The organism is Xanthomonas sp. 3793, from assembly GCF_024806835.1.
In the GTDB taxonomy this organism is placed as follows: Bacteria; Pseudomonadota; Gammaproteobacteria; order Xanthomonadales; family Xanthomonadaceae; genus Xanthomonas; species Xanthomonas arboricola_F.
In genome coordinates, this window is sequence record NZ_JANTYU010000001.1 from 287,744 (window position 1) to 403,086 (window position 115,343).

The window sequence follows — 115,343 nt, forward strand, 5'->3', positions numbered from 1 at the left end:
CCGATGGAAAACAGCGCGTTCCTGGGCCAGTTGGCGCAGTTCTCCACCGTGCAGGGCATTGGCGACCTCAATACCAAGGTCGGCAACTTCTCCGATTCGATGAACGCCGACCAGGTGCTCAAGGGCGCGGCGCTGGTCGGGCACAACGTGCTGGTGCCCTCCGCGCAGGTCGCCATCGACGCCACCGGCTCGGCCAAGGGCGTGGTCGCGGCGACCTCGGCCGGCACCGTCAACTTCGAAATCACAGATGCCAACGGCGCCTTCGTCAAGCAGCTCAGCGTGCCGGCCAGCGCCGCCGGCGAGGTGTCGTTCGCCTGGGATGGCACCGACGCCAACGGCAACCGCATGGCTGCCGGCAAGTACGGCATTACCGCCACCCAGACCGACACCGCCGGTTCCAAGAGCAAATTGTCCACCTATGTCGATGCACCGGTGGACAGCGTCACGATCGGCTCGGACGGCCTGTATCTCAACCTGACGGGGCTCGGTACGTCCCCGCTCGCCAACGTGCTCCGCGTCAGCTGAGCCGGCAACCGACACTCAAAGGAACTCATCCATGGCTTTCAATACCTCGTTGTCCGGCATCAACGCAGCCAATGCCGATCTGAACGTCACCTCCAACAACATCGCCAACGTCAACACCACCGGTTTCAAGGAATCGCGTGCCGAGTTCGCCGACATGTTCCAGAGCACCAGCTACGGCCTGTCGCGCAATGCGGTTGGGTCGGGCGTGCGGGTCAGCAACGTGGCGCAGCAGTTCTCGCAGGGCAATATCGACCCGACCGGGCGCAGCCTGGACCTGGCCGTCTCCGGCGAGGGCTTCTTCACCGTGACCTCCAACGGCGCCAAGATGTACACCCGCGCCGGCAACTTCCAGACCGATGCCAATGGCTACGTGGTCAATCCGCAGGGTGCGCGCCTGCAGGTGTTCGCGCCCAACCCCAGCGGCAATGGCTTCGACGTGGGCCGCCTGTCGGACCTGCAGCTGCTGACCACCGACAGCCCGCCCAAGTCGACCTCCACGGTCAACCTGGCCTTTACCCTGCCCGGCAATGCCACCGCACCGACGGTGACCCCGTTCAGCCCGGCCGACGACAAGACCTACAGCCATTCCACCGGCGGCATCAACGTCTATGACTCGCTGGGCGTCAGCCACGTGCAGACCTCCTATTTCGTCAAGACCGCCAACCCGAACGAATGGCAGGTGCACAACTACGTGGACGGTGCGGCGGTCGGTGCGCCGACCACGCTGCAGTTCTCCGACACCGGCTCGCTGACCACCCCGGCCAACGGCATCATCACGATGGACCCGTTCACCCCCAGCACCGGTGCCGGCGTGCTGAACATGCGCCTGGACGTCAGCGGCTCCACTCAGTACGGCGAAGCCTTCGCCCTGCGCGACACCCGCCAGGACGGCTATGCCAGCGGCAAGCTCAACGAGATCAGCATCGACACCAGCGGCGTGGTGTTCGCGCGCTATTCCAACGGTGCCGACAAGCCGCTGGGCCAGGTTGCGCTGAGCAGCTTCGTCAACCCGCAGGGCCTGCAGTCGCAGGGCAACAACATGTGGGCCGAAAGCTACACCTCCGGCGCCGCCCGCACCGGTGCGCCAGACACCTCGGACCTGGGCCAGATCGAATCCGGCTCGCTGGAAGCCTCCACGGTGGACCTGACCGAGCAGCTGGTGAACATGATCGTGGCCCAGCGCAACTTCCAGGCCAACTCGCAGATGATCTCGACCCAGGATCAGGTCACCCAGACGATCATCAATATTCGTTAACGGCTGGGATTAGGGATGGGGGATTAGGGATTGGCAAGAGCGGGCATTGCATCCAACCGATGCCCGCAATGTCCCCTCCTCTCCCAGGTCATAACAGCCCGCGTTTACGAATCCCGAATCCCGACTCCCCAATCCCGGTGCCTCATGGACAAAGCTCTCTACGTTGCGATGACCGGTGCCCGTGCCTCCCTGCAGGCACAGAGCACCGTGTCGCACAATCTCGCCAACGTCGATACGGTGGGATTCAAGGCCGCGTTGGCCAATACCGAGGCCTTCAAGATCCAGGGCAAGGGCTATCCGTCGCGGATCGATGCGCTGCACGTGGACCAAGGCTTCGACCGCAGCCAGGGCCATCAGAAGGTGACCGGCAACCCGCTGGACGTGTCGCTGCAGCAGGACCGCTGGCTGGCGGTGCAGTCGCCCGACGGCAGCGAGGCCTACACCCGCAACGGCGAGTTGGCGCTCACCGCCAACGGCCAGCTGGTCACCGCCAACGGCCACGCGGTGCTGGATGAAGGCGGCAACCCGATGACCATCCCACCGCACCAGGCGATGGAAATCGGCAGCGACGGCAGCATCTCGATCATTCCGCAGGGCGAAGGGCCGCAGACCATGGCCATCGTCGGCAAGATGAAGGTGGTCGATGCCCCCGCCGACCGGCTGACGCGGCGCCCCGACGGGCTGATGCGCAACACCAGCACCGACCCGGCGCAGGCGTTCGCGGTGGCCACCGGCAAGACCGTCAACAGCGGCATGCTGGAAGGCAGCAATGTGGATGCCGCCGGCGCGCTGGTGGAGATGATCCAGCTGCAGCGGCAGTTCGAAATGCAGGTCAAGATCATCAAGAACGGCGACGACAACGCCCAGTCGGCCAATTCGCTGCTGCGTGTCAGCGGTTAAGCGCGACTGACGCCCACTGCCCTCCCGCCGATTGGCTTGCTGCTCTGCCGCGCACCTGGATGGCGGCCGCCCGGGGGACGTGGCTCGCGAGCGAAGTGACATGTCCTTCGACTCCGACTCCTGCGGTCTCGCAGGCGGTTCGTACGCGGTTGACGCTGACTACCGATGGTTTGTCGGCCAGGTGTGTGAGGTTGGCAATGCTGCTGATCTGGGCCTTCGCTGCAGAGCGCTGGTTTGTGACTTGGTTGCAGGGCCCTTGCCCGCCCACCGTCGCGGGACACGCCGCAAGTACGTCCCTGACGGTGGGCGGGCAAGGACCAGTCGAGACGGTCGGTCCGCAGGGTGCAAACACTGCCTGACATGGGTTGCTGAGGAACGGCGCCACCCCTCATCTTCTCAATACAAGCCGAGCAATGGACAAGCTTTGAAAGCAACCGGCAAACGCTCTGGTGCGGTGCCCTCGCCGCTTGCGGGACCGTGTGGCGGCATGGATGCCGCCACCGAGCCTACAGGGACGTACTTGCGGCGTGTCCCGCGAGCGGTGAGGGCACCGCGCGCTCGACCAACCAGGCTGTTGACTGTGTCGCAGTGCCAGCCGGCACATCCCAAGAACCCTTCCGCACGCAGCGCCAAGGGCTCACACCTCGTCGAACTCCTCGCTGACCGGCGAGCGCTCTGCCGCGCCTGATCTGCGGCGCAGGTTTCCACCGCTTCCGCCTAGCCGCAGCCTATCCGCCCCCCCGCCCCGCGCAGGCCGCCGCGCCCGCTCCGCGTGATCCAGCGCACAGCCGGCAAAAATCCGGCGCGGCTTTGGCACGGCACGTGCATATACCCAGCCGTACCCGGAACACATCCCCGGGTCTAACGAGGAATCGGGTCATGAATCAGGCTTTGTGGGTCGCCAAAACCGGACTGGATGCGCAGCAGACGCGCATGTCGGTCATTTCCAACAACCTGGCCAATACCAATACCACCGGCTTCAAACGCGACCGTGCCGCGTTCGAAGACCTGCTGTATCAACAGGTGCGCGCTCCCGGCGGCTCGACGTCGGCGCAGACGCAGCTGCCGACCGGCCTGCAGCTGGGCACCGGCGTGCGCGTGGTGTCCACCTTCAAGGGCTTTGACCAGGGCAGCCAGCAGCAGACCGGCCGCGCGCTCGACGTGATGGTCAACGGCCGCGGCTTCTTCGAAGTGCAGATGCCTGACGGCACCTCGGCCTACACCCGCGACGGCACCTTCCAGATCAACGCGCAGGGCGAAGTGGTCACCAACAGTGGCTACCCGCTGCAGCCGGGCATTCAGGTGCCCGAAGGCGCGCAGTCGCTGACCATCGGCAACGACGGCACCATCAGCGTCACCCTGGCCGGGCAGGCCGCCGCGCAGGAAATCGGTGCGCTGACGCTAACCGACTTCATCAACCCCTCGGGCCTGCAGTCCAAGGGCGAGAACCTGTTCGTCGAAACCACCGCCTCCGGCCCCGCGCAGAACGGCACTCCGGGCCTCAACGGCCTGGGTACCACCGTTCAGGGCGCGCTGGAAGGCAGCAACGTCAATACGGTGGAAGAGCTGGTGAGCATGATCGAAACCCAGCGCGCCTACGAAATGAACGCCAAGGCGATCTCCACCACCGACTCGATGCTCGGTTACTTGAACAACAACGTCTGATCGGCCCGCCGGTCGCTGCCCTCTCAGGAATCCACGCCATGTCACGCCTGCCTTCCCTTTCCTCCCTGTGCCTCGCCATTGCCTGCAGCGCGCTGCTGGGTGGATGCGTGGCGGCCGGCGATGTACGGCCGTTCGCCGAACTGGCGCCGATCGTGCCGGTGGTCGCGCCGGTGGCGCAGCCCACCGCTGGGGCGATCTACGCCGCCGGCCCGAGCCTGAATCTCTACGGCGATCGTCGTGCACGCGATGTCGGCGATCTGCTGACGGTGAACCTGGTGGAAAGCACCACCGCCTCGTCCACCGCCAATACCAGTGTCAGCAAGGCCGACACGGTCGACATGAGCACGCCGACGCTGCTGGGTGTTCCGCTCACCGTCAACGGCACCGATGTGCTGCGCAACTCCACCAGCGGCGACCGCAGCTTTGCCGGCAAGGGCAATACCGCGCAGAGCAACCGCATGCAGGGCAGCGTGACCGTCACCGTGATGCAGCGCCTGCCCAACGGCAATCTGGTGATCCAGGGGCAGAAGAACCTGCGCCTGACCCAGGGCGACGAGCTGGTGCAGGTGCAAGGCATCGTGCGCGCCGCCGACATCGGCCCGGACAACACCGTGCCCTCCAGCAAGGTGGCCGACGCCCGCATCGCCTACGGCGGCCGTGGCGCGATCGCGCAGTCCAACGCGATGGGCTGGCTGAGCCGCTTCTTCAATTCCCGTCTGTCGCCCTACTGAGCCTGCGACCATGAACCTGTCTTCCCTGCCCTTCCGTCTGCTCGCCGCTGCCGTTGCGCTGTGCGCAATTGCCGCGCCGGCCTCGGCCGAGCGCATCAAGGATCTTGCCCAGGTCGGCGGCGTGCGCGGCAACGCGCTGGTCGGCTACGGCCTGGTGGTGGGCCTGGACGGCAGCGGCGACCGCACCAGCCAGGCGCCCTTCACCGTGCAGAGCCTGAAGAACCTGCTCGGCGAGCTGGGCGTCAATGTTCCGGCGAACGTCAACCCGCAGCTGAAAAACGTCGCGGCCGTGGCGATCCACGCCGAACTGCCGCCGTTCGCCAAGCCCGGCCAGCCGATCGACATCACCGTCTCCTCGATCGCCAACGCGGTGTCGCTGCGTGGCGGCTCACTGCTGATGGCACCGCTCAAAGGCGCCGACGGCCAGGTCTACGCGATGGCACAGGGCAACCTGGTGGTCGGTGGCTTCGGCGCGCAGGGCAAGGACGGCTCGCGCGTCTCGGTCAACATTCCCAGCGTCGGTCGCATTCCCAACGGCGCCACCGTCGAACGCGCCTTGCCGGATGTGTTTGCCGGCAGCGGCGAGATCACCCTCAACCTGCACCAGAACGACTTCACCACCGTCTCGCGCATGGTTGCGGCGATCGACAACAGCTTCGGCGCTGGCACCGCGCGTGCGGTGGACGGCGTGACCGTGGCAGTGCGCTCGCCGACCGACCCGGGCGCGCGCATCGGCCTGCTGGCGCGGCTGGAAAATGTCGAACTCTCGCCGGGCGACGCACCGGCCAAGGTGGTGGTCAATGCACGTACCGGCACCGTGGTCATCGGCCAGCTGGTGCGGGTGATGCCGGCCGCCATCGCGCATGGCTCGCTCACCGTGACCATCAGCGAGAACACCAACGTCAGCCAGCCGGGCGCCTTCAGCGGCGGCCGCACGGCGGTGACCCAGCAATCGACGATCACGGCCACCTCCGAAGGTAGCCGCATGTTCAAGTTCGAAGGCGGCACCACGCTCGATCAGATCGTTCGCGCGGTCAACGAAGTGGGCGCAGCTCCCGGCGACCTGGTCGCCATTCTCGAAGCCCTGAAGCAGGCTGGCGCGCTGACGGCGGAGCTGGAGGTCATCTGACATGCGTATCGCAGCCTCGCCCATTGATCTCAACCCGAGCACCAAGGCCGATCCGGCAAAGATCGACAAGGTCTCCCGTCAGCTCGAAGGCCAGTTCGCGCAGATGCTGGTCAAGAGCATGCGCGATGCGAGCTCCGGCGACCCGATGTTTCCGGGTGAAAACCAGATGTTCCGCGAGATGTACGACCAGCAGATGGCCAAGGCGCTGACCGAAGGCAAGGGCCTGGGCCTGTCGGCGATGATCTCCAAGCAGCTGAGCGGCGACACCGGCGGCCCGGCGTTGAACACCTCGCTCAGCACCGCCGACGCTGCCAAGGCCTATTCGCTGGTGGCCGGCAAGCGCGATGCCTCGTTGCCGCTGCCCGCCCGCGATGGCGCCGCCAGCGGCATCGGCGCGACCCTGGGCGCGGCAGCCAAGCTCGGCGCAGGTGCGCTGGGCGGCGTCGGCATGAGCCAGGTACTGGACCTGATCGCCGGTCGCACCGGCAGCAGCGATGCCGGCAGCGACGATGCGGCCGCACTGAGCTGGCCCTCGGCCAACGACCGCTGGAGCGACGTGGCCGCCAGCGATGCCGCCGATGCCAATGCCGCGGTCAACGCGAGCGCGGCCAGCAGTGCTGCGGCCAGCCTGGGCGAGCGCACTCCGGAAGGCTTTGTCGCCAAGATCTGGACGCATGCGCAGAAGGCCGCGCGCGAACTGGGCGTGGACCCGCGTGCGCTGGTCGCGCAGGCCGCGCTGGAAACCGGCTGGGGCCGGCGCGGCATCGGCAACGGCGGCGATTCCAACAACCTGTTCGGCATCAAGGCCACCGGCTGGAACGGCGCCAAGGTCACCACCGGCACCCACGAATACGTCAATGGCGTCAAAACCACCGAAACCGCCGATTTCCGCGCCTATGGCTCGGCCGAGGAAAGCTTTGCCGACTACGTGCGCCTGCTGAAGAACAACAGCCGCTACCAGGGCGCCTTGCAGGCCGGCACCGATATCCGCGGTTTTGCACGCGGCTTGCAACAGGCCGGTTACGCCACCGATCCGGGCTACGCAGCCAAGATCGCGGCGATCGCCAACGGGCCGACCATCGACCGCGCGGTGGCCGCCATCGGCAACGCAGCGGCAGATCTGTCCAACCGTTACGCCAGTACCGCCGAGCCCGCCGGGTTCGGCACCACCCGTCGTTGAGGTAAACGCCCATGTCCATCATGTCCACCGGGACCAGCGCGCTGATCGCCTTCCAACGGGCGTTGTCGACCGTTAGCCATAACGTCGCCAACATCAATACCGAAGGCTACAGCCGCCAGCGGGTGGAATTTGCAACGCGCACGCCCACCGACATGGGCTACGCGTTCGTGGGCAATGGCGCCAAGATCACCGATGTGGGTCGGGTGGCGGATCAGCTGGCCATCTCGCGCCTGCTCGACAGCGGCGGCGAGCTCTCGCGGCTGCAGCAGCTGTCCTCGCTGTCCAACCGCGTGGACGCGCTGTATTCCAACACCGCCACCAATGTGGCCGGGCTGTGGTCGAACTTCTTCGACTCCACCAGTGCGGTGTCGTCCAATGCGTCCTCCACCGCCGAGCGCCAGAGCATGCTCGACAGCGGCAATTCGCTGGCGACGCGTTTCAAGCAGCTCAACGGGCAGATGGACAGCCTGAGCAATGAAGTCAACAGCGGATTGACGTCCTCGGTGGACGAAGTCAACCGTTTGACGCAGCAGATCGCCAAGATCAACGGCACCATCGGCAACAGCGCGGCCAACGCGTCGCCGGACATGCTGGACCAGCGCGATGCGCTGGTGAGCAAGCTGGTGGGCTACACCGGCGGCACCGCGGTGATGCAGGACGGCGGCTTCATGAATGTCTTCACCGCCGGTGGCCAGGCGCTGGTGGTGGGAACCACCTCGTCCAAGCTCACCACCGTCGCCGACCCATACCAGCCGACCAAGCTGCAGGTGGCGATGCAGACCCAGGGGCAGAACGTCAGCCTCAGCGCCAGTTCGTTGGGCGGCCAGATCGGCGGCCTGCTGGAATTTCGCAGCAGCGTGCTGGAGCCGACCCAGGCCGAACTGGGCCGCCTTGCGGTGGGCATGGCCAGCACCTTCAATGCCGGTCATGCGCAGGGCATGGACCTGTACGGCGCGATGGGCGGCAACTTCTTCAACATCGGTTCGCCCACCACTGCGGCCAACCCGGGCAACACCGGCACCGCGTCGCTGACCGCCAGCTTCAGCAACATGTCGGCGGTGGATGGGCAGAACGTCACGCTCAGCTTCGACGGCACGGCGTGGAAGGCCACCAGCGCCAGCACCGGCGCGGCGGTGCCGATGACCGGCACCGGCACCCCTGCCAACCCGCTGGTGCTCAATGGCGTGAGCATGGTGGTGGGCGGTACACCGGCCAACGGCGACAAATTCCTGCTGCAGCCCACCGCCGGACTGGCCGGTACCCTATCGGTGGCCATCACCGACCCGTCGCGCATTGCCGCGGCCACCCCGGTCAAGGCCACCGCCACCGTCGCCAACCTGGGCTCGGGCAAGATCAGCGACGTCAAGGTCACCAATGCGCAGAACCCGGCGCTGCTGACCCCGTCGTCGGTGGAGTTCATCGACGCCAATCAATACACCATTGACGGTACCGGCCCGTTCGCCTACACCGCCGGCCAGACCATCAGCGCCAACGGCTGGAGCTTTACGCTGGATGGCGCGCCCAAGGCCGGCGATACGTTCGGCGTGGGCCCGATGGGCGCCGGCTCCAGCGACAACGGCAATGCCAAGTTGCTGGCCAAGATCGACGATGCCAAAGCGCTCAGCGGCGGCACCGTCACGCTCAACGGCGCGCTGTCGGGCCTGACCACGTCGGTGGGCTCGGCGGCGCGTGCGGCCGATTACGCCGCCGACGCGCAGAAGGTCATCAACGACCAGGCGCAGGCCAGCCGCGATTCGATTTCCGGCGTCAACCTCGACGAGGAAGCCGCCAACATGCTCAAGCTGCAGCAGGCCTATCAGGCCGCCGCACAGATGATCTCCACCGCCGACACCATCTTCCAAGCCATCCTGGGCGCCGTACGCTGATGACCGACCGTATCTCCACCAGCATGATGTACAGCCAGTCGATCGCCTCGATGGGCGCCAAGCAGACGCGGCTGAACCAGCTCGAGTCGCAGCTGTCCAGCGGCCAGCGCCTGGTCACCGCCAAGGACGATCCGGTCGCCGCAGGCACCGCAGTGGGCCTGGACCGTGCGCTGGCCGCGATCACGCGTTTCGGCGAGAACGCCAACAACGTGCAGAACCGCCTGGGCCTGCAGGAAAACGCGCTGTCGCAAGCCGGTGACAAAATGGCGCGCGTCACCGAGTTGGCGGTGCAGGCCAACAACTCCTCGCTCAGCCCCGACGACCGCAAGGCGATCGCCTCGGAGCTGACCGCGTTGCGCGACAGCATGGTCAGCCTGGCCAACAGCACCGACGGCACCGGGCGCTATCTGTTCGGCGGCACCGCCGATGGCAGCGCGCCGTTCATCAAGAGCAATGGCGGCGTCGTCTATAACGGCGACCAGACCCAGAAGCAGGTCGAAGTGGCGCCGGACACCTTTGTCAGCGACACCCTGCCCGGCAGCGAAATCTTCATGCGTATCCGCACCGGCGACGGCACCGTGGACGCGCACCCTTCCAACGCCAATACCGGCACCGGGCTGTTGCTGGATTTCAGCCGCGATGCCAGTACCGGCAGCTGGAACGGCGGCAGCTACAGCGTGCAGTTCACCGCCGCCGACACCTACGAGGTGCGCGACAGCACCAATGCAGTGGTCAGCACCGGCACCTATAAGGATGGCGACGACATCACCGCAGCCGGCGTGCGCATGCGCATCAGCGGCGCACCGGCGGTCGGCGACAGCTTCCAGATCGGCGCCTCCACCACCAAGGACGTGTTCTCCACCATCGACGATCTGGTCGGCGCGCTCAACTCCGATACGCTGACCCAGCCGCAGAAGGCGGCGATGATCAATACGCTGCAGACCTCCATGCGCGACATCGCGCAGGCTTCGTCGAAGATGATCGATGCGCGCGCCTCCGGCGGCGCGCAGTTGTCGGCCATCGACAACGCCAACTCCTTGCTTGAATCCAACGAAGTCACGCTCAAGACCACCTTGTCGTCGATCCGCGATCTGGACTACGCCTCGGCGATCGGGCAGTACGAACTCGAGAAGGCCTCCCTGCAGGCCGCTCAGACCATTTTTCAGCAGATGCAGTCCTCGTCCTTGTTCAACCTGATCCGCTGATTTGCAGCAGAAAACCTGCGTTTTCTTCGCTCCTGCGCGTGAGCACTTGCGCAGGCGGACGGAGTTTATTTTTCGAACAGTTATACCAACGCTAAAGATTGACGGGGTGCTGCCGAATAAACCAAACCCCTTGATACACAACGCTTACGCATTTCGTCCCGCAGCAGAAAAACAGTAAAAAAATACTGGATTTCGCTAAAGGTTCCCGACGCAACGCCGTTATTCATCTCAGCAGCGGCAACGGCCAACTTGATGGCCCCCCTGCGGAGGCTCCGGGCAAGTCCCCCTTGCCGGAAAAATCGCTTAGGAGAAATCAAAATGGCACAGGTAATCAACACCAACGTAATGTCGCTGAACGCTCAGCGTAACCTCAACACCAGCAGCGCCAGCATGTCGACGAGCATCCAGCGTCTGTCGTCTGGTCTGCGCATCAACAGCGCCAAGGACGACGCCGCAGGTCTGGCGATCTCCGAGCGTTTCACCACGCAGATCCGCGGCCTTGACGTTGCCTCGCGCAACGCCAACGACGGCATCTCGCTGGCCCAGACCGCCGAAGGCGCGATGGTCGAAATCGGCAGCAACCTGCAGCGTATCCGCGAGCTGTCGGTGCAGTCGTCCAACGCCACCAACTCGGCCACCGACCGCGACGCGCTGAACTCGGAAGTCAAGCAGCTCACCGCCGAAATCGACCGCGTTGCCAACCAGACCAACTTCAACGGCACCAAGCTGTTGAACGGCGACTTCTCCGGCGCGCTGTTCCAGGTCGGCGCCGACGCCGGCCAGACCATCGGCATCAACAGCATCGTCGACGCCAACGTCGATTCGCTGGGCAAGGCCAGCTTCGCCGCCGCCGTCTCCGGCGCTGGCGTGACCGGCACCGCCACCGCGTCGGGTTCGGTCTCCGGCATGAGCCTGTCCTTCAATGACGCCAGCGGCGCGGCCAAGAGCGTCACCATCGCCGACGTCAAGGTCGCTTCCGGCGACACCGCTGCCGACGTGAACAAGAAGGTCGCTGCGGCCATCAACGACAAGCTGGACCAGACCGGCATGTACGCCTCGATCAAGACCGACGGTACGTTGCAGATCGAATCGCTGAAGGCTGGCCAGGACTTCACCTCGCTGACTGCCGGCACTTCCAGCGCCACCGGCATCACCGTCGGCGCCGGCCTCACCACCGCCTCGGCCGCTTCCGGCTCCACCGCGTCGACCCTGAGCAGCCTGGATATCTCCACGTTCTCCGGCTCGCAGAAGGCCCTGGAAATCGTCGACAAGGCGCTGACCGCGGTCAACTCCTCGCGCGCCGACATGGGTGCGGTGCAGAACCGCTTCACCTCCACCATCGCCAACCTGAGCGCCACCTCGGAAAACCTGTCGGCTTCGCGTAGCCGTATCCGCGACACCGACTACGCCAAGGAAACCGCCGAACTGACCCGCACGCAGATCCTGCAGCAGGCCGGTACCGCGATGCTGGCCCAGGCCAAGTCGGTTCCGCAGAACGTGCTGAGCCTGCTGCAGTAACTTGCCTGAGGCATCAGCAGCGCTTTGCAGCGAATCAAAAGCCCCTCTTCGGAGGGGCTTTTTTGTGGGCGCGGATTTTTTGACGCCGGGCGATTGACGCGGCAGGCACGGAAGTTGCATCAGCGTTGCGGTCAGCCAGACGTATCGGCGCCGCTCAAGTCCCCCCGGATGCGGCCGATACCCGTCTGGTAATCCCATGCATCCGCTGTCCGGATGCCCAGACGAGGAATGCAACATGGCATCGGTGATCAGTACGTCCAGCTCCGGGCTGGATATCCCCACCGTGGTGTCCACCCTGGTATCCCGTCAGAAGGATCCGGAGCAGGCGCGCATCAACAAGGCCGGCACCGCAGCGACCACGCAGCTGTCGGCCATCAGCCAGATCAAGAGCAGCATGACCACGCTCAAGTCTGCGCTGGACAAGGTCGTCAGCAGCGCCGATACCAACGCCTACAAGGCCACGGTCCCCACCGATGCCGGCTTTACCGCCACCACCACCAGTTCGGCCGCTCCCGGCAACTACTCGGTGGAAGTGGTCTCGCTGGCCAGCGCGCAAAAGCTCGCCTCCGGCGCGTTCACCGCCGATGCCACCGTCGGCAGCGGCACGCTGACCATTGGCTACGGCGACAAAAGCATCACCGTGGACATCAGCGGCACCGACAAGCTCACCGACATCGCCGCCGCCATAAACAAGGCCGCCGGTGGCAAGGGCGTCACTGCCAGCGTGGTGACCGCCAACGATGGCCAGCACCTGGTGTTCAACGCGGTCGACTCCGGCACCAAGGGCGCATTGACCGTCAGTGCCAGCGACCCCAGCCTGAGCGGGCTCACCTATGGCCCCGGCGTCACCGGCGGGTTGAACCAGACCGTGGCCGCCGCCGATGCGCTGGTGCGCGTGGACGGCTTCGAGCGCACCTCCAGCTCCAACACCATCAGCGACATCGTGCCGGGCGTGGTGCTCAACCTGACCAAGGCCGCCGAAGGCACCAAGGTCAACCTGGGCGTTGCGGCCGACACCAGCGGCCTGAAGGCCAACCTCACCGCCTACGCGGCCGCCTACAACACCGCCAATACCTTGCTGGCCAAGAGCAGCGCCTACGACGCCACCACCAAGACCGCCGCGGCCTTGACCGGCGACTCGCTGGTGCGCAGCCTGCAACAGCAACTGCGCGGCCAGGTCAGTGGCAACCTTACCGAACTCAAGGCGCTGGGCCTGAACATCGACAAGGATGGCGTGATGAGCTTCGACGGCGGCAAGTTCGACACCGCCATCGCCGCCGACGGCGGCGCCGCTGCCGAGGTGTTCGGCAAGGACAGCAAATACGGCTCGGCCATGACCAAGTTGCTGGACAGCAACGTCAACGCCACCAATGGCACCCTGACCCTGCGTTCGGACAGCTTGAACAAGACCATCAAGGGCTACGAGTCCGACCTGGACGACCTCGACGCGCGCATGACCAAGCTCTCCGATCGCTACACCGCGCAGTTCACCGCGATGGAAACCATGATCAGCAAGCTGCAGAGCAGCACCAGCTCGCTCAGCAGCCTGCTGACAAGCTGATTTCCGTGATGCCAGTCCTCAAGTCGTACGCCGATGTTGCCGATACAAGAAGTACCTATCGTGATGTCGGCCTTGCCTCTTGGCAGGAGCGTTGTCGCAGGAGCACCCCGCTCCGGGACCAGCGAAGGCCAGCCAATTGAGGGAGTCATCCATGTACGGTTCCAATCGTCAATATGCCGAGCAATACCGCAAGGTCGGCGTGTCCACCAGCGTCACCGAAGCCGACCCGCACAAGCTGGTGTCGCTGTTGTTCGCCGGTGCCTGCCAGCGCATCCGCCTGGCCCAGGCCTGCATGGTGCAGGGCGACCAGGCACGCAAGGGCAAGGCCATCGGCGAAGCCTGCGCGATCGTCGGTCATTTGAACGGCTCGCTCGATCACGAAGCCGGTGGCGAAATCGCTGGTAACCTGTCGGCCCTGTACGACTACGTCATGCAGCGCCTGACCGCTGCCAACCTGCACAACGACGAGACCGCGTTGACCGAAGCGCTGGATCTGCTCAGCGAAATCGATTCGGCGTGGAACTCCATTCCCCTCGAACAACGCGGCCTCGCTGCGGTTTCCTGAGTCCAGCCATGCACAGCGCGCAAAGCCTCCAAGCCGAAATCGCCGACCTCCGCCTTGCCATGGCGCAAGAGGATTTCGAGGCGATGCCGTTCCTGCTCGACAGCCACGACCTGCACTTGCGCGAGTATGCGCAGCACGCGGATCTGAGCCAGGACCGCGACGCGCTGCAGACCTTGCAGACGATGCAGCAGGATTTGATGCGGATGATGCTCGACCGTCGCCGCAAGCTCCTGGATCTGATCCGCGCCCAGCGCACCTCCTCTTCGGCCAGCCGCGCCTACGCCCGGGTCGGACGGATCTGATGACCGCGCTCGGCACACTCGCGCCCTCCGCCGATGCCGAGCTGTTTGCCGACACGCTCAGTTGCGAACTGCGTCTGCCGGCCGGCTTCCGCGCCGGTGCCGATGCCGATGCGGGCTCGCACAGTGCCGCAGAGACGCTGCTGCGCAGCCTGGGCCAGGTCGAAGACCTGCGTAGCGATGAGAGCAGCGAAGACCGTGGCGAACTGCCGCTGCTGGTGCAGCGGATGGACGCCAAGCTCGATCTGATGCTCGCGCTGATCGGCCGCCTGGTGCGCCAGGGAGACAGCGGCCTGATCCAGACCATGGTGCATTGGTCGGTCCGCGGGATCCGCCTGAATTGCGCAACCAGCCACGCGCCGGGCACGACCGGCAGCGTCTGCCTGCAACCATCCGACTGGCTTCCTGAATTGGTACAGCTTCCGGCCGAGGTACTGGCCAGCGCAAGCGATGGTCACGATCAATGGCTTTGGCTGCGGTTCGCGCCACTCTCACCCGGGTTGCAGGAGGCTCTGGAACGTCATCTGTTTCGTCTGCATCGCCGTCAGATCGCCGACGCCCGCCGCCAGCGCTGATCCCGATGGTTGGCGCCGGGCGCCGGGTCGGCTAAGGTGCCCCATACCGAAAAAAGGTCTCTTCTGCGCCGTGCGAGTCATCATCGTCGACGATCACACCCTTGTCCGTGCAGGCCTGTCCAGGCTGCTGCAAACCTTTGCCGGCATCGATGTCGTCGGTGAGGCCAGCAACGCGCAACAAGCCCTGGACATGACATCCCTGCATCGCCCGGATCTGGTGCTGATGGACCTGTCCCTGCCCGGCCGTAGCGGTCTGGACGCCATGACCGACGTGCTGCGCGCCGCACCACGCACCCATGTGGTGATGATGTCGATGCACGACGACCCTGTGCATGTGCGCGATGCGCTCGATCGTGGCGCGGTCGGTTTCGTGGTCAAGGACGCTGCGCCGCTGGAGCTGGAACTGGCGCTGCGCGCTGCCGCTGCCGGCCAGGTGTTCCTGAGCCCGCAGATCTCGTCCAAGATGATTGCGCCGATGCTGGGCCGCGAAAAACCGGTGGGTATTGCGGCGCTGTCGCCGCGCCAGCGCGAGATCCTGCGCGAGATCGGTCGCGGCCAGAGCAACAAGGAAATTGCCGCCGACCTGGGCATCAGCGTCAAGACGGTGGAGACCCATCGCGCGCGCATGATGGAGTCGCTGGGCTGCCGCCGCGCCAACGACCTGGTCCTGCTGGCCGCCAAGCATCACAACGAACTGGTCTGAGCGATTGCAGCCGCAATCGCCGTATCGGTGACTCGAAGGACCCGGCGCGGCCCGCACAGGGCTGCCGCAACGAAAACAGTGACGGAATTCCGTCGGGCACGCTTGAGCTCGCCCATCCTGTCAGGGGATTCCCGACACGCTGTCAGGAAAATCATGAGCCACCTCACCCGACTCCCTGATTAGAAACCCGTCGCTTTGTCCTGCAAGATGCGTTCCATCGCTGCCGCATGCAGCGCCCTTCGGAAGCGCTTCCATGAAGACGACCATTTCCGCCCAGCTTGGCCAGCAACTGCACCTCACCCCGCAGCTGCTGCAGTCGATCCGTCTGTTGCAACTGGACGGCATGCAGTTGGAACTGGAAATCCGTCGCGCCCTGGAAACCAATCCGTTGCTGGAGTTGGAAGAGCTGGCCGATAACGGGGACGAGGCCGCCACCAACGACGATGGCGCCAGCGATGTCGCCGCCTTCGACGAGCTGCCGGAAAGCACGATGTGGGACGTGCAGAGCAGTAGCTGGAACGATGGCGACGACGACCGCATGCAGCGCGTGGCCGCCGGCGAGTCCACCGACCCGCATGTGCGCATCCTGCGCGAACTGGCGCTGGACCTGGACGAGGCCGCATTGGGGGCCGCCGCGTTCTGGTTGGAGCAGACCGACGATGCCGGGTATCTGACCGAGGCACTGTCGACGCTGCAGCAGCTCGGCGCCACGCGCCTGGGTATGACCGTCGAGGCAGTGGAAGCGAGCCGCCAACGCCTGTTGCACGGCGACCCGGCGGGCCTGGCCGCCTGCGATCTGCGCGAATGCCTGCAAGCCCAGTTGAGCGCCCTGCCCGGCCGCGTTCCGGCCCGTCATCTGGCCGCGCGCATCCTGGCCGGCGATCTGGATCTGCTGGCCGGCCACGACTACGCGCTGCTGGCGCGTGCGCACGATGCCGAAGTGGGCGATGCGCGCGAAGCGGTGCGGCTGATCCTGTCGCTGCAGCCGCGTCCGGGCGACGACCTGCTGCAAGAAAGCAACGCCAGCGTCATTCCGGATGTGCTCGCCTGGCATGCCGATGGCAGCTGGCGCGTGGCGTTGAACCCGGCAACCACCCATCGCGTCAGCATCAACCCGGTGCACGAACGCGCGCTGGCAGAGGCCGGCGATGCCGCACAGCCGCTGCGCGACATGTTGCAGGAAGCGCGCTGGCTGACCCGCGGTCTGTCGATGCGCTACGAAACCCTGCTGCGCGCCACGCGTGCAATCGTCGAACGCCAGGCCGCCTTCCTGGCGCGCGGCGAAGAAGCGATGGCACCGCTGACCCTGAAGGAAATCGCCGACGAGATCGGCATGCACGAATCCACCATTTCGCGCATCACCACCGGCAAATACCTGCAAACCCCGCGTGGCACCTTCGAACTCAAGCATTTCTTCGCCGTGCGGCTCGAAGGCGCCAGTGTCTCCGGCCAGGCGGTCAAGGCCATGGTGCGTCGCTTGATCGAGAGCGAGCCGGCGGGTCGCCCGCTGGCCGACGAAGCCATCGCCGGCCTGTTGTCGCGTCAGGGCGTTAATATTGCGCGGAGGACCGTGGCCAAGTACCGCGAACAACTGGACATCGCCCCGGCCCGCGAGCGCCGCCGTAACAACAAACCGCTGCTTGCGCGAGCGGGATAAGGACTACTATGAGCAAACTCACCGTGCTGCTGGTCGACGACCACGAGGGCTTCATCAACGCTGCGATGCGTCATTTTCGCAAAGTGGAGTGGCTCAACATCGTGGGCAGTGCCGCCAATGGACTGGAAGCGATCGAGCGCTCTGAGTCGCTGCGCCCCAATGTCGTGTTGATGGATCTGGCCATGCCCGAGATGGGCGGCCTGCAGGCCACGCGTCTGATCAAGACACAGGACGATCCGCCGTATATTGTCATCGCGAGCCACTTCGACGATGCCGAGCATCGTGAACACGCTCTTCGCGCGGGTGCTGACAATTTTGTCAGCAAGCTGTCCTATATCCAGGAAGTCATGCCAATCCTGGAGGGCCTGACGGAAGGAGCCAGGAATGAGTGAGTCCCGCATTCTGTTGATCGACAGTGACGCCGTGCGCGCCGAGCGCACCGTCTCGCTGCTCGAGTTCATGGACTTCAATCCCCGCTGGGTCACCGACGGCGCCGACATCAATCCTGGCCGTCACCGCCACGATGAGTGGATGGCGGTGATGGTGGGCTCGGCGCAGGACGCCGCGCAGGCCGACAAATTCTTCGACTGGCTGGCCGATGCCAAGCTGCCGCCGCCGGTGCTGTTGATGGAAGGCAGCCCGACCACGTTTGCGCAGACCCATGGCCTGCACGAAGCCAATGTCTGGGCGCTGGACACGCCGCTGCGCCACGCGCAGCTGGAAGCGCTGCTGCGCCGCGCAAGCCTCAAGCGCCTGGATGCCGAGCACCAGGCCGGCGTGCAACAGGACACCGGGCCGACCGGCAACAGCGAGGCGGTCACCCGCCTGCGCCGGCTGATCGACCAGGTGGCAGCGTTCGACACCACGGTGCTGGTGCTGGGCGAATCGGGCACCGGCAAGGAGGTCGTCGCGCGCGCCATCCACCAGCACTCGCCCCGCCGTGATGGGCCGTTCGTGGCGATCAACTGCGGCGCGATCCCGCCGGACCTGCTGGAAAGCGAACTGTTCGGCCACGAAAAAGGCGCCTTCACCGGTGCGCTGACCACCCGCAAGGGCCGCTTCGAAATGGCCGAGGGCGGTACCCTGCTGCTCGACGAAATCGGCGACATGAGCCTGCCGATGCAGGTGAAGTTGCTGCGCGTGCTGCAGGAACGCAGTTTCGAGCGTGTTGGCGGCGGCCAGACCATCCGCTGCAATGTGCGCGTGATCGCCGCCACCCACCGCAATCTGGAAACCCGCATCAGCGACGGGCAGTTCCGTGAGGACCTGTTCTATCGCCTCAACGTGTTCCCGATCGAAATGCCGGCGTTGCGCGAGCGCGTCGACGATCTGGCCAGCCTGGTGCAGACGATCGCCGGCCAGCTGGCGCGTACCGGTCGCGGCGAAGTGCGCTTTGCCGATGAGGCGCTGCAGGCGCTGCGCAGCTACGACTGGCCGGGCAACGTGCGCGAACTGACCAACCTGGTGGAGCGCCTGGCGGTGTTGCATCCGGGTGGGTTGGTGCGCGTACAGGACCTTCCGGCGCGCTATCGCGGCGACTTCGCATCGTCCATTCCGGTCGAGTTGCCGCCGGAGCCGGCCCTGGTGGCGGCGCCTGCCGACGTCAACGCCTTGCCTAGCAATGTGGTGACGCTGCAACCCAAGACCGCCGACGCCGAACCGGTCTCTGCTGCCAGCCTGCCCGACGATGGCATCGACCTGCGTGGCCATATGGCCAACATCGAGCTGGCCCTCATCAACGAGGCGCTGGAACGCACCCAGGGGGTGGTTGCGCATGCAGCCCAGTTACTCGGCCTGCGCCGCACCACGCTGGTGGAGAAGCTGCGCAAGTACGGCATCGACCGCGAGCAGACCGAGCTGGCGAACTGAGCCGGCCACCGCTCCGCCAGCGCCCGCTGGCATAGCGCTTGCTTCAACAGGATCACTCCGTCCGCAACCGCCGATTGCGGCGGAATCCCGACATCCACCGTCCCAGCGAGGCATTGATGCCCATCCCCGTCACCAGTCCGCTGCTGCCGCCGCTGGAAGACTTTCTGCCGTACCTGGAACGGATCTGGACCAGTCGCACCGTCAGCAACGGGGGGGAGATGCACCGTGCGCTCGAGCAGGCGCTGTGCGACTACCTGGGAGTGCCGCATCTGGCCCTGCTGACCAACGGCACTACCGCGTTGATCACCGCCCTGCAGGCGCTGCGCATCACCGGCGAAGTCATCACCACCCCCTACTCCTTCGTGGCCACGGCGCACTCGTTGCTGTGGAAGAGCATCACTCCGGTATTCGTGGATATCGACCCGGTGACGCTCAACATGGACCCGTCCAAGATCGAGGCGGCCATCACCCCGCAGACCACCGCGATCATGCCGGTGCATTGCTATGGCACCGCGTGCGATACCACTGCCATCACCCGCATCGCCGACATCTACAACCTCAAGGTGATCTACGACGCAGCGCATGCGTTTGGCGTGCGCGATGCCGGCGGATCGATCCTGCGCCACGGCGACCTGAGCGTGTTGAGCTTTCATGCCACCAAGGTATTCAACACCTTCGAGGGCGGCGCCATCGTGTGCCCGGACGAAAGAACCTACCAACGCATCGGGCATCTGAAGAATTTCGGCTTCGTCGACGAAACCACGGTGGTGGCACCGGGCATCAACGGCAAAATGAACGAAATCAGCGCGGCATTCGGCCTGTTGCAGCTCAAGCATATCGACGAAGCCATTGCGCAGCGCCGCGCCATCGACGCGCAATACCGGCAACGATTGAGCGAGGTGCGTGGCATCCGCTGCGTCGCAGCACCGCAGCATTCCAGCGCCAATCATGCGTATTTTCCGATCCTGGTGCGGGACGACTACCCGCTGGCGCGCGATGCGCTGTACCAATTGATGCGCGAGCACGGCATCCTGGCACGACGGTATTTCTATCCGTTGATCAGCGACTTCCCGATGTATCGCGCCCTGCCCTCGTCGGCACCGGCGCGGCTGCCGGTAGCGCGCTCGGTGGCCGCCCAAGTATTGTGCCTGCCGATCTTTCCCGGTTTGACCAGCGAACAGGTCGATACCATTGCCGACCTGATCGCCGGCGCACAGGCAACATGATCGCACCACGCTGCACCTGCATTTCAGACTCCCATCTCTTCAACAGGCAACCAGGCGAGCTCGCATGACCCAGGCAACATTTATCGAGAACTTCCTCTCCGCCACCGACTTCCAGGAGCCGGTGGAGGTCACACTGGACACCGTACTACTGGAATTGCCGGAGTGGGACTCGCTGGCAGCGTTGGGCGTGATCGTCATGTTCGACATGGAATACAGCAAGACCATCACCGGCGAAGATCTCACTGCCGCCGTCACCGTCGGCGATCTCTACAAACTGACCGAGGCGTAAGCACCATGCCGACCTCCACGCTGCACAATGTCCGCTTTGCCGGCATGGCGACCTGCGTGCCGAAGCGGGTCGTGTCCAATCTCACCGACTGCCGGCCGCAGATCCGCTCCGAGCGCGAGCGCCTGGTGCGCAACATCGGCATCGAGACGCGCCGCATGGCGTCGGAGTGGCAGTGCTTTTCCGACCTGGCTTTCGATGCGACTGAGGTACTGCTGGAAAAACTGCAGTGGAAGCGCGAGGAGATCGATGCGCTGATCGTGGTGACGCAGTCGCCGGATTACCCGATCCCCGCCACCGCCATCATCCTGCAGGACAGACTTGGGCTGTCGCACGCCACGGTCGCGTTCGATGTAAACCTGGGCTGCTCGGCCTACCCGTTCGGCATCAACCTGCTCGGCTCGATGATCGCCGCCGGCGGCGTCAAGAAGGGCCTGCTGCTGGTCGGCGACCGCAGCGCCAACCTGGAAGACCCGATCTTCTCCGACTCCGGCACCGCCACCGCGCTGGAGTTCAGCGCCGACGCGCCACCGATGTATTTCGACCTCAACAGCGATGGCAGCGGCTACAAGGCGATCATCCTGCCCGTGGGCGGGCACCGTGAACCGGTCGGCATACAGCACCTTGTGCCCTACCGCGAGGAAGCAGATGGCCCGTGGAAGCGCGGTGTGGATCTGCAGCTCGACGGCGTGGCCGTGCTGAGCTTCTCAACCCAGCGCATCCCGCCCGCAGTGCAGAAAATGCTGGACTACACCGGCGTTTCCAAGGATGAGATCGATTATTTCGTGTTCCACCAAGCCAACCGCATGATCAACGAAACCATCCGTAAGAAGCTCGGTCTGCCGGTGGAAAAAGTTCCCTCTACGCTGCGCGACTTCGGCAATACCAGCGGCGCCTCGCTGCCGGTGACCATGACTGCGCGGATCAACAAGGAACTCGAATCCGGGCCCAAACGCGTGTTGCTGTGCGGCTTCGGCATCGGGCTGTCGTGGGGCACCTGCCTGGTGGATATCAAGGGTGCGGTGTTTCCTGATTTGATCGAGTCGTGAGCATGACGGCTGTGAGCACGGACACATTCGGGCTGCAAGACAAAACCATTTTGGTGACCGGTGCCTCCTCGGGCATCGGAGCAGCGGTCGCGGCACTGTGCGCCCGGCTCGGCGCGACCTTGGTACTGACCGGACGCGACGAAGCGCGCTTGACTGCCGTGGCCTCGGCATTGCACGGCAGCGGTCACAATGTGCTAGCAGGTGACCTCACCGAAGAAGCGACCCGCAAGCGGCTGGTGGATGCGGCGCCGGGCTATGACGGGCTGGCATCGTGTGCAGGCCTTGCCGCCTTGGTGCCGTTTCGGATGGCCGCAGAAAAACACCTGCAGCAAATGCTGTCGGTGAATTATCTGGCGCCGGTCAGCCTGACCCAGCAGTTGCTTGCCAAGAAGCGTTTACGCGGCTCCGCGTCGCTGGTCTATGTGACCGCACTCTCTGCACGTGCGGCGCCCCAGGCTGCAGCAGGATATGCCGCGTCCAAAGCCGCACTCGAGGCGGCAGTGCGCACGCTGGCATTGGAACAGGCCAAGCATGGCTTGCGCGCCAATTGCGTGGCGCCTGGCTATGTCGACACACCCATGCTGAAAAAACTGGGCACGGCCGCCGACATGGACGACAAGATCGCACTGACGCCGCTGGGCCGCATCGATCCAGATGACGTCGCCAAGGGTGTGGCCTACCTGCTCTCAACTGCCAGCCGGTGGATCACCCGGAGCACGTTGACCATCGATGGCGGCATCTCACTGCCGATCCGCTTATGAGTCTGGAAATCCCTATGCCCGCTCCAGATACTATCTCAGCGTTGCTGCGCGACTTGTATGGATTGCACGGCAAGACTGTGCTGGTCACTGGCGCCTCTAAGGGCATCGGTGAGGCGGTAGCGCAGGCCTGTGCAAATGCGGGCGCGCAGCTGCTGATTGCAGGGCGCGACGAGCAACGCCTGCAAGCCACGCTCGCCGCGTTGCCGGGCGATGGGCACCGCCTTTTTGCTGGCGACCTGAGCGATGCGGCTGCCGTGCAACAGCTCGCTGCTGACTGCGGGCCGGTCGACGGAGTGGTACACAGCGCTGGCATTCGCGGGCTTTCGCCGATGAAGCTGGTCAGCGACAAATTTCTGCGCGAGGTGATGGACATCAACTACATGGCACCGGTGATGCTGACACGGCATCTGCTGGCGCGGCAGTCGCTGCGCCCCGGCGGCTCGGTGCTGTTCATTTCATCCATCGCCGCGCTCACCGGCACCGTCGGCGTCGGCCCTTACGCAGGCTCGAAAGCCGCCCTGATCGGTACCTTGCGCCCATTGGCACTGGAACTGGCACGGCGGAAGATTCGCGCCAATGCGCTTTGCCCGGGCCTGGTCGAGACCTCGTTGATCAATAAGGACAAGGCCTGGTTCGAGGAAAGCCGCAAGCGCTATCCGCTGGGCATCGGCGACCCAAACGACGTGGCGCTGGCCTGTCTGTATTTTCTCTCGGACGCCAGTAGCAAAGTGACCGGCCAGGCTTTCAGTATGGATGGCGGCGTGGAATTCGCATGAGCACTCGACCACGCTATCAGGTGTTGATCATCGGCGCCGGCGGCTTTGGCAAGGGTGTGGCAGCCATGGCCTATCACGACGATCCCGAGTACGGAACCGATTGGGAGATCAAGGGATTTTTGGATAGCCGCAGCGAGCTCGGCACTACGACGCGATGGCCGATTCTCGGAGATCCAGACAGCTACCAAATCGTCGAGAACGATCACTTCGTCTGCGCGCTGGGCGATCCTGCCGCACGCCGTCGCTACACTCGCCCGCTGATCGAGCGTGGCGCCCACTTCATGATATTGCGGCCGCGCCTGCGCGAAGCATCACCCACGCCGATCGGACGCGGCAGTCTATTCGAAGTCGGCGTGTCCATCGGCGCCGACAGCCGCATCGGCGAGTTTGTCACCATCCTGGCCACCACCATCGTCGGTCACGATGTCACCATCGGTGACTACGTGCAGATCGGCAACTTCGTGTTCATCGGTGGCGGCGTGCGCATCGGCAACGACGTGACGATCCATCCGCATGCGACCTTACTGCCAGGGATCGCGGTGGGCGATGGCGCTTTGATCGGCGCCGGCAGCGTGGTGATCAAGGATGTCCCGCCAAACGTCACGGTGGCCGGCAATCCCGCACGCACCATCTTCAGCAAGTAGCAGGGCCCCGCACAATGACCCGCCACGCACTCGATGCCGAGCACTACATCACCGAGCACAGCCTGCGCCTGGAACAGCAGCGGTTGTTCGGCAAGCTGTGGAATTTCGTCGGCTTTTCCTCAATGGTGCGCGAACGCAACCAGTTCTTTGCGCGCCAGGTGGCCGGCGTCCCGGTATTGGTCCAGCGCACCGACGCAGGTATCCGCGCCTTCCTCAATCAGTGCCCGCATCGGCAGTCGGCGATCCAGATCGAACGCCACGGCAAGCGCCCGCTGGTCTGCCCTTACCACGCCTGGTCGTTCGGCGCGGAAGGCGAGCTGCGCGGACTGCCCAATTCCGGGCTGTACCAGTTCAGTGCCGAAGAAAAAGCCGGTATCTGCCTGACCCAGTTCCATCTGGAACAGGTCGGCCAGTTGCTGTTCGTGAACTTCTCGGACGATCCGTTGCCGCTGCACGAGCAGTTCTCGCCCGAGTTCCTGCAAGACGTCCGCACAGCATCGATGCACCTGGATTCGCAGATCATCTACAGCTGCCACCGCGTGCACTACAACTGGAAGTTGAACATGGAGAACGTGAAGGACTACAACCATATCCCGTTCATCCACCCCAAGACGTTCAACCCGCTGATGACGGACGCGCCTAAGCCTTCCGCTAACGTTGAGCGTCCAGCTAACGTTCCGTCTCACGTACAGGAGCTTCTGCAATCGTATATGCGCCCTGCCGTGAGCGAACTGAGCTTCCCCGCAAAAGCGTCGATCACGCCAGATGAGAATTGGTATAGCTCGCTTTGCGATCGCTACCGCGAGGAATCAGCCTTCTACAACTGGTTCATATACCCGAATGTGAACTTCTATAGCGTGCGTGGCGACAGCTTCGTACTGCAACAGTACGATCCGGTGTCCGCTTACGAAACCGACTACCATTTGTGGGTGATGACCGCACGCCGCAATAGCGAACGCACGGACTTTACCGCCTTGTTGAGCGCGCTGATTCGCATCGAGCATCAAGTCATTGCCGAGGACACTGCAGTGCTGGAACGCATGCAGGCAGGTTTTGGCGCTCATTCCCGGCGATTCATGCACGGCGATTACGAAACCCAGCTGGTACGGCAGCATCTGTGGTATCGCGCCAACGTGCTGGGGGAGCCCGCATGAAGTCGCTGGTCTTGCTGGGCGAAGGCGCTGCGCTAGAGCAGGCGCAACTTACTGCGCAGGACTGCGAGCTTGTCCATTCCAGCCTCGAACTGACCTCCACTGACCACTACAACTTCGATCTAGGCGAGCTACTGGCGCTCCACATCGTCAGTGCCACCGAGGTCTTCGTCGCGCTCGACGAACGCGCAGTCAACCATGCGCGGCACAAGTTGCTCGCCGACGTGCGCCTGGCCGGCTATCGCACGATCAATCTTGTATCGCCGCATGCCCATGTCGATACCGCCGTGCGTCTAATGGGCAATGTGTATATCGGCCCCGGCTGCAATTTGGCCGCTGGCGCCACTATCGGCCCCGGTAGCTGGCTGGACCGGCAGGTAATCGTCGAGCAGAACGTGCGCCTGGGTGCTTGCGTCACTTTGCAGGCCGGTGTCCTTCTCGGCCACGACGTGGAGATCGGACAAAGCAGCACCCTGGGCCGGGGCTGCATTGCGCCAGCCAAGGCCAAGATCGGCCGCCATTGCGAGTGGCTGTTGCCTAGCATGTTGCCGGCTGCCCTGCCGGACCGCTGCTTTTATGATGTCTTGATGCCTCAAGGCGCACATATTCTCAACGGCGGACGACCATGACATATAACAGCCAACACGATTGACAAGGCAGTGACTTATGCGCTCGCGAATGCACCCCAGGTACTACCTGTCACCGGAGATCTTTGAGCGCGAGCAGCGCAAGATCTTCCGTCGGGTTTGGTTGTTTGCAGGGCTCAGGACACTGCTGCGGGAAAACAACTGCTTCATCACCCGCAAGATTGCGGGCATTCCCGTGGTAATCCAGAACTTCCACGGCCAAATCCGTGCGTTCGAAAACATTTGCCTCCACCGCAGTGCACTGATTCAAACCGGAGCTATCGGTTGCCGGCCTTTGGTGTGCCCCTACCACGCCTGGAGTTACGACGAACAAGGCCGAGTAAAGAACATCCCGGACTGCGATGCGATTTATCGCCTTAGCAGTAGTGAAAAGGATAACTTGAAGCTGCGCGAATTCTCACTGCGCCCCATCGGCAACCTGCTGTTCGTCAACCTCGATCCCAACCCAATGCCAATCGAGGAGCAGTTTTCCGAAGACTTCATCGCCTTGCTGGAAAGTAGTTCCAACGCCTATGACACCGAGGTCATGGTGACCACATGGCATGGCCGGTACAACTGGAAACTCGCTTACGAAAATCTGCGGGATGGCAATCACCCGCGCTTCGTCCACCCCAAGACCTTGGCCAAGAGCGTCAGCTTTTTTGCCGAGGTAAACGAAGAACAAGCCAAGGAGTCCACGGAAGCGTTGCAAGACAGCTCGCCCGCAGCCTTAAGGCGCGAAATGCGCCGCTTCAGTTTCGGTGGCCCGGAAGCCGCCATCCCCAACCTCAAGCACTTCGGCTGGCACGATAAAGTGGAACGCTGGGGTACGCAGGATGCCTACTTCAACTGGTTGGCGTTCCCGAACATGCATATCGCCAGCTCCAACGGCGGCTATTCCTTCACGCTGGAACACCACATCCCCGTCGCACCGGACCGGACCGACCTGGAAATCTATTGGTTTAGCGCACGCAGGAAACAGCCTTACGGTTCTTCCAGCCAAGTACTCCTGGCACAAATGCACGGCAGCAAGGTGGTGGTGGGCGAAGACGTGGACATCATGGAGCGGGTGCAAGCGGCATTGCACACAGACGCGCCTCTGCCCACCCAGGGTGCCTATGAATCCATGAATCGCCTGGTCGAACGCTGGTACACGCAGCTGATGGAAACCGAACATGAAATCTAGGTGGATCATCGGCGGCAGCGAATACCTCGACCTGGCCTTCCATGCCTGGAAGCAATCGCGTCAGGACGAGACGGTCATCAGGATCGAGGTTCCACAAGACTCGGAACACGAGTTCGATCTTGGCGTACTGGATGGACTGAATCCGACCGAAGGAGCCATGTTCGTGGCGTTCGACGAACGCTTCGGCAACTTCAAGCGCATGGAGCTGATGCAGCTGGCGATGGCGCGCGGTTTTCGCCTGGAGCCTTTCGTCAGCACTTCGGCCGTGGTCGCTGCCGATGCGGTGATCGGCCGCAACTGCTTCATCGGTGACGGTGTGGTGATCGGCGCGGGCAGTCGTATCGACTACAACACCGTGCTGCATAGCGGGGTCAAGATCGGCGCTGGTGTGCATCTGCGCCCCTCATGCTGGTGCGACATCGGCGTAAGCATCGGCCACAGCATCGAGATCGGCACGCACGCCATCCTGCGTATGGGAGCGGTAGTCAGCTCTGGCGTCCGCATCGGCCGCCACTGCGAATTGGGCTGGCCACGCCTGTATGACCATGACCTGCCCAGCCGCACGGTGTACGACACCCGCTATGACGAACCCATCTTAGTTTACGGACAGTAATAGAGGAGCCGGGCCGCACGCCTGTCGCACAATGAAAACCAACTACATATTCCTCGCCGGCATGGCGAAATGCGGGACCACGACCCTGGCCGGCTGGCTGACCAAAAACGGGCCGGCACGCCGCCGTCACTGCTCGCACCGGCACAACTGCCGTGGCTGGATGCCAGCTCCGGCTACGCCATCAGTCCCTATGCGATCTCTCGGCTGCCCGAACATAACACCCGAATCGTGCTATGCCTGCGCAATTCCTTCGAGCGGACCTGGAGTTCCTACCGCATGAATAAGATCAACGCTCTCCAGGACAGCGAGGCGCTGACGCTTTCCAACAGTTACTTGAAAGCCTCTGGAACCACCACGGCCCGGGGTGGGACGCTGTTGCCAAAGATCACCGCGTCCACTCCCTACCAGGAAGAGAAGGACCTTCAAGTGCGCGTGTTTCCTCGGGTTTCCTCTGGTTACGTCGAGCGTCATTTCGATGCAGAGATTGATAGACTCCGCCAAGGAGACTTCGCAGGCCGGCTGGATTACGAAACGGCATTCCTGATGACTCGGCGGAGCTTCCCCTTCATGTCTGTCCTGATGGCGAGCTTCTATTACGCCGGCATTAGGAGCTTCCTCGATCGGTACCGTCCGGAAGACCTGATCCTCGTCTCACTCAATAAGCTGAAGGAAGAGGCGAACCGTGTAAAGTTTCTGTCGAGGCTGGTCGGCGAGGAACCTGAGACGGATGAAGTAAAGTTTGGCTTCACCAGCCGCGACCTGTCCTTCGATGAGCAGAAGCCCGACTTCGACGCACCGAAGTTCGACTCGCTGCGGTCAGCGTTGTCCTACGATTTACAGCAGTACTCAGACCTACTGGCCGCGCGCGGCGTGGCCACGGACCTGCTGGACTGGGACGATCTACGCCGGCACTTACGCTAAGCGCTCGCGGCTGCCATTGCTGGCACCGATCCGCGAAGATGACACTCTCCTTCCAGCTGACCGGCGCCGTCGTACGCGGGGGCGTCACGGCGGGACGCAGCTCTGAACTTGGCTGGCCGCATGTCTACTGCGATAACTTCCCTGCCAAGATCTATTTCGACGCCCGCTACGACACCCTCATTCATACCTACGGGACAGACGTTCATGAACTCCAGAAATGAGCAGCTTCGCCAGCGGATTCTAAGTATTGCGGAGCAGGAGCGCCCTGTACTTGACGGTGTCGTTTCACGCCTACCCGCGATTGCAAACCGCCCTGTATTCCTCGTCGCCCCCGAGTCCTATGCAGGCATGGTGCATGGTCCCAGGGTCGTTTCCGAACTGCACCATGTTGTTGCCGCAATTGATGACCAAAGCATCCACCTGGACCGCATTCACGGCGCGCCGCGCTGGAGTAGTCAGGAGTTTCTTGCCAAGGCGGGGCAGTATGCCGATGCGATCGCTATCGACTTCTCTTGCAGTCCACGCGGGCGGGCATTTGCCCATGACCTTTGCACAAGCGTGGGCATCGAGCGACTCAGCGTTGCGCCTTCCCTAGATCCGTTGATCACACATTTCGAGCAGCGCTCCCTGTTCCTGCTCCAACCGCGCTCGGGCATTGGCAACATTTATGGCCCAATGATCGTCCAGCACCCCAGCAGCCATGTCATTGCTGCCGTTGATGACCAGCCAGGCGACAGCGACACCGTTCATGGGGTGCCGCGTTGGAGTTCGCGCCAGTTCATCGAACAAGCGACCCAGCATCCCCAGGCCTTGGCCATCGATTTTTCTTACAGCCCGGGAGAATCGGGCGTGGCCCACAAACTCTGCGAACAAGCAGGCATCGAAAGGGTGGATGCCTGCCTGGCCGTTGCGCACTGTGGGCTGGTCGCCGTATACGAGCCTGCCCAGGTCTACCGTCAGCGGACGCTTCTCCGCCTGGATGAATTCTTGCGTCTTGCGGATCGACTTGACGACGATTTAAGCGTTTTTACGCTCTACAGCAACCTGTTGTTCCGCCTAACCTACGACTCCAGCCTTCTGTTGGACTGCTGGGCGACGCCGATCAACGAGTACTTTTCGGAATACGCCGATAGCAGCACATTCCAGCTAGGGCAGCGTGAACATTTCTGTGATGGCGGCGCCTTCCAGGGCCCTATCGTCCGCAAGTTTCTAGAAGCATCCCGCTATCGCTACGAAAGCATCACCGCCTTCGAACCCGATGGCATCAACTTTCAGAAACTGCAGGGCATCGCGAGCGCCCTCCCCCTTCCCCCGCACAATTTCAAGGCCATCAGAAAAGCCATCTCCAACGAACATGCGACGCTGCGCTTCGAGGAGACCGGCACCGTCTCCAGCCATGTATCGTCCCATGGCGGAATCTCCGTGGCTACCACGCGCCTGGACGACGAATTAGAAAAGCTGACGTTCCTGAAGTTGGACATCGAAGGATTTGAAGCCAGGGCACTGGAAGGCGCCTCCCACCTCATCCGTACCCAGCGCCCCCGCATGGCGATTTGTGTCTACCACTACGCCCAGGATTTGCTGGATATCGTGGAACAGCTGGACAAATTGGTGGATGGCTACCACTTCCGCCTACGCCAGCACTCTCCCGGCCACTACTACGACCTCGTTCTGTATGCATCGCCTGTGGCCGGTGCCGCACCACCGCCCTGGGCGGAGTAAACCAAGGAAAATTCACGACTTATAAGGGCCTGCTCACAATGCCATCGCCGCCATCGCTCCCGATGGCGACGCATCAAGTTACGAGCGGCATGCATATTGCAATGGTTCTCGGCCAATTCGATACTCGCCGCCTTCCGGCATGATCGGACCGATTCGCGCCGGCATCGCGTCTAGCATCGGATAACTCTTGAATGATCAACTCGGACGACCGCCCTTGAGTTCTCTTGCCCTGGTCAGCATCGTCATGCCGACCTACAAGCCGCGCTACTTTGCGCAGGCGTTGGACAGCGTGCTGGCGCAGACCTACACAGCGTTAGAGCTGGTGATCTGCGACGACAATGCGGATGGCGCGATTGAGGCAGTGGTGGCAACGCGGCTGGCCGGTGCGCCCTTTCCGATCCGCTACCACCCCAACACGCCAAGGCTTGGCGAGCGCCTCAGCACGATCAAGGGGATTGGCTTAGCACAGGGCGAATACGTCAAGCTCCTGCACGACGATGACGTGCTGCAGCCGGATTGCGTCGCGCAGCTGGTGGAAGCGATCGAACATAATCCGGGCACGGCAATGGCGTCCTCGCGGCGGTTGCGGATCGACGACGATGGCGCACCGTTGCCGGATATCCTGGCCACCAGCTTTCCGTTCGACGAAGACGTGCTGATCGATGGGCCGGAGCTGGTGTCGTTCCTGTCCGACCACGCCATCAACTTTATCGGCGAGCCCAGCTGCGTACTGTGCCGGCGCGCCGATCTGCTGGCGTTGGGCAACCAGCTGATGGAATTGAACGGTAAGGCCATCGATTGGGTCGGCGATCTGGCGATCTACGTCAAGCTGCTGCGCCATGGCAACCTGGCGTTTCTGGCCAGGCCGCTCACGCACTTCCGGGTGTCCAGCGCGCAGTTCAGCCAGGCCGGCCGCGATCAGGTCGGGGTCGGCGACCAGGGCCACGAAGACCTGCGCCAGGGCATCCGCCAGCTCGGCTGGCGACGCGAGACCGGCGACAACCGCCAGGTGCGGGTCGCCCCGCTCAGCCCGCACAAGGCGCGCGTGTTCAAGTCGGTGGATCTGGTCAATGCGCTGATGCGCAGCGCCGGCATGGCCGAACAGGTGTCGCCGGCCACTTGGCTGGGCGTGCGCCATCCGAGCCAGGTGCAGCGCGCGTTGATCGATGCGCGCCTACAGGCGCATGCCGGCGGGCCGCGCATTGCGGTGATGCTGATCGACCGCGACGGGGATGCCGCAGCAGTGGCCGCAACCCTGGCCAGCATCGATGCGGTGGCCTGCTTTCGCAATCGGCAGACCTGGGTGGTCAGCAGTGCACCGCACCAGGTGGCCGCCCGCGGCGAGCATGGCGTGCTGATTGGCGATGCGGGTCTGGTGGCCGCACTCAACCAGGCCATCGCAGGGCAGCAGGATGTCGATTGGGTGCTGCTGGTGGATGCCGGCAGCCTCTTTACCGTCAGCGGCCTGACGATGCTGGCGCTGGGCATGATCGGGCTGCCCGAGCAGTGCCAGGCTGTCTATGCGGATGAAGTGGTTGCGCTGGACACCGCGCAGCTTGGGCTGGCGTTGCGGCCGGCGCTGTATCTGGATGTGCTGCTGAGCGCGCCGTCCACACTGTCGCGGCACTGGCTGTTCCGCCGTAGCAGTCTGGTGGCCGACGGCGGTTTTCCGGCAGGCCTTGGGCAGGCCTTCGAACTCGGCTATCAGCTTGGCCTGGTCGAGCGTTACGGCCTGGCCTGTGTGCAGCACATCGCCGAGCCATTGTTGGTGGCCGCAGCCCAGACACTGCAAACCGATGCGGACGAGCAACGTGCCATCGCCCGCCACCTGGCCGCGCGCGGGTATGCGGATGCACGCGTGCACAGCGCCGGCCCTGGTCGGCATGCGGTGGATTACCAGCATGCTCAGCAGCCGCTGGTCAGCATCCTGGTGCTGGTCGATGGCCGGTTGCCGCAGGTGCAGCGCTGCCTGGAAAGCATCCTGGCCAACACCGCCTACCCGCATTACGAGGTGCTGCTGCTGGACCGCGACAGCACCGCCCCGGACCTGCGCGATTGGTTGGCTGGCATCGATGCGCTGGGCCTGCAGCAGATCCGCGTGCTGCGCGTTGCTGCCGAGCCTGCGCGCGAAGCGGTCTGCAATGCCGCCGCCGAGCATGCACGTGGGGATATGTTGCTGTGGCTGTCGGCCGGCGCTGCGGTGATGAAGGCCGATTGGCTGGAGCAGCTGCTCAATCATGCGCTGCGGCCGGAGGTGGGCGCGGTTGCCGGCAAATTGCTGCGCGGCGACGGCACCGTGCATCACGCCGGTCTGCTGCTGGGCCTGGGGGCACCGGCGGCGCGCGCGTTCGAAGGCCATGCGTTCGACGAATCCGGTTATCTGCAGCGCCTGCAGCTGGACCAGAACTACACCGCCTTGAGCGGCGAATGCCTGATGCTGCCGCGCCAGCTGTTTATCGACGCAGGCGGTTTTGCGCTGGAGCCGGCACTGGCGCAGTGGAGCGATGTCGACCTGTGCCTGCGCCTGCACCAGGCCGGCTACCTGAATGTGTTCGCGGCGCGGGCGCAGCTGTTGATCGATCCACCGGAGCAGATGCCCGCCACTGCGCTGGACGAAGAAGCGATGTACGCGCGTTGGCTTCCGGTGATGGCCAACGACCCGGCCTACAACCCGGGCTTCTCGCTGGATCCCGACGCAGGCTTCCAACTGGCCGACCCGCGCGCCAGCTGGCGGCCGTTGCAATCGTGGCGGCCGCTGCCGAGCGTGATCGCACTGCCGGCCGATATCGAAGGCTGCGGACACTATCGGGTGATCCAGCCGCTGCGCGCCCTGCGCGAGGCCGGCCTGGCCGAAGGCGTGCTGTTCAACGGCTACCTGGAGATTGCCGAACTGGCGCGTCAGGATCCCGACGTAGTGATCCTGCAACGCCAGGTGGGCGAGGCGCGGCTGGAGGCGATGCGGCGAATGAAGGCGCTGTCGCGCGCGTTCAAGGTCTACGAGCTGGACGATTACCTGCCCAACCTGCCGCTGAAGAATGCCCATCGCGCGCAGATGCCCAAGGACATTCTCAAGACCGTGCGACGCGGGCTGGGCATGGTGGACCGCTTCGTGGTCTCCACACCTGCCCTGGCCGAGGCGTTTGCCGGGCTGCATAGCGATATTCGCGTGGCGGAAAACCGCTTGCCGCCACATTGGTGGGAACATCTGCCCGCGCGGGCCGAACGCCAGGGTGGCAAGCCGCGGATTGGCTGGGCTGGCGGCGCCAGCCATACCGGCGACCTGGAGCTGATTGCCGACGTGGTGAAGGAGCTCGCCGGCGAGGTGGAATGGGTGTTCATGGGGATGTACCCGTTCGCACTGCGCCAGCACATCCACCAGTTCCAGCCGGGCGTGCCGATCGATCAGTACCCTGCGGCGCTGGCGGCGCTGGATCTGGATCTGGCGCTGGCGCCGGTGGAGCAGAACCTGTTCAACGAGTGCAAGAGCAATCTGCGCCTGCTGGAGTACGGTGCCTGCGGCTATCCGGTGATCGCCAGCGACGTGCGCTGCTATCAGGGCACCCTGCCGGTGACCCTGGTGAAGAACCGTTATCGCGACTGGATCGGCGCGATCCGCGAACATCTGGCCGACCTGGACGCGGCGCGCGCCAAGGGTGCGGCCTTGCGCGAGGCAGTGAGACGCGACTGGATGTTGAGCGGCAGCCATCTGGACAGCTGGCGAGCGGCCTGGTTGCCGGACTAGCGCGGGGACGCTGCTTCAGCGTTTTCCGGCTGGCGGTAGAACGTGTGTATGGCCGCGTGTGAATTGACGGTGCTGCCCTCATCCGGCGCTGCGCGCCACCTTCTCCCGCCCGCGGGAGAAGGGAAAGCATTGGCTGTGCGTGATCTGTCGGTGCACTGCAGCTGACCATCACCGGCTTCCTTCCCCCGCTTGCGGGGGAAGGTGCCCGAAGGGCGGATGGGGGCATGCGACCACACGCTAGTCTGCGCGTTGCCATGCATGCAGCGGCGTGGCAATTGACGGTGCCGCCCTCATCCGGCGCTACGCGCCACCTTCTCCCGCCCGCGGGAGAAGGGAAAGCATTGGCTGCGCGTGACGTGGGAAAGGAAAACCTTGGCTGCGAGTGATCTGTCAGTCCACTGCAACTGACCATCACCGACTCCCTTCCCCCGCGTGCGGGGGAAGGTGCCCGAAGGGCGGATGGGGGGCGGTATCGCTGCGACGCGCTCGCGACAGGGCGCGGCAGGAACGTGCCCGCGCCGGAATCCCGGCACGATTTCGGCACGCCGCTTGCATCGGTGTGGATGCCTCCCTGGCTGACCGCACCCATGAGCGACTCCGTTACCTCGATTCTTTCGCAGATCCGCAGCTACCAGACGCAGATGGGCCAAGGCCCGATGGGTGCGGTGGGCGATGCGGCGCGCGGCAATCAGATCCAGGGACTGGCTGGCGCACAGGGAACGCCGGCCACCCAGGCGCCGAGCTTCAGCGAGACCTTGCGCGGCGCCATCGGCGGCGTCAACGAGGCCCAGCAGAAGGCCGGCGCGCTCTCCAAGGCGTTTGAAATGGGCGACCCCAGTGCCGATCTGGCCCGGGTCATGGTCGCCTCCCAGCAATCCCAGGTGGCCTTCCGCGCCACCGTGGAAGTCCGCAACCGTCTCGTCCAGGCTTACCAGGACGTCATGAACATGCCGCTGTAAAGGTTGACGACACATGGCTCTCGCGATCAGCAAAGAAAACATGAACCAGAACGCCGAAAAGGCGGGCCAGTGGTTCGACCGTGTCCGCAGCCTGCAGATCACCCGCAAGCTGACCATGATGGCGATGATAGCCCTGGCGGTGGGTGCAGGCCTGGCGGTGTTCTTCTGGTCGCAGCAGCCCGGCTACCAGTCGCTGTACACCGGCCTGGATGACAAGGGCAATGCCGAGGCCGCCGACCTGCTGCGCACCGCGCAGATCCCGTACAAGATCGACCAGAACACCGGCGCCATCTCGGTTCCGCAGGACCGCCTGTACGATGCGCGCCTGAAGCTGGCCGGCTCCGGCCTGACCGGCAAGGAAACCGGCGGCGGGTTCGAGTTGATGGAAAAGGACCCGGGTTTCGGGGTCAGCCAGTTCGTGGAAAACGCCCGCTACCAGCACGCGCTGGAAACCGAACTCTCGCGCACCATCAGCACCCTGCGCCCGGTGCGCGAGGCACGCGTGCATCTGGCCATCCCCAAGCCCAGCGCGTTCACCCGTCAGCGCGAAGTGGCCAGCGCCTCGGTGGTGCTGGAGCTGCGCGGCGGCCAGGGCCTGGAGCGCAACCAGGTCGATGCCATCGTCAATCTGGTGGCGTCCAGCATTCCGGACATGACCCCCGAACGCGTCACCGTGGTCGACCAGAGCGGTCGCATGCTCTCCATCGCCGATCCCAACAGCGATGCCGCCCAGCATGCCGCCCAGTTCGAGCAGGTGCGTCGCCAGGAAAGCTCCTACAACCAGCGCATCCGCGAGCTGCTCGAGCCGATGACCGGCCCGGGCCGGGTCAACCCGGAAGTCAGCGTGGACATGGACTTCTCGGTGGTCGAAGAAGCCCGCGAACTCTACAACGGCGAGCCGGCCAAGCTGCGCAGCGAGCAGGTCAGCGACACCAGCACCAGCGCCACCGGCCCGCAGGGTCCTCCGGGCGCCACCAGCAACAGTCCCGGCCAGCCGCCGGCTGCGGCCGTCGCCGGCGCACCGGGCACCCCGGCCGCTGCCAACGGCCAGGCCGCGGCTCCTGCCGCGCCGACCGAGACTTCCAAGAGCGCCACCCGCAATTACGAATTGGACCGAACCTTGCAACACACCCGTCAGCCGGCCGGCCGCATCAAGCGGGTGTCGGTGGCGGTGCTGCTGGACAACGTCCCGCGCCCCGGTGCCAAGGGCAAGATGGTCGAGCAGCCGCTGACGGCCGCCGAGCTCACCCGCATCGAGGGCCTGGTCAAGCAGGCGGTGGGGTTCGACGCGGCACGTGGCGACACGGTGTCGGTGATGAACGCCCCGTTTGTGCGGGAAGCGGTTGCGGGCGAGGAAGGCCCCAAGTGGTGGGAAGACCCGCGCGTGCAGAACGGTCTGCGCCTGCTGGTCGGTGCGGTGGTGGTGCTGGCGCTGCTGTTCGGCGTGGTGCGCCCCACCCTGCGCCAGCTCACCGGCGTGACCGCGGTCAAGGAAAAGCAGCGCAATGGCGGCAACGATGGCACTCCGCAGAGCGCCGATGTGCGGATGGTCGACGACGAGGAGTCGCTGTTGCCCCACATGGGCGAGGACACCGCCAGCATCGGGCAGGAACGCAAGACCCCGATCGCCCTGCCGGATGCCTACGAAGAGCGCATGCGCGTCGCACGCGAAGCAGTCAAAGCCGATTCAAAACGTGTCGCACAAGTCGTAAAGGGATGGGTCGCCAGTGAAGCCTGATACACCACCGATGACCGGCGTACAACGCGCTGCCGTGCTGTTGCTGTCGCTTGGCGAAAGCGACGCCGCCGAAGTGCTCAAGCACATGGACCCCAAGGAGGTGCAGAAGATCGGCATCGCCATGGCCACCATGACCGGCATCTCGCGCGACCAGGTCGAGAAGGTCATGGACGAGTTCAACGGCGAACTGGCCGGCAAGACCTCGCTGGGCGTGGGCGCCGACGACTACATCCGCAACGTGCTGATCCAGGCGCTGGGTGCCGACAAGGCCGGCGGCTTGATCGACCGCATCCTGCTCGGCCGCAACACCACCGGCCTGGACACCCTGAAGTGGATGGACCCGCGTGCGGTGGCCGACCTGGTGCGCAACGAGCACCCGCAGATCATCGCCATCGTCATGGCGCATCTGGACAGCGACCAGGCGGCCGAGTCGCTGAAGAACCTGCCCGAGCGCACCCGCGCCGACGTGCTGCTGCGCATCGCCACCCTGGACGGCATCCCGCCCAACGCGCTGAGCGAGCTCAACGACATCATGGAGCGTCAATTTGCCGGCAACCAGAACCTGAAGTCGTCCAACGTGGGCGGCATCAAGGTGGCGGCCAACATCCTCAACTTCCTGGACACCGGCGCCGACCAGGGCGTGCTGGGCGAGATCAGCAAGATCGACGCCGACCTGGCCACCAAGATCCAGGACCTGATGTTCGTGTTCGACAACCTGGTGGACCTGGACGATCGTGGCCTGCAGACGCTGCTGCGCGAAGTCTCCGGCGAGCGCCTGGGCCTGGCGCTGCGCGGCGCCGACACCAAGGTGCGCGAGAAGATCACCCGCAACATGTCCCAGCGCGCTGCCGAGATCCTGATCGAAGACATGGAAGCGCGCGGCCCGGTGCGCCTGGCCGACGTGGAAGCGGCGCAGAAGGAAATCCTCACCATCGTCCGCCGCCTGGCTGACGAAGGCGCCATCAGCCTCGGCGGCGCCGGTGCGGAGGCCATGGTATGAACGACGTGGTCACCCGCTGGCTGGCCCCCGACCTGCACATGGCCCTGGCCGCGCCGGAACCGGAGTTCGACGAACCGGCCGCATACGAGCAGGTGCTGCGCCCGCCGACCCTGGAAGAGATCCAGGCCATCGAAGACGCCGCCCAGCAGGAAGGCTTTGCCCGCGGCCATGCCGAGGGCTTTGCCCAGGGCCAGTCCGAAGTGCGCCGGTTGACCGCGCAGATCGACGGCATCCTGGACAACTTCACCCGTCCGCTGGCGCGGCTGGAAAACGAGGTGGTCGGCGCGCTTGGCGAATTGGCTGTGCGCATCGCCGGCCAGTTGGTCGGGCGTGCCTACCAGGTCGAACCGCAGCTGCTGGCCGACCTGGTCGGCGAGGCCGTGGATGCAGTCGGTGGCGCCGGCCGCGAAGTCGAAGTGCGACTGCACCCGGACGATATCACCGCGCTGCTGCCGCATCTGGCGCCCAGCAGCACCACCCGCGTGGCCCCGGATCTGAGCCTGAGCCGCGGCGACCTGCGCGTGCACGCCGAGAGCGTGCGCGTGGACGGCACCTTGGACGCGCGCCTGCGGGCCGCCCTGGAGACGGTCATGCGTAAATCCGGAGCGGGCCTGTGAGCGCCCTGTTCGGTGCCACCCCGGCCGATTGGCTGGATGCACGCAACCTGCGCCTGGCCACCCGGCTGGGCACGCTTGGCCTGGAGCCCACCGCCGGACGCACCCTGATCCGCGAAGGCATCCTGCGCCGCGCGGTCGGCCTGACCCTGGAAGCGACCGGCTGCGAAGCGCCGATGGGCGCCACCTGCAAGGTCGAAGTCGACGGCGGCTGGGTGGATGCCGAAGTGGTCGGCTTTGCCGGCGAACGTACCTACCTGATGCCCAGCGCCGAATTGCATGGGCTGCTGCCCAACGCCCGCGTGGTGCCCTCGCGCCGCCGTGGCGGTGTGGAAGTGGGCGAAGGCCTGCTCGGCCGCGTCATCGACAGCGATGGCACCCCGCTGGACGGCAAGGGCCCGATCCGCGGCGAAGGCAGCGTCAGCATGGCCGGCATGTCGATCAATCCGCTGGCGCGCGAACCCATCACCACCTCGCTGGACGTGGGTGTGCGCGCCATCAACGCCATGCTGCCGATCGGCCGTGGTCAGCGCGTGGGCCTGTTCGCCGGCTCCGGTGTCGGTAAATCGACGCTGCTGGGCATGATGACCCGCTTCACCTCGGCCGATGTCATCGTGGTCGGGCTGATCGGCGAACGTGGCCGCGAAGTGCGCGACTTCGTCGAGACCACCCTGGGCGAGGAAGGCCTGCGCCGGGCCGTGGTGGTCGCCGCCCCGGCCGACCGCCCGCCGCTGGCGCGCCTGCATGGCGCCTACCGCGCCACTGCCATTGCCGAATGGTTCCGCGACCAGGGCCTGAACGTATTGTTGCTGATGGACTCGCTGACCCGCTTCGCCCAGGCGCAGCGCGAGATCGGCCTGTCGGTCGGCGAGCCGCCGACCACCCGCGGCTACCCGCCGTCGGTGTTCGCCAAATTGCCGGCGCTGGTGGAACGTGCCGGCAACGGCGCCAAGGGCCGCGGCTCGATCACCGCCTTCTACACCGTACTGACCGAAGGCGACGACCCGCAGGACCCGATCGCCGACGCCGCCCGCGCCATCCTGGACGGCCATATTCTGTTGTCGCGTCGGGTTGCCGACAGCGGCCTGTATCCGGCCATCGACCTGGAATCGTCGGTCAGCCGCGTGGTGCAGGATATCGCCGACGAGCCCTGGCGCCTGCGCATCCGCAAGCTCAAGCGCCTGCTCTCTGCCTACACCGCCAACCGCGACCTGATTGCCATCGGCGCCTACCAGCGCGGCAGCGACCCGGCCACCGACGAAGCATTGGCGCGCTGGCCGGAGATCGTCGAATTCCTTGGCCAGGACGTCCACAAGGCATCGCTGCTGAGCGACAGCCTGTCCGCGCTGCAGCAACTGGTGGAACCCGAGAATTAATCCATGATGCAGTCCAAGCGAATCGATCCCCTGCTGCGGCGGGCCCAGGAACAGGAAGACAAGGTCGCCCGCGACCTGGCCGAGCGCCAGCGCGTGCTGGAGACCCACCAGTCGCGCCTGGAAGAACTGCGCCGCTACGCCGAGGAATACGCCAACAGCCACATGGCCGGCACCAGCGCGGTGGCGCTGAGCAACCGCCGCGCCTTTCTGGACCGGCTCGACAGCGCCGTGCTGCAGCAGGCCCAGACCGTGGAAAGCAACATCGCCAAGGTCGAATCCGAGCGCACCCGCCTGCTGCTGGCCAGCCGCGAAAAGCAGGTGCTGGAGCAACTGGCCGCCAGCTACCGCGCCCAGGAAAACAAGGTGATCGAACGTCGCGACCAGCGCGAGATGGACGATCTGGGCGCACGCCGCTCGCGCCTGGCGCGGGCCGAAGATACTCACGGAGAATCCGTATGAACCCCCTGTCCGCGTTTGCCGCCGGCCTTGGCGCGCTTGCCAGCACCGGCAAGAAGTCCAGCTACAGCGACCCGTCGTCCGAGCAGGATCCGGCGCAGGACCAGTTCGCGCGCATGCTCAATCCGGCCAACACACCCAACCACGCCCCGCCGCAGGCGCCCGAGCGCGTGCCGGCCAAGCCGCCTGCCGCCAAATCCAGCCAATCCGACAAGAACCGCGCCGACGACGAACAGGGCGACGACGCACCCGGCGATGCGACCAAGCGCCCGCGCGCCCAGGACGGCGATGCCAAGTCTGCCCAGCCCGCCAAGGAATCCGCAGCCAAGGACAGCAGTGCCGCCACCGCGAGCGGCAAGAGCGCAACTGCCAGCAAGGACAGCAAGGACGCCCCCGCCGATGCGGCCACGACCACCGAGGCCGGCTGGCCGCCCGCCGGCCTGGGCGGTTTTGGCATGAGCCTGCTGGCCCAGGCAGTACCGGGCGGCGATGTGCTCGCCGCCGCTGCCGCAGCGCTCGCCGCCAGTGTGGCCAATGCGGCCGGCGCCACGCCGACCGCGACTGCACTGCCGACCGATACCACCGCGCCTACAGCCGCTGCTGCCGCAACCGCCACCGCCCTGCCCGCCCTGGGTGCGCTTGCGCCGGCTGCCGCCGCAGGCGCCAAGCCCACCTTGACCACTGCGGTCAGCGGCGATGCGCAAACCGCCGCGCTGATGAGCATGGCGGTCAAGGCACTGGACCCGGCCGACGACAGCGCAGCAGTAGACGCGCCGGATGCCCCGGCGTTCGTGCTGCCCACCGCCGCGCCCACGCTCACCCGCCTGCAGGACCCGGCGCCGATCTTCAGCGCCTCGCCCACGCCGACCCCGGAGATGGGCAGCGACACCTTCGACGACGCCATCGGCGCGCGCTTGAGCTGGCTGGCCGACCAGAAGATCGGCCACGCGCACATCAAGCTCACCCCGAACGAGATGGGCCCGGTCGAGGTGCGGCTGCATCTGGATGGCGACAAGGTCAACGCCAGCTTCACCGCCGCCAGTGCCGATACCCGTCAGGCGCTGGAACAGAGCCTGCCGCGGCTCCGCGAAATGCTCGGCCAGAACGGTTTCCAGCTCGGCCAGGCCGATGTGGGCAAGCAACAGCAGCAAGGCCAGAGCGGCAACGGCAACGGCAGCGGGCGCGATGGCACCGGCCTCACCCTGGACGACAGCCCGCCCGTCGGAATTCCGTCGGTAGTGTTACGCCAGCGTGGATTGCTGGACGCCTACGCCTGAGCCGCCGCGTCGGGACGGCCCGGCGCAACGCAAAAACGCAGCGCGCGCTGACCTTGCCGCCCGCTCTGAACCCTCGCAGCGCAAGGCTTGCGGGGGTTTTTGCACACGCGCCCACGCGGCGCCAGGAATCCGTCGCGGTTTTGGCACGCCAGTTGCATCCATTGGGTGAGCATTCCCCTGGAGCAGAACGTGGCAGCGGCCAAGAAACCTGAAAAGACCGAAGAGAAAGAAGAGAAGAAGAAAGGCGGCAAGAAGCCTCTTCTGCTGATCGCCATTGGCGTGGTCGTGCTGGCCGCGGCCGGCGGCGGTGCGTGGTTCTTCCTCGGCCACAAGGGCGATGAAAAAGGCGGCAAGCACGATGCCCCCAAGGTGGCCGAAGTGCCAAAGCCGGCACAGTACTTCCCGATGGACCCGGCGATTGTGGTCAACCTGGCCGATCCCGGCGACGGCCCGCAGTATCTTCAGGTCGAAGTGCAGCTGGTCACCCGCGACCCGGAAGAACTCAAACTCATCACCGAGAACGCCCCCGCCATCCGCGCGCACCTGCTGATGCTGCTGTCTCAGGTCAAGGCCACCGACGTGGCCGATCTGGCCGGCAAGCAGAAGCTGCAGAAATCCGCGCTGGCCGAAGCGCAGAAGGTCATGACCAGCGAAACCGGCAAGAAATGCATCGAAGAATTGCTGTTCACCAGTTTCGTCACCCAGTAAGGCTGCCCCATGAGCGTGAGTGATCTGCTTTCCCAGGACGAAATCGATGCCCTGCTGCATGGCGTGGATTCGGGTGCGGTCAACACCGAGCCGGAGCCGCTGCCCGGCGAAGCGCGGCAATACGATCTGTCCAGCCAGGACCGCATCATCCGTGGCCGCATGCCGACCCTGGAGATGGTCAACGAGCGCTTTGCGCGGCTGTGGCGCATCGGCCTGTTCAACCTGATCCGGCGCTCGGCCGACCTGTCGGTGCGCGGCATCGACCTGGTCAAGTTCAACGAGTACATGCACTCGCTGTACGTGCCGACCAACCTCAACCTGATCCGCTTCAAGCCGCTGCGCGGCACCGGCCTGATCGTGTTCGAACCCACCCTGGTGTTCACCGTGGTGGACAACTTCTTCGGTGGCGATGGCCGCTTCCATACCCGTATCGAAGGCCGCGAATTCACCGCCACCGAGATGCGCGTGATCCAGCTGATGCTCAAGCAGACCTTCGCCGACCTGAAGGAAGCCTGGGCGCCGGTGATGGAGGTGGACTTCGAGTACATCAACTCGGAGATCAACCCGCACTTCGCCAACATCGTCACCCCGCGCGAATACGTGGTGGTGTGCCGCTTCCATGTGGAGCTGGAAGGCGGCGGCGGCGAGATCCACATCACCCTGCCGTATTCGATGCTGGAGCCGATCCGCGAACTGCTCGATGCCGGCATCCAGAGCGACCGCAACGACCGCGACGACTCCTGGAACGTCATGCTGCGCGAGCAGCTCAACACCGCCGAGGTGACGCTGTCGAGCGTACTGGCCAGCAAACGCATGAGCCTGCGCCAGCTCACCGGCCTGAAGGTCGGCGACATCCTGCCGATCGATCTGCCCGCGCAGGTACCGCTGTGCGTGGAAGACATTCCCATGTTCACCGGCGAATTCGGCGTCTCCAACGGCAACAACGCCGTGAAGATCACCGCCGTCCGCCCGCCCGGCGTGCAAGCCCCGCGTGCCGTTCCATCCCAGGACCCCAGCAAATGATCAACTCCGACATCCTCGACGCCGCGCCCGCCACCTTCGACAACCTGCAGGCCGAGCACGACCAGAATGCCACCGACCTCAACCTGGACGTCATCCTGGACGTGCCGGTGACGCTGTCGCTGGAAGTGGGCCGCGCCCGCATCCCGATCCGCAACCTGCTGCAGCTCAACCAGGGCTCGGTGGTGGAACTGGAACGCGGCGCCGGCGAGCCGCTGGACGTCTACGTCAACGGCACCTTGATCGCGCATGGCGAAGTGGTGGTGATCAACGACCGCTTCGGCATCCGCCTGACCGACGTGGTCAGCCCCAGCGAACGGATCCGGAGGCTGCGGTGATCGGCCTGCTGGCTGCCGCCGCGCCGGTCGCGGCCAAGGCCACCCAGGTCGGCGCGCAGGCGCCGTCCTCGCCCAGCCTGTTTGGCGCGGTCTTTGCATTGCTGCTGGTGCTCGCGCTGATCGTCGGCCTGGGCTGGTTGCTCAAGCGCATGCCCGGCAGCGGTTTCCGCAACAGCGAGGGCCTGCGCGTGGTGACCAGCCTGGCGGTGGGTGCCAAGGAACGCGTGGTGGTGGTGGAGGTCAACGGCCAGCAATTGCTGCTGGGCGTCACCGCCGGCGGCATCAGCACCTTGCACACCTTGCCCGAACCGCTGCCGCCAGCGCCCGCTCCCACCCTGCCCAATTTCAAGCAACTCCCCAATTTCGCCCAGCTGCTCGCTCAGAAGCTGCGCAAGGACCCGTGACATGTTCAGTCGTTGGAATCGCTGGGGGCGCAGCCTGCGCCTGGTCTTGATCCTGCTGGTGATGAGCTGCCCGCTGCTGGCCGCCGCCACGCCGGCCGCGTTGCCGTCGATGGCGCAGGCCGCTGCCCCCGCTGCCGCTGCCACACCGGCGCCGGCGGTGCCGCCCGGCTCCAACCAGTTGCCGAACCTGCCCAACGTGAGCGTGGGCCGCATCGGCGACCAGCCGGTGAGCCTGCCGCTGCAGACCCTGCTGCTGATGACGGCGATCACCTTGCTGCCGTCGATGCTGCTGGTGCTGACCGCCTTTACCCGCATCACCATCGTGCTGGGCCTGCTGCGTCAGGCGCTGGGCACCGGCCAGACCCCGTCCAACCAGGTGCTGCTGGGCCTGGCGATGTTCCTGACCGCGCTGGTGATGATGCCGGTGTGGCAAAAGATGTGGGGTGCCGGCCTGCAGCCGTACCTCAACAACCAGATCGATTTCTCCACCGCCTGGACGCTGACCACCCAGCCGCTGCGCGCCTTCATGCTGGCGCAGATTCGCGAGACCGATCTGATGACCTTCGCGGGCATGGCCGGCGACGGCAAGTACGCAGGTCCGGACGCGGTGCCGTTCCCGGTGCTGGTGGCCTCGTTCGTGACCAGCGAGCTGAAGACCGCCTTCGAGATCGGGTTCCTGATCTTCATCCCGTTCGTGATCATCGATCTGGTGGTGGCCAGCGTGCTGATGTCGATGGGCATGATGATGCTGTCGCCGATGCTGATCTCCGCGCCGTTCAAGATCCTGCTGTTCATCCTGGTGGATGGATGGGTGCTGGTGGTGGGCACGCTGGCAGCGAGCTTCAACGCGTCGTAGGTATGGATGGCGCGCTGCGCGCGCGATCGATGTGGCTGGCACTGTCATTGGATCCAGCTGAGCCACATCCAATTTGAGTGGTGTTTACGCCTGGTTGAGTTCGGCAGATAGCGTCAGCAGGCCTGAGCGCGGTGGTTCCGGCTCTCCCTACCGGTCCCATAGCTGCAGTGTCCAGCTGTCTCTTATCGCTTTCAGCTTTCCGATCTCCGCTCTTGCTGTTGCCTCCGCTTTCAGCTTTTTGCTCGTGCGGGCCCCCATACCGCAGCGGCAAGCCGGGTAGATACAACCCGAAGGGCATCGCGCATGGATGCGCGATGTTTTTGTAAGGGACATGGATGTCCCTTACAAAAATTTCTACCCGGATTGCGGACCTGGAGCGCGCAGCGCGGAAGGCGCGAGGACGGGGGCGTGTTTCTTTGGTTACTTTCTTTGCACAAGCAAAGAAAGTGACTCGCCCCCCGAAGGGGGACGAAAGCTTTGCACTTGCACTTGCACCTGTGTTGCCTCGTCGCATTGATTTCGCTTATCAATGCCACGCAGTGAAATCAAGGCTTTCACGCCCTGTCGGGCGCGAGTCACTTTTCTTTGCTTGTGCAAAGAAAAGTAACCAAAAGAAAGCACACCCCGTCCTCGCGCCCTCCGCGCCTCCGGCGCTGCGGGTGCGCAAGTCCGGCAGAAATTTTTGTAAGGGACATCCCTGTCCCTTACAAAAACGTCGCGCATCCATGCGCGCCGCCCTGCGGGTTGTATCTGCCGGCCTTGCCGCTGCGGTATGGGGCCCCTGAAAGCCAACAGCAAAGCGCAGTTCAAGCAGCAGCAGAATCCAGCACCTCAATCAACGGCACCAATACCGCAACGGCTGACAGCAGTCTCCGTAACCGCGAAACTGCCAGCCAAACAACGAATCCCAAATCCCGAATCTCCAATCCCCGCCCCTTTGGCACCCGACTTGCATCAGCACGCCCCATGAGCCCTGAAATCGCCCTGACTGAACTACGTGGTGGCCTGGTCACCGTCCTGTGGATTGCCGGACCGATGCTGCTGGCGGTGTTGATCGTCGGTGTGGTCATCGGCGTGGTGCAGGCCGCCACCCAGTTGAATGAACCCACCATCGGCTTCGTGGCCAAGGCGGTCGCGTTGACCGCGACCCTGTTCGCCACCGGCAGCATGCTGCTGGGGCATCTGGTGGAGTTCACCATTGCGCTGTTCCAGCGCATTCCGCATCTGATCGGTTAGCGGGCCGCACCGGATGGATTCCGCTACCCAGATGGTGATCGACGGCCAGCGCGCGTTTGCGATGGTCGGGGCGATCATGTGGACCATGCTGCGCACCGGTGCCTTGCTCACGGCCATGCCGTTGATCGGCACGCGCGCAGTGCCCGGGCGGGTGCGGGTGATGCTGGCCGGGACCTTGTCGATGGTGCTGGCGCCGATCCTGCCGCCGGTGCCGGAGTGGGACGGATTCACCGCGCAGGCAGTGCTGAGCATCGCGCGCGAGTTGGCCGTCGGCGCCAGCATGGGCTTCATGTTGAAGCTGATCTTCGAGGCCGGCGCACTGGCCGGCGAGTTGGTGTCGCAGTCCACCGGCCTGTCGTTTGCGCAGATGTCCGACCCGATGCGCGGGGTGACCTCCGGTGTGATCGCGCAGTGGTTCTACATCGGGTTCGGCTTGCTGTTCTTTGCGGCCAACGGGCATCTTGCGGTGATCTCGCTGCTGGTGGACAGCTACAAGGCGCTGCCGATCGGCACGGCCATTCCCGACGCCGGCGCGTTTGCGGAGGTGGCGCCGACCCTGTTCCTGCAGATCCTGCGCGGCGGGCTGACCCTGGCCTTGCCGATGATGGTGGCGATGCTGGCGGTCAATCTGGCCTTCGGCGCGTTGGCCAAGGCGGCGCCGGCGTTGAACCCGATGCAACTTGGGTTGCCGCTGACGGTCTTATTGGGGCTGTTCCTGTTGTCCAGCTTCGCAAGCGAGTTCGCGCCACCGGTGCAGCGCATGTTCGACACCGCCTTCGACTCCGCCAGAGAACTGACGGGCTGACCGTACGGCCGCTCAAGTTTTGCGACCGGTCGCCGTCAACGCTGGGGACGATTGACCCATTCGATCGCATTGCCTTCTTCTCGCGGAAACCGATGCCCAACGTGTCTGCGCTGTTCGTTCCACCTGGTTCGCGCGGCAAGGCGCTGCGCCTGGCAGCGCTGTGCCTGCTCGGGTGGCTGATCGCGGGCAGCGGATGGGCGCAAACCTATAGCTTTCACGATTACGCCCAGGCCGATGGCCTGCAGGGCATGACCGTCAACAGCCTGCTCGAGGACCGACAGGGCGTGGTCTGGGTCGGTACCGAACTGGCATTGCATCGTTTCGAACGCGAACAACTCATTCCCGTCGGCCGCGAAAGCGGGCTGGACGCACGCTATATCCGCGCGTTGACGCTGGATGGGCGCGGGCGCCTGTGGGTGGCCAGCGCCAACGGCGTGTTCGTGCGCAACGGCATCACCTTCAGACCGGTATTGCACAATGGCACCGCGATCCGCGCCGACAGCGGCAATGTGATCGCCCCGTACGCGGGCGGCGTGGTGGTGGTCAGCGAAAATCAGCTATTGCACCTGCTGCCGGCCAAGCCGGGCGGCTGGAGCGTCCGGGTGCTGCCGTTGCGGCTGGACGACGGCACCACCCTGCCCGCCGGTAAAGCCTTGCTGGCCGACGGCACAGCGCTGTGGGCCAGTTGCGGACAACGCGTCTGCCGCATCGATGCCGACGGACGCATCACCCAGTTGGGCGATGCCGACGGCGTGCCGGAACGGCAATGGCGCGCGGTGTTCCGCGACCATCGCGGCAACCTGTGGCTGCGCGGCGGCGGCTTGGTGATGTCGCGCGCGCCGGGCGAGCGGGTGTTCCGCGACCACGCACCCCCGGCCGGTACCCGGTTCGACACCCTGTCCGGCGCAACCACCTTGTCGGAGGATGCGCAGGGCCGCCTGATTACCCGCTCCGACCGCGGAATGGTGCGCTGGGAAGGCGATCACTGGCGCTATTTCGGGCACGATCAGGGGTTGTCGATCAGCCCGATGGTCGGCCCGTTGATGATGCAGAGCACCGGCCAGCTATGGATCGGCACGCGCGGCCTGGGTGTGCAGCGCTGGCTGGGCTACGGCACCATCGAGCACTGGGACGAAAGCCAGGGTCTGGCCGAATCGCCGACCTGGGCCATCCAGCGGCTGCCCAGTGGGGAGCTGCTGGTAGGCGGCGATGCCGGCTCCAATGTGCTGGATCCGCGGACCGGGCGCATGCAGCCGTGGACACTGGCCAATGGTGAGCCGTTGTTGCAATCGATCTCCATCGCGCTGTCGCCGGCAGATGGCGCGGCCTGGGTGGCGCGCTCGTCCGGCGCCCTGGCACGTCGCGACCCGCGAACGGGCAAGACCATCGACGTGCTGCAGCTTGGCCTGCCCACCAACAAGCTGCTGTTCGATTCGCGCGGGGTGCTGTGGGTCACCACGCCGCGCGGCCTGTACTCCGTCCCGCCCGAACTGCCGCTGCAGGCAAGGCGCGAGGAAGCGGTACCGGCGGCGTTCGTCGGCGATATCGAGCTGGATGCTCGGGGTCGACTGTGGGCCAGCACGCGCGAAGGGCTGTATCGCCAGGAAAAAAACGGCCGCTGGCTGCAGGTGCAGGTGCACGGCAACCTTCCCAGCCACGATTACTTCCTGCTGGACTTTTCCGACGACGGTCAGCTTTGGCTGTCCTTGCGCGACACCGGGCTGTGGCACGGCGCCGTGCAGGACGATGCGCAGGTCACGCTGACCGCAGTGAGCGACACGCTGGTGTCGCGCGTGATGCCGTTCATCCTGCGTCACGACAGCAAGGGACGCCTGTGGCTGGGCAGCAGCCAGGGCCTGGACCTGCTGGACCGTGGACGCTGGTCGCGCGCCACGCGCAGCGAGGGCCTGCTGTGGGACGACGTGTCTGCCAATGCGCTGTTCGAGGACAACGATGGCAGCGTCTGGCTCGGCAGCAGCCGCGGGCTGACCCATCTGATCGATCCGTCGCGTGCGTTCACCTCGCCGCCGCTCCGGGTGGAGGTGCTGCGCGTGCAGCGTGGCGGGCAGACCCTTGCTGCCGGTGCGCAGGTACCGTGGTCGCAGGTTCCGCTGGATGTGGATCTGAGTACGCCCGGTGCCGAAGGCGGCCCGGACCGCATCAGCTTCCGCTACCGCGTGGAAGGCCACCAGGCCAGCTGGACCAGCACCTCGCTCAGCCACATCACCTATCCGCTGCTGCCGCCTGGCCGCTATGCCCTGGAGGTGCAGGCCGTGGACGCGGGCCAGCGCAGTGCAAGCCCGATCACGCGCTTTGCCTTCGTGCTCAGTCCGCCCTGGTGGCGCGGCATTCCCGCCTTGATCGCGTACGTGTTGCTGGCGATCGCAGCGGTGATCGTGCTGTTGCGCTGGCGCACGGCCAAACTGCTGCGACGCAAGCGCGAACTGGAGCAGCTGGTTGCCGAGCGCACTGCCGAGCTGGAACAGGACAAGCGCGACCTGGAATCGGCACGTGCCGAACTGGCACTCAAGGCCACCCACGACGAACTGACCGGCCTGCTCAACCGCTCCGGCATTCTCGCCACGCTGCGCGAGATGCTGTTGCGGGCCGATGCAACGGCGCGGCCATTGGCGGTGGTGTTGATCGACCTGGATCACTTCAAGTTGGTCAACGATCAGCACGGGCATCTGGCCGGCGATGCGGTGCTGGCCGGGGTCGGTCGTCGGATGGATACGCTGGTGCGTGGCGACGACCGGATCGGCCGCTACGGCGGCGAAGAATTGCTGGCGCTGCTGCCGGGGCTGACGCACGAAGCCACGCATCGGCTCGATGCGCTGCACAGCGGCATCTGCGGCGATTACGCCATCGACGGTGGCTGGTTGCACGTCACCTGCTCGATCGGCGTGGCCTGGTTCATTCCCGGCGAAACCCTGGAGCAATTGCTGGCGCGCGCCGATGCCGCGCTGTACAGCGCCAAACGCAGCGGCCGCAATCGCATCTATTACGATGCCTCCCACCTCGCTGCGGCATCCGGCACTGTCGGCAACTGATCGCTGCGAGGCCGCTGCGGTCGCGTCATCGCGATTGGAGGCATCACGCCGGGCTGCGGCAGCGCCCGCATCCATGCAGCGCTGAACGTTGTCAGGGCATGCGACGGCCACGGGCGCGCGGTCGGGTGAGATGCCGAGTGGATCGAACATGAAGCTTGAGCGCAGTCTCGTTCGATCCAACGCGTGCCTGCGTGTGGGTCGTGTTCGCTCGATCACTGCCGGCCTCGATTGCCGCGTCCTGCACCTGCCACGCACATCTGGCGCGATCATCCAATGCATCGACAACGCGCAGGCGCATCGATGAGATGCACACATTTGCATCGATGGCGCACAGTCGCCTTGATGGGATGCACACATTGGCGTCGTACAGCGCTCGCGCCTGCCTGGCCGCTGTGCACTGGCAACGGCGTTGTCCTAAAGTAAATCGCGTGAACAGCCGCTAGTCGATATATCGCGGCCGCTATGGGGGGCTGCCAATGGCAAGCGTGAGTCACCCGCGCGAGGGGCGCGGACCGCACGCACCGATGCGTGGGAGATTGCAACGCCCGTGGGGTTTTTGCACCGCCAATGGAGGTCGTCAGGCCGAGCGGCATCGCTTGCTGCGATGCTGCTGTTGGCGTTGCTGTCGTTTGCCGAGCTGGCCAGCGCGCAGAGCGCCAGCATCCGCCGCTATGCCCATGACCAGGGTCTGCTCGGCCTTGCCGGCACCTGCCTGTTGCAGACCCGCAGCACCTTGATGTGGGTCTGCACCGAGAGCGGTCTGTATCGCTACAACGGCCGCATCTTTCAACAGGTGATGCTGGACGGCCTGCGCAACGAACCGATTACGGCAATCAGCGAACAGCCCGATGGGCGCCTGTGGGTTGCCGGCTTCCAGGCGCTGTTCATCGGCGACGAGCATGGCTTTCGTAAGCTCGCGCGCGATGAAGCCCAGCACCTGCAGGAAGGCCTGCTGCTTGCCAGCCTTTCCTGGGGCACGGTGATCGCCAATGGCGGCGAACTGGAAATACTGCGCGCGCGCAGCAATGGCCGTTGGCATAGCGAATCACTGCTGGACACCGCCACGCGGGTGCGGGTGCCCGAGCTGTCGAAGGTGTTGAGCCTGTCGGTGGAAGGCGACACGCTGTGGGTCGGCTGCGGACGCAAGCTGTGCGCCATCGATGCACAGCGCAAGGTAACGGTTTACGGGCCCGACGAGGGCGTGCCGGTCGATCGCTGGTACAGCGTGTTGCGCGACAACGACGGTGGTCTGTGGGTGCGCGGTGCCGGCACCCTGCTCTACCGCGCGCCACATGCGGGCACATTCGCTGGGCGGACGTTGCCGCTGCTGGACAGCAGCACGGTCGGGCAACCGGCGCCACTGGTGATGGACCGCGAAGGGCGCGTGCTGGTACGCCGCAACGACGGCCTGGCACGCTGGGAAAACGGTGCCTGGCGCAGCTTTGGCACCGACAACGGACTGCCGCCCGGCAGCAGCGATGCGATCGTGGTGGACCGCGATGGCGATGTCTGGATGACCGTGGACGGCGAAGGCCTGGTGCGCTGGGCCGGCTACGAATGGATCGAAAACTGGGATGCTTCGCAAGGCATGCCGGCCGCGCCCACCTGGTCCATCGCACGCGATGCACAGAACGCATTGTTGGTCGGCAACGAGCACGGCGTGGGACGACAGGCCCAAGCGGGCGGGCGGTTCGTACCGGCCTTGCCGCAATCGGGCATCCAGATCGTCGGCATGGCGCGCAGCACCGACGGCAGCCTGTGGACGCTCAATTCTGCCGGCCTGCTGCGCCGCAACTGGCCGGACGGCCGCAGCGCCGAGATCGCCAAACTTCCGCGCACCGGTCGGCGCCTGCACATCGACCGTCAGGGCCGCCTGTGGATTCTCACGGTCGGCGGCTTGTTCGTGATCGAGCGCCCGCTGGACGGCGGCAGCCTGCAGCCGGCCGCCGGCATGCCGACGATCGCCTACACCGATGTCCAGCAGACCGCCGACGGCACGCTGTGGGTGTCCAGTGCCAACGGGCTATTCCGGCTGCAGGACAGGCATTGGTCCAAGGTGCAGGTGAAGGTCAACGGCGGCGACGCCGACCCGTGGATCAGCAAGTTCCACATCAGCGACAGCGGCGAAGTGTGGCTGGCGTTCTATCGCCCCGGCCTGTGGCACGGCATGTTGCTCGCCGATGGCCTGGACCTGCAGGCGATCAGCGACGAAGCGCTGCGCGATGTCGGCGTGTACCTGATGCGCGGCGACAGCCTCGGGCGGGTCTGGGTGGGCCACGCACGCGGCGTGGAGGTCTATAACGGCGAGCGCTGGGCGCATCTGTCGCAGTCGCAGGGCCTGCTCTGGGACGACGTGTCCGAGGCCGCATTCGCCGAAGATCCGGACGGCTCGGTGTGGATCGGCACCGCGCGCGGCGTCAGCCACCTGAAGGACCCGGCGCGCCTGTTCGACGAGCGCCAGCCCAGCGTGCGCATCGACAGCGTCAGCCGCGGCGGCGCGCCGATCCGCGCCGGGCAGCTGCTGGGCTGGAGCGACACGCCGCTCCATATCGAGCTGTCGACGATGGAGGTCTACGACGACCCGAGCCGGCTGACCGTGCGTTATCGCGTGCTGGGTCTGCACAACGAATGGATCGAGAGCGACGACCTGTCGATCGACCAGCCGCCGTTGCCGTCCGGGCATTTCCGCCTGCAGGTGCAACTGGTGGACCGCTATCGGCGCACCACCTCGCCGGTGGTGGATCTGGCCTTTGCAGTCGCGCCCCTGTGGTGGCGCAGCCCGCCGGCGATCGCGTTGTACATCTTGATCGGCGGCGGCTTGCTGATCGGTCTGTGGACCTGGCGGCACCGCCATCTGGTCGCGCGCGAACGCATGCTGGCCGAGCTGGTGGCCGAACGCACCTATCAGCTGGAACACGAAAAACGCGACCTGGAGAGCGCCCGCGCGGCGCTGGCACTGAAGGCCAGCCACGATGCGCTCACCGGCCTGCTCAACCGCTCCGGCATTCTCGATGCCATGACCGAAGAGCTGCAGGCCTGCGCGCATGCCGAGCACCCGTTGGCGGTGGTGCTGATCGACCTGGATCATTTCAAGCAGGTCAACGACGAGCACGGCCATCTGGTCGGCGACGCGGTACTGGCCAAGGTCGGCGCCCGGCTCACCGCGTGCCTGCGCGATTCGGACAAGGTGGGCCGCTACGGTGGCGAAGAACTGCTGTTGCTCTTGCCTGGCATGAACCGCCAGAGCCAGCACCGCCTGCGCGCCATCCACGCAGCGATCAGCCTGCCGCCCTACGAGGTCGGTGCCGCGCGAGCGCTGCAGGTGACCTGCTCGGTCGGCGTGGCGTGGTTTCGCATCGGCGACACCGCTGCCTCGTTGCTGGCGCGTGCGGACGAGGCCTTGTATCGGGCCAAGGGCAACGGCCGCAACCGCATCGAACCGGAAGAACCCGAAAGTTCGGTGGCCTGATCGATCCACAGCGTTGCGCGCTTGCGGGCTCAAGAACGCGCACGCCGGGTCGCTAGCTCCTTGAGCAAGCGCGTCTGTCGACGTCGGAACTGGATGGGTGGTCGCAACCTATAACCTTGGCATGGTGCTGTTGTCGCTGGTGGTGGCCGTGCTGGCCTCCTACACCGCGCTGCATCTGGCCGCCCGCATGACCGTCAGCCGTGGCGGCATCGCCGCCGCATGGCTGGTGGGCGGCGCCATCGCGATGGGGATCGGCATCTGGTCGATGCACTTTGTCGGCATGCTGGCGTTCCAGCTCCCCATTCCGCTGGGCTACGACGTGGCGCTGACCGCCTACTCGATGCTGGCGGCCATCCTGGCCTCGGCGCTGGCGCTGTGGCTGACCTCGCAACCGCAACTGCCCTGGCCGCGGCTGGGCCTGGGCGCGGTGCTGATGGGGCTGGGCATCGCGCTGATGCACTACATAGGCATGGGCGCGCTGCGCATGTCGCCTGCCATCACCTATGACCCGATGCTGTTTGTCCTGTCGGTGGCGATCGCCATCGGTGCGTCCGCCGCCGCGCTGTGGATCGCATTCCGGCTGCGTCACGATGGCCGCCGCTACAGCCTGCGCCTGATCGCCGCCTTGATCATGGGCGTGGCGATCGTCGGCATGCATTACACCGGCATGGCCGCCGCGCAATTCGCAGCGGGCAGCATCTGCGGCGCGGCCGCCGGGGCGCACCTGCCATTGTCGTGGCTGGCCGCGGTGGTGGTGGCGGTCACGCTGGGCCTGCTGATCCTGGCGCTGGTGATCTCGGTGCTGTCGCGCCGCTATCAGCAGCGCACCGACGTGCTGGCGCAATCGCTGGCGCAAGCCAATGCCGATCTGGCGCTGGCCGCCCTGCACGACCCGCTCACCCGCCTGCCCAACCGGGTGCTGCTGCACGAGCACGTCTTGCAGAACATCGAGCGCGCGCAACGCGATGGGCAACGTTTTGCGGTGATGCTGATCGACCTGGACGGCTTCAAGGTGATCAACGACGGCTATGGCCACCGGGTCGGCGATCAATTGCTGGTGGTGGTGGCCGAGCGCCTGAGCGCGCACCGGCGCGCGCACGGCAGCCTGGCGCGGCTGGGCGCGGACGAATTCGTGCTGGTGGCCGATATCGCCGACCCGGAAGACGCCGCGGCCATTGCCGGGCATCTGCTGCAGGCGCTGGCGCTGCCGTTTCTGGTCGGCGACCAGGAGCTGCGCCTGAGCAGCAGCATCGGCATTGCGCTGTATCCCGAAGACGCCGGCAGCGAGCACCAGCTGATGACCCACGCCGACGCGGCGATGGGCCACGCCAAGCAGGCCGGGCGCAACCGCTACCGCTTCTTCGAGCGCGCCATGACCGACACCACCCGCGAGCGCCTGCAGCTGCTGCAAGACATACCGCGCGCGCTGGAATCGGGCCAGTTCGTGCTGCACTACCAGCCCAAGTACTGCGCCGACGACGGCCGCCCGATCGGCGCCGAGGCGCTGATCCGCTGGCAGCATCCGCAGCGCGGCCTGGTGCCGCCGGACAGCTTCATTCCGCTGGCCGAACGCAGCGGCATGATCGGCCCGCTCGGCAGCTGGGTGCTGCAGCAGGCGTGCCGGCAGATGCGCGCGTGGCGCGATGCCGGCCACGGCGACTGGCGGGTGGCGGTGAACCTGTCGGCCACCCAGCTGGCCTCGCCCAGCCTGCTCGACGAAGTGGCCACCACGCTGAGCCACTACGCCATCGCGCCTGGCCAGCTCACGCTGGAAATCACCGAAACCATGGCCATGCGCGATGCCGACGCCTGCCTGCGCACGCTCGGCCAGCTCAATGCGCTGGGTGTGCGCATCGCCATCGACGATTTCGGCACCGGTTATTCCAACCTGCTCTATCTGCGCAAACTGCCCGCGCACGAGCTCAAGATCGATCGCAGCTTCGTGCAGGCCATGGACAGCGGCGCCGAAGACATCGCCATTGTCGCGGCGGTCGTGGCGCTGGCCCACACCATGCGCCTGCAGGTGGTGGCCGAGGGCGTGGAGACCGCTGCCCAGCGCAACACCCTGGAACGGCTGGGCTGCGACCAGTTGCAGGGCTACCTGCTGGGGCGGCCGATGGAGGCCGACCGGTTCATCGCCGTGGTCGTCGCCCAGCGCGACGGCCTGCGTCGCCAGGCCAGCTGAGCGAAGCCCCGGCGGCTGGCCGAAAGCGCGGCATGCGCACCCTGCGAGTTGCCATAGGTGCAACCCGATGCCGGCGACCCGAGCCGCCGCCCATCCAGCCCGATGCAGGCCAGTCGTCAGACATCGGCAACTGTCCCGCCCTGCCCCCACCCTCCCCAACTCGCCCCACACCCAGCCACCCGCTCTTGCGAATCCCCAATCCCGATTCCCCAATCCCGTTTTTGACGTGCCACGACCGTTTGCCGAGACGTTGCCGCTCCTCAGACATCGGCGACCGACCCGCCCTGCTCCCACCCGCCCCAACTCGCCCGGCGCCCCGCCACCCGCTCTTGCGAATCCCCAATCCCGATTCCCCAATCCCGTTTTTTAAGGAACACAACTTGCATCAGCCCAGGCTGATCCCCCACCGGCACCTCCATGTCCGAGTCCGAAGACGGCGGCGAACGCACAGAGCTTCCCACCGAAAAACGCCTGCGCGAGGCACGTGAGCAGGGCAACATCCCGCAATCGCGGGAGTTGTCCACCGCGGCGGTGTTCGGCGCCGGCGTGTTCGGGCTGATGGCCCTGGCCGGCGGCATCGGCGATGGCGCGGCGGTGTGGATGAAGACCGCGCTCAGCCCCGACCCGAGGATGCGCGAGAACCCGATGGCGCTGTTCGGCCACTTCGGCGACCTGCTGATGCAGCTGCTGTGGGTGATGCTGCCGTTGATCGGCGTCTGCCTGCTGGCCGGACTGGCCGGCCCGCTGCTGATGAGCGGCCTGCATTTTTCCAGCAAGGCCATCATGCCCGACCTCACCAAGCTCAACCCGATGAACGGGATCAAGCGCATGTGGGGCAGCAACAGCCTGGCCGAGCTGGTCAAGTCGATCCTGCGCCTGCTGTTCGTCGGCCTGGCGGCCTGGCTGTGCATCTCCAAGAACCTGCACGGCCTGCGCTCGCTGGTGAACCAGCCGCTGGAACAGGCGGTCGGCAACGGCCTGCAGTTCACCAAGAGCCTGCTGTTCTACACCGCAGGCGCCTTGGTGCTGCTGGCCGCCATCGACGCGCCGTACCAGAAGTGGAACTGGATGCGGAAGCTCAAGATGACCCGCGAAGAGATCAAGCGCGAGATGAAGGAGAGCGAGGGCAGCCCGGAGGTGAAGGGCCGTATCCGCCAGATGCAGATGCAGATGTCGCAGCGCCAGATGATGGAGGCGGTGCCCAAGGCCGACGTGGTGCTGATGAATCCGACCCACTACGCGGTGGCGCTCAAGTACGAAGGCGGCAAGATGCGCGCCCCGATCGTGGTGGCCAAGGGCGTGGACGAAATGGCCTTCCGCATCCGCGAAGCCTGCGAACAACACCGGGTGGCGATCGTCACCGCACCGCCTTTGGCACGCGCCTTGTATAGAGAAGCTCAAATCGGCAAGGAAATTCCCGTGAGACTCTATTCGGTCGTGGCCCAGGTGCTCTCCTACGTCTACCAGTTGCGTGGCTGGAACGGCGGCCCGATGCCGGAATTGCCGTCGCTGGACGTGGATGAGTTCGGCAAGGGAGCCAGCGCATGAGCGCCCAACCCGCCCCGATGAACGCCCGGCGCATCATGGAGTTGCTGCGCAACGGCCTGGGCGCGCCGCTGGCGCTGATGGCCATGCTGGCCATGCTGATGGTGCCGCTGGCCGCGCCGGTGCTGGATGCGCTGTTCACCTTCAACATCGCCATCTCGCTGATGGTGCTGCTGGCGGTGGTGTACGTGCAGCGCCCGCTGGAATTCACCATTTTCCCGATCGTGCTGCTGATGACCACGATGCTGCGGCTGGCGCTGAACGTCGCCTCCAGCCGCGTGATCCTGATCAACGGCCAGGACGGCCATGCCGCGGCCGGCAAGGTGATCGAGGCGTTCGGCCAGTTCGTGATCGGCGGCAACTACGCCGTGGGTATCGTGGTATTTGCGATCCTGACCATCATCAACTTCGTGGTCATCACCAAGGGTGCCGGACGCGTGTCGGAAGTGACCGCGCGCTTCATCCTGGACGCCATGCCCGGCAAGCAGATGGCCATCGACGCCGACCTCAACGCCGGTTTGCTGACGCGCGAGGAAGCCAAGGCCCGCCGCGAGGAAGTGCGCGAGGAAGCCGACTTCTACGGCGCGATGGACGGTGCCAACAAGTTCATCCGCGGCGACGCCATCGCCGCCATCCTGATCCTGTTCATCAACCTCATCGGCGGCATGGCGGTGGGCATGTTCCAGCACGGCATGAGCTTTGTGGATGCCGCCTCCACCTACACCCTGCTGTCGATCGGCGACGGCCTGGTGGCGCAGCTGCCGGCCCTGCTGGTGTCGTCCTCGGTCGCCTTGCTGGTGACCCGCGCCTCGCGTGCGCAGGACATGCGCGGGGCCATGATCAGCCAGGTGTTCGGCCAGCACCGCGCGTTGGCGGTGGCCGCAGCCATCCTGGGCCTGGTCGGCCTGGTGCCGGGCATGCCCAACGTCGCGTTTTTGACGCTGGGCCTGATCCTGGGCGTGATCGCCTGGAAAATGTACAAGCGCAGCTTGGTCGTCGCCCCGACCGGCGACCCCGCCAGCGACCCCAAGGCGGCCGCCGCAGCCACTGCCGCACAGGCCAGCGCGGAACTGAGCTGGGACGAACTGCGCCCGATCGACCCGCTGGGCCTGGAAGTGGGCTACCGCCTGATCCCGCTGGTGGACAAGCACCAGGGCGGCGAACTGATGGCGCGCATCAAGGGCGTGCGCCGCAAACTCACCCAGGACATCGGTTTCCTGGTGCCGCCGGTGCATATCCGCGACAACCTGGAGTTGTCGGCCAACGCCTATCGCCTGCTGGTGCATGGCGTGCCGGTGGCCACGGCCGAGATCTACCCCGACCGCGAGCTGGCGCTGGACCCGGGCGGTGCACTCGGCCAGCTGGACGGCATTCCCGGCAAGGACCCGGCGTTCGGCCTGGATGCCACCTGGATCCAGCCGCATCAGCGCTCCTACGCCGAATCGATGGGCTATACCGTGGTCGACCCGGCCACCGTGGTGGCCACCCATCTGTCGCACCTGATCCGCGAACACGCCCCGGAACTGCTCGGTCACGAGGAAGTGCAGCAATTGCTGGCGACCCTGGCCAAGACCGCGCCGAAGATGGTGGAAGACCTCACCCCCAAGGCGCTGCCGCTGTCGGTGGTGGTGCGCGTGCTGCAGAACCTGCTGATCGAGCGCATCCCGGTGCGCCAGCTGCGCAAGATCGTCGAAGCCTTGGTCGAGCACGCCCCGCACAGCCAGGACCCGGCCACCCTCACCGCCGCGGTACGGACCTCGCTGGGCCGCTTCATCGTGCAGGAGATCGCCGGCATGTCCGCCGAACTGCCGGTCTACACGCTGGCCCCGCAGCTGGAGCGCGTACTGCAGGAATCCACCCACGGCAACGGCGTGGCACTGGAGCCCGGCCTGGCCGAGCGGCTGCACCAGAGCCTGGCCGATTGCGTCGGCAAGCAGGAAGCCCGTAACGAACCGGCCGTGGTCCTGGTACCCGGCCAGGTCCGCGCCGCGCTGGCCCGCCTGGTCCGCCACAGCGTGCCGAGCCTGTCGGTGCTGGCCTACAGCGAAGTGCCGGAAGACAAGCGTCTGAAGCTGGTCGGCACGATCAGCTGAGGCGTAGGAGCACACCCGGTGCGACGGGCTGTCCCGGGGACGGCCCATCGCGCCCAAGGGCGCTCCTACGACGTGTCGGATATCCGACCACATGCCGCAAGGCAGGACATCCTGTAGGAGCGCGCCTGGGCGCGACGGCTTTACCGGGACAGCCCGTCGCGCCCGGGTGCGCTCCTACGACACGCCGCGCTGCCCCTGTAGGAGCGCCCTCGGGCGCGACAGGCTTTACCGGGACGGCCCATCGCGCCCAAGGGCGCTCCTACGACGTGTCGGATATCCGACCGCATGCCTCCTGTAGGAGCGCACCTGGGCGCGAGGGCTTTACCGGGACAGCCCGTCGCGCCCAGGTGCGCTCCTACGACACGTCGCGCTGCCCCTGTAGGAGCGCCCTTGGGCGCGACAGGCTTTATCGGGACGGCCCATCGCGCCCAAGGGCGCTCCTACGACGTGTCGGATATCCGACCATATGCCTCCTGTAGGAGCGCACCTGGGCGCGACGGCTTTACCGGGACAGCCCGTCGCGCCCAGGTGCGCTCCTACGATTGCATCAGCGCTCCGGTACAGCCCACCGGCAACCACAACAGGCTGGCCGCCAGGCACCAGATCCAGGCGTCGGAAATCCGCCACTCGGCGAAATCTCCAATCGATTGCATGACGCCGACCGCTGAAAGCGACACGAGCGCGACTGGGTGGCGGTTCGCGCAGGCGCTCGGTGCGCTCCAACACACCAGATCTGCCCTGCCGCCCAGCACACAGGCGCCGTCAAACCGGCAGGTAACGCTGCCGAAAATTTCAATAGATGCAAGCACTTAACGCAGTACACGCAGCGCAGCATCTACACCCAGCCGCCTCGGCGCGCTCCCACCCCCTCTCGCCAAAAACCCAGCACTGCGGTTTTGGCACGCCGCGTGCATTAGCTCTGGCGAGACCGCAGACAGCACCACCGCTGCGGGGCGGATGGCAGGACTTGGAACAACCGAACGGGACAGGCAACTCATGACGCTGGCAACACACCCACATTCATCGCGCACCCGTCCGGCGTCCGGCGGGTCCCGTTCCTGGAGGCATGTGGCATGAAGATCAAACGCTTTGTCGCCCCGGACATGCGCACCGCATTCCGCATGGTGCGTGAGGAACACGGCCCGGATGCCGTGATCCTGTCCAACCGCCGTACCGCCGAAGGCATCGAGATCGTCGCCGCCAGCAACTACGACGAAGAGCTGGTGCAGCGCGCCCTGGAAACCGCCCGCGAAACGCCGGCCCCCGGCACCGCGCCGGTCCAGCAGGCTCCCGTGCAGCAGGCTCCCGTGCAGCAGGCTCCGGCCCAGCCGGCGCAGGTTGCCGCCCGCCCGGCCGCGCCGGTCCACGCTCCACTGAAGCCCGCTGCCGAGACCATGAGCCACCGCCAGCGCGTGGCCAGCGCCGCCGAAGACATGATTGCTGCCATGGCCCTGCGCCAGCCGGCCAGCGTGCCGCGCCAGGCGCCGGTCGCCACCCCGATCCGCAGCGCCGCGCCGATGCCGGCCGCGCAGGAACTGGCCGCGCCGGTCGTGCAGCGTCAGGAACACGCGCTGTCGGCGGTGCCGGAACAGCTGTTCGCCGACTTTCTGACCACCGCCCCGGTGCAGCGCCCCGCCGTGCAGGCCGCTCCGATGCAGGCGCCGACCCCGGTCGTTGCCGCAGCAGTCGCCGCCCCGGCCTACGCCGCGCACGGGCAGGACGACGATGGATTCGACGACGAAGCCGACTTCGACCTGGACGACGCGCTGCCGCAGATCCTGCCGCCGGCCGCACTGCCGCCGATCGTGGTCGCCCCGCCCGCCCCCGCCGCACTGTCCGCAGTGCCGGTGGCCGCCGCGCCGGCCCCGCAGAACGACGAAGAACTCAAGCAGCTGCGCGGCGAACTGGCGCTGATGCGGCAGATGATCGAGCGCGAAATGAACCGCCTCACCGACGAGCGCCTGCGTGGCTCGCCGGTGCGTGCGCAGGCACTGGAGCTGATGGACGACTACGGCTTCGATGCCGGCCTGACCCGCGACGTCGCCATGCAGATCCCGGCCGATACCGAATTGCACCGTGGCCGCGGGCTGATGCTGGGCCTGCTGTCCAAGCGCCTGCCGGTGGCCCCGGTCGACCCGCTGGAACGCGGCGGCGTGATCGCCCTGGTCGGCCCGACCGGTGCCGGCAAGACCACCACCATCGCCAAGCTGGCGCAGCGCTTCGCCGCCCAGCACGCCCCGCGCGACGTCGCCCTGGTCACCACCGACACCTTGCGCGTCGGTGGCCGCGAGCAGCTGCACAGCTACGGCCGCCAGCTCGGTATCGCCGTGCACGAGGCCGACAGCGCCGAAAGCCTGCTCGAGCTGCTGGACCGCCTGCGCGACTACAAGCTGGTGCTGATCGATACCGCCGGCATGGGCCAGCGCGACCGCGCCCTGGCCGCCCAGCTGAACTGGCTGCGTGCCGCCCAGCAGGTGACTTCGCTGCTGGTGCTGCCCGCCAACTCCCATTTCGCCGACCTCGACGAGGTCGTGCGCCGCTTTGCCCACGCCAAGCCCCAAGGCGTGGTGCTGACCAAACTCGACGAGACCGGCCGCTTCGGCAGCGCCTTGTCGGTGGTGGTCGACCACCAAATGCCCATCACCTGGGTGACTGACGGACAGCGGGTCCCCGACGACCTGCACCGCGCCAATGCCGCCAGTCTCGTTCTTCGCCTTGAAGATTTGCGGCGCGCTGCCGATAAGCCCTGTACTCCGGAGCACAACCATGCAGTCGCGTGAATACGCCAAGCTGACCAACGCCTTCCCCCTGTCGGCGACCCGTCCCGAGCCCCTGGGCCCGGTGCGCACCATTGCCGTGACCGGCGGCAAGGGCGGCGTGGGGAAAACCAACATCTCCGCCAACCTAGCGGTGGCACTTGCCGACATGGGCAAGCGCACCCTGCTGCTGGACGCCGACCTGGGCCTGGCCAACCTGGATGTGGTGCTGGGCCTGTCGCCCAAGTACACCCTGGCCGACCTGATCGCCGGCCGCTGCACCCTGGATGAAGTGATCATCGAAGGTCCCGGCGGCGTGCTGGTGGTGCCGGCCGCCTCCGGTCGCCGCCACATGGCCGAACTGGCCCCGGCCCAGCACATCGGCCTGGTCAACGTGTTCTCCGAACTGGAACGCGACCTGGACGTGATGGTCATCGACACCGCCGCCGGCATCACCGACAGCGTGCTGACCTTCTGCCAGGCCGCCCAGGACACCGTGGTGGTGGTCTGCGACGAACCGGCCTCGATCACCGACGCCTACGCGCTGATCAAGGTGCTCTCGCGCGAACGCGGCGTGGACCGCCTGCAGATCATCGCCAACATGGTGCGCGACCCCAACGAAGGCCGCCTGCTGTACGACAAGCTCTCCCGCGTCTGCGAAAAGTTCCTCGGCGACGTGTCGCTGAACTATCTCGGCCACGTCCCGCAGGACGACTGGTTGCGCCTGTCGGTGCAGCGTCAGCAGCCGGTCATCAAGGCCTACCCCGCCAGTCCGTCGGCGCAGGCCATCGCAGAAATCGCTCGCCGTACCTCGCGCTGGCAGGCCCCCACCGTGCCGCGCGGCAATGTCGAGTTCTTTGTCGAACGCATCATTCAACGGGGAGTGGCCGCATGAGCACCGCTACCGCAACCACGGCCAGCGCGCAGTACCGCGCCGTGCAGCGCAACAACGCCAACGACGTGGTGACCCAGCACGCCGACTTGGTCCGCCGCATCGCCCACCATCTGGCTGCGCGTCTGCCGGCCAGCGTGGAAGTGGACGACCTGATCCAGGCCGGCATGATCGGCCTGATCGAGGCCTCGCGCAGCTACGACTCCGAACAGGGCGCCTCGTTCGAAACCTATGCTTCGATCCGCATCCGCGGCTCGATGATCGACGAGATCCGCCGTGGCGACTGGGTGCCGCGTTCGGTACACCGCCGTGCCCGCGACGCCGCTGCGGCGGTGCGCAAGATCGAGCAGAACACCGGCCGCGCCGCCGCCGCCACCGAGGTGGCCGCCGCGATGGAAATGCCGCTGCCCGACTACCTGCGCCTGATGGAAGATGCCGCACGCGGCCAGGTGCTGAGCCTGGAATCGCGCATCGAGGATCACGGCGAGCTGGACACCACCGCCAAGGGTGGCCCCAATCCGCAGCAGATGATGGAGCGTGGCGAATTCGGCCGCGAGCTGGGCAAGGCCATCGGCCAGTTGCCCGAGCGCGAGCAGCTGGTGCTGTCGCTGTACTACGAACAGGAATTGAACCTGAAGGAAATCGGCGCCGTACTCGGTGTCAGCGAGTCGCGCGTCTGCCAGATCCATGGCCAGGCCGTGGTGCGTTTGCGCGGCCGCCTCAAAGTCTTCGAACTGGCCGATGCCGGTGTCGAAATTGACGACTAATTTTTTCGCGTATTTTTTAGCGTTAGGAGCTTGATGTGAACAAGAACATGCGGATCCTGATCGTGGACGACTTCTCGACGATGCGACGTATCGTCAAGAATCTGTTGGCGGATCTCGGCTTCACCAATACCGCAGAGGCCGAAGACGGCAACAGCGCACTGGCTGCGTTGCGCGCGGGCCCGTTCGATTTCGTGGTGACGGACTGGAACATGCCCGGCATGACCGGCATCGACCTGCTGCGCAACATCCGCGCCGACGCCAAGCTCAAGCACCTGCCGGTGATGATGGTGACCGCCGAAGCCAAGCGCGAGCAGATCATCGAAGCGGCGCAGTGCGGCGTGAACGGCTACATCATCAAGCCGTTCACCGCGCAGACGCTGGAAGAAAAGCTGGGCAAGGTGTTCGAACGTCTGGCGGCGACCGCCTGATGAACGCCACCGTGGAAACCGATGCCGAACGTGCCGCGTTGATCGAGCGCCTGCAGAACGCGCTCGATGCACTGGAAAGCGGTGACCAGGTCGCCTGGCGTCGCGAGGTCGATCACCTCGCCGCCCTGCGCACACGCCCGATGATGCAGAGCCTGAGCCGGCTCGCGCGCGAACTCGGCCAGGCGCTGGGCGAATTGCCCACGGTGCCCGAGGAAGCCGGCGAACTGGACGATGCCTGCTCGCGCCTGGACCATGTGGTGGAAATGACCGAAAAGGCCAGCCATCGCACGCTGGACCTGGTGGAAGAATGCCGCGTGCTGGCCAACCAGCTGCGCGACGGCGGGCTCAATGAAGACCAGGGCGCGCTGCTGGAAAAGATGCGCCACAACCTGACCGAGCTGTCGCTGGCGCAGAGCTACCAGGACCTCAGCGGGCAGATCATCCGCCGCGTGGCCGGGATCGTGCGCCGCGTGCATGAAGGTTTCGGTGCCTTGGGCCTGCCGCCCAAGAACACCGAGCCGAAGAAAGACGACGGCGGTCTGGCCGGCCCTGCAATCAAGGGCCTGGACCGTCACGCGGTGTCGCAGGACGACGCCGACGATTTGCTGTCCGGATTGGGGTTGTAACCATGAGTGCTGTTCCAGACGATATTGCTGCCGATTTCATCGTCGAGGCCCAGGAAATCCTGGACCGCCTCGGCGAACAGCTGGTGTCGCTGGAACAGGCGCCAGACGAAGCCGACCAGCTCAATGCAGTGTTCCGCGGTTTCCACACGCTCAAGGGCGGCGCCGGCTTCCTGGCGATCAAACCCATGGTGGAGCTGTGCCACGCCGCTGAAGAAACCCTCGGCATGGCGCGCTCGGGCCAGGCGGTGCTGCAGGCGCATCACTTCGATGCCGCGCAGCAGTCGCTGGACTATCTGCAGGCCATGCTGGATGCGATGGGCTCGGGGGAAACCGTACCGCACGCACCGGCATCGCTGATTGCGCAGTTCGACGCCAAGAGCGGCCCGCCGGCGGTCAAGTCCGCTCCCAAGGCCGCCGCCGCTGCGCCCGCACACGACGACGCACATGGCGCTGCTGCGGCTGGCGCCAAGGCCGCGCCCAAGGCGGCGGCCAAGGGTGGCGACGCCGAGCAGACCGTGCGTGTGGACACCAAGCGCCTGGACGCCATCGTCAACCTGATCGGCGAACTGGTGCTGTCGCGCAACCGTCTCAAGACCCTGCGTACCCGCCTGCGCGACGAAGAACTCGACCGCGCGGTCAGCACCCTGGACATCGCCACCGCGCGCCTGCAGACCGCGGTGATGCGCACCCGCATGCAGCCGGTGAGCAAGGTGTTCGCACGCTTCCCCAAGGTGGCCCGCGATGTCGCGCGCACGCTGTCCAAGGAAGTGGAACTGGAACTGATCGGCGCCGAGACGGAACTGGACCGCAACCTGGTCGAGGCTCTGGCCGACCCGCTGGTGCACCTGGTGCGCAACGCGATCGACCACGGCATCGAATCGCCGGCCCTGCGCGAAGCCACCGGCAAACCGCGCAGCGGTCATGTGCGCCTGTCCGCGCAGCAGGAAGGCGACTACGTCAGCATCGAAATCCAGGACGACGGCGCCGGCATCGACCCCGAGCGCCTGCGCGAGATCGCCCGCAACAAGGGCCTGATCGACGCCGAGGCCGCCGCCCGCCTGAGCACCGACGAGTGCCTGCACCTGATCTTCATGCCGGGCTTTTCGACCAAGGCCGAGGTCACCGACATCTCCGGCCGCGGCGTTGGCATGGACGTGGTGCAATCGCGCATCCGCGAATTGAGCGGTCAGATCCAGATCCAGTCCGAACTGGGCCGCGGCAGCCGCTTCATGATCCGCGTCCCGCTGACCCTGGCGATTCTGCCGACTCTGCTGGTGCAAGCCGGCGAAGCCGTCTACGCCTTGCCGCTGGCGCGCGTGGTCGAGGTGCTGCACGCCCCGCAGACCTCGCTGGGCTGGTTCGACGGCCGCGCCGTGCTGGACCGCCGCTCGCACACCCTGCCGCTGATCGACCTGCGCCGCTGGCTGGGCGTGCCTGCCGAACAACCGCCGCTATTGACGGTGGTGCTGCTGCAGGCCGGCGAAACCCGCTTCGGCCTGGTGGTGGACCAAGTGCGCGGCCGCGAGGAAGTGGTGATCAAGCCCCTGCCCCGCGCCCTGCGCGGCCTGCCCGGCTACGCCGGCGCCACCCTCATTGGCGACGGCCGCATGGCGCTGATCCTGGATGTGGATGGATTGCGTTCCAGCGATCATTGAGCTTCGGGATTCGGGAATCGGCAAGACGCAGTTGGTCAATGTGTACGCGCGACGGATGCAGATCGAACTGGCATTTCGTGATCTGAAGTCGCATCGCTACGGCCAGTCGATGGAAGACAGTTTGACCCGACGCGGCGAACGTCTGCAGATCCTGCTGCTGATCAATACACTTGCTGCATTCGCCAGCTGGCTGGCGGGGCTGGGATGCGAATCCACCGGTATCGCCCACTGGCTATCTCCACGCAACAGCACACGCAAGCTTTACTCAACAGCATATGCTTTAGCTACATGACCTGTGCAGAGACCGCTGGGTCATTACATACTTTGCTGCTGCAGAAGGGGCGTCCGATGCGCATTCGCTGCACTCCACGCCTGGATGCGCTCTCCGAAGTGGATCTAATCGTCAGGGCGATCACCCAAACGCAAGAATCCCCTAACCGACCTGAGTCAGAGGATTCTTCGCATGGAGCTGTGGAGAGGTATTACGTTTTCAAAAGCTCAGTGATGCTTGCCATAGGCAACCAGAGCTTGAGAGGGTTCGACGCCGCAGGCTGGAACCCGAACTTCTGATAGAAGGGGGCGGCATCTTCCTTGGCATCCACGAACAGTCCCGTGACGCCAATGGTTTCGCTCACCTGTGCGGCTCGCGCGATGGCTTCCATGAGGAGCATCGTGCCGAAGCCGCGCCCTTTCAGTCGTTGATGAACCGCCAGGCGGCCCATGCGGACTACAGGAACATTGCGGGGCAGCTTTGAGCCAGCTGGTGGCAGCTCGCTGTTCATTACCTGCGCTGATGACAGGCTGAAGAAGCCGAGGACGGTGGTGTCCTCGATGTCCTCAAATCTTTCCTGGTGCCAAGCGTACAAGGTTCCCTTCATCGGAATTGCCAGGAACGTGCGGCTGACGCCGCGCTTCTGGTGCTGGCTCGCCGTGGTATGCAGCCAATCGTTCAATTCCTTGTTGCCGCAGTCGAAATCAGCGCGGCTTAGGTGTCCAGCGAACGGTACTACTTCTACTTCCAGTGCCATGGTTTCTCGTCTCCATATGATGTTTCAGGGAGACAGCCAGACGATCGGGGACCGGCTTCGGGTTGTCGAGCGCATCCAGAAATTTCTGCATGTCGTTCTGGCTTAGTCGAATGATCGAATGTTCTTCGATGATTCTCTCAGCTTCCCGCAGCGCGGCCTGGGCGACGAACTGGTTCGTCGTTGTTGCCGTCATCTCAGCCGCCTGTTCAATTGCTTGCTGCGCGTAAGCGGTGACTCGGGTCGTTATTCTTGCCCGGTCATTACTGGTCGCATGCATAGGTAACTCCTATGTGTGTTTCGTCTTCACCGGAGCTGGCCAAGCTCTTGGCTTGGTCTGAGCTCGCTGCCTATGTGGTCTGATCGTGCCTACTTCATCTCATGTCTCCTACTGTTGGTGGACGCAATATAGCCCAGTGGTGCCAAAATGGCAACTGGAGGAAAATCCATTTAGGATTAAATTGCAATACCTGTGGGATATGCAGCAGGCTGATGCGTCTTCGCAGCGGGCACGGCGCTACAGCCAAGCACAAGAGGTGCTAATGAAAGTAAAGCAATCGATATGCGCATACCTGGCCCAGTCCCCTGGTAATGTAAGGCCCGAGACTTTGTTCTCCTTCGGTCGGGAAGGTTGGCCCGCTGAACCACGATACCGCCACTGCGACTTCGTTCCAGCTACCGTCGCGCTCTGCGGGATGCGGCCGGCACCTCCACCGGCGGCAACACCTCCATCAGCAGCTGCCCCGCGCTGGCGGTGATGCGCAGCTTGGTGCCAATGGCAAAGCCCAGTTGTTCCAGCCATAGGCCACTGAGGCGAACGTGGGGCACGTGTTGGTCGCCGGCGTGGTCGTGGGCGCCGGGGTAATGGGTGTAGCTCACAGTGCATTGGCGCGGGCGGCGGGCGCGGCGGGGTGCGCGCAGCGTGCCGGGGCCTTGCGGAGAGGCGTCCGGGTCGGGCGGCAGCATCGGTGGCAGCTTGGTGCGGTCGGGTTCCACAACGACCCACTGCACCCGCTTGGGTGGCGCGGGGCGAGTCCGTGTGCGGGTGGGCCTTGTACTGGCAGATGCCGTGGGTGGGCGGCGGCGTGTCATGGCGCCTCCGGCTGGTGGCGGGTGATGGATGCAGCCGCGCACTGCTGCAGCGCCACGGCACTGCGTGCGAACCGGCGGCGTGAGGTACGCGACAACACACCGAGCTGGCGACTCAGCAGATGCGCTGAATGGTTGCTCACCTGCTCAACAGCTGCGCGTGCGACGAGCCGGCGCAACACATCGCCCATATTCCACCACAGGCGGTGAGCGGAGACTGGCAACAGATCAACCGACACAGATGCCGGCATGGATGGTGCGGTAGACATGGCAACGCCCTCCTGGAACAACCCAAGAACCGCCGCCAACGGCGACGGGATGTCGGGAGGTTCGAAACCGCTCATAGCCGGCGGGCGTATTCCCCTTGCGGGTGTTGTATTAGCCGCCCTCCCGACACAGGCATTGCGTCGGCTTGCACCTGCAGGACGCAGGCACAAAAAACCCACCGGTTTGACGGAGGTGGGTACCGCTATGAGAGGAGTTTCGACGCTCCTTGGGCCTAGATTGCAAGTACGCGGTCTGGCGTGTCAAGACACGCTGGCGGGTCTCGCGCGGCTGTGTGCGCCGCTTGCGCAGTTCCATACGGGCCACGCAAGCCGAGCGCCGTCGCCTGATAAGTGCACCTGACCCAATTACGGACCCCATTACGGGATTTGGATTTGGATTTGGATTTGGGATTTGGGATTTGGGATTTGGGATTTGGGATTTGGGATTTGGGATTTGGGATTTGGGATTTGGGAATCGGGAATCGGGAATCGGGAATCGGGAATCGTCAAGACGATCTTGTCCGCCTGATGTGATGACAACAGCCGCTTCGCGCGGCCGTTCTCGTTTTCCTCCAGCTCCGCTGCCGATTTATGCCGCTGCACGCGGCGATATGGTGGCGTGCTTGTCTAACGCTCGTAGACCCCAAATGGGGATGATCCTCCCCACGAGCCTTGCGCTAGACACGACGAAAAACCGCAGAACAGTCGATAACGCCTTCAACCTGCAGGTAATGCAGATGATCCGAGATCCGGATCGTCACCGCCCATACCGCTGCGTGGCAGGCATGGGCGCATGGTTTGGCGACGGCCAGGCTGCAGTGGAAGTGAATCTGGAACCGCCATTGCGAAAAAGAGTATCAAGCTAGCGATAGAGCACGAGCGCTGCGGTCAGAAGCGTCGAGCTGAGCATCCCAATCTCCCCAGGCCATAATCGAATTCTGCAAAATCTCGTAATGAGAACTACGAATTAACACCGTTGACAACACTGCGCTAAAGGGCTGATCCGACGCACATTGATCCATCAGGATCTTGAGCCTGCGAACAAGCGCGCGGCGCGGCCCAGGGGTTGCACCTGTGACTATCGCCAAGCGCTCTTTACATAGCTCCTCCAACTTATCTTTGAAAGCCTCGCCAATCGCGTAGCGCAAGACTCCAAGTCTAAGTATATCATTGAGACCCACTTCAATTACAGTATTTTCACCTTCCTCAGTAATACCAACAGGCCGATAAGCCAGATCCAAATGAATGTGCTTTTGAGGATTCATCAAGCATGGATCGACCATCATTTGTCCAGGCGCCGCAGTGTCCCAAGAACCTTTGGATCCATTACACCTTTTACATGCTGGCAGCAGATTGTCCCAGTCTAATACTCTGTCAGGATGGTGTTTCTTTGCAAAAAAATGCTCCACCTCAAGATACGCAGCACCCTCCCCAAGCCTCAACTCACAATATGCACACTTGCTGCTAGATATTTTCAAAAGGGCCAATTTAATACTCGGAACATCCCAAACCGGATGTCCATCAGCCTTAAACCTCTCGACCCCCTCCTGAATGAATTTCGTCGTCAAAATAGCTGGAGCCGCAGCTCTTGTAATTGAAATCATCAGATCGCCTCGATTTCTATAATCTGACGAACGACACTTGAAGGGTGAAGTGCACGCAATAATTCAGATTTTGCGGCCTCCATTTCGATGTAATCCTTCCTTGTTACAGCATTCTCGTAGCGCTCCATTATTTTTACGAACGCAAACGGACGGGGATCCTCCATTCCCATAACGTCTCTCAGTATTTCTTCAACAGTCCACCCAATAAGGCCAAACTCGGGGTCCACTCCCTTCAGGCTAGTAGGCTGCACACCCTCCCTCGGCAAAATAATTAGTTCCTCTAATTTGGCGCACTGAACCATATGCGGACTGTGTGTAGTTACTATAATTTGCGCTCTTGGATACGAGGCTTTGAGCGCATAAAGCATGGGGCCATGCCAGGTTGGATGCAGATGAAGGTCAAGCTCGTCAACCAGGATTATTCCATCGAAGTTATTGGCAGAAACACTTAACCTCCGAAATTCAATCTCTTTTAAAATGCCTAGAATTAGTGCATAAGACGTCCTAAATCCAGCAGACATATATTCAAACGGAATTAACCCCGAGCGAGTCTTAAGCATAATATCAAAAGTAGAACTGTCAACATGACTGAGTTCAACCGTTGGATCAAGCAGGGAAAAGAAGGTCTTGGCTACCTCAAAATTTTCTAGCTGGTACTCCGGCCAGTGTTCCCCGTGCGGTCGCATCAAATAACGGTTACTAAACCATTGTTTAATGTCATGCACCGAAATTCCGTTGACAGCCTGGAGCTGGTAGCCATTATTATCTTTGACTGGATCTCGCATGACCCCAGAAAGCTGCCCATAACCAAGATCCCTAGAACTTTTTACATATATAACTTTACTACTATTTGCGCCATCGTATCCAAAGGGATTTAAATTTTCATCCGGATTGAAATTTCTCACTTCACCGCCCCGATGAAAATCTTCGCCATTGGCGGATATAATATACTGAACCCGGCCCAACTCGCTTCCGGAACGACGCTTAATCACATTAAATGAATAGTGCGCAACAAAGATTGACCCAACGGCATCCAAAACAGTAGTTTTCCCTACGCCATTAGGTCCACAGATAAGACTCAATTGCTCCGAAAAATTTATCTCCATATGCTTGAAACCGCCAATATCTGTTAGTTCCAAACGGCGGATCCTAAGGGGCTTGTCATCCATTTTCTTGGCCTAAATAAAAATTAAAGTACTGAAGGCGTGCTCGCCAGTCAAGTGGCCTCGAAGCAGACGACCGGCAGCGTCTACACGTTTAATATCGAAAAACTGTAGGAATCGTTTCGGTCATGCGCAGCCGAATGTTTGGCCTGCATAAGTGCTACACGGGCCCGGACTGTAATCTCGCAATATAACTCGTCGCCACCTCGATCAAACAAGCTCCAGAGGATTTTAAGATGTCAGCATCAGGCAACTTTGCTGTTTTTTTGACGGACAACGCCCCGGCGACGAACGCATGTGCTGACGCCAGATACAAATAGTAGCTGGCGCGGCTAATCTTAAGCCCGAGCCTTGCTAAGCGAACGAGCCGATCGGCCTCGCTCAGATTGGCCATGCAGTCTTTTGTGCGCAGCACGCGCGCTTTCCTCCAGTGACCGCTCTGCTCCATAAGTTGCATAATGGACTCCAGACGCATGGTGCTAATGGCGAACAACGCTGCCCATAGCCACGTCGATGCGTTCGGTACCTGTAGCAGTGGTACGCAGGACTTGGTTGCGCGCAACCGCTAATGCCCAGCCGGAAATATCGGTTCCAGGCTCACCTCTTTCAGCGAGCTCTGAGTCAAGCGCAGCATCGCCGACCAGTTCGATTGAAGAAGAGTTGCGAGACACCGCCATAGCAGCCACAGCCACGGTGCGAGCGTTCGAGCACGGCGAAACTGCAGCTCGGCGGTCACCAAACCATCGCGCCCATACCGTCCGCCACGCGGCAGGCATGGGCACGACACGCTGGGGACCTAGAACTTGTAAGTCAGCCCCAGGTACGCCAGCCGGCCTGCGTATCCGCCGGTATAGAAGCGGGCGCGGGTGTCCTCGCCCAGGTGCGTGCGGGACTCCTGCTTGGTCAGGTTCAGCACCGAGGCGGTGAGGCTGAGCGCCGGGGTGATGTTGTAGGCCGCATTGACATCGATCTGGTAGTACGGCTCCTCAAAGACGTTCAACCCGTTGACCAGGCCTTGCACCAGTTCACCGCGACGGTTGTACGAGGCGCGCAGCAGCAGACTGTCGGTCTCGTAGAACACGGTGAGGTTGGTCTGGTTTCTGGCGCTGCCCGGCATGGCGGTCTCGCCGGCCTCGGTGCCGTCCTCCAGCCGCACTGCCGCCTTGCTGGCATCGTTGTAGGTGTAGTTGAACTGCATACCAAGGCCGGACGACAGCGTGTGCTGTGCGTACAGCTCCACACCCTGCGAGACCGCGTCCTGGCCGCCGGCCTGGGTGCTGTAGTTCTGCACGGTGACCGGCTGCCCGTCGACCATCATGTTGACGTCGCTGATCACGTCGACCGCGAAGTTCTCCACGTTCTTGCGGAACAGCCCCACACCCGCCACCGAACCCGGGAGGAAATACCATTCCAGCCCCAGGTCGAACTGGTTGGCCTTGTACGGCTCCAGGTTCTTGTTGCTGCCCGAGCCGTACCAGCCCTGCTCGCTGGCACCGCCGGTCAGGCGCCGGTCGGCCACGTACTCGGGGCTGTAAAACTCCAGGCTGCCAGGCGCGGCGATGTCGTTGTAGCTGGGGCGTGCGATCACCTTCGCGGCTGCCGCGCGTAGCAGCAGGTTTTCGGTCAGGTCGTAGGCCAGGTTGAAACTCGGCAGCACGTCGGTGTAGTTGCGGTCCAGCCCGCTGACCACGAACGACTCGGTGCGTTGCACGCTGTCGGCCAAGCGCCAGTAGCCTTCGGTGCCGCAATAGGTGTCGGCCGGCGCGCCGCCGGGCGTGGCGGCGCCCTGCTGGCAGGCCAGCGGATTGCCGTCGGCGCCGTCGAAGAAGTAGTCGTTATAGGCGGTCACCTTGTCGGTGGACTCGGCACGCTGGCCGGTACGCGCCACCCGCACGCCGACGTTGCCACGCAGCCGCTCGGTATGGAAGTTGAGTTGCAGATAGCTGGAATAGATCTCTTCGTCGACGTTGTAGACGAAGTTGTCTTCGCTGCGGGTCTGCATCGCGCCGTAGGTCTGGTTCAAGTAGCCGATGTAGCCCGGGAAGTTGATCGCCGGGAACGCGCTGGCATTGACGCCACCGGCCAGGTTGTCCTGCGCGAACAGTAGCCCCGGCGAGAACTGGGTGGCGATGGCATTGCAGCGCCCGTTCCAGTAGCGGTTGTCGTAGTCGCCCGGATCGGTACCCGGGCACACCCAGTAGTTGTTGCCGGTACTGCGGTGGATGCCGCCGTCGCGACGTTTGATGCCGAACTGCAGCGAGTCGAAGACCTCGCCGTCGAAATGCCAGGTGGTATCGATCTGCGCGTACTGCTGCTGGTTGGTGTTGCGGGTCCAGGACGAGCCGGTCGAGCCCAGGTCGACCTGCAGGATGCCGTCGCGCAGGTTCTGCATCAGCTCCGGCGAGAACGTCATGGACGGCGTGCCGGTCAGGTCCCAGGCGCTGGCAAAGTTGGCGTTGGTCCAGCTGCCGTCGGCGTTCTGCAGGCGCGGCTTGATCGGCAGGGAAAACTGCAGCTCCGGCCCGCCCTTGGCCCAGGTGCGGCCGGCCTTGAACGCCACGTCCACCTGCTCGCCACGCCATTCGCCGCCCAGGTCCACCGTCTGCGACTGCGATTTTTCGATGTTGTAGCTGCCGGTGATCTGCGGCGTCGGCACCGTGCAGTCGTCCGAGCCCCAGCCGCCCGGCGGCAGGCCGGCCGCGGCGGCCTCGGCCTCGCTGCAGTAGTAGGTCTTGCCCGGGCGCAGGCTGTAGGCGGCGCCAGTGACAATCGTGCCGCTGGGATCAAACTGCAGCCGGTCGAGCAGACGGCCGCCGCGCCAGTTGCCGTCGCCGTTGTAACGGGCGATGTTCCACTCGGGAATCTTGATGGTATTGGTCTGCGAGTCCTGCGACAGGTCGAAGCGGAAGTAGTTCGCGGTCAGCGTCAGGTCGTCGGTCGGCTTGAACTGCAAGGTCAGTTGCCCGCCCTTGCGCTCGCGCTGCTCGCGTTTGGCGCCCAGGCTGACCGCGGTCGGCATCATGAAACCGGTGGAGTAATTGCCGTCCTGGGTCCAGAAACCGGTCCCGCCCCACCAGTTGGCATTGAAGTCCGACGGATTTCCGTTCACGTCGACCGCCGGGCCGACTTCGTCGCGCCCGTACCACTGCCAGCTCTCGGTACTGGCATCGAGCGTCCGTGCGGTGCGCTTCTGCTGCGTGTAGCCGACGAAGACACCGAAGCGGTTGTCCTTGTCGTGCCACGAGTACGAGCCGGAGAACTGGCCGTCGGTCTTCTTGCTGGTATCGGACCAGGTGCCCTCGGCGGAGACGAAGCCGGAGTTTGGCTCCAGTTCCAGCGGGCGCCGCGTCTGCAGGATCACCGTGCCGCCGATGCCGCCTTCGTCGATGCGCGCTTCCGGGGTCTTGTACAGCTCCGCGCTGCCCAGCAGGTTCGACGGCAGCAGCGTGTAGTTGAACGAGCGCGTCGGGTCGCCGTTGGACTCGGCGGTGGCGATGTAGTTGCCGTTCAATTCGGTCAGCACCAGCTCCGAGGACAGGCCGCGCACACTGACGTTCTTGCCCTCGCCGCCGTCGCGGCTGATGACCACGCCGGGCACGCGCTGCAGCGCATCGGCCACGTTCTTGTCGGGGAACTTGCCCACGTCCTCGGCGGTGATCACATCGACCACGGCGTTGGCGTTGCGCTTCTGCTCCAGGCTTTTTTCGATCGCGTAGCGGTAGCCGGTCACTGTCACCGCGTCCAGGTCCGTGGCCTGCACCTCGGCCTGGCCCGTGGGCGCCGGCGTGCCGTCGGCCTGCTGGGCGGCGGCGGTAGAGACGGTGCTCGCGAACAAGGCAATGGCGATACCGGCGGACAGCGTGCTGCGGTGGCGTGCGAATGGCGTGCAGTTCATTTCGATCGTGCTCTCCCAAAGGTGATTGGCTGCGGCGGATGTCTGTCGATTCAACGATTGGCCAGGAACGCTGCGCGAAGTGACACAAAAATATCCGTCGCCGTTGCGGCAACCCGCCCCTTCCTCTTGCGCCCGCTTCCCCATGCAAATGCAATTAGATCGTTCTAATGGCGTGGAAAGCTAAGTAGCACAGCCCATGCGGCAGCGCATTCTGCCGCGCAACAGACCAGCGGCGTTGCAAGCCACCCACGATGGGCGGCCGGCCCGCCACGCTTGCACACGGCACGGTAGAGCCCGCCGCGTCGCCGGCTGCAGCAGCGTGATCGCTGCAAGCAACACACCCTCGCCCGCAACCGGACGCAAGCGGTTAACCGAAGCGCCAGCGCACACCTCATTTGAAACCAGGCTCAGCAAGAGACAGATCGACGTAAGGGCATTGCCCACCACACGCCGCTTGGCGGCCATCGCCAACGCGATCGCCACACCGAACATGCGCGCGCTTGTTGCCTGCGTGCACGCGCACGGGCGGCGGGGCCTGCTGCGGGCTTGATGACACGCCCTGGCCGGAAGCGCATGCACCGATGACCTGGAAACCCTGCATCGACGCCCGAGTGGAAGCGGCCCATGCCGCAAAACGACAACTTTCTGGCGCTCTCAACCATCTGGCTCTATCAAGTCCGCCGCGCCCGGGCCGATACCGCTTGCATGGACAGATTGAGCATCATCGGACTGGTGCTGGCGATCGTGGCGATCGTCGGCGGCAGCGTATTGAAAGGCGCCGGCATTTCGTCGCTGTGGTCGCCGGCTGCCTTCGTGATCGTGATCGTCGGCACCGTGGCGGCGATCCTGCTGCATACCTCGCCGGCGGTTTTCCGGCGCGCGTTCAAGATCCTGCGCTGGGTGATCCAGCCGCCGGCCAGCGATCGCCCGCAGCTGGTGGCGCGGATCGTGGAATGGAGCAACATCGCGCGGCGTCAGGGCCTGCTCGGCCTGGAAGACCAGCTGCCGCGCCAGAGCGATGCCTTCCTGCGCAAGGGCCTGCAGATGCTGGTCGACGGCGTGGAGCCCGAATCCATGCGGCATATGCTCGAGATCGAAATGGACAACCAGGAGCGTCAGGATCTTGCCGCGGCCAAGGTGTTCGAGGGCATGGGCATCTATGCGCCCACGCTGGGCATCATCGGCGCGGTGCTGGGCCTGATGGCGGTGATGAAGAACCTGGCCGACCCGGCCATGCTCGGCCACGGCATCGCGGCGGCGTTCACCGCCACCATCTACGGCATCGCGTCGGCCAATCTGCTGTTTCTGCCGGTGGCGGCCAAGCTCAAGAGCGTGATCCATTGCAGCACCAACGAGCGCGAAATGGCGATCGAAGGGCTGATTGCGATCGCCCAGGGCGAGAACCCGCGCAACATCGAGTCGAAATTGGCAGGCTACTTGCATTAGCCCCCCCATGGCCCGCCGTCGCAAACACCACGAAGACCATGGCAACCACGAAGCGTGGGCGATTCCGTACGCCGACCTGATGACCTTGCTGCTCGCGTTCTTCGTGGTGATGTACGCCATTTCCTCGCTCAACGAGGGCAAGTACAAGGTCATGGCACAGGCGCTGACCAGCGCGTTCGGCGGCTCGTCCACCAACGCCAGCCCGGTGCAACTGGGCAAGACCCAGAGCCTGGGCGCCGATTACGACCGCCCGTCGGTGATCAAGGCCGGCGCGCCGATGGCCGCATCCAACGGCCCCACCGACCCGACCCTGCTGCCGTCGATGGCAGCGCAGATGCGCATGCCCGTATCGCTGCGCAATCAGACCCAGCTGGCACGCGCGCAGCGTCAGATGGACGCGGTGGCCCAGCAGCTGAGCAAGACGCTGTCGCCGCTGATCGACAAGAAACTCATCACCATCCGCCGCAACGATCTGTGGATCGAAGTGGAGATCAACAGCGACATCCTGTTCGGTACCGGCTCGGCCACCCTGGCCGGCGGCGCCCGCGGCACGCTGTCCACCCTGGCGTCGGTGCTGCGCGATGCGCCCAACGGTGTGCGCGTGGAGGGCTATACCGACAACCAGCCCATCGCCACCGCGCAGTTCCCCTCCAACTGGGAGCTGTCGGCGGCGCGTGCGGCCAGCGTGGTGCACCTGTTTGCCGACGACGGCATCGCCCCGCAACGATTGGCAATGGTGGGCTATGGAGAATTCCGCGCACGTGCCGATAACACAACCGAGGCGGGACGGAATGCGAACCGGCGTGTGGTGTTGATCATCCTCGCTGACTCGGCTGGCTCACTCGCACCCGATCCGCCATCGCAGTTGCATGCGACCGCCGCCGGGGCGCCACAGCTTCCCAAGTCAGACGGCGGCCAAACGGCCGTCACCACCGAAAGCGGCACAAGTTCCGTCCCCGCCGTAATTGAAGGAGTGCAGTGAGATGCGTATCTGGGCAATCGCCAACCAAAAGGGCGGCGTGGGCAAGACCACCACGACGCTGGCGTTGGGTCGCGGCTTGGCCGCGCTCGGCCATCGGGTGTTGTTGATCGACCTCGACCCGCACTCCTCGCTCACCCGCGCGTTCGGCGTGGCGGTCGACCCGCCGCCGCGCGGGGTGCTGGACCTGTTCGGCACCCCGCCGAGCGATCTGGCCAGCCTGGCCCACGAAAGCAGCATCCCTGGCCTGTCGTATGTGTGCGCGCAAGCCGCACTGGCCACGCTGGAGCGCCGTAGCGCCAATCAACCCGGCCTGGGCCTGGCATTGCAAAACGCCATGACCCGCCACGCTGGTCAACACGATTACATCCTGCTCGACTGCCCGCCCACGCTTGGCCTGCTGATGATCAACGCGCTGGCTGCCTGCGACCGCGTGGTGGTGCCGACCCAGGCCGAGCCGCTCGCATTGCACGGCCTTGCCAGCATGGTGCGCACCGCCGACATGGTGCAGCGCTCGCGTCGCCGGGAACTGCCGGTGTCGATCCTGCCGACCCTGTTCGACCGCCGCACCCGCGCCGGCAACGAAACGCTCAAGGAAATGCAGACCACCTACGGCCCGGTAGTGTGGGAAGACGCCGTTCCGATGGACACCCGTATCTGCAATGCCGCCGCACTCACCGTCCCCGCGACCGGCGGCGACTATCAGGGCCGCGGCCTGTCCGCCTATCGCCGCGCGCTGGAATGGGTGCTGGCCGATGACGCGATGCGCATGGAGCAAGCCGCATGAGCAACCACACCGCCAACGGTGAGCTGGACGACTATCTGGAAGGCTTGCTGCACGATGCCGGCGTGGAGATTCCCGCCGCCGTCGCCAGCACTCCGGTCGCTGCCCCCCTGCCCGCCGAACCGGCCGCGGCGCTTGCCACGATCGAAGACAGCGACGTCGCTGTTGCCGATGCGCCGGTTGCGGTCGCCGCAACGCCGGAGGTCATTGCCGCCGATCTGCTGGCCGACATGCGTTCGGACCCTGCGCTCGCTGCGCCCGCGATCGCCGCACCGAGCGCTGCCGACATCGCTGCCGACTTCCTTGCCGAAATGGATGCCGACCCCGCCTTCGCGCCGGTCGTCGCCAAGCCCAGCGCCGACGACATCGCTGCCGACTTCCTCGCAGAAATGGACGCCGACCCCGCCTTCGGGCCGCCGGTGGTTGCAGCACCGAGCGCTGCCGACATTGCCGCCGATTTCCTGGCCGAGATGGATGCCGACCCGGCGTTCGCCCCGGCCGCGCCAAGCGCGTTCATGAGCACGGCCGATCTGATGGCCGAAATGGACGCCGACCCCGCCTTCGGCACCGCCTCTTCTGCAGTGGACCTGCTGACCGCCGATCTGCTGGCAGAAATGGATGCCGATCCGGCCTTCGGGCTGGAAGCCGCCCCGGTCGCAGCGCCTGCCCCCACACCTGCCCCGCGTGCAGCGCCGGCCGCCCCGCGCGCCGCACCCGCGCCGGTGTACCCGCAAGGGCTGCAGGCACTGCTTGCCCCCGGTCAGGCCGACAAGATCCATGCCGAGCGCCGCGCCAGCGAACGCAGCACCCGCTGGCTGCGTCTGCGCTGCGGCGAACAGACCTATGCGCTGGAATTGCTCAAGGTGCAGGAAGTGGTCTTGCCGGTGCCGCTGCTGCCGCTGCGTGGCACCGCCAGCGCGATGCTCGGCATCATGAATCTGCGTGGCCAGGTGGTACCGGTGATCGATCTGGGCATCCACCTGGGCTCCTCGCCGGTGGATATGGACCTGCAGACGCGCGTGGTGGTGCTGGAAGAGAACGGCGAAACCATGGGCCTGCGCGTGTCGGCCGTGGAAGACGTCACCAGCCTCACCGACCAGCAGATCGAACCGCCGGACAACGCCCGCCTGTGCCGCATCTCCAACAACCTGTTCCGCGGTGTCGCACGCCTGGGCCATCAACCGATGATCCTGCTCGATGCCACGCACCTGCTGCATTAACGCCGAGCTTGCGCAATCTGGCGTGTCACCGATTCACCGTTAAAGCTTTCCCACCTTCCGCCGTTAGTACGCATAGAACCATCCGTTCGGAGCAACAATGAGCACAGTGACATTGGGTGAGGATCTCGGCATCGAGACCAGCGCCGACCTCAAGCAGAAGCTTGCCGAATTCCTCACCCAGGACGGCGACCTGGTGCTTGATGCCGGTGAAGTCCGGCGTATCCACACCGCCAGTGTGCAGTTGCTCTGCGCCTTCGTGCAGAGTCGCCGCCAGGCCGGTCTGCATACCGAATTCGATGGCTGCAACGACACTTTTAGAGATGCGGCACGTCTGCTCGGCGTCACCGACGCGCTTGGGCTTTCCGCATCCAATGACAACCTGAAATCTGTGGAGAACGCCGCATGAGCGCACGTATCTTGGTGGTGGACGATTCGGCGTCGATGCGCCAGATGGTCTCTTTCGCCCTCACCTCTGCCGGCTTTGCCGTCGAAGAAGCCGAAGACGGCGCCGTTGCGCTGGGCCGCGCGAAGGGCCAGCGCTTCAATGCGGTGGTCACCGACGTGAACATGCCCAACATGGACGGCATCTCGCTGATCCGCGAGCTGCGCCAGCTGCCGGACTACAAGTTCACTCCGATGCTGATGCTGACCACCGAATCGGCGGCCGACAAGAAGTCCGAAGGCAAGGCCGCCGGTGCCACCGGGTGGCTGGTCAAGCCGTTCAATCCGGAACAGCTGATCGCCACCGTGCAGAAAGTTCTCGGTTAATCCTTACTCGCTTCACCATCGGATCTCACGCCCATGAGCATGGACCTGCAACGTTTCCACGCCACCTTTTTCGAGGAAAGCCGTGAAGGGCTCGACGCGATGGAGGCCGGGCTGCTGTCCCTTGAAGAGGGCAACCGCGACCCGGAAATCATCAATTCGGTGTTCCGCGCCGCGCACTCCATCAAGGGTGGCGCAGCCACTTTCGGGTTCGAAGCCGTCGCTGGCCTGACCCACGTGCTGGAGACGCTGCTGGACGAGTTGCGCTCCAACAAGCGCCAGCTCGAACCCAATGCAGTCGATGCCATGCTCGGCTCGGTCGACGTGCTGCGCGCCCTGCTGCGCGAAGCCGAACACGGCACCCCGGCCGACCCGGCCGCGGTCAAGGCCGTGCACACCCGTTTGAACGCGGTGCTCGCGGGCGAAGCGCCGGCCGCCGTGGCGGTCGCTAAGCCGAAGGAAGAAGAACCCGAAGCCTGGCACATCGGCTTCACTCCGGCGCCGTCGCTGTTCATGAGCGGCAACGACCCGCTGCGCATCATCCGCGAGCTCGAACATCTTGGCCCGCTGCAGATTGCCGCACGCCTGGAGCGCATGCCGGGCTTTGAGAACATCGACCCGCTGGAAGCCTATCTGGCGTGGGATCTGGGCCTGATCGGCAAGATTCCGCGCAGCAAGATCGAAGACACCTTTGCCTGGGTAGTGGACGATTGCGAGCTGGACATCCGCCCGATGGCGGTGCCCGGCCCGCCGCCGAGCCTGGCCGTGGAAGCCGCTGTCGCGGCGCCCGTCGCCGTCGCTGCGGCACCTGCCGCTGCTGCCGAACCTGCCGCCGCCGCTGCGACACCGGCCAAGGCCGCCGCCGCAGAAGCGGAAACCTCGATCCGCGTCAGCGTCGACAAGGTCGATGCCCTGATCAATCTGGTCGGCGAGCTGGTGATCACGCAAGCCATGCTCAAGCAGGTCTCCACCGGCCTGGACCCGGCGCACGCCGAACAGCTGTTCGCCGGCCTGGACCTGCTCGAACGCAATACCCGCGATCTGCAGGAAGCGGTCATCGGCGTGCGCATGCTGCCCGTCGATGCGGTGTTCCGCCGCTTCCCGCGCCTGGTGCGCGACCTGTCCAGCCGCCTCGGCAAGCAAGTGCGCCTGCGCACCATCGGCGAAGGCACGGAGCTGGACAAGGGCCTGATCGAAAAGATTGCCGATCCGTTGGTGCACCTGGTGCGCAACTCGATCGACCACGGCCTGGAAATGCCCGATGCGCGTCGCGCCGCCGGCAAGGACGAGACCGGCACGATCACCCTGGCGGCCTCGCACCAGGGCGGTCACATCGTGATCGAAGTCAGCGACGACGGCCGCGGCCTCAATCGCGCCAAGATCCTGGAAAAAGCCGCCGAACGCGGCATCGCCGTGCCGGACAACCCGACCGATGCGCAGGTGTGGGACCTGATCTTCGCGCCGGGCTTCTCCACCGCCGATGCCGTCACCGACCTGTCCGGTCGTGGCGTGGGCATGGACGTGGTCCGCCGCAACATCCAGGGCCTGGGTGGCGAAGTGCAGCTGGAAAGCAACGCCGGCAGCGGTACCCGCGTGTTGATCCGCCTGCCGCTGACCCTGGCCATCCTGGACGGCATGACCGTGTCGGTGGCCGGCGAAACCCTGATCCTGCCGCTGGCCTACGTGCTCGAAGCACTGCAGCCGGCCGCCGAAGACATCCGCTCGATGGCTGGCGACGGCCGCGTGCTGCGGGTGCGCGGCGAGTACCTGCCGATCCTCTCGCTCACCAATTACTACGGCTTCGGCGGGCAGCAATCCTCGCAGGAACCGCTGGTGGTGGTGGTCGAAGGCGACGGCCAGAAGATCGCGCTGGAAGTGGACGAACTGCTCGGCCAGCAGCAGGTCGTGGTCAAGAACATCGAAAACAACTATCGGCGCATCCCCGGCGTCTCCGGCGCCACCATCCTGGGCGATGGCCGTGTGTCGCTGATCGTGGATATCGGTGGACTGGTGCGCTCGCTGCGGGTTCCGCAGGCCGCCTGACGCATCACCGGCAGTTGCGGCACGGACGCCGCGCAGTACAGCTTCAGATGTGATGTTGACCGGCGGCCTGGGGGCCGCCGGTACTTGCAGACCCGCGCGGCATGGCACGACCCGCGGTGTGGATTGGCCCTCGGCCATGTCTGACGTAACGACCGTTTTCGACGTCTGCGTGCTTTCCGGACGTCCACGGTGCCCATTGATCTCTGCACTCAAGAGATGACTCTCATGAACTGGTTCCGCAATCTCGCCGTCGCACGCAAGCTGGCTGTCGCCTTTTCGTTTACCGCACTGATCACCTTGAGCCTTGGCGTGTTCGCGCTGGTGCGCATGCAATCCAGCGCCCACCTGTTACGCGAAATCGGCAATGTCTGGGCGCCGGCGGTGCAGCAGTTGAGCGAAATGCGTGCCCTGCTCGGCGAATTCCGCACCTACGAACTGGCTCAGCTGGCGCATGCCGACGATCCGAAGGCGGTGCAGAATTATTTCGAGCGCATGGACAAGGCGCGCGCCGATATCGATGTCGCACAGAAGGCTTACGCCAAAACCACCACGCCCGGCAAAGAGGCCGAGCTGTACGACGCGGTCAAGCTGAAACTGGCCGAGTACTACAACGCCAATGCAGCACTCGGCGCCGCCCTGCGCGCCGGCGATCTGGTCACCGCCAACACCGTCTCCGACGAACGATCGCGCCCGGCGCGGCGCGACCTGTTTGCCAAGCTCGTCGAGCTGACCAAGTTCAACAGCGCACACATGGACAGCGAAATCGCAAAGGCCGAAGCGACTTACCAGCGCTCGGTGCAGGTGATGATCGCGGCAATGAGCTCGGCGGTACTGCTGGCCGCTTTCGCAGGCTGGTTCATCGCACGCAGCATCGCCGGCCCGCTGGGCCGCGCGACGCGGGTGGCCGGCGCCATCGCGCAAGGCAAGCTGGATAACGCCATCCATGTCGATAGCCGCGACGAGGCCGGGCAGCTGCTGCAGAGCATGCAAGGCATGCAGCGACAACTGCAGGCCGTGCTCGCGGCGCAGTCGGAAATGGCCCAGCGCCACGATGCCGGCGAAATCAGCTACCGCATGGATCAGACCGCGTTTCCGGGCGAGTACGGCACCATGGTGCACGACACCAACAGCCTGGTCGGCTCGCATATCGCGGTAAAGCTGAAGCTGGCCCAGATCATGTCGCGCTATGCGATCGGCGACATGAGCCAGGACATGGATCGCCTGCCCGGCGAGAAGGCCGTGCTCAGCGACACCATGGACACGGTCAAGCGCAATCTCTCGGCGATGAACAGCGAGATCAAGACGCTGGCGCAGGCCGCGGCCAATGGCGACTTCAGCGTGCGCGGCGATGCGCAGCGCTTCCAGTACGACTTCCACGCCATGGTGGACAGCCTCAATCAACTGATGGCCACCGCCGATGCCAACCTTGCCTCCCTGTCGAAGGTATTGCAGGCCATTGCGGCCGGCGATCTGAGCGAGCGCATGCACGGCCAGTTCCATGGCGTGTTCGCACAGATGCGCGACGACGCCAACGCCACCACCGAACAGCTGTCCAGTATTGTCGGGCGTATCCAGCACGCCACCACCTCGATCAATTCGGCGGCCAGCGAGATCGCCGCCGGCAACCAGGACCTGTCGCAGCGTACCGAGCAGCAGGCGGCCAATCTGGAGGAAACCGCCGCCTCGATGGAAGAACTGACCTCCACCGTCAAGCAGAATGCCGAGCATGCGCGCCAGGCCAATCAGCTCGCCATCGGCGCGGCCAATGTGGCCTCGCAGGGCGGCGCAGTGGTGTCGCAGGTGGTCACCACCATGTCCGGCATCGAGGTCTCATCCAAGAAGATCGCCGAGATCATCTCGGTCATCGACGGCATCGCCTTCCAGACCAATATCCTGGCCTTGAACGCCGCAGTGGAAGCCGCACGTGCCGGCGAGCAAGGCCGCGGCTTTGCGGTGGTGGCCTCGGAAGTGCGCACGCTGGCGCAGCGCTCGGCCGGTGCCGCAAAAGAGATCAAGCACCTGATCGACGACTCGGTCGGCAAGGTGGCCGAAGGCTCGCTGCTGGTGGACCAGGCCGGCAAGACCATGGCCGAGATCGTGGCCAGCGTGAAGCGGGTCACCGACATCATGGGCGAGATTTCTGCGGCGTCTCAGGAGCAGTCGGCCGGCATCGAGCAGGTCAACCTCACCGTGACGCAGATGGACGAAGCCACCCAGCAGAACGCTGCGCTGGTGGAAGAAGCCACCGCTGCAGCGCGTGCGATGGAGGACCAGGCCGGCCAGCTGTCCGACGCGGTGGCGATCTTCAAACTGCAGCCCACCGCAGCAACGACGACGGCAACGGCGCGCCCCGCCCCGACAGCGCCCAAGCCGCTCAAGACGCCTGCGACCAAGCGCACTGCCGCCAAGGCTGCGGCGGGCAAGCCGCAAGCCGCGGCACGCCCTGCACTGGCAACCGCTTCCGGTAGCGACACCAGCTGGCACGAGTTCTGAGGCCCTGCGCAACATCGGCTGCGGTGACGCGGTCTGCACCCCCAAGCCCTGGCAGCGATGCCGGGGCTTGTGCGTTTGCGTGAGGCGGGTTGTGGTTGCGCGCCTCCAGAGTGGCGGCACGCGTTTGTCGTCCTGGCCACTCCGCAGCACAGAGCCTCCCGGCGTCGATCGCAATCCACGCCGGGGAATGGCCTGCAAACCAGCCCGCCTATGTCATCCGGTTGCACCGGCCAGCCGCAACGCGCATCGCGCCAACCCAGCGTGGTTGCGCCGATCGCGCTGAACGCAAGCGTGCAAGGCAAGGGCGAAAGGCTCAAGAAACCCGCCGAGCGAACGCTACCGGTGTACCTCTTTCCCACCCTCCCCTAGAGAACACCATGACATTCCTGCACTCCCTGACCGTCGGGCGACGCCTGGCGTTGGCATTCGCGTTGCTGATCGTTTTGTTGGCCGGCTCCACCACCCTGGCGCTGTACGAATTCAAGACCGTCAAACAGCAGGTCTCGATCATCATCGAGGTCAACAACCGTAAGGCTGCGCTGCTCAACCAGATGCGCGAAAGCAACATGCTCGGCGAACGCTACCTGCGCGACTTCATGCTGGCCACCCCGCAACAACGGTCCGCCGTCGATGCCCAGCTCAAGGACAACCGCGCGCATTACGCACAACTCTGGGCCGCGCTGCAGCAGCTGCCAACCAACGCCGACGGCATGCGCGCGCGCCAGGCCATCCAGGACAGCCTCACCGCGGCCCGTGCCACCAACAACCGTCTGCTCGGCATGGTGCGCGATGGCGATCTCGACGGCGCCAAGCAGCTGTTGAACGGCCAGGCGCAGCCCTTGCTGCAACGACGTTCCAAGGCGATCGCCGCCGCGGTGGAATTGCAGAACCGGCAGAACGCCGCTGGTGCGGACACGATCCTGAGCAGCGTGGCGCTGGCCAATCGCGCCCTGATCGCTTTCGGTCTGTTGTCGGCCGGCCTGGCCGCTGCACTGGCGTGGCTGATTTCGCGCAGCCTGGTACGCCCGCTGAAACAGGCCACGCAGGTGGCCGAGGCGATCGCGCACGGCAAGCTCGATAACCCGATCGGCCCGCAGCCGGGCGACGAGCCTGGCCAGTTGCTGACCAGCATGCGCGGCATGCAGGATCAGCTCAAGGCGGTGGCCGCCGCGCAGCAGGACATGGCACGCCGGCACGACGCCGGCCAGATCAGCTTCCGCATGGATCAGGCCGCGTTTCCTGGCGAATACGGCAGCATGGTGCGCGACACCAATGCGCTGGTCGCATCGCATATCGAAGTGAAGATGAAGCTGGCGCAGATCATGTCGCGCTACGCCATCGGCGACCTGAGCCAGGACATGGACCGCCTGCCCGGCGAGAAGGCCGTGCTCAGCGACACCATGGATGCGGTCAAGCGCAACCTCTCGGCGATGAACGGCCAGATCCAGTTGCTGGCGCAGGCCGCCGCGCATGGCGACTTCAGCGTGCGCGGCGATACGCAGCGGTTTCAGCATGACTTTCTGGCGATGGTGGAAAGCCTCAACCAGTTGATGGCCACCGCCGATGGCAACCTCGGTGCGTTGTCCGGGGTGCTGCAGGCCATTGCTGCCGGCGACTTGACCGAGCGCATGCACGGCCAGTTCCATGGCGTGTTTGCGCAGATGCGCGACAACGCCAATGCCACCACCGAGCAGTTGTCCGGCATTGTCGGGCGCATCCAGCTGGCCACCAGCGCAATCAACACCGCTGCCGGCGAAATCGCTGCCGGCAACAACGACCTGTCGCAGCGTACCGAGCAGCAAGCGGCCAGCCTGGAAGAAACCGCCGCCTCGATGGAGGAACTCACCTCCACCGTCAAGCAGAACGCCGAAGGCGCACGCCAGGCCAACCAGCTCGCCATCGGCGCCGCCAACGTGGCCTCGCAGGGTGGCGAGGTGGTCAGCAAGGTCGTCGCCACCATGGCCGATATCCAGGCCTCGTCGAAGAAGATCGCCGACATCATCAGCGTCATCGACGGCATCGCCTTCCAGACCAACATCCTGGCCTTGAACGCGGCGGTGGAAGCGGCGCGTGCCGGCGATCAGGGCCGCGGCTTTGCGGTGGTGGCCAGCGAAGTGCGCACCCTGGCGCAACGCTCGGCCGGCGCAGCGAAGGAGATCAAGGAGTTGATCGACGACTCGGTGGGCAAGGTCGCCGAGGGCTCGCTGCTGGTGGACCAGGCCGGCACCACCATGACCGAGATCGTGGCCAGCGTGCAGCGCGTCACCGACATCATGGGCGAGATCTCCGCTGCCTCGCAGGAGCAGTCGGCCGGTATCGAGCAGGTCAACCTCACCGTGACGCAGATGGACCAGGCCACCCAGCAGAACGCTGCGCTGGTGGAAGAAGCCACCGCTGCAGCGCGTGCGATGGAGGACCAGGCCGGCCAGTTGTCCGATGCAGTGGCGATCTTCAAGATCCACCCCGGCACGACGCAGCCGACAGCGACGCCCCGCCCTGCCCCGCAGCGGCTGGCAAGCGTCGCCTCGACGCGGTCGCCCCGCCCCCGTGGCCCTGCGAAAGCGAAGCCGGCAATCACGCCCGTCCCCGGCTTGCGCCCGGCCCTGGCAACCACCGCCGACAGCCAGGCGAACTGGCGCGAGTTCTAAGCGCACGGCTACCTCCCAGCTCCCGCTGGGAGGTAGCTTCGGGTGCCGGTGGCGCTAGGCGTCACCGCGCCAGTCGTCCTCCGTCCGCCTCCCGGCGCCCCGACGCCCCGGCCAGCCGCCGGGGCGTTGTGCTGTGCGGATGCCATCGGCCGGCATCACCGGCTGGTTCACCAGGCCAACGATTCACCCACCCGGGTCGCCGTTGGTCGAAAGGTGATCAAGCGCAAGCTTCCGCGGCCGATACACATGGCAATGAGGGCGCCAGCGCCCGCGCCATGTCGAAGGACGTCCGCATGCATACCGCCAACTCCATCCGCTCTGCCCGCAACATGCTGGGCGCCGTGTTCGCCGTGGCCATGCTGGCAGCGAGCGTGTCGTTGCCGCCCTCGTTTGCCGCACCGGCTGCACCGGTGTCGGTGCTGCTGGACAGCGTGCCGGTGAGCGCATTGCAGTCGCTGGCGATCGATCTGGTGCAATTGCGCGAGGACCAGCGTGCACAGCTTGCCGCAGCGCACGACGCGGCCCGTGTGCAGGCCTATGACGAGCGCATGGGCAATCTGCGTCAACGCATCGCCCGGCATGCCGGATACTTCCAGGCCAGCGCTCCGCAAGGCGAGCAGGCGCGCCAGTTTGCAGTGGTGCAGCAGCGGCTGGGCCAGTATCTGGAGCAACAGCGTCTGGCCAATCGTGCCCTGCATGCCGGCGACCTGTACCAGGCGCAAGCGTTCTCGCTCGGCCAGCCCGGCGATACCCACCAGGTGCTCTGGACCGAGCTGCAGAACCTGCAGGCATCGGTGGCCAAGGTCGAGACGCCGCAGCGCTAGGCGCGCCTTCCAGCCGGTGCCGGTCGGTCGCGGTGCGGCCATCGCCACACCCCCTGCAACACGCCACGCCGCTTCACGTGATCCGCCTCGCGGTTCATGCGTAGCCTGCCGCGTGCCGGTTTACCGCGTGCAGGCGTCAGCCGATGGCGCTGTGGCGATGCCTGCGACAGCGTGCCTGCGGACGTCGTTACATGGCACGCGGCGCCAGTACAACTGACGTCTCGCCACGCTCAACATTTCTATTACCGGGTCGCTATTCGACTTATCCCGGTCACCATCCTCTCGCTGGATACCTGTCATGACGTTCAAGAGCTCGCTCGCAAAGACGTTGGCCAATGTGCCGCTGAAACGCAAATTCTTCGCCCAGACGGCGCTCGTTGCGTTGGGCATCATCATCCTGGCCGTCGTCGCGGCACGCATGCAGTACGTCGATCTCACCGATACGCGGCGCGATGGGCTCAAGAGCCAGATCGAAATGGCGATGGCGGTGGTCAACGGCTACGCCGAGCGTGCCGACAAGGGCGAGATGGATGTGGCGACTGCAAAGAGCAGAGCGCTGGCCACCTTGTCGACCATGCGCGCACGCGGTGGCGTGGACTACATCTACGTCACCGACCAGGCGCCGGTGATGCTGATGCACCCCACCCGCCCGGACCTCAACGGCAAGCCGTTGACCGACGTGCTCAGCCCGGACGGCAAGCGTATCTTCCCGGCATTCGTGACCGCCGCGCAGGCCGGCGGCGGCTACGTCGATTACACCTGGGCCAAGCCCGGACAGAAAGACCCGGTGCAGAAGACCTCGTACGCGGCGCTGTACAAGCCGTGGGGCTGGGTGATCGGCACCGGCGTGTATCTGGACGACACCCAGTCGCAGGCGCTGGCGTTCACCGGCGTGGTGACCCTGGCCGGCGGCGTGCTGGTGCTGATCAACCTGTTGGTCGGTTGGCTGATCGGCAACTCGATCCTGGAGCCGGTGGCGCGCGCCCTGGCGGCGATCAAGGGCGTGGCACGTGGCGATCTGAGCGTGCGCACTGCCGAGCATGGCAACGATGAAATCGGCCAGATGCTCAAGGCCACCGACGAGATGGTGCACACCCTGGAGCGCTTCTCCGCGCAGACCAAGGTGATGATGCACATGCATGCCGGCGAGGACGTCACCCACCGCATGCCGAACGATTTCCCCGGTGTCTATGGCGAATTGGCCACCGGCATCAACACCATGATCTTCGAGCACCTGGACGCCATCGTCGATGCCATCGGCATCCTCAACGAATACGCCCAGGGCGACCTGTCGCGCGATGCGGTGCGCCTGCCCGGCACCCGGGCGGTGCTTCACGAAGCGATGGATGCGGCCAAGGCCAGCCTGCTGGCCATCAACACCGAGATCAAGCGCCTGGCGCAGGCGGCGGCCAATGGCGACTTCAGCCAGCGTGGCGATGCCGCGCGCTTCAAGCACGATTCGGCACGCATGATCAACGATCTCAACGCGATGATGGAGGTCAGCGACCGCAATCTGGGCAAGCTGTCCGAGCTGCTGGCGGCACTGGCCGAAGGCGACCTGACTGCACGCATGGACGGGCAATTCCATGGCGTGTTCGCACGCATGCGTGACGATGCCAACACCACGGCCACGCAGCTGGCCGGCATCGTCGGGCGTATCCAGCAGGCGGCCGGTTCCATCACCGGCTCGGCCAGCGAAATCGCCGCCGGCAACAACGATCTGTCGCAGCGCACCGAACAACAGGCGGCCAATCTGGAAGAAACCGCCGCCTCGATGGAAGAGCTCACCTCCACCGTCAAACAGAACGCCGAGAGCGCGCGTCAGGCCAACCAGTTGGCGATCGGCGCCGCCAGCGTCGCCTCGCAGGGCGGCCAGGTCGTGAGCCAGGTGGTGGATACCATGTCCGGCATCCAGACCTCGTCCAGGAAGATCGCCGAGATCATTTCCGTCATCGACGGCATCGCCTTCCAGACCAACATCCTGGCCTTGAATGCCGCGGTGGAAGCGGCACGCGCCGGCGAGCAGGGCCGCGGTTTTGCAGTGGTCGCCTCGGAAGTGCGTACGCTGGCGCAGCGGTCGGCCGGTGCGGCCAAGGAGATCAAGCACCTGATCGACGACTCGGTCGGCAAGGTGGCGCAGGGGTCGGCCTTGGTGGATCAGGCCGGCAAGACCATGGCCGACATCGTGTCCTCGGTGCAGCGCGTCACCGACATCATGAGCGAGATCTCCGCCGCCTCGCAGGAACAGTCGGCCGGCATCGAGCAGGTCAATCTCACCGTCACCCAGATGGACGAGAGTACCCAGCAGAACGCCGCGCTGGTGGAAGAAGCCACCGCTGCCGCCAACGCGATGCAGCAGCAGGCGCAGCAACTGGACGATGCGGTGTCGATCTTCCGGGTGGTGGCCGCATCGCCCGCACAGCTCGGCAGTGCAGGCGCACGCGCGCCCAAGCGCGTTGCAATGGCCGCCTACTGAGCGCGGCTCACCACACTACCGTGCGGTCGCAAGGCCGCCACGGTGCTCACGGATGCAGTGCGCGGGTGGCCCATGCCGCCCGCACCTGGCTCACCGCCGCCTGGTGAGTGTGTTGGTCGTTCTACCTGCACTGCCCCGCTTCAGCGGGCTCCTCCCTTCCCTTTGCAGCCATGTCCATGACCTCGCTCCCCTCGCACTCACGTTTCGGCGGCCGCCTTGCGTACCGGCTGATGTTCGGCACCGCGGTCATCGCCTCGCTGTGCTTCGGATTGACCGCGGCCATCACCTATTGGCAGAGCAGCGGTGCGCTGAGCACCTCTGCCCAGGCCACGATGCAGAATGCCGCGCGCTACCAGGCCGAGCAGATCGGCAGCGAACTTGGGCAGGCACTGACCACCGGTCAGTCGCTGGCCACCAGCTTGCTGGTGCAACGCGCCAACGGCGGCATCAGCCGCGATACCGCCGCTGCGGTGATCCACGACCAGTTGCAGGATCATCCCGAGTGGGTCGGCATGGGCACGCTGTGGGAGACGCAGGCCTTCGATGGCAAGGACAGCGACTTCGCCAACGCCAAGGGCCACGATGCCAGCGGCCGCTTCATGACGTACTGGGGACGCGACGGCCAGACGCTGGTGCGCGAGCCGCTCACCGATTACGAAACTCCCGGCCTTGGCGACTGGAATCTCAAGCCGCGCGCGCTGCTGCGGCAAACCGTTGCCGAACCCTACGACTACAAGATCGGCGGCAAGACCGTGCTGATGACCACCTTGTCCACCCCGATCCTGCAGGACGGCAAGTATCTGGGCGCGGTGACGGTGGACGTGGCATTGGCAGCCCTGCAGCAGCGCCTGGGTGCGCTGCGTCCGATGGACAGCGGATATGTCGAACTGCTGTCGCCCGCCGGGGTGGTGCTGTCATCGCGCGATAGCGCACGCATCGGCAAGCCGGTCACCGACGCGCGCCACCGCGCCATGCTCGAAGCGATCAAGGCCGGCAAGGATTCGGTGGATTTCAGTCCCGATGCCAACGGCATGGTGAGTGCGTATGTGCCCCTGCAGATCGGCAAGGCGCAGGAGCGGTTTGCGCTGGGCGTGGTGGTGCCGTATGCGGCCATCATGCAGCAGGCGCATCGCTTGCTGTGGACGATCCTGTTGGTGGGCCTGGCCTCGGCGGTGGTGCTCAGCGGTGCGTTGTTCCTGCTGCTGCGTCGCCAGGTGGTGCGCCCGCTGGAATCGGCGGTCGGCGTGGCCGATGCGATCGCGTCGGGCAAGCTCGATAACCACATCACCGTGCAACGTCGGGACGAAGTTGGCCGGCTGATGGGCGCCATGCAGCGCATGCAGGATGACCTGCGTGCGCGGATCGACCGCGACACCGCCATCGCCAACGAAAACCTGCGCATCCGCACCGCGCTGGAACACTCCGAGATGGAGGTGTTGCTGGCCGACGAACAGCACAACGCAGTGTTCGTCACCGAAGCGCTGCACACCTCGCTCAAGCACGGCGAACCCGCTTTCCATGCCAAGGGCCAGGCCGGCTTCAGTGCCGATGCGGTGGTCGGCAGGCCGCTGGACTACGTGTTCGGTACCGATAGCGACGGCAAGGCGCGCATGCAGCGGCTGCAGCAATTGCAGTCCACCACGCTGGAGCGCTACGCCTTCGGTCCGGTGACCCTGGATCTGACCATGACCCCGCTGTACGCGGCCGATGGTCGTCGCAGCGGCAGCATGCTGCTGTGGCGCAATGTCAGTGCCGAAGTCAGCACGCAGAAGGAAGTGGCCGCACTGGTGCAATCGGCGTTGATGGGCGACTTCAGCCAGCGGCTGGCGCTGGACGACAAACACGGGTTCTATCTGGAGTTCGGCCGCCAGCTCAACGGATTGCTGGAAACCACCTCGCAAGGCCTGGAGCGTATTTCCAGCCTGCTCAGCGCGCTGGCCGAAGGCGACCTCAGCGTGCGCATGAATGGGCAGTTCGCCGGCGTGTTCGCACGCATGCGCGACGACGCCAACGCCACCGTGGCGCAGCTCACCGGCATTGTCTCCGGTATCCAGACCTCGGCCACCCAGATCAATGCGGCTGCCAGCGAGATCGCTGCGGGCAACAACGACCTGTCGCAGCGCACCGAACAACAGGCGGCCAATCTGGAAGAAACCGCCGCTTCGATGGAAGAACTCACGTCAACCGTCAAGCAAAACGCCGAACACGCGCGCCAGGCCAACCAGCTGGCGATCGGCGCTGCCGATGTCGCCTCGCATGGCGGCGCGGTGGTGGCCCAGGTCGTCACCACCATGTCCGGCATCGAGACCTCGTCCAAGAAGATCGCCGAAATCATCAGCGTCATCGACGGCATCGCCTTCCAGACCAACATCCTGGCGTTGAACGCCGCAGTGGAAGCCGCACGTGCCGGCGAGCAAGGCCGCGGTTTTGCGGTGGTGGCCTCGGAGGTGCGCACCCTGGCGCAACGGTCTGCCGGTGCGGCCAAGGAGATCAAGCACCTGATCGACGACTCGGTCAGCAAGGTGGCGCAAGGCTCGTCGCTGGTGCATCAAGCCGGCACCACCATGAGCGAGATCGTTGCCAGCGTACAGCGCGTCACCGACATCATGGGCGAGATCTCCGCTGCGTCGCAGGAGCAATCAGCCGGTATCGAGCAGGTCAACCTCACCGTCACCCAGATGGACGAGGCCACCCAGCAGAACGCCGCGCTGGTGGAAGAAGCCACCGCTGCCGCGCGCGCGATGGAAGAACAGGCCGGCCAGCTCACCGAGGCGGTCGCCGTGTTCAAACTCAGCCATCCGGCTGCACCGGCAAGCGCAGCGCCTGCAACCAAGCCGCTCGTCCGTGCGCTGCCCTCGTCCAGGCGCGCACCCGCCGGCAGCACGCGCATCGCCGCACCTGCGCGCCATTCGGTCAAGCCATCGGGCAACACTGCCGGCAACGACAGCCAGTGGCAGGATTTCTGATCCACGCGTGATGCAGTGACGGCGCCTGTGCCAGGCGCCGTCTTGCCTGCAGTCGATCCTGATCGTCGCAGCTGGCGCGCGCCGTGCGGGCATGCACCTGGTGCCTGCTCGCGACGTCCTGCGGACGCTCCAGCCTGCGACACCGATCCGCTGCAACGACAACACGCACGCACGGACACTGGGCGCCACGCAGACGCAAGTCTAGCTATCGCTCCTGCACTGCATGCGCGCCCTGCCCCTTGACTGCTCCACCCATCGGCAATGCTTAAAGATTTATCTGGCGTTGCCGTTAGCCAGGGTGACAACGGCTGCCTGTGCCCCACCGCAACAGCCGCTCAACCACCGCATGCGCGCAGGTGCCCACCGCACGCGCAGCCGCATGCGTCCGAGATTCGATCATTGCAGGGGTTGCCATGAAGTCGTCCGTTCTCGCCAGCTGTCTTGCGCTGTTGTGCGTCGCTGGCCATGCCTGCGCCGAAGACCCCATCGCCACCGATCGCCCCGACTTCGTCGAGTCCAGCCTTACCGTCGGCCACCAGCGGCTACAGGTGGAAACCAGCGCCGCGTGGGAGCGCGATGCGTCGGTCGACGGGTATTCCACGCCGACGCTGTTCCGCTACGGGCTCGGCCAGACCTGGGAACTGCGGCTGGAAACCGATGGCTGGCAACACATCGACCTGCCGGGCGAATCCAGCGTCAGCGGCATGTCCGACGTCTCGCTCGGCATCAAGCACCATCTGGCCAGCTCCGACAGTGGCAAGACCTCGCTGGCCTGGCTGCTGCACGTGGATCTGCCCAGCGGCGCACAGGCCCTGCGCGGCCACGGTGCACGCCCCTCGTTCCGGCTGGTGGCCGAATGGGAGCTCAGCGACAGCATCTCTGCCGGCGTGATGCCCGGGGTGATCTGGGACGACGACGGCGACGGACATCGCTACACCGCAGGCATCCTGGGCGCGGTGCTCGGCAAAGCCTGGAACGACCGCGTGCGCTCCTTCGTCGAAGTGGCATTGCCGCAGATCGCCAAGAGCGACGATGGCGGCAGCGTGGCCCTGCTCGATGTCGGCTCGGCCTGGCTGCTCAGCAACGACGTGCAACTGGATGCGGTGTACAGCCGCGGCCTCAACGACCGCTCGCCCGACCACGCCGTCGGCGTCGGTCTGTCTTTCCGCTTCTGATACGGGCTGCGCAATGAAGATCATGCATATGTTGGGCGTGCTGGTGCTGGTCGCCGCGTTGGCGCTGCTCGCCCTGGGCGGTGTCGGCTACAACGGTCAGCGCGGGCTGCTGGATGCCATCACCGCGCAGGTCATCTCCTCCGATGCACTGCGCAACCACATGCAGGCCGACATGATGCACGACGCCTTGCGCGGCGACGTCACTGCCGGGCTGCTCGCCGCATCGCGCCAGGACGACGCCGGCATCGCCGCCGCGCGCGCATCGCTGGGCGAACATGCCGGCGAATTCCGCGAGGCGGTGCAAGCCAACCGCAAGCTCCCGCTGGACCCTGCATTGCGCAGCGAGCTGGAAGCGGTGGCGCCCACGTTGCAGGCCTACATCGCCTCTGCCGAGCAGGTCATGGCGCTGGCCGAAACGCATGCCGACAGCGCTGCGGCGTACCGCGACTTCACCGACAAGTTCGGCCAGCTCGAAACCCGCATGGGGACGATCAGCGAGCGCATCCTGTCCTTGAACGAGGCCAACCGCAGCCAGGCCGAGCAATACAGCCACCGTGTGATGTGGCAGCAAGGCGGCGCCGTCGTGCTTGCATTCGTCTGCCTGGCGCTGGCCGCCGGCTGGATCCTGCGTTCGGTGTTCGGCCTGCTTGGCGGCGAACCGCAACTGGCCATGGCCGCTGCACAGCACATTGCGCAAGGCCGCCTGGACCAGCCGATCCCGGTTGCCGCAAAACACGCGCACAGCCTGATGGCGGCACTGTCGCGCATGCAGCGCGACCTGCGCGAACGCCTGGAGCGCGAGCGCAGCATCGCCGCAGAAAACCTGCGCATCCGCACCGCCCTCGATAACGCCTCCACCGGCATGTACATCGCCGACCCGGACCTGACCATCATCTACAGCAACACCGCGCTGCAGTCCTTGCTGCACACCTATGCGGACGATATCCAGGCCTGCGCACCGGCGTTCAATCGCACGGCCGACCTGGTCGGGCAACCGGTCTCGCTGCTGGAAGTGGGTAACGCGCAGGACGCGGAAATCTACCAGCGCCTGGACCGCCAGGGCGCCGCGCAACGCGAAGTGCGCTACCGCGCCACCTGCATTACGCAAAACGTGTCGGCGATCCGCGACGAGCGCGGCGCGCATCTGGGCTTTGTCTGCGAATGGCGCGACCGCACCGTCGAAGCGCGGGTGGAACTGGACGTGGCCGATGTCGTGCGCAGCGCTGCGGCAGGCGACCTGTCCAAGCGCATCGACAGCAGCGGCAAGCAGGGCTTTTTCCTGCAACTGGCGCAACAGCTCAATGCCCTGCTCGACGCCAATGCGGTGAGCATCGCCGAGGTGTCGCGGCTGCTGAGCGCGCTGGCCGAGGGCGACCTGAGCGCACGCATGCACGGCGATTTACACGGTGTATTCGCCACCATGCGCGACGACGCCAATACCACCGCACAAGCGCTGGCGCAGGTGATCGGACGCATCCAGCAGGCCGCCGGCAGCATCCATACCGCCTCCAGCGAGATCGCCGCCGGCAATAGCGACCTGTCGCAGCGCACCGAACAACAGGCCGCCAATCTCGAAGAAACCGCCGCCTCGATGGAAGAGCTCACCTCCACCGTCAAGCAAAACGCCGAGAGCGCGCGTCAGGCCAATCAGTTTGCCATCGGTGCGGCCGGCGTCGCCTCGCAGGGCGGCGCGGTGGTGGCCCAGGTGGTCACCACCATGTCCGGCATCGAAACCTCATCGAAGAAAATCGCAGAGATCATCAGCGTCATCGACGGCATCGCCTTCCAGACCAATATCCTGGCCTTGAACGCAGCGGTGGAAGCGGCGCGTGCCGGCGAGCAAGGCCGCGGCTTTGCCGTGGTGGCCTCGGAAGTGCGTACCCTGGCGCAGCGCTCGGCCGCTGCGGCGAAGGAGATCAAGCATCTCATCGACGATTCGGTCGGCAAGGTCGCCGAGGGCTCGCAGCTGGTCCACCAGGCGGGCACCACCATGGCCGACATCGTCGCCAGCGTGCAGCGCGTGACCGACATCATGGGCGAGATTGCGGCGGCCTCGCAGGAACAATCGTCCGGCATCGAGCAGGTCAATCGCACCATCACCCAGATGGATGAGGCCACCCAGCAGAACGCCGCGTTGGTGGAGGAAGCCACGGCGGCAGCACGCACGATGGAAGATCAGGCCGGACAACTGGCGCAGGCGGTCGCACGCTTCACGCTTGCCGATGCGCCCCGTGTCGCCGCGTTGGCAGGCCCGGCCAGGCCGACGTCCATCGCGCCCAAACCGGCAGTCTCCACACGCCGTGCAGCGGCCATCGCACCCACGGTCGCGCCCGGTAACGATAGCCAGTGGCAGGACTTTTAAGCGGTATCTGCAGCGCCGCAACGACGGCTTTGGATGCTGTCGTTGGGCGAACGATAGTGGACGATCTTCGTGTTTTCCAGGTAAACCGCGCATATAGCCCGGACCTGGAACGGCCCGGTTCATCCTTCAGAGATAAAGAATCATCGCTTCGGGCCGCTAGCGTGCATGACAACAGCGCAATGCTACGCCCCGGAGTTACAGCATGAACAAATTCAACGATTGGCCGATTCGCCGCAAACTGATGTTTGCGTTCTGCCTCAGTGCCGTCCTCACTGCCGTGCTTGGCGGGCTCGGCTTCTCGCGCATGAAACAGATGCAGCAGCAGGCTGTGCTGATCAACGAAGATGTGGTTCCGGTGCTGAGCAGGCTCTCGGAGCTGCGCGCATTCGGCGGCGAATTCCGTATCTACGAGTCGGGCCAGTTCGTCAATCTGCAGGACCAGGAGCGCTACGACTACTTCCTGACCCGCATGGACGAGATCCAGGGCAAATACGCGCAGACGCAGAAGGCGCTGGAAGCCAAGATCGGTGCCGGCTCGCCGCTGAAGGCCGGCTACGACAAGCTCGCCAAAGAAAGCGCGAGCTATTTCGAAGCCAACAAGGCCTTGCGTGCGCTCTACAAAGACCCCGACTACGCGGCCGCGGTGCGTGCGAACAAGCAATCCGGCGACATCCGCAAGGTGCTGTTCCAGACCATCGACAAGATGTATGCCGAGCAGTCCGCCGAACTGGCCAATATGGTGACCGCCAGCAGCGCCTCGTTCAAGATGACCAGCGCGGTGCTGTTGATCGGCACGCTGCTGATGGCCGCTCTATCGGTCACCTTCGGCTGGTTGATCGCGCGCAGCATCACCAATCCGCTGTCCAAGGCATTGGGCGCCATCCAGGCAGTGTCGCGCGGCGATCTGAGCGTGCAGGTCGGCAAGACCAGCCAGGATGAAATCGGCCAGATGCTCGACGCCACCGGTCGCATGACCCAGATGCTGCGCCGCTTCTCCGACGAGACCGCGCGCATGTCGCATCTGCATGCGGCCGAAGACATCACCCACCGCATGCCGGAAGATTTTCCCGGCGTGTACGGCACGCTGGCTGGCGGCATCAACACGATGATCTTCGAGCATCTGGACGCCATCACCGATTCGGTGCGCATCCTCAACCAGTACGCACAGGGCGACCTGACCCAGGACGCACGCCGTCTGCCGGCCAGCCGCGCGATCCTGCACGAAGCGATGGATGCGGCCAAGGCCAGCCTGCAGTCGATCAATACCGAGATCAAGCAGTTGGCGCAGGCCGCAGCGGCGGGCGACTTCAGTGCACGCGGCGACGCGGCACGCTTCAAGTACGACTTCGCGGTGATGGTGGCCGATCTGAATTCGATGATGGAAGTCAGCGATCGCAACCTGGGCAAGCTGTCGCAGTTGCTCGGTGCGGTGGCCGAAGGCGACCTGACCGCACGCATGGATGGGCAATTCCACGGCGTGTTCGCGCGTCTGCGTGACGATGCCAATGCCACCACACAACGCCTGACCGACATCGTCGGCCGCATCAAGCACTCCACCCTGGCGATCAATACTGCCGCCAGCGAGATTGCTGCGGGCAATCAGGATCTGTCGCAGCGCACCGAGCAACAGGCGGCCAATCTGGAAGAAACCGCCGCCTCGATGGAAGAACTCACCTCCACCGTCAAGCAGAACGCCGAGCACGCGCGCCAGGCCAATCAGCTGGCGATCGGTGCCGCTGGTGTGGCATCGCATGGCGGCAGCGTGGTCGGCCAGGTGGTCACCACCATGTCCGGCATCGAGACCTCGTCCAAGAAGATCGCCGAAATCATCAGCGTCATCGACGGCATCGCGTTCCAGACCAATATCCTGGCATTGAATGCAGCGGTGGAAGCCGCACGTGCCGGCGAGCAAGGCCGTGGTTTTGCGGTGGTTGCCTCGGAAGTGCGCACGCTGGCACAGCGTTCGGCCGGCGCAGCCAAGGAAATCAAGAGCCTGATCGACGACTCGGTCAGCAAGGTGGCCGAAGGCTCGGCATTGGTGCATCAGGCCGGCACCACCATGAGCGAGATCGTGTCCTCGGTGCAGCGCGTCACCGACATCATGAGCGAGATCTCCGCCGCCTCGCAGGAACAGTCGGCCGGCATCGAGCAGGTCAACCAGACCGTCACCCACATGGACGAAGCCACCCAGCAAAACGCAGCGCTTGTGGAAGAGGCCACTGCCGCCGCACGCTCGATGGAAGATCAGGCCCAGCAATTGACCGAAGCGGTGGCGCTGTTCCGCCTGTCGGCAGAACTGGAAGCGGTGACGCGGCCCACGCCGGTGGTGCGCCAGATCGCTGCCAAGCAGCCCGCCGCGCCGAGCACGCCGGCGACCAAACCCAGGCAAGCTGCCGCCAGGCCGGCCGCACGCGCTGCGGTGGCGTCGGCGTCGTCCAACGAATCGGACTGGGCAGAGTTCTGAGCGACCCGATCGGTCGCATTGCGACCGATGCCATCGAAACCGCGCTCCTTCGGGGGGCGCGGTTTTTTTTTGGACTGATCGTTTCCGCAAGGAAAACTATCGATAACACTCAAGATAAAACAACTTAAACATCATATTTTATTTTTGTATTAGTTTATGTATTGATGAGCCTGTTATCTACAAACCGGACTCGAGCAATTAGAAGAGCAAGAATGGAAACAGGCAGACAAGATTTATTATCAATATTTTTCACAAGCCTGACTCGAGTTATATATTTTTTGATATCGGGGTATTCAGTGATACCTGTCATGAGCCGTTACTGCGCATAGCGACACCTGACGCAGCAGCTGGTTGGCGCTGCCTTCGTCGCTCCCTTCCACTGCATAACGCCTTCCAGGATTCGGTCATGACCGCACTTCTCCAACGCTATAACGTCGGCCCGCGCTTGGCAGCGGCTTTCGCCGTGCTGATCGTATTGTCCGGTTGCATTGCTTTTATCGGCTATCGCGGCTTGAGTTCGGCACGCGCCCTGGTCGACGACATCGTGCACCAGAATATGGTCAAGATCCGCCTGTCCAACGACATGATCAATGCCAACTTCATTATTGGCATGCAGTTGCGCAATGTCGTGCTGCCTACCACCGACGAGGAAAATCGCAAGTTCATCGCGCAGATCCAGTCCGCGCGCGCCGACTATACAAAAGCCCGCGAAGCGCTGTATGCCATGCCGCCGTCGGAACAGGACAAGGCGCTGCGCGCGGACATCGATGCCCGCCGTGCCGAGGTCAAGGTGTTGAACGACAAGGTCATCGATCTGGTGATGACCGGTCATAGCGACGAGGCCCTGCCCTTGCTGCTCACCAAGGCCGCGCCGGCGATGCAGGGCTGGCAGGACAAGATTGCCGAAAACATCACACTGCAGGACAAGATGGCAGCCGATGCATCGGCCGTGGCACTGAAGTCGATGGCCGATTCGCGCAAGCTGCTGGTGGCCGGCACCGTGTTGGTGATCCTGCTGAGCGCCGCACTGGGCCTGTTGATCACGCGCAGCCTCACCCAGCCGCTCGGCCGCGCCACCCGCGCCGCCGAGGCGATTGCCGGCGGCAAGCTGGATAACGATGTCGATACGTCGTTCAACGACGAAACCGGCCGCCTGCTCAAGGCGATGAGCAAGATGCAGCTGCAGCTGCGTAATCTGCTGGCCGCGCAGACCGACATGGCCAGGCGCCATGACGAAGGTCAGATCAGCTTCCGTATCGACGCGGCCGCGTTTCCCGGCGACTACGGTCGCATGGCGCACGACACCAACACTCTGGTCGGCTCGCATATCGCGGTAAAGATGCGTCTGGCGCAGATCATGGGCCGCTACGCGATCGGCGACCTGTCCGAGGATATGGAGAAGCTGCCCGGCGAAAAGGCCGTGCTCAGCGACACCATGGCCCAGGTCAAGGTCAACCTCGGTGAAATGAACACCCAGATCAAACAGTTGGCGCAGGCCGCCGCCAACGGCGACTTCAGCGCCCGCGGCGAGGCAGAGCGCTTCCAGTACGACTTCCGCCTGATGGTCGAAAGCCTCAACAACCTGATGTCCACTGCCGACGGCAATCTGCAGGCGCTGTCGGGCTTGTTGCAGTCCATCGCCGCCGGCGACCTCACCGCACGCATGAGCGGCGAGTTCCGTGGCGTGTTCGCGCAGATGCGCGACGACGCCAATGCCACCGCCACCCAACTGGCCGAAATCGTCACCGGCATCAAGCAGTCGGCCGTGTCGATCAAGGGCGCCGCCAGCGAAATCGCCGCCGGCAACCAGGACCTGTCGCAGCGGACCGAGCAGCAGGCCGCCAATCTGGAAGAAACCGCCGCCTCGATGGAAGAGCTCACCTCCACCGTCAAGCAGAACGCCGAGGGCGCACGCCAGGCCAACCAGCTCGCCATCGGCGCCGCCAGCGTGGCGGTACAGGGCGGCGAAGTGGTCGGCAAGGTGGTCGAAACCATGTCCGGTATCGAAGCCTCGTCCAAGAAGATCGCCGACATCATCAGCGTCATCGACGGCATCGCCTTCCAGACCAACATCCTGGCGTTGAACGCAGCGGTGGAAGCCGCGCGTGCCGGCGAACAGGGCCGCGGCTTCGCAGTGGTTGCCTCGGAAGTGCGTACCCTCGCCCAGCGCTCGTCGGGTGCGGCCAAGGAGATCAAGGGCCTGATCGACGACTCCGTGCAACGAGTGGCCGAAGGATCCGCGCTGGTGCACACCGCCGGCAAGACCATGGGCGAAGTGGTGGCCAGCGTGCAGCGCGTCACCGACATCATGGGCGAGATCTCCGCCGCCTCGCAGGAACAGTCGGCCGGCATCGAACAGGTCAACCAGACTGTCACCCAGATGGACGAGACCACCCAGCAGAACGCCGCATTGGTGGAGGAAGCCACCGCCGCCGCACGTGCACTGGAAGAACAGGCCACCCAGCTGACCGATGCGGTGGCGGTATTCAAGACCGATGCCGCGCATGTACAAGCTTCGGCGCGTGTCGCCGCACCGCGTGAGGTAATCACCCAGGCCGTCAAGGCCAAGGTGGCAGCAGCTGGCCGCACCGCAGCGTCCAAGCCGCGCGCCGTGGTCACCGCACCCAGCAACGACACCAGCTGGCAGGAGTTCTAAGCAAGCGAACTGAACTGCCTGAACGGGACCGGTCGGCAGCGATGCCGGCCGGCTCAAGGCATAACAGTTATCGGCCGATAGTCTGCGTACGCCCATGAGACGCACCGATGACCATTGCTCCTGCCCTGCCGCACACCGCTCCATCCTCCCCGCGCCGCTGGGCCAGCCGCTGGGACGATCTGGGCATTGTCAAAAAGCTCGGTGCGATCGGTGTGCTGGCGTTGGTCGGCATGGTGATCCCGGTGCTGCTCTATCGCGGCAAGCTCAATGAAAGCGTCGCCATCAGCAGCAACGAATTGCGTAGCTACGCCCCGCTTGGCCAGATGCTGGGCCTGATTACCGATCTGCACGCGGCCCACGTCGACACTGGCGCCGCCGCCGACGCAGCAGCGCAACGCGCCCAACGCGATCTGCAGCAACTGCTCGCCACCACGGCGGCCATGCCCGGCTTCGAACGCAGCCAGAAACAACTGCTCGCCCTGCAGCAGCGCCATGTCTCGACCGCCGCAGCCAGCGGCTACAGCGGCATCAGCGAGCAAGCCTTCGCTGCGCTGGATGCGCTGCGCGACGACAGCCAGTTGGTCTACACCCCGTATATCGAAAGCTACCACCTGGTGGTTGCGACCCTGATCTATAGCCCCGACGCCACCGAATCGCTGACCCGCCTGGATGCGGCCAACGACCCGTCGCAGGCCGGCGACGATCGCGCCATGCTGCACGAACAGCTCAGCCAGTTGCAGCGCAATCACGTGCGCTTCCGGCATGAGCTGGACAAGGCAATGGGCCTGCTGGAACAGCCCGACCCTGCGCTGGCCGATGCCGCCAGCGCCGAGGCCACCCGCGCCAGCGACGCATTGAAATCCCTTGGTGCCGCGTTGGAAGGCAGCGATGCGCAGGCCGACACGCAGTGGAATGCCGCGCTCGATGCGCTTGGCCAGACCATGCATGAGCTGAGCAGCGTCTCGCTGCAAGCCCTGCAGCGTCAATCCGAGCGCCACCTGGTGGATGCGCGCACTGCGATGTACCAGGCCGTCGCCGGTCTGTCACTGCTCGCGCTGCTGATCGCCGCGTTGGGCTGGTATACCTTGTCCACCCTCACCCGCAACGTGCGCCGCGCCGCTGCGGTGGCGGCCAATATCGCGCAGGGCATGCTGGACGAACGCATCGTGCCACCCAGCCGCGATGAAACCGGCCAGCTGCTCGACAACATGCGCCAGATGCAGGAACAGGTGCAGCGCGTCCTGGCTGCGCAGAGCGAGATGGCGCAGCGCCACGACGCCGGCCAGATCAGCTACCGCATGCAGGCCGACAGCTTCCCCGGCGCCTACGCCACCATGGTGCACGATACCAACGCCCTGGTCGGTTCGCACATCGCGGTGAAGATGAAGCTCGCGCAGATCATGTCGCGCTACGCCATCGGCGATCTGAGCCAGGACATGGACCGCCTGCCCGGCGAGAAGGCCGTGCTCAGCGACACCATGGACACCGTCAAGGCCAACCTGTCGGCGATGAACAGCGAAATCAAACTGCTGGCGCAGGCGGCCGCCAATGGCGACTTCAGCGTGCGCGGCGATGCGCAGCGCTTCCAGTACGACTTCCGCGCCATGGTGGACAGCCTCAATCAGCTGATGTCCACCGCCGATGCCAATCTGCAGTCGCTGTCCAACGTGCTGCAGGCGATCGCCGCCGGCGATCTCACCAGCCGCATGCAGGGCGACTTCCACGGCGTGTTCGCGCGCATGCGCGACGATGCCAATGCCACGGTGACGCAGCTGGCCGATATCGTCGGGCGCATTCAGCGCTCCACCGATGCCATCAACGATGCGGCCAGCGAGATCGCATCCGGCAACCAGGACCTGTCGCAACGTACCGAGCAACAGGCGGCCAATCTGGAAGAAACCGCCGCCTCGATGGAGGAACTCACCTCCACCGTGCGCAACAACGCCGAGCACGCCAGGCGCGCCAATCAGCTGGTGGTTGGCGCTGCCGCCGTCGCTTCGCAAGGTGGCGAGGTGGTCGGCCAGGTCGTCGGCACCATGGCCGGCATCCAGGCTGCGTCCAGAAAGATCGCCGACATCATCGGCGTGATCGACGGCATCGCCTTCCAGACCAATATCCTGGCCTTGAACGCGGCGGTGGAAGCCGCGCGTGCCGGCGAGCAAGGCCGCGGCTTTGCGGTAGTGGCGTCGGAAGTACGCACCCTGGCGCAGCGCTCGGCCGCTGCGGCCAAGGAGATCAAGCACCTGATCGACGATTCGGTCAGCCGGGTCGAGCATGGCAGCCAGCTGGTCGGCCAGGCGGGGCGCACGATGCAGGACATCGTCGATTCGGTGCGCAACGTCGCCACGATCATGCATGAGATCAGCGAGGCCTCGCTGCAGCAGTCGCAGGGCATCGAGCAGGTCGGCCAGACCGTCTCGCAGATGGATCAGGCGACCCAGCAGAACGCCGCACTGGTGGAAGAAGCCACCGCCGCCGCGCGCGCGATGGAAGAACAGGCGCAGCAGTTGCGCGATGCGGTGTCGGTATTCCAGCTGCAGCAAGCGGCCACGCCTGCCCAGCTCGGGCGCGCGGCGTGACGTGACGTGACGTGACGGTCTGATGGTCTGATGGTCTGATGGTCTGATGGTCTGATGGCATCACGGCGTGAGGCCGTTGCTCGTGGCATTGCATCCCTTGGTCTGCTGCCGCACGCCCGTACGCTGAACAGGACGCGTGCGTCCAGGCTCAACTGGTGGTTTCCACCCCGCCCTCCTCAGCGCGGCACCTTCGTATCGCTCCTGAAAGCGTGATCATCAAGTGAATCCGCAGAAGACAGCCCCTCTTGTGGAAGCGCCCCCATCGGCGTTTCCGGGCAGTTTGTGCACATCCACGTCACCTCAATGACGGCCGCCCATACGCACAGGGCGTGGCGAGTTCAGCCGTAAGAGCGCTGGCCGTTACAGACCACAAGCATGCATACCTGCCTTGCACTCGGTCGCGTCGTGACGATGTATCACACGCACCGGTAATGGGCTCGAGACATGCCCAGCCTCGCCTGACTCACGTAGTGCCCAGCGCGTCCGCCCCGACGCGGCTTGCCCTTTCTTGCCAACTGCCTCGAGACCCCAAAATGATCGCTCTTCTTCAACGGTACAACGTCGGCAAGCGCCTGACCTTCGCCTTCGGCACGCTGATCCTGTTGTCGTGCGCGCTAGTGGCCGCCGGCCTGTACACGCTGGCGCAGGCCCGTGATCGCATGGACACCGTGGTCAATCGCAACATCACGATCATGCAGTACGCGCAGGACATGACCAATGCCACCTCGGTCATCGCCGTGCAGTTGCGCAATATCGTGTTGCCGACCACGCAAGAAGACAATCTGCGCTTCTACGCCCTCATCAAGGACCAGCTGAAGCGCTACGAGGACACCCGCCGCAAGCTGTACGAATTCTCCGCTTCGCCTCAAGCCACCGAGATCCGCAACCGGATCGACCTTGCCAGCGCCCAGGCCCGCAAAACCAACGAAGACGTCGCACAATTGGGCCTGACCGGCAAGCCTGACGAAGCACTCACGCTGCTGCTGCAAAAGGCCGCACCGGGCACGCAAGAATGGCAGGACGCGTTGACCGAGTATTCGGAGCTGCAGCGTCAGCGCACCCAGGAAGCCTATGTAGCCACGACCGCAGAAATGGCACGCGGTCGCGCGATGCTGATCGGAGGCGGCCTGGCCGTCGTGCTGTTCAGCGTCCTGCTGGGCTGGTTGATCACCCGCAGCCTGGTGCGCCCGCTGACCCAGGCCACCCGCGCCGCCGAGGCGATTGCCAATGGCGATCTGGATAACGATGTGCGCACGCAGTCCAATGACGAAACCGGCCGCCTGTTGCAGGCCATGGACCGCATGCAGAGCCAGGTGCGCAATCTGATCAGCGCGCAGCTGGACATGGCCAAGCGTCATGACGCGGGCCAGATCAGCTTCCGCATGGATGCCGGCGCATTCCCCGGCGACTACGGCCGCATGGCCACAGACACCAACGCGCTGGTTGCCGCACACATCGCGCTTGAGACGCAGACCATTCACCTGGTGGAGCGTTACGCGATCGGCGACCTGACCGAAGACATGCCGCAATTGCCGGGCGAGAAAGCCGCCATCACCACTGCGATGAATCAGGTCAAGGCGAACCTGTCGACGATGAATTCGGAAATCAAGCAGCTGGCGCAAGCCGCTGCAAACGGCGACTTCAGCGCACGCGGCAATGCCGAGCAGTTCCAGTACGACTTCCGCATCATGGTGGAAAGCCTCAATCACCTGATGTCCACCGCCGACGGCAATCTGCAGTCGCTCTCCAGCCTGTTGCAGTCGATCGCTGCCGGCGACCTCACCGCGCGCATGAGTGGACAGTACCAGGGCGTGTTCGCGCAGATGCGCGACGACGCCAACGCCACCGCCGAACAGCTGGCCAGCATCGTCGGCCGCATCCAGCTGGCCGCCAATGCGATCGGGTCGGCATCGGGCGAGATCGCTTCCGGCAACCAGGATCTGTCGCAGCGCACCGAGCAACAGGCCGCCAATCTGGAAGAAACCGCCGCCTCGATGGAAGAACTCACCTCCACCGTCAAGCAGAACGCCGAACACGCAAGTCAAGCCAATCAGCTCGCCATCGGCGCCGCAGCAGTGGCCTCGCAAGGCGGCGACGTGGTGGCCAGGGTGGTCACCACCATGGCCGACATCCAGGGCTCGTCGAAGAAGATCGCCGAAATCATCAGCGTCATCGACGGCATCGCCTTCCAGACCAATATCCTTGCGTTGAATGCCGCAGTGGAAGCGGCGCGTGCCGGCGAACAGGGCCGCGGCTTTGCGGTGGTCGCCTCTGAAGTGCGCACCCTGGCCCAGCGTTCGGCCGGTGCGGCGAAAGAGATCAAGCACCTGATCGACGACTCGGTCGACAAGGTCACCCAAGGCGCCGGCCTGGTCGACCAGGCCGGCACCACCATGGCCGAGATCGTCGCCAGCGTGCAGCGCGTCACCAACATCATGGGCGAGATTTCTTCCGCTTCGCAGGAACAGTATTCGGGCATCGAGCAGGTCAACCAGACCGTGACCCAGATGGACGAGACCACCCAGCAGAATGCCGCACTGGTGGAAGAAGCCACCGCCGCCGCACGTGCGATGGAAGAACAGGCCCAGCAGCTCACCGAAGCGGTGGCCTTGTTCAAGGTTGCCGAGCACAGCGCGGTAACGCGTCAGCTCTCGGCCATCGCCAAGGCACCGGCCAATGCCCGCTTCGCTGCGCGTCCGGCCGCACGTGCCGGCAGCAGTGCCCCGCCGCGTCGCAGCGTGACCGGCACTTCGGCAGCAGCGGCCGATACGGGCGATTGGCAGGAGTTCTGAGTCACGCATGAGGTGTCGCCCGAAGGCCGCTTTCCGCGAGGAAAGCGGCCTTTTTGCGTTACGCCGATCGATCAGACACCACAGCGCGCTGCAGTACCGCGTAGCGCCCAGCGGCAGCCACCCGCCACCGCACTGGAACACACCGATGGCGCTGCGGCCGGCGACCATTGCAGCCGGCTTGATAGCCACATCGCTGTAATGTTTCGCCTCACACGCGCGTCCGAACGTTCCTATATGCGTATTCACAATGCGATGACATAGTGCGTCTGCGTCACCATTCGTCATCGCGATCCATCTCGATGCAGACGCGTGCCGCTTCGGCACGCATCGAAGGGTCCGGCACGGCGTCTGCGTGATACACGGATCACCACTGCCGGAACGCCGCTGGGGAGCGGCGTCCCGCACCTGCCAGCGCACGACGTAACGCCATGCACCTGCTGTCAGCGCCGCTGCCTGCTGCATCGCAACGGGTGCAGACAATTGGTGCGGCAGCGGGCGATCGCCACACCTTCGGTAGTCACTTCATTCCGTTTAAAAGGGCAAAGCAATGAAACAGCGAAGTCTGTCGACACAACTCGTGTTCGGCTTTGGTGCGGTCATCATCGTGCTGTTGATCGTCGCCACGGTCGGGCTGCGCGGACAGTCCAGCCTGTCTCAGGCGGTCGCATTGAACGACCACACTTACCAGGTCATCGCGACCGGTCGTGCGATGTCCATCGCCAGCATCAATATCGAAACCGGCGCGCGCGGCTATCTGCTTTCAGGCAACGAAGCGAATCTGACGCCCTACAAGAACGGGATGGCGCAGTTCGACAAAGAATTCGATCACGCCAGACAGCTGACCGCCGACAATCCGGTTCAGCAGCAGCGGCTGGCGGCCCTGCATGCGGCCTACGTCGAATTTATCGGCCACGAAGAACGCTTGACCGCGCTGCGCCGCAGTGGCGCGGCGTTGCCCGACGTGCTGGCGCAGTTCAGCGCCGGCCACGAACGCGCCGCAATGAACAAGATCCGCACCCTGCTCACCGAGTTCGAGGCCCAGGAAAGCGGGCTGCTCGACAAGCGCAGTACGGCACTGGCCGCCGCCAAGATCCGCAGCACCTGGTCGATGCTGATCGGCAGCGGCGTTGCGATCGTGGTCGCAATAGCTACCTGCTGGCTGATTCGCCGTCGTCTGATGAGCCGCTTGAGCGAGGCATCGACGATCGCCGATGCGATCGCGGCAGGTCGGTTGTCGGTCGCAGTGGATACCACCGGTACCGACGAAACCGGCCGGCTACTGCACAGCATGGGCAAGATGCAGGCGCAGTTGCAGGCGGTGTCGCAGGCACAGCAGGAAATGGCGCGACGGCACGACCTGGGTGAGCTGAGCTACCGCATGGACGAGCAGGCATTTCCCGGCGATTACGGCGTCATGGTGCGTGACAGCAACGCACTGGTCGCCTCGCATATCGCAGTCAACATGCGGCTGGCCCAGATCATGAGCCGCTATGCCATCGGCGACCTGTCCGACGACATGGAGACGTTGCCTGGCGAAAAAGCCGTCTTGAGCGAGACCATGGCCCAGGTCAAGCGCAACCTGTCGGCGATGAATCGCGAGATCAAACATCTGGCGCAATCTGCCGCTGCCGGCGACTTCAGCGCCCGCGGCGACGCCGAACGTTTCCAATACGACTTCCGCGTCATGATCGACAGCCTCAACCAGCTGATGGCCACCGCCGACGGAAATCTGCAAGCGTTGTCCACGTTGCTGCAGTCGATTGCCGCGGGCGACCTCACTGCCCGCATGACCGGCCAGTCCCAGGGCGTGTTCGCGCAGATGCGCGACGATGCCAACGGCACTGCCGAGCGCCTGGCCGATATCGTCGGGCGGATCCACACTGCCGCCGATGCCATTGGCCTGGCCTCCGGCGAAATCGCCGCCGGCAACCAGGATCTGTCGCAGCGCACCGAACAGCAGGCCGCCAATCTGGAAGAAACCGCCGCTTCGATGGAAGAGCTGACCTCCACCGTCAAGCAAAATGCCGAACATGCGCGCCAGGCCAACCAGTTGGCGATCGGAGCGGCATCGGTCGCCTCGCAGGGTGGTCAGGTGGTCGCGCGGGTGGTCACCACCATGTCCGATATCCAGACCTCCTCCAAGAAGATCGCCGAGATCATCAGCGTCATCGACGGCATTTCGTTCCAGACCAATATCCTGGCCTTGAATGCCGCGGTGGAAGCGGCACGTGCCGGCGAACAGGGACGCGGTTTTGCCGTCGTCGCCTCCGAAGTGCGCACCCTCGCCCAGCGCTCTGCCGGTGCTGCGAAAGAGATCAAGCAGCTGATCGACGACTCGGTCGGCAATGTCGCGCAAGGCGCTGCACTGGTCGATCAGGCGGGAACGACCATGGCCGAGATCGTGGCCAGCGTGCAGCGCGTCACCGACATCATGGGCGAGATCTCCGCTGCCTCGCAGGAGCAATCGACAGGGATCGAACAGGTCAACCAGACCGTGACCCAGATGGACGAAACCACCCAGCAGAATGCCGCACTGGTGGAAGAAGCCACCGCCGCCGCACGCGCGATGGAAGACCAGGCCCAGCAGCTGACCCAGACCGTGTCGCTGTTCAAGTTGTCCGACAGCCAGCCGTCCGCGCGTCGAATGGCAGCCTTGGCCACCGCCGCCCTGTCTGCGTCTCCCAAAGCGTCGGCATCGGCGTCGGTCAAGCGTGCGCCTGCACGTCCGCACAGTGCACGGACCGTCGCTGCCACGGCCGGGGCGGCCTTGGATTGGCAGGAGTTCTGACACCTGGATGTAGCGCATCCGCGCTGCACGACTCTTGCGGGACCGCTTTTGCGAGAAAGCGGTCCTTTTTTTTGGCTAGCACCCGATCCGGGCGCATGCAGCAATTGCGAATACACCCGGGCGATGCGGGCCCCCCTCTGCAAGACGCGCGCGGTGCATGCCACATCGACTGTGGCGATTGCACCGTCGCCGCATGCGCGGGCCTGGCGACGTGTGCGCCCTCTCGACAAGAGGCTCATGACGGCACCGACTCTGCGGTGCCGTTTTGCATTACGCAGCATGAGCTGCCGCATCCATTCAATCGCGCTATCGCGTGCACTGTCATCCGCGTGAAGTCGCCTTTCACGGCCGGACGCCGTGCACGCCTAAATCGCAGTAAAAATGGTCATTCCCGATCTTGCTTTCAGAAAATTCCCGACACCCGGGCACCGATTCCCTACAGGTTCTTCATGCCCCGATCACGTGCCTGAGACCTGGCTTTACCAGCCTGACCGGACCACCTCAATGCGACCCCGACAGCGCCGTTACTTCAGCGATGCAACACACCGGGCATGACCTGCGGACGGCACCGCTCCAGCGCTGCCCTGCAACGCATGCCCATCACGATCACATCAGCTCAGGCCACTCCATGAATTCCTTCCTGCACCGCTTCAACGTCGGCAAGCGCCTCGCGCTGGCCTTTGGCGTTTTGATCCTTCTCTCCTGCGCGCTGGTGGCCGCCGGCCTGTTGACGCTCAGCCAGGCACGCGAGCGCCTGGACACCATCGTCAAGCGCAACATGGCGATGATCCAGTACGCCACCGACATGCTGGATGCCAATGCCACCATCTCATTGAACCTGCGCAACATCGTGCTGCCCACCACCGCCGAGCAGAACCGGCAGTTCGCTGAAGTGATCGATGCCCAGCGCATCCGCTACAAGGAGCTACGCGAAAAGCTCTATGCGTTTCCCGCCGATGCGCACGACCAGCAACTGCGCAACGCACTGGACCAGACCCGCGAACAGGCGCTGGCGCACAATCAGCAGGTCCGCGAGCTGGGCATGGCCGGCAAGGTCGACCAGGCCATGCCGGTCCTGCTCGAACGCGCCGCGCCGGCCACCCAGCGCTGGCAGGATGCGATCCGCACCTACTCGCAGGCGCAACGCGAGAGCAGCCAGCTGGCCTATGAACAGGCCAGTGCCTCGATGGCGCGTGGCCGCAGCATGCTGATCGGCGGCGGCGTCGCGGTGGTGCTGCTGAGTGCCCTGCTGGCCTGGATGATCACCCGCAGCCTCACCGGTCCGTTGAACCGCGCCACCCGCGCCGCCGAGGCGATTGCCGACGGCAGGCTCGATAACGCAGTGCACAGCGACGCCAGCGACGAAACCGGCCGCCTGCTGCAGGCGATGGACAAGATGCAATCGCAGGTGCGCAATCTGATCACCGGCCAGCTGGACATGGCCAAGCGCCACGACAGCGGCCAGATCAGCTTCCGCATGGAGGCCGGCGCATTCCCGGGCGACTATGGCCGCATGGCCAGCGACACCAATGCCCTGGTCGACAGCCACGTCCAGCTCACGCAGCGCCTGGCGCAGATCATGGGGCGCTATGCGATCGGCGACCTCAGCCAGGACATGGATGCGCTGCCCGGCGAAAAAGCCATGCTGACCGACACCATGGCGCAGGTGAAAACGAACCTGGCGTCGATGAACCAGCAGATCAAGCAGCTGGCCCAGGCCGCGGCCAACGGCGATTTCGGCGCACGCGGCGATGCGGCGCAGTTCCAGTTCGATTTCCGCGTCATGGTCGAGAGCCTCAATCAGTTGATGGCCACTGCCGATGGCAGCCTGCAGTCGCTATCGGGCATCTTGCGCGCTATCGCCGCAGGCGACCTGACCGCGCGCATGGACGGCGATTTCAGGGGCGTATTCGCACAGATGCGCGACGACGCCAACGCCACCGCCACCCAGCTGGCCGGTATCGTCGGGCACATCCAGCACTCGGCGACCTCGATCAATGCCGCCGCCAGCGAGATCGCAACGGGTAATCAGGACCTGTCGCAGCGCACCGAACAGCAGGCGGCCAACCTGGAAGAAACCGCCGCCTCGATGGAAGAGCTCACCTCCACCGTCAAGCAGAACGCCGAAAGCGCACGCCAGGCCAATCAGCTCGCCATCGGCGCCGCCAACGTGGCTTCGCAGGGCGGCGAAGTGGTCAGCAAGGTGGTCGACACCATGAGCGGCATCGAGGCTTCGTCCAAGCGCATCGCCGACATCATCAGCGTCATCGACGGCATCTCGTTCCAGACCAACATCCTGGCCTTGAATGCCGCCGTGGAAGCGGCGCGTGCCGGCGACCAGGGCCGTGGTTTTGCGGTGGTCGCCTCCGAGGTGCGTACGCTGGCACAGCGTTCGTCTGCCGCGGCCAAGGAGATCAAGAGCCTGATCGACGACTCGGTGCAGCGCGTGGCCGACGGCTCGCAACTGGTGGACCAGGCCGGCAAGACCATGGCCGAGATCGTCGCCAGCGTGCAGCGCGTCACCAACATCATGGGCGAGATTTCCGCCGCCTCGCAGGAACAGTCGGCCGGCATCGAGCAGGTCAACCAGACCGTCACCCACATGGACGAAGCCACCCAGCAAAACGCAGCGCTGGTGGAAGAAGCCACCGCCGCCGCCCGCGCGATGGAAGAACAGGCCCAGCAGCTCACCGAGGCGGTGGCCGTGTTCAAGATCGCCGAGCAAGGCCCGGCTGCACGTCAGCCGTCATCGATGGTCGGTGCGCCGGTCAATGCGCGCTTCGCTGCACGCCCGGCCGTCGCTGCCGCCAGCATCGCAGCGCCACGGCGCAGCGCCATCGGCGCGGCCACCGCGGCGGCCGGGCCGAACGACTGGCAGGAGTTCTAAGACACACGCCGCACCCCGCAACACACGCAGCATCAAAGAACAGCATTCGAGAGTAGTTTGATTCGTGGTCAACGAATCTTGAGGGTCGCTTCCTTGCGAGGAGAAGCGGCCCTTTTTTTTTTCTGCGGTGGTGTTGCGACATCAGCCGCTAAACATGCTGGAACGCTGACGATCCGATCCACCAGAAATCACCAATCTTTAACAATTTGCGACATGGCGTACAGGGGTCACCACCAAGCGAACGCGACAATTTATGCTCAATTCAACATAAAACATCAATTTTGAGCATAGACGGCCGCTATGGACTTCACGCATCCGTAACGCCCTCCCCCGGGCAAGGTCGATTCCTCATGCATTCCTTCAACCGACTTTCGGTCGGCACCCGGCTTTCCGCGCTGTTGACCCTGGTCATTGCCATCTCGCTGGGCCTGCTGGCCCTGACCATCTACCGCCAGTCCGCCGGCGACATCGAATCCCAGGTCAAGGCCGAGCTGCGCTCCAGCACCCGGCTGATGCAGCAGTCGGTGGCGATGTACGACGTCACCCTGACCGAAGGCACCGAGCGTCTGGGCAGCGTCTTCGACGACATGCTGCCGCGCGGCGCACGCGAACTGGATACCGCCAGCACCGTGACCATCGGTGAGCAGAACACGCCCACGCTGCGTTCCGGCACGCAGGCGCTGAACCTCAATTTCGATGCGGTGGATCGCTTCGCGCAGGCCACCGGCGGCGTTGCGACCATCTTCGCGCGCACCGGCGATGACTTCGTGCGCATCACCACCTCGCTGCGCAACAAGCAGAACGAGCGCGTGATCGGCACCCTGCTCGATCGCAAGGGCAAGGCCTATGCCGCACTGTCCGCAGGCAAGCCCTTCACCGGCCAGGCGCAGTTGTTCGGCGACCAGTACATGACCTACTACGCGCCGCTGCGCAACGCTGCCGGCGAGGTGATCGGCGCGCTGTTCGTCGGCCGCAATTACACCCAGGGCCTGGCCGCGCTCAAGGCCCAGGTCAGCACCACCAGGCTGGGACAGGACGGCTACTTCGTCATCGCCGACATGGCGCCGGGCGAGCACCAGGGCCAGATCATCGCCGCACCGCCGGGGACGCCGGCGACATTGTCGGCACTGGTGCCGGCCGATCAGCAAGCTGCCTTGCAGTCGGTGCTGGACGGCAAGCAAGCCAGCGCCAACCTGCAGCTGCGCGATGCCAAGGGCAACGCGCAGGCCTACGAAGTCACCGCACAACGCTATGCGCCGTGGCAGTGGGCGGTGATCGGCACCCAGCCGCGCAGCGCCATCGACGGACCGCTGGACGAGCTGATGGGCAGCATGCTGCTGTTCTCGCTGGTGGTACTGGCGCTGTGCATCGCGGTGGTGTTCATCGCCGCACGCAAGATGGTGACCCGCCCGCTGCTTGCAGTGGAACGTGTACTCGGCGATGTCGCCGCCGGCCGCCTGGACAACCCCATCGAGATCGATCGCCACGACGAACTCGGCCGCCTGCTGCTCAACGCCCGCACCATGCGCGACGACCTGCGCGCGCGGCTGGAACGCGATCACCTGATCGCCAGCGAAGCGCTGCGCGTGCGCACCGCGCTGGACGATGTCAGCACCAACGTGATGATCGCCGACGCCGAGCGCCGCATCATCTACGTCAATCGCCCGCTGCAGCGCATGCTCAAGAGCGTGCAGGACGAGTTACGCCGCGACCTGCCCCACTTCGACGCCGATGCGCTGATCAATGCCAGCATCGACCAGTTCCACCGCAAGCCC

86 protein-coding genes and 1 pseudogene (2 of these 87 running past the window's edge) are annotated in these 115,343 nt (G+C 64.9%); 79 read left to right on the forward strand and 8 right to left on the reverse strand.

What is annotated here, in order from left to right; genetic code table 11:
• From FHY18_RS01235 to FHY18_RS01520, 58 genes and pseudogenes are all read left to right on the forward strand, one after another.
• Positions 1 to 525: the 3' portion of a flagellar hook capping FlgD N-terminal domain-containing protein gene (locus tag FHY18_RS01235; RefSeq protein WP_259149937.1), read on the forward strand. Its footprint begins 147 nt before the window's first position; 525 of the gene's 672 nt are visible here — the last part of the coding sequence; its start codon lies off the left edge, out of view; its stop codon occupies positions 523 to 525.
• 31 nt (positions 526 to 556) lie between these two features.
• Complete coding sequence (gene flgE, locus FHY18_RS01240) at positions 557 to 1,780, forward strand: flagellar hook protein FlgE (RefSeq protein WP_259149938.1); 1,224 nt, start codon at positions 557 to 559, stop codon at positions 1,778 to 1,780.
• A 144-nt stretch (positions 1,781 to 1,924) separates the two neighbouring features.
• Positions 1,925 to 2,680 carry a flagellar basal-body rod protein FlgF gene (gene flgF, locus FHY18_RS01245; protein WP_005914448.1) on the forward strand — a complete coding sequence of 252 codons (756 nt, stop codon included), beginning with the start codon at positions 1,925 to 1,927 and terminating at the stop codon, positions 2,678 to 2,680.
• An 879-nt stretch (positions 2,681 to 3,559) separates the two neighbouring features.
• Positions 3,560 to 4,345, forward strand: coding sequence for a flagellar basal-body rod protein FlgG (gene flgG, locus FHY18_RS01250; protein ID WP_006452262.1), 786 nt, complete (start codon positions 3,560 to 3,562; stop codon positions 4,343 to 4,345).
• A 38-nt stretch (positions 4,346 to 4,383) separates the two neighbouring features.
• Complete coding sequence (flgH, locus tag FHY18_RS01255) at positions 4,384 to 5,076, forward strand: flagellar basal body L-ring protein FlgH (RefSeq protein ID WP_259149944.1); 693 nt, start codon at positions 4,384 to 4,386, stop codon at positions 5,074 to 5,076.
• A gap of 10 nt (positions 5,077 to 5,086) precedes the next feature.
• The gene (locus FHY18_RS01260; protein ID WP_259149946.1) at positions 5,087 to 6,205 is read left to right on the forward strand and encodes a flagellar basal body P-ring protein FlgI; all 1,119 of its coding nucleotides are present in this window, start codon (positions 5,087 to 5,089) and stop codon (positions 6,203 to 6,205) included.
• 1 nt (position 6,206) lies between these two features.
• Entirely contained in the window at positions 6,207 to 7,385 is a 1,179-nt protein-coding gene (gene flgJ, locus FHY18_RS01265) for a flagellar assembly peptidoglycan hydrolase FlgJ (protein ID WP_259149949.1), read from the forward strand.
• A gap of 11 nt (positions 7,386 to 7,396) precedes the next feature.
• Entirely contained in the window at positions 7,397 to 9,271 is a 1,875-nt protein-coding gene (gene flgK / locus FHY18_RS01270; protein WP_259149951.1) for a flagellar hook-associated protein FlgK, read from the forward strand.
• Entirely contained in the window at positions 9,271 to 10,476 is a 1,206-nt protein-coding gene (gene flgL, locus FHY18_RS01275; protein ID WP_259149952.1) for a flagellar hook-associated protein FlgL, read from the forward strand. The genes flgK and flgL overlap by 1 nt, the downstream gene beginning before the upstream one ends.
• 318 nt (positions 10,477 to 10,794) lie before the next feature.
• Positions 10,795 to 11,994, forward strand: a complete 1,200-nt coding sequence (locus FHY18_RS01280; RefSeq protein ID WP_104580609.1) for a flagellin — start codon at positions 10,795 to 10,797, stop codon at positions 11,992 to 11,994.
• A gap of 235 nt (positions 11,995 to 12,229) precedes the next feature.
• Positions 12,230 to 13,555 (forward strand): flagellar filament capping protein FliD, encoded by a 1,326-nt coding sequence (gene fliD, locus FHY18_RS01285; RefSeq protein WP_259149953.1) that lies wholly within the window; start codon positions 12,230 to 12,232, stop codon positions 13,553 to 13,555.
• Positions 13,556 to 13,706: 151 nt separating this feature from the next.
• Positions 13,707 to 14,120, forward strand: coding sequence for a flagellar export chaperone FliS (gene fliS / locus FHY18_RS01290; RefSeq protein WP_046964184.1), 414 nt, complete (start codon positions 13,707 to 13,709; stop codon positions 14,118 to 14,120).
• An 8-nt stretch (positions 14,121 to 14,128) separates the two neighbouring features.
• Positions 14,129 to 14,422 (forward strand): hypothetical protein, encoded by a 294-nt coding sequence (locus FHY18_RS01295; RefSeq protein ID WP_259149955.1) that lies wholly within the window; start codon positions 14,129 to 14,131, stop codon positions 14,420 to 14,422.
• Entirely contained in the window at positions 14,422 to 14,994 is a 573-nt protein-coding gene (locus tag FHY18_RS01300) for a PilZ domain-containing protein (protein ID WP_259149957.1), read from the forward strand. Before FHY18_RS01295 ends, FHY18_RS01300 begins: the two co-directional genes overlap by 1 nt.
• Positions 14,995 to 15,064: 70 nt before the next feature.
• On the forward strand, positions 15,065 to 15,697 hold the full coding sequence (locus FHY18_RS01305) for a response regulator transcription factor (RefSeq protein ID WP_003482986.1): 633 nt from the start codon (positions 15,065 to 15,067) through the stop codon (positions 15,695 to 15,697).
• A gap of 253 nt (positions 15,698 to 15,950) precedes the next feature.
• On the forward strand, positions 15,951 to 17,354 hold the full coding sequence (gene rpoN / locus FHY18_RS01310; protein WP_259150097.1) for an RNA polymerase factor sigma-54: 1,404 nt from the start codon (positions 15,951 to 15,953) through the stop codon (positions 17,352 to 17,354).
• A gap of 8 nt (positions 17,355 to 17,362) precedes the next feature.
• Positions 17,363 to 17,746, forward strand: coding sequence for a response regulator transcription factor (locus FHY18_RS01315; protein ID WP_005997154.1), 384 nt, complete (start codon positions 17,363 to 17,365; stop codon positions 17,744 to 17,746).
• Positions 17,739 to 19,223, forward strand: a complete 1,485-nt coding sequence (locus FHY18_RS01320; protein ID WP_259150119.1) for a sigma-54 dependent transcriptional regulator — start codon at positions 17,739 to 17,741, stop codon at positions 19,221 to 19,223. Before FHY18_RS01315 ends, FHY18_RS01320 begins: the two co-directional genes overlap by 8 nt.
• Before the next feature lie 116 nt (positions 19,224 to 19,339).
• Entirely contained in the window at positions 19,340 to 20,449 is a 1,110-nt protein-coding gene (locus FHY18_RS01325) for a DegT/DnrJ/EryC1/StrS family aminotransferase (protein WP_259150121.1), read from the forward strand.
• Positions 20,450 to 20,513: 64 nt separating this feature from the next.
• Positions 20,514 to 20,738, forward strand: a complete 225-nt coding sequence (locus tag FHY18_RS01330) for an acyl carrier protein (RefSeq protein WP_054319002.1) — start codon at positions 20,514 to 20,516, stop codon at positions 20,736 to 20,738.
• Positions 20,739 to 20,743: 5 nt separating this feature from the next.
• Entirely contained in the window at positions 20,744 to 21,784 is a 1,041-nt protein-coding gene (locus tag FHY18_RS01335; RefSeq protein ID WP_259150126.1) for a ketoacyl-ACP synthase III, read from the forward strand.
• Positions 21,785 to 21,786: 2 nt separating this feature from the next.
• Positions 21,787 to 22,545 (forward strand): SDR family oxidoreductase, encoded by a 759-nt coding sequence (locus tag FHY18_RS01340; RefSeq protein ID WP_259150127.1) that lies wholly within the window; start codon positions 21,787 to 21,789, stop codon positions 22,543 to 22,545.
• Positions 22,546 to 22,559: 14 nt separating this feature from the next.
• The gene (locus FHY18_RS01345; protein WP_276577129.1) at positions 22,560 to 23,321 is read left to right on the forward strand and encodes an SDR family oxidoreductase; all 762 of its coding nucleotides are present in this window, start codon (positions 22,560 to 22,562) and stop codon (positions 23,319 to 23,321) included.
• The gene (locus FHY18_RS01350; protein WP_259150130.1) at positions 23,318 to 23,965 is read left to right on the forward strand and encodes an acetyltransferase; all 648 of its coding nucleotides are present in this window, start codon (positions 23,318 to 23,320) and stop codon (positions 23,963 to 23,965) included. Before FHY18_RS01345 ends, FHY18_RS01350 begins: the two co-directional genes overlap by 4 nt.
• A gap of 14 nt (positions 23,966 to 23,979) precedes the next feature.
• Positions 23,980 to 25,119 (forward strand): aromatic ring-hydroxylating dioxygenase subunit alpha, encoded by a 1,140-nt coding sequence (locus FHY18_RS01355; protein ID WP_259150134.1) that lies wholly within the window; start codon positions 23,980 to 23,982, stop codon positions 25,117 to 25,119.
• Positions 25,116 to 25,745 carry an acetyltransferase gene (locus FHY18_RS01360; protein WP_259150139.1) on the forward strand — a complete coding sequence of 210 codons (630 nt, stop codon included), beginning with the start codon at positions 25,116 to 25,118 and terminating at the stop codon, positions 25,743 to 25,745. The genes FHY18_RS01355 and FHY18_RS01360 overlap by 4 nt, the downstream gene beginning before the upstream one ends.
• Before the next feature lie 37 nt (positions 25,746 to 25,782).
• Complete coding sequence (locus FHY18_RS01365) at positions 25,783 to 26,928, forward strand: Rieske 2Fe-2S domain-containing protein (protein WP_259150141.1); 1,146 nt, start codon at positions 25,783 to 25,785, stop codon at positions 26,926 to 26,928.
• A complete protein-coding gene (locus tag FHY18_RS01370; protein WP_259150143.1) occupies positions 26,918 to 27,541 on the forward strand; it encodes a UDP-3-O-(3-hydroxymyristoyl)glucosamine N-acyltransferase in 624 nt (207 codons plus the stop codon). Before FHY18_RS01365 ends, FHY18_RS01370 begins: the two co-directional genes overlap by 11 nt.
• A 69-nt stretch (positions 27,542 to 27,610) precedes the next feature.
• A complete protein-coding gene (locus tag FHY18_RS01375) occupies positions 27,611 to 28,462 on the forward strand; it encodes a hypothetical protein (RefSeq protein ID WP_259150145.1) in 852 nt (283 codons plus the stop codon).
• Positions 28,463 to 28,500: 38 nt separating this feature from the next.
• Complete coding sequence (locus tag FHY18_RS01380) at positions 28,501 to 28,683, forward strand: hypothetical protein (protein WP_259152569.1); 183 nt, start codon at positions 28,501 to 28,503, stop codon at positions 28,681 to 28,683.
• The gene (locus FHY18_RS01385) at positions 28,667 to 30,184 is read left to right on the forward strand and encodes an FkbM family methyltransferase (RefSeq protein WP_259150147.1); all 1,518 of its coding nucleotides are present in this window, start codon (positions 28,667 to 28,669) and stop codon (positions 30,182 to 30,184) included. Before FHY18_RS01380 ends, FHY18_RS01385 begins: the two co-directional genes overlap by 17 nt.
• A gap of 244 nt (positions 30,185 to 30,428) precedes the next feature.
• Positions 30,429 to 33,926 (forward strand): glycosyltransferase, encoded by a 3,498-nt coding sequence (locus FHY18_RS01390; RefSeq protein WP_259152451.1) that lies wholly within the window; start codon positions 30,429 to 30,431, stop codon positions 33,924 to 33,926.
• Positions 33,927 to 34,513: 587 nt separating this feature from the next.
• Positions 34,514 to 34,885, forward strand: a complete 372-nt coding sequence (fliE, locus tag FHY18_RS01395; protein WP_010373676.1) for a flagellar hook-basal body complex protein FliE — start codon at positions 34,514 to 34,516, stop codon at positions 34,883 to 34,885.
• 13 nt (positions 34,886 to 34,898) lie between these two features.
• Positions 34,899 to 36,623, forward strand: coding sequence for a flagellar basal-body MS-ring/collar protein FliF (gene fliF / locus FHY18_RS01400; protein WP_259150162.1), 1,725 nt, complete (start codon positions 34,899 to 34,901; stop codon positions 36,621 to 36,623).
• A gap of 10 nt (positions 36,624 to 36,633) precedes the next feature.
• Entirely contained in the window at positions 36,634 to 37,623 is a 990-nt protein-coding gene (gene fliG, locus FHY18_RS01405; RefSeq protein ID WP_046965535.1) for a flagellar motor switch protein FliG, read from the forward strand.
• Positions 37,620 to 38,240 (forward strand): FliH/SctL family protein, encoded by a 621-nt coding sequence (locus FHY18_RS01410; RefSeq protein ID WP_259150164.1) that lies wholly within the window; start codon positions 37,620 to 37,622, stop codon positions 38,238 to 38,240. Before fliG ends, FHY18_RS01410 begins: the two co-directional genes overlap by 4 nt.
• The gene (fliI, locus tag FHY18_RS01415) at positions 38,237 to 39,613 is read left to right on the forward strand and encodes a flagellar protein export ATPase FliI (RefSeq protein WP_005997126.1); all 1,377 of its coding nucleotides are present in this window, start codon (positions 38,237 to 38,239) and stop codon (positions 39,611 to 39,613) included. The genes FHY18_RS01410 and fliI overlap by 4 nt, the downstream gene beginning before the upstream one ends.
• Positions 39,614 to 39,616: 3 nt before the next feature.
• On the forward strand, positions 39,617 to 40,072 hold the full coding sequence (fliJ, locus tag FHY18_RS01420) for a flagellar export protein FliJ (RefSeq protein WP_259150169.1): 456 nt from the start codon (positions 39,617 to 39,619) through the stop codon (positions 40,070 to 40,072).
• Positions 40,069 to 41,346, forward strand: a complete 1,278-nt coding sequence (locus tag FHY18_RS01425) for a flagellar hook-length control protein FliK (protein WP_259150171.1) — start codon at positions 40,069 to 40,071, stop codon at positions 41,344 to 41,346. Before fliJ ends, FHY18_RS01425 begins: the two co-directional genes overlap by 4 nt.
• 165 nt (positions 41,347 to 41,511) lie before the next feature.
• Positions 41,512 to 42,054: a flagellar basal body-associated FliL family protein gene (locus tag FHY18_RS01430; protein WP_259150174.1), complete on the forward strand. Its 543-nt coding sequence runs from the start codon at positions 41,512 to 41,514 to the stop codon at positions 42,052 to 42,054.
• Positions 42,055 to 42,063: 9 nt separating this feature from the next.
• Positions 42,064 to 43,077, forward strand: a complete 1,014-nt coding sequence (fliM, locus tag FHY18_RS01435) for a flagellar motor switch protein FliM (RefSeq protein ID WP_046965540.1) — start codon at positions 42,064 to 42,066, stop codon at positions 43,075 to 43,077.
• Positions 43,074 to 43,412: a flagellar motor switch protein FliN gene (fliN, locus tag FHY18_RS01440; protein ID WP_046965541.1), complete on the forward strand. Its 339-nt coding sequence runs from the start codon at positions 43,074 to 43,076 to the stop codon at positions 43,410 to 43,412. Before fliM ends, fliN begins: the two co-directional genes overlap by 4 nt.
• The gene (fliO, locus tag FHY18_RS01445) at positions 43,409 to 43,816 is read left to right on the forward strand and encodes a flagellar biosynthetic protein FliO (protein WP_259150191.1); all 408 of its coding nucleotides are present in this window, start codon (positions 43,409 to 43,411) and stop codon (positions 43,814 to 43,816) included. Before fliN ends, fliO begins: the two co-directional genes overlap by 4 nt.
• Before the next feature lies 1 nt (position 43,817).
• On the forward strand, positions 43,818 to 44,672 hold the full coding sequence (gene fliP / locus FHY18_RS01450) for a flagellar type III secretion system pore protein FliP (RefSeq protein ID WP_259150195.1): 855 nt from the start codon (positions 43,818 to 43,820) through the stop codon (positions 44,670 to 44,672).
• 966 nt (positions 44,673 to 45,638) lie between these two features.
• Entirely contained in the window at positions 45,639 to 45,908 is a 270-nt protein-coding gene (locus FHY18_RS01455) for a flagellar biosynthetic protein FliQ (protein WP_005996207.1), read from the forward strand.
• Between the two features lie 13 nt (positions 45,909 to 45,921).
• A complete protein-coding gene (fliR, locus tag FHY18_RS01460) occupies positions 45,922 to 46,713 on the forward strand; it encodes a flagellar biosynthetic protein FliR (protein WP_259150203.1) in 792 nt (263 codons plus the stop codon).
• Positions 46,714 to 46,805: 92 nt separating this feature from the next.
• The gene (locus FHY18_RS01465) at positions 46,806 to 49,763 is read left to right on the forward strand and encodes a diguanylate cyclase (protein ID WP_259150206.1); all 2,958 of its coding nucleotides are present in this window, start codon (positions 46,806 to 46,808) and stop codon (positions 49,761 to 49,763) included.
• Positions 49,764 to 50,310: 547 nt separating this feature from the next.
• The gene (locus FHY18_RS01470) at positions 50,311 to 53,232 is read left to right on the forward strand and encodes a ligand-binding sensor domain-containing diguanylate cyclase (protein ID WP_259150215.1); all 2,922 of its coding nucleotides are present in this window, start codon (positions 50,311 to 50,313) and stop codon (positions 53,230 to 53,232) included.
• Between the two features lie 97 nt (positions 53,233 to 53,329).
• On the forward strand, positions 53,330 to 55,417 hold the full coding sequence (locus FHY18_RS01475; RefSeq protein ID WP_259150220.1) for an EAL domain-containing protein: 2,088 nt from the start codon (positions 53,330 to 53,332) through the stop codon (positions 55,415 to 55,417).
• Between the two features lie 417 nt (positions 55,418 to 55,834).
• Entirely contained in the window at positions 55,835 to 56,965 is a 1,131-nt protein-coding gene (flhB, locus tag FHY18_RS01480) for a flagellar biosynthesis protein FlhB (protein ID WP_259150221.1), read from the forward strand.
• Between the two features lie 17 nt (positions 56,966 to 56,982).
• The gene (gene flhA, locus FHY18_RS01485; RefSeq protein ID WP_259152452.1) at positions 56,983 to 59,055 is read left to right on the forward strand and encodes a flagellar biosynthesis protein FlhA; all 2,073 of its coding nucleotides are present in this window, start codon (positions 56,983 to 56,985) and stop codon (positions 59,053 to 59,055) included.
• Between the two features lie 1,073 nt (positions 59,056 to 60,128).
• Entirely contained in the window at positions 60,129 to 61,835 is a 1,707-nt protein-coding gene (flhF, locus tag FHY18_RS01490; protein WP_259150224.1) for a flagellar biosynthesis protein FlhF, read from the forward strand.
• Complete coding sequence (locus tag FHY18_RS01495; protein WP_010374294.1) at positions 61,822 to 62,706, forward strand: MinD/ParA family protein; 885 nt, start codon at positions 61,822 to 61,824, stop codon at positions 62,704 to 62,706. The genes flhF and FHY18_RS01495 overlap by 14 nt, the downstream gene beginning before the upstream one ends.
• Positions 62,703 to 63,470, forward strand: coding sequence for an RNA polymerase sigma factor FliA (locus tag FHY18_RS01500; RefSeq protein WP_005918198.1), 768 nt, complete (start codon positions 62,703 to 62,705; stop codon positions 63,468 to 63,470). Before FHY18_RS01495 ends, FHY18_RS01500 begins: the two co-directional genes overlap by 4 nt.
• 35 nt (positions 63,471 to 63,505) lie before the next feature.
• Positions 63,506 to 63,898, forward strand: coding sequence for a chemotaxis response regulator CheY (gene cheY, locus FHY18_RS01505; RefSeq protein ID WP_014507662.1), 393 nt, complete (start codon positions 63,506 to 63,508; stop codon positions 63,896 to 63,898).
• Positions 63,898 to 64,524, forward strand: coding sequence for a protein phosphatase CheZ (locus tag FHY18_RS01510; RefSeq protein ID WP_259150290.1), 627 nt, complete (start codon positions 63,898 to 63,900; stop codon positions 64,522 to 64,524). Before cheY ends, FHY18_RS01510 begins: the two co-directional genes overlap by 1 nt.
• A gap of 2 nt (positions 64,525 to 64,526) precedes the next feature.
• Positions 64,527 to 66,179, forward strand: a complete 1,653-nt coding sequence (locus FHY18_RS01515; RefSeq protein ID WP_259150292.1) for a chemotaxis protein CheA — start codon at positions 64,527 to 64,529, stop codon at positions 66,177 to 66,179.
• Positions 66,180 to 66,207: 28 nt separating this feature from the next.
• Positions 66,208 to 66,450: pseudogene (locus FHY18_RS01520) on the forward strand (transposase); the annotation flags it as partial.
• A gap of 211 nt (positions 66,451 to 66,661) precedes the next feature.
• On the opposite strand, the gene FHY18_RS01525 reads toward FHY18_RS01520, so the two are convergent.
• The 8 genes from FHY18_RS01525 to FHY18_RS01560 all read right to left on the reverse strand — a co-directional run bounded on the left by FHY18_RS01525 (position 66,662) and on the right by FHY18_RS01560 (position 75,275).
• Positions 66,662 to 67,207, reverse strand: a complete 546-nt coding sequence (locus tag FHY18_RS01525; protein WP_259150293.1) for a GNAT family N-acetyltransferase — start codon at positions 67,205 to 67,207, stop codon at positions 66,662 to 66,664.
• Entirely contained in the window at positions 67,155 to 67,484 is a 330-nt protein-coding gene (locus FHY18_RS01530) for a DUF1778 domain-containing protein (RefSeq protein ID WP_259150296.1), read from the reverse strand. Before FHY18_RS01530 ends, FHY18_RS01525 begins: the two co-directional genes overlap by 53 nt.
• A gap of 395 nt (positions 67,485 to 67,879) precedes the next feature.
• On the reverse strand, positions 67,880 to 68,296 hold the full coding sequence (locus FHY18_RS01535; protein WP_259150297.1) for a type I toxin-antitoxin system SymE family toxin: 417 nt from the start codon (positions 68,294 to 68,296) through the stop codon (positions 67,880 to 67,882).
• Positions 68,293 to 68,637, reverse strand: a complete 345-nt coding sequence (locus FHY18_RS01540; RefSeq protein ID WP_259150299.1) for a hypothetical protein — start codon at positions 68,635 to 68,637, stop codon at positions 68,293 to 68,295. The genes FHY18_RS01535 and FHY18_RS01540 overlap by 4 nt, the downstream gene beginning before the upstream one ends.
• Positions 68,638 to 69,416: 779 nt before the next feature.
• A complete protein-coding gene (locus tag FHY18_RS01545; protein WP_259150303.1) occupies positions 69,417 to 70,163 on the reverse strand; it encodes an HNH endonuclease in 747 nt (248 codons plus the stop codon).
• A complete protein-coding gene (locus FHY18_RS01550; RefSeq protein ID WP_259150305.1) occupies positions 70,163 to 71,332 on the reverse strand; it encodes an AAA family ATPase in 1,170 nt (389 codons plus the stop codon). Before FHY18_RS01550 ends, FHY18_RS01545 begins: the two co-directional genes overlap by 1 nt.
• 154 nt (positions 71,333 to 71,486) lie before the next feature.
• A complete protein-coding gene (locus FHY18_RS01555) occupies positions 71,487 to 71,801 on the reverse strand; it encodes a hypothetical protein (protein WP_259150307.1) in 315 nt (104 codons plus the stop codon).
• 321 nt (positions 71,802 to 72,122) lie between these two features.
• Positions 72,123 to 75,275: a TonB-dependent receptor gene (locus tag FHY18_RS01560; protein ID WP_259150310.1), complete on the reverse strand. Its 3,153-nt coding sequence runs from the start codon at positions 75,273 to 75,275 to the stop codon at positions 72,123 to 72,125.
• A gap of 651 nt (positions 75,276 to 75,926) precedes the next feature.
• Here FHY18_RS01560 and FHY18_RS01565 point away from each other — a divergent pair.
• The 21 genes from FHY18_RS01565 to FHY18_RS01665 form a co-directional block, all read left to right on the forward strand.
• Positions 75,927 to 76,667, forward strand: coding sequence for a flagellar motor protein (locus tag FHY18_RS01565; protein ID WP_259150313.1), 741 nt, complete (start codon positions 75,927 to 75,929; stop codon positions 76,665 to 76,667).
• A 7-nt stretch (positions 76,668 to 76,674) separates the two neighbouring features.
• Positions 76,675 to 77,649, forward strand: coding sequence for a flagellar motor protein MotD (motD, locus tag FHY18_RS01570; RefSeq protein WP_259150315.1), 975 nt, complete (start codon positions 76,675 to 76,677; stop codon positions 77,647 to 77,649).
• Between the two features lies 1 nt (position 77,650).
• Complete coding sequence (locus FHY18_RS01575; RefSeq protein WP_010375633.1) at positions 77,651 to 78,433, forward strand: ParA family protein; 783 nt, start codon at positions 77,651 to 77,653, stop codon at positions 78,431 to 78,433.
• A complete protein-coding gene (locus tag FHY18_RS01580) occupies positions 78,430 to 79,650 on the forward strand; it encodes a chemotaxis protein CheW (RefSeq protein WP_259150346.1) in 1,221 nt (406 codons plus the stop codon). The genes FHY18_RS01575 and FHY18_RS01580 overlap by 4 nt, the downstream gene beginning before the upstream one ends.
• 97 nt (positions 79,651 to 79,747) lie before the next feature.
• A complete protein-coding gene (locus FHY18_RS01585; protein WP_046964533.1) occupies positions 79,748 to 80,056 on the forward strand; it encodes an STAS domain-containing protein in 309 nt (102 codons plus the stop codon).
• The gene (locus tag FHY18_RS01590; protein ID WP_002806565.1) at positions 80,053 to 80,418 is read left to right on the forward strand and encodes a response regulator; all 366 of its coding nucleotides are present in this window, start codon (positions 80,053 to 80,055) and stop codon (positions 80,416 to 80,418) included. The genes FHY18_RS01585 and FHY18_RS01590 overlap by 4 nt, the downstream gene beginning before the upstream one ends.
• Before the next feature lie 33 nt (positions 80,419 to 80,451).
• A complete protein-coding gene (locus tag FHY18_RS01595) occupies positions 80,452 to 82,458 on the forward strand; it encodes a chemotaxis protein CheA (RefSeq protein ID WP_259150557.1) in 2,007 nt (668 codons plus the stop codon).
• Positions 82,459 to 82,683: 225 nt separating this feature from the next.
• On the forward strand, positions 82,684 to 84,951 hold the full coding sequence (locus FHY18_RS01600; RefSeq protein WP_276577105.1) for a methyl-accepting chemotaxis protein: 2,268 nt from the start codon (positions 82,684 to 82,686) through the stop codon (positions 84,949 to 84,951).
• Between the two features lie 377 nt (positions 84,952 to 85,328).
• A complete protein-coding gene (locus FHY18_RS01605; protein WP_259150560.1) occupies positions 85,329 to 87,599 on the forward strand; it encodes a methyl-accepting chemotaxis protein in 2,271 nt (756 codons plus the stop codon).
• A gap of 293 nt (positions 87,600 to 87,892) precedes the next feature.
• On the forward strand, positions 87,893 to 88,423 hold the full coding sequence (locus tag FHY18_RS01610; protein WP_259150562.1) for a hypothetical protein: 531 nt from the start codon (positions 87,893 to 87,895) through the stop codon (positions 88,421 to 88,423).
• A gap of 298 nt (positions 88,424 to 88,721) precedes the next feature.
• Positions 88,722 to 90,899 carry a methyl-accepting chemotaxis protein gene (locus FHY18_RS01615; protein ID WP_259150564.1) on the forward strand — a complete coding sequence of 726 codons (2,178 nt, stop codon included), beginning with the start codon at positions 88,722 to 88,724 and terminating at the stop codon, positions 90,897 to 90,899.
• Positions 90,900 to 91,075: 176 nt separating this feature from the next.
• Positions 91,076 to 93,865 (forward strand): methyl-accepting chemotaxis protein, encoded by a 2,790-nt coding sequence (locus tag FHY18_RS01620; protein ID WP_259150566.1) that lies wholly within the window; start codon positions 91,076 to 91,078, stop codon positions 93,863 to 93,865.
• A 413-nt stretch (positions 93,866 to 94,278) separates the two neighbouring features.
• Complete coding sequence (locus FHY18_RS01625; RefSeq protein WP_259150568.1) at positions 94,279 to 95,040, forward strand: transporter; 762 nt, start codon at positions 94,279 to 94,281, stop codon at positions 95,038 to 95,040.
• Between the two features lie 13 nt (positions 95,041 to 95,053).
• Positions 95,054 to 97,402: a methyl-accepting chemotaxis protein gene (locus FHY18_RS01630; protein WP_259150569.1), complete on the forward strand. Its 2,349-nt coding sequence runs from the start codon at positions 95,054 to 95,056 to the stop codon at positions 97,400 to 97,402.
• Positions 97,403 to 97,604: 202 nt separating this feature from the next.
• Positions 97,605 to 99,866 carry a methyl-accepting chemotaxis protein gene (locus FHY18_RS01635; protein ID WP_259150572.1) on the forward strand — a complete coding sequence of 754 codons (2,262 nt, stop codon included), beginning with the start codon at positions 97,605 to 97,607 and terminating at the stop codon, positions 99,864 to 99,866.
• 406 nt (positions 99,867 to 100,272) lie between these two features.
• The gene (locus FHY18_RS01640) at positions 100,273 to 102,522 is read left to right on the forward strand and encodes a methyl-accepting chemotaxis protein (RefSeq protein WP_259150576.1); all 2,250 of its coding nucleotides are present in this window, start codon (positions 100,273 to 100,275) and stop codon (positions 102,520 to 102,522) included.
• A gap of 107 nt (positions 102,523 to 102,629) precedes the next feature.
• On the forward strand, positions 102,630 to 105,101 hold the full coding sequence (locus FHY18_RS01645; protein WP_259150578.1) for a methyl-accepting chemotaxis protein: 2,472 nt from the start codon (positions 102,630 to 102,632) through the stop codon (positions 105,099 to 105,101).
• Positions 105,102 to 105,634: 533 nt separating this feature from the next.
• Positions 105,635 to 107,893 carry a methyl-accepting chemotaxis protein gene (locus tag FHY18_RS01650; RefSeq protein ID WP_259150579.1) on the forward strand — a complete coding sequence of 753 codons (2,259 nt, stop codon included), beginning with the start codon at positions 105,635 to 105,637 and terminating at the stop codon, positions 107,891 to 107,893.
• Between the two features lie 667 nt (positions 107,894 to 108,560).
• Positions 108,561 to 110,681: a methyl-accepting chemotaxis protein gene (locus tag FHY18_RS01655; RefSeq protein ID WP_259152453.1), complete on the forward strand. Its 2,121-nt coding sequence runs from the start codon at positions 108,561 to 108,563 to the stop codon at positions 110,679 to 110,681.
• Between the two features lie 628 nt (positions 110,682 to 111,309).
• Positions 111,310 to 113,568: a methyl-accepting chemotaxis protein gene (locus FHY18_RS01660; RefSeq protein ID WP_259150581.1), complete on the forward strand. Its 2,259-nt coding sequence runs from the start codon at positions 111,310 to 111,312 to the stop codon at positions 113,566 to 113,568.
• A gap of 350 nt (positions 113,569 to 113,918) precedes the next feature.
• A protein-coding gene (locus FHY18_RS01665; RefSeq protein ID WP_259150584.1) for a Cache 3/Cache 2 fusion domain-containing protein crosses the window boundary here: on the forward strand, positions 113,919 to 115,343 show its 5' portion. 1,248 nt of this gene lie beyond the right edge of the window; only the first 1,425 of its 2,673 coding nucleotides appear in the window; it begins with the start codon at positions 113,919 to 113,921; the stop codon falls past the right edge of the window.

Excerpts from the sequence above, each read along its gene's own strand:
- FHY18_RS01360 (WP_259150139.1), top strand. The coding sequence starts at position 25,116 with ATGAAGTCGCTGGTCTTGCTGGGCGAAGGCGCTGCGCTAGAGCAGGCG.
- FHY18_RS01595 (WP_259150557.1), top strand. The coding sequence starts at position 80,452 with ATGAGCATGGACCTGCAACGTTTCCACGCCACCTTTTTCGAGGAAAGC.
- flhA (WP_259152452.1), top strand. The coding sequence starts at position 56,983 with ATGAACGCCCGGCGCATCATGGAGTTGCTGCGCAACGGCCTGGGCGCG.
- motD (WP_259150315.1), top strand. The coding sequence starts at position 76,675 with ATGGCCCGCCGTCGCAAACACCACGAAGACCATGGCAACCACGAAGCG.
- FHY18_RS01340 (WP_259150127.1), top strand. The coding sequence starts at position 21,787 with ATGACGGCTGTGAGCACGGACACATTCGGGCTGCAAGACAAAACCATT.
- FHY18_RS01555 (WP_259150307.1), bottom strand. The coding sequence starts at position 71,801 with ATGCGTCTGGAGTCCATTATGCAACTTATGGAGCAGAGCGGTCACTGG.
- flgJ (WP_259149949.1), top strand. The coding sequence starts at position 6,207 with ATGCGTATCGCAGCCTCGCCCATTGATCTCAACCCGAGCACCAAGGCC.
- FHY18_RS01605 (WP_259150560.1), top strand. The coding sequence starts at position 85,329 with ATGACATTCCTGCACTCCCTGACCGTCGGGCGACGCCTGGCGTTGGCA.
- flgE (WP_259149938.1), top strand. The coding sequence starts at position 557 with ATGGCTTTCAATACCTCGTTGTCCGGCATCAACGCAGCCAATGCCGAT.
- FHY18_RS01390 (WP_259152451.1), top strand. The coding sequence starts at position 30,429 with ATGCCGACCTACAAGCCGCGCTACTTTGCGCAGGCGTTGGACAGCGTG.
- FHY18_RS01645 (WP_259150578.1), top strand. The coding sequence starts at position 102,630 with ATGACCATTGCTCCTGCCCTGCCGCACACCGCTCCATCCTCCCCGCGC.
- rpoN (WP_259150097.1), top strand. The coding sequence starts at position 15,951 with ATGAAGACGACCATTTCCGCCCAGCTTGGCCAGCAACTGCACCTCACC.
- FHY18_RS01350 (WP_259150130.1), top strand. The coding sequence starts at position 23,318 with ATGAGCACTCGACCACGCTATCAGGTGTTGATCATCGGCGCCGGCGGC.
- FHY18_RS01410 (WP_259150164.1), top strand. The coding sequence starts at position 37,620 with ATGAACGACGTGGTCACCCGCTGGCTGGCCCCCGACCTGCACATGGCC.
- FHY18_RS01650 (WP_259150579.1), top strand. The coding sequence starts at position 105,635 with ATGATCGCTCTTCTTCAACGGTACAACGTCGGCAAGCGCCTGACCTTC.
- FHY18_RS01610 (WP_259150562.1), top strand. The coding sequence starts at position 87,893 with ATGCATACCGCCAACTCCATCCGCTCTGCCCGCAACATGCTGGGCGCC.
- fliS (WP_046964184.1), top strand. The coding sequence starts at position 13,707 with ATGTACGGTTCCAATCGTCAATATGCCGAGCAATACCGCAAGGTCGGC.
- FHY18_RS01320 (WP_259150119.1), top strand. The coding sequence starts at position 17,739 with ATGAGTGAGTCCCGCATTCTGTTGATCGACAGTGACGCCGTGCGCGCC.
- FHY18_RS01640 (WP_259150576.1), top strand. The coding sequence starts at position 100,273 with ATGACCGCACTTCTCCAACGCTATAACGTCGGCCCGCGCTTGGCAGCG.
- FHY18_RS01525 (WP_259150293.1), bottom strand. The coding sequence starts at position 67,207 with ATGGCACTGGAAGTAGAAGTAGTACCGTTCGCTGGACACCTAAGCCGC.
- FHY18_RS01510 (WP_259150290.1), top strand. The coding sequence starts at position 63,898 with ATGAACGCCACCGTGGAAACCGATGCCGAACGTGCCGCGTTGATCGAG.
- FHY18_RS01580 (WP_259150346.1), top strand. The coding sequence starts at position 78,430 with ATGAGCAACCACACCGCCAACGGTGAGCTGGACGACTATCTGGAAGGC.
- fliR (WP_259150203.1), top strand. The coding sequence starts at position 45,922 with ATGGATTCCGCTACCCAGATGGTGATCGACGGCCAGCGCGCGTTTGCG.
- FHY18_RS01335 (WP_259150126.1), top strand. The coding sequence starts at position 20,744 with ATGCCGACCTCCACGCTGCACAATGTCCGCTTTGCCGGCATGGCGACC.
- FHY18_RS01365 (WP_259150141.1), top strand. The coding sequence starts at position 25,783 with ATGCGCTCGCGAATGCACCCCAGGTACTACCTGTCACCGGAGATCTTT.
- fliP (WP_259150195.1), top strand. The coding sequence starts at position 43,818 with ATGTTCAGTCGTTGGAATCGCTGGGGGCGCAGCCTGCGCCTGGTCTTG.
- FHY18_RS01590 (WP_002806565.1), top strand. The coding sequence starts at position 80,053 with ATGAGCGCACGTATCTTGGTGGTGGACGATTCGGCGTCGATGCGCCAG.
- FHY18_RS01295 (WP_259149955.1), top strand. The coding sequence starts at position 14,129 with ATGCACAGCGCGCAAAGCCTCCAAGCCGAAATCGCCGACCTCCGCCTT.
- FHY18_RS01455 (WP_005996207.1), top strand. The coding sequence starts at position 45,639 with ATGAGCCCTGAAATCGCCCTGACTGAACTACGTGGTGGCCTGGTCACC.
- FHY18_RS01620 (WP_259150566.1), top strand. The coding sequence starts at position 91,076 with ATGACCTCGCTCCCCTCGCACTCACGTTTCGGCGGCCGCCTTGCGTAC.
- fliM (WP_046965540.1), top strand. The coding sequence starts at position 42,064 with ATGAGCGTGAGTGATCTGCTTTCCCAGGACGAAATCGATGCCCTGCTG.
- FHY18_RS01660 (WP_259150581.1), top strand. The coding sequence starts at position 111,310 with ATGAATTCCTTCCTGCACCGCTTCAACGTCGGCAAGCGCCTCGCGCTG.
- FHY18_RS01465 (WP_259150206.1), top strand. The coding sequence starts at position 46,806 with ATGCCCAACGTGTCTGCGCTGTTCGTTCCACCTGGTTCGCGCGGCAAG.
- fliN (WP_046965541.1), top strand. The coding sequence starts at position 43,074 with ATGATCAACTCCGACATCCTCGACGCCGCGCCCGCCACCTTCGACAAC.
- flgG (WP_006452262.1), top strand. The coding sequence starts at position 3,560 with ATGAATCAGGCTTTGTGGGTCGCCAAAACCGGACTGGATGCGCAGCAG.
- FHY18_RS01345 (WP_276577129.1), top strand. The coding sequence starts at position 22,560 with ATGCCCGCTCCAGATACTATCTCAGCGTTGCTGCGCGACTTGTATGGA.
- FHY18_RS01385 (WP_259150147.1), top strand. The coding sequence starts at position 28,667 with ATGAACTCCAGAAATGAGCAGCTTCGCCAGCGGATTCTAAGTATTGCG.
- FHY18_RS01260 (WP_259149946.1), top strand. The coding sequence starts at position 5,087 with ATGAACCTGTCTTCCCTGCCCTTCCGTCTGCTCGCCGCTGCCGTTGCG.
- FHY18_RS01600 (WP_276577105.1), top strand. The coding sequence starts at position 82,684 with ATGAACTGGTTCCGCAATCTCGCCGTCGCACGCAAGCTGGCTGTCGCC.
- flgF (WP_005914448.1), top strand. The coding sequence starts at position 1,925 with ATGGACAAAGCTCTCTACGTTGCGATGACCGGTGCCCGTGCCTCCCTG.
- FHY18_RS01575 (WP_010375633.1), top strand. The coding sequence starts at position 77,651 with ATGCGTATCTGGGCAATCGCCAACCAAAAGGGCGGCGTGGGCAAGACC.
- flgH (WP_259149944.1), top strand. The coding sequence starts at position 4,384 with ATGTCACGCCTGCCTTCCCTTTCCTCCCTGTGCCTCGCCATTGCCTGC.
- FHY18_RS01375 (WP_259150145.1), top strand. The coding sequence starts at position 27,611 with ATGCGGGACCACGACCCTGGCCGGCTGGCTGACCAAAAACGGGCCGGC.
- FHY18_RS01585 (WP_046964533.1), top strand. The coding sequence starts at position 79,748 with ATGAGCACAGTGACATTGGGTGAGGATCTCGGCATCGAGACCAGCGCC.
- flhB (WP_259150221.1), top strand. The coding sequence starts at position 55,835 with ATGTCCGAGTCCGAAGACGGCGGCGAACGCACAGAGCTTCCCACCGAA.
- FHY18_RS01630 (WP_259150569.1), top strand. The coding sequence starts at position 95,054 with ATGAAGATCATGCATATGTTGGGCGTGCTGGTGCTGGTCGCCGCGTTG.
- FHY18_RS01500 (WP_005918198.1), top strand. The coding sequence starts at position 62,703 with ATGAGCACCGCTACCGCAACCACGGCCAGCGCGCAGTACCGCGCCGTG.
- FHY18_RS01550 (WP_259150305.1), bottom strand. The coding sequence starts at position 71,332 with ATGGATGACAAGCCCCTTAGGATCCGCCGTTTGGAACTAACAGATATT.
- FHY18_RS01635 (WP_259150572.1), top strand. The coding sequence starts at position 97,605 with ATGAACAAATTCAACGATTGGCCGATTCGCCGCAAACTGATGTTTGCG.
- flhF (WP_259150224.1), top strand. The coding sequence starts at position 60,129 with ATGAAGATCAAACGCTTTGTCGCCCCGGACATGCGCACCGCATTCCGC.
- FHY18_RS01380 (WP_259152569.1), top strand. The coding sequence starts at position 28,501 with ATGACACTCTCCTTCCAGCTGACCGGCGCCGTCGTACGCGGGGGCGTC.
- FHY18_RS01355 (WP_259150134.1), top strand. The coding sequence starts at position 23,980 with ATGACCCGCCACGCACTCGATGCCGAGCACTACATCACCGAGCACAGC.
- FHY18_RS01325 (WP_259150121.1), top strand. The coding sequence starts at position 19,340 with ATGCCCATCCCCGTCACCAGTCCGCTGCTGCCGCCGCTGGAAGACTTT.
- fliJ (WP_259150169.1), top strand. The coding sequence starts at position 39,617 with ATGATGCAGTCCAAGCGAATCGATCCCCTGCTGCGGCGGGCCCAGGAA.
- FHY18_RS01425 (WP_259150171.1), top strand. The coding sequence starts at position 40,069 with ATGAACCCCCTGTCCGCGTTTGCCGCCGGCCTTGGCGCGCTTGCCAGC.
- FHY18_RS01535 (WP_259150297.1), bottom strand. The coding sequence starts at position 68,296 with ATGACACGCCGCCGCCCACCCACGGCATCTGCCAGTACAAGGCCCACC.
- FHY18_RS01315 (WP_005997154.1), top strand. The coding sequence starts at position 17,363 with ATGAGCAAACTCACCGTGCTGCTGGTCGACGACCACGAGGGCTTCATC.
- fliF (WP_259150162.1), top strand. The coding sequence starts at position 34,899 with ATGGCTCTCGCGATCAGCAAAGAAAACATGAACCAGAACGCCGAAAAG.
- FHY18_RS01330 (WP_054319002.1), top strand. The coding sequence starts at position 20,514 with ATGACCCAGGCAACATTTATCGAGAACTTCCTCTCCGCCACCGACTTC.
- fliD (WP_259149953.1), top strand. The coding sequence starts at position 12,230 with ATGGCATCGGTGATCAGTACGTCCAGCTCCGGGCTGGATATCCCCACC.
- fliG (WP_046965535.1), top strand. The coding sequence starts at position 36,634 with ATGACCGGCGTACAACGCGCTGCCGTGCTGTTGCTGTCGCTTGGCGAA.
- flgL (WP_259149952.1), top strand. The coding sequence starts at position 9,271 with ATGACCGACCGTATCTCCACCAGCATGATGTACAGCCAGTCGATCGCC.
- FHY18_RS01625 (WP_259150568.1), top strand. The coding sequence starts at position 94,279 with ATGAAGTCGTCCGTTCTCGCCAGCTGTCTTGCGCTGTTGTGCGTCGCT.
- flgK (WP_259149951.1), top strand. The coding sequence starts at position 7,397 with ATGTCCATCATGTCCACCGGGACCAGCGCGCTGATCGCCTTCCAACGG.
- FHY18_RS01515 (WP_259150292.1), top strand. The coding sequence starts at position 64,527 with ATGAGTGCTGTTCCAGACGATATTGCTGCCGATTTCATCGTCGAGGCC.
- FHY18_RS01615 (WP_259150564.1), top strand. The coding sequence starts at position 88,722 with ATGACGTTCAAGAGCTCGCTCGCAAAGACGTTGGCCAATGTGCCGCTG.
- FHY18_RS01300 (WP_259149957.1), top strand. The coding sequence starts at position 14,422 with ATGACCGCGCTCGGCACACTCGCGCCCTCCGCCGATGCCGAGCTGTTT.
- FHY18_RS01495 (WP_010374294.1), top strand. The coding sequence starts at position 61,822 with ATGCAGTCGCGTGAATACGCCAAGCTGACCAACGCCTTCCCCCTGTCG.
- FHY18_RS01545 (WP_259150303.1), bottom strand. The coding sequence starts at position 70,163 with ATGATTTCAATTACAAGAGCTGCGGCTCCAGCTATTTTGACGACGAAA.
- FHY18_RS01280 (WP_104580609.1), top strand. The coding sequence starts at position 10,795 with ATGGCACAGGTAATCAACACCAACGTAATGTCGCTGAACGCTCAGCGT.
- fliE (WP_010373676.1), top strand. The coding sequence starts at position 34,514 with ATGAGCGACTCCGTTACCTCGATTCTTTCGCAGATCCGCAGCTACCAG.
- FHY18_RS01565 (WP_259150313.1), top strand. The coding sequence starts at position 75,927 with ATGGACAGATTGAGCATCATCGGACTGGTGCTGGCGATCGTGGCGATC.
- FHY18_RS01540 (WP_259150299.1), bottom strand. The coding sequence starts at position 68,637 with ATGAGCGGTTTCGAACCTCCCGACATCCCGTCGCCGTTGGCGGCGGTT.
- FHY18_RS01530 (WP_259150296.1), bottom strand. The coding sequence starts at position 67,484 with ATGCATGCGACCAGTAATGACCGGGCAAGAATAACGACCCGAGTCACC.
- FHY18_RS01370 (WP_259150143.1), top strand. The coding sequence starts at position 26,918 with ATGAAATCTAGGTGGATCATCGGCGGCAGCGAATACCTCGACCTGGCC.